The sequence below is a fragment of the Hydrocarboniphaga sp. genome (genome assembly GCF_028291725.1).
Classification (GTDB): Bacteria; Pseudomonadota; Gammaproteobacteria; order Nevskiales; family Nevskiaceae; genus Hydrocarboniphaga.
This window is the reverse complement of the sequence record NZ_JAQGNT010000022.1, coordinates 1-115,343: the sequence shown is the minus strand read 5'-3', so window position 1 is coordinate 115,343 and position 115,343 is coordinate 1. Positions and strand designations below refer to the sequence as shown.

At 64.2% G+C, this 115,343-nt stretch carries 102 protein-coding genes and 3 pseudogenes (1 of these 105 running past the window's edge); 69 read left to right on the top strand and 36 right to left on the bottom strand.

Annotated elements, in window-relative coordinates:
- Positions 1-289 carry the start of a hypothetical protein gene (locus JWQ90_RS05885; RefSeq protein WP_299690677.1) on the bottom strand. 794 nt of this gene lie to the left of the window's left edge, so only the first 289 of its 1,083 coding nucleotides appear in the window; it begins with the start codon at positions 287-289; the stop codon falls past the left edge of the window.
- Positions 290-541: 252 nt separating this feature from the next.
- Here JWQ90_RS05885 and JWQ90_RS05880 point away from each other — a divergent pair, with 252 nt between their 5' ends.
- From JWQ90_RS05880 to JWQ90_RS05825, 12 genes are all read left to right on the top strand, one after another.
- A complete protein-coding gene (locus tag JWQ90_RS05880) occupies positions 542-2,212 on the top strand; it encodes an MFS transporter (protein ID WP_299690674.1) in 1,671 nt (556 codons plus the stop codon).
- Between the two features lie 128 nt (positions 2,213-2,340).
- Positions 2,341-3,594, top strand: a complete 1,254-nt coding sequence (locus tag JWQ90_RS05875) for an acetyl-CoA C-acetyltransferase (RefSeq protein WP_299690671.1) — start codon at positions 2,341-2,343, stop codon at positions 3,592-3,594.
- A 40-nt stretch (positions 3,595-3,634) separates the two neighbouring features.
- Positions 3,635-4,135, top strand: coding sequence for a MarR family transcriptional regulator (locus JWQ90_RS05870; protein WP_299690668.1), 501 nt, complete (start codon positions 3,635-3,637; stop codon positions 4,133-4,135).
- A 79-nt stretch (positions 4,136-4,214) separates the two neighbouring features.
- Positions 4,215-4,505: a hypothetical protein gene (locus tag JWQ90_RS05865; protein ID WP_299690665.1), complete on the top strand. Its 291-nt coding sequence runs from the start codon at positions 4,215-4,217 to the stop codon at positions 4,503-4,505.
- Positions 4,506-4,586: 81 nt separating this feature from the next.
- Positions 4,587-5,696, top strand: a complete 1,110-nt coding sequence (locus JWQ90_RS05860; protein WP_299690662.1) for a Gfo/Idh/MocA family oxidoreductase — start codon at positions 4,587-4,589, stop codon at positions 5,694-5,696.
- Positions 5,683-6,498 carry a tyrosine-protein phosphatase gene (locus JWQ90_RS05855; RefSeq protein ID WP_299690659.1) on the top strand — a complete coding sequence of 272 codons (816 nt, stop codon included), beginning with the start codon at positions 5,683-5,685 and terminating at the stop codon, positions 6,496-6,498. The genes JWQ90_RS05860 and JWQ90_RS05855 overlap by 14 nt, the downstream gene beginning before the upstream one ends.
- Positions 6,499-6,664: 166 nt before the next feature.
- Entirely contained in the window at positions 6,665-7,888 is a 1,224-nt protein-coding gene (locus tag JWQ90_RS05850; RefSeq protein ID WP_299690656.1) for a CoA transferase, read from the top strand.
- 32 nt (positions 7,889-7,920) lie between these two features.
- Entirely contained in the window at positions 7,921-8,211 is a 291-nt protein-coding gene (locus JWQ90_RS05845; RefSeq protein ID WP_299690653.1) for a hypothetical protein, read from the top strand.
- A 5-nt stretch (positions 8,212-8,216) separates the two neighbouring features.
- The gene (locus tag JWQ90_RS05840) at positions 8,217-9,716 is read left to right on the top strand and encodes a class I adenylate-forming enzyme family protein (protein WP_299690650.1); all 1,500 of its coding nucleotides are present in this window, start codon (positions 8,217-8,219) and stop codon (positions 9,714-9,716) included.
- Between the two features lie 267 nt (positions 9,717-9,983).
- The gene (locus tag JWQ90_RS05835; protein ID WP_299690647.1) at positions 9,984-10,736 is read left to right on the top strand and encodes an SDR family NAD(P)-dependent oxidoreductase; all 753 of its coding nucleotides are present in this window, start codon (positions 9,984-9,986) and stop codon (positions 10,734-10,736) included.
- An 18-nt stretch (positions 10,737-10,754) separates the two neighbouring features.
- Positions 10,755-11,567: a TauD/TfdA family dioxygenase gene (locus JWQ90_RS05830; RefSeq protein WP_299690644.1), complete on the top strand. Its 813-nt coding sequence runs from the start codon at positions 10,755-10,757 to the stop codon at positions 11,565-11,567.
- A 37-nt stretch (positions 11,568-11,604) separates the two neighbouring features.
- Positions 11,605-12,354, top strand: a complete 750-nt coding sequence (locus JWQ90_RS05825) for an SDR family NAD(P)-dependent oxidoreductase (RefSeq protein WP_299690642.1) — start codon at positions 11,605-11,607, stop codon at positions 12,352-12,354.
- Positions 12,355-12,401: 47 nt separating this feature from the next.
- Here the strand turns inward: JWQ90_RS05825 and JWQ90_RS05820 are convergent, their stop codons facing one another.
- The gene (locus JWQ90_RS05820; protein ID WP_299690639.1) at positions 12,402-13,109 is read right to left on the bottom strand and encodes a TetR/AcrR family transcriptional regulator; all 708 of its coding nucleotides are present in this window, start codon (positions 13,107-13,109) and stop codon (positions 12,402-12,404) included.
- A gap of 156 nt (positions 13,110-13,265) precedes the next feature.
- Here JWQ90_RS05820 and JWQ90_RS05815 point away from each other — a divergent pair, with 156 nt between their 5' ends.
- The 20 genes from JWQ90_RS05815 (at position 13,266) to JWQ90_RS05720 (ending at position 36,341) form a co-directional block, all read left to right on the top strand.
- On the top strand, positions 13,266-14,672 hold the full coding sequence (locus JWQ90_RS05815; RefSeq protein WP_299690636.1) for an aromatic ring-hydroxylating dioxygenase subunit alpha: 1,407 nt from the start codon (positions 13,266-13,268) through the stop codon (positions 14,670-14,672).
- 61 nt (positions 14,673-14,733) lie between these two features.
- Complete coding sequence (locus tag JWQ90_RS05810) at positions 14,734-16,425, top strand: FAD-dependent oxidoreductase (RefSeq protein WP_299690633.1); 1,692 nt, start codon at positions 14,734-14,736, stop codon at positions 16,423-16,425.
- Between the two features lie 10 nt (positions 16,426-16,435).
- The gene (locus tag JWQ90_RS05805; RefSeq protein ID WP_299690630.1) at positions 16,436-17,488 is read left to right on the top strand and encodes a Gfo/Idh/MocA family oxidoreductase; all 1,053 of its coding nucleotides are present in this window, start codon (positions 16,436-16,438) and stop codon (positions 17,486-17,488) included.
- Between the two features lie 30 nt (positions 17,489-17,518).
- Positions 17,519-17,959 (top strand): DUF3237 domain-containing protein, encoded by a 441-nt coding sequence (locus tag JWQ90_RS05800; protein ID WP_299690628.1) that lies wholly within the window; start codon positions 17,519-17,521, stop codon positions 17,957-17,959.
- Positions 17,960-17,970: 11 nt separating this feature from the next.
- Positions 17,971-18,909, top strand: a complete 939-nt coding sequence (locus JWQ90_RS05795) for an aldo/keto reductase (protein WP_299690625.1) — start codon at positions 17,971-17,973, stop codon at positions 18,907-18,909.
- A gap of 11 nt (positions 18,910-18,920) precedes the next feature.
- On the top strand, positions 18,921-19,406 hold the full coding sequence (locus JWQ90_RS05790) for a VOC family protein (protein WP_299690622.1): 486 nt from the start codon (positions 18,921-18,923) through the stop codon (positions 19,404-19,406).
- 150 nt (positions 19,407-19,556) lie between these two features.
- On the top strand, positions 19,557-21,791 hold the full coding sequence (locus tag JWQ90_RS05785) for a hypothetical protein (protein ID WP_299690619.1): 2,235 nt from the start codon (positions 19,557-19,559) through the stop codon (positions 21,789-21,791).
- Between the two features lie 242 nt (positions 21,792-22,033).
- Positions 22,034-22,873, top strand: coding sequence for a TauD/TfdA family dioxygenase (locus JWQ90_RS05780; RefSeq protein WP_299690616.1), 840 nt, complete (start codon positions 22,034-22,036; stop codon positions 22,871-22,873).
- A 283-nt stretch (positions 22,874-23,156) separates the two neighbouring features.
- Positions 23,157-24,017 carry a fumarylacetoacetate hydrolase family protein gene (locus JWQ90_RS05775; RefSeq protein ID WP_299690614.1) on the top strand — a complete coding sequence of 287 codons (861 nt, stop codon included), beginning with the start codon at positions 23,157-23,159 and terminating at the stop codon, positions 24,015-24,017.
- Positions 24,018-24,066: 49 nt separating this feature from the next.
- Positions 24,067-25,182: an amidohydrolase family protein gene (locus JWQ90_RS05770; RefSeq protein ID WP_299690611.1), complete on the top strand. Its 1,116-nt coding sequence runs from the start codon at positions 24,067-24,069 to the stop codon at positions 25,180-25,182.
- A complete protein-coding gene (locus JWQ90_RS05765; RefSeq protein ID WP_299690608.1) occupies positions 25,179-26,345 on the top strand; it encodes a hypothetical protein in 1,167 nt (388 codons plus the stop codon). The genes JWQ90_RS05770 and JWQ90_RS05765 overlap by 4 nt, the downstream gene beginning before the upstream one ends.
- Before the next feature lie 223 nt (positions 26,346-26,568).
- On the top strand, positions 26,569-27,003 hold the full coding sequence (locus JWQ90_RS05760) for a zinc ribbon domain-containing protein (RefSeq protein WP_299690605.1): 435 nt from the start codon (positions 26,569-26,571) through the stop codon (positions 27,001-27,003).
- On the top strand, positions 27,004-28,689 hold the full coding sequence (locus tag JWQ90_RS05755) for an AMP-binding protein (RefSeq protein ID WP_299690602.1): 1,686 nt from the start codon (positions 27,004-27,006) through the stop codon (positions 28,687-28,689).
- Positions 28,686-29,141, top strand: a complete 456-nt coding sequence (locus tag JWQ90_RS05750) for an OB-fold domain-containing protein (protein ID WP_299690601.1) — start codon at positions 28,686-28,688, stop codon at positions 29,139-29,141. The genes JWQ90_RS05755 and JWQ90_RS05750 overlap by 4 nt, the downstream gene beginning before the upstream one ends.
- A 134-nt stretch (positions 29,142-29,275) precedes the next feature.
- Entirely contained in the window at positions 29,276-30,481 is a 1,206-nt protein-coding gene (locus JWQ90_RS05745) for a thiolase family protein (protein WP_299690598.1), read from the top strand.
- A 13-nt stretch (positions 30,482-30,494) separates the two neighbouring features.
- Positions 30,495-31,616 carry an amidohydrolase family protein gene (locus JWQ90_RS05740; protein ID WP_299690595.1) on the top strand — a complete coding sequence of 374 codons (1,122 nt, stop codon included), beginning with the start codon at positions 30,495-30,497 and terminating at the stop codon, positions 31,614-31,616.
- Between the two features lie 21 nt (positions 31,617-31,637).
- On the top strand, positions 31,638-32,825 hold the full coding sequence (locus JWQ90_RS05735; RefSeq protein ID WP_299690592.1) for an amidohydrolase family protein: 1,188 nt from the start codon (positions 31,638-31,640) through the stop codon (positions 32,823-32,825).
- Positions 32,826-32,833: 8 nt separating this feature from the next.
- Entirely contained in the window at positions 32,834-34,153 is a 1,320-nt protein-coding gene (locus JWQ90_RS05730) for an MFS transporter (protein WP_299690589.1), read from the top strand.
- Between the two features lie 141 nt (positions 34,154-34,294).
- Positions 34,295-35,305, top strand: coding sequence for a DUF2889 domain-containing protein (locus JWQ90_RS05725; protein ID WP_299690586.1), 1,011 nt, complete (start codon positions 34,295-34,297; stop codon positions 35,303-35,305).
- Between the two features lie 274 nt (positions 35,306-35,579).
- Positions 35,580-36,341 carry an alcohol dehydrogenase catalytic domain-containing protein gene (locus tag JWQ90_RS05720; RefSeq protein WP_299690583.1) on the top strand — a complete coding sequence of 254 codons (762 nt, stop codon included), beginning with the start codon at positions 35,580-35,582 and terminating at the stop codon, positions 36,339-36,341.
- Between the two features lie 124 nt (positions 36,342-36,465).
- On the opposite strand, the gene JWQ90_RS05715 is transcribed toward JWQ90_RS05720, so the two are convergent.
- The 3 genes and pseudogenes from JWQ90_RS05715 to JWQ90_RS05705 form a co-directional block, all read right to left on the bottom strand.
- Positions 36,466-39,096, bottom strand: coding sequence for a TonB-dependent receptor (locus JWQ90_RS05715; protein ID WP_299690580.1), 2,631 nt, complete (start codon positions 39,094-39,096; stop codon positions 36,466-36,468).
- Between the two features lie 443 nt (positions 39,097-39,539).
- A complete protein-coding gene (locus tag JWQ90_RS05710) occupies positions 39,540-40,316 on the bottom strand; it encodes a helix-turn-helix transcriptional regulator (RefSeq protein WP_299690577.1) in 777 nt (258 codons plus the stop codon).
- Positions 40,317-40,574: 258 nt separating this feature from the next.
- Positions 40,575-40,835 (bottom strand): annotated as a pseudogene (locus JWQ90_RS05705) (DUF1993 family protein); the annotation flags it as partial.
- Positions 40,836-41,142: 307 nt separating this feature from the next.
- Here JWQ90_RS05705 and JWQ90_RS05700 point away from each other — a divergent pair.
- The gene (locus JWQ90_RS05700; RefSeq protein ID WP_299690574.1) at positions 41,143-42,066 is read left to right on the top strand and encodes a DUF2889 domain-containing protein; all 924 of its coding nucleotides are present in this window, start codon (positions 41,143-41,145) and stop codon (positions 42,064-42,066) included.
- A 51-nt stretch (positions 42,067-42,117) separates the two neighbouring features.
- On the opposite strand, the gene JWQ90_RS05695 is transcribed toward JWQ90_RS05700, so the two are convergent.
- A complete protein-coding gene (locus tag JWQ90_RS05695) occupies positions 42,118-42,945 on the bottom strand; it encodes an aldo/keto reductase (RefSeq protein ID WP_366919443.1) in 828 nt (275 codons plus the stop codon).
- A gap of 158 nt (positions 42,946-43,103) precedes the next feature.
- Here JWQ90_RS05695 and JWQ90_RS05690 point away from each other — a divergent pair, with 158 nt between their 5' ends.
- A complete protein-coding gene (locus tag JWQ90_RS05690) occupies positions 43,104-43,679 on the top strand; it encodes a TetR/AcrR family transcriptional regulator (protein ID WP_299690569.1) in 576 nt (191 codons plus the stop codon).
- On the top strand, positions 43,628-44,437 hold the full coding sequence (locus tag JWQ90_RS05685; RefSeq protein WP_299690567.1) for a GntR family transcriptional regulator: 810 nt from the start codon (positions 43,628-43,630) through the stop codon (positions 44,435-44,437). Before JWQ90_RS05690 ends, JWQ90_RS05685 begins: the two co-directional genes overlap by 52 nt.
- Before the next feature lie 45 nt (positions 44,438-44,482).
- On the opposite strand, the gene JWQ90_RS05680 is transcribed toward JWQ90_RS05685, so the two are convergent.
- From JWQ90_RS05680 to JWQ90_RS05650, 7 genes are all read right to left on the bottom strand, one after another.
- Positions 44,483-45,268, bottom strand: a complete 786-nt coding sequence (locus tag JWQ90_RS05680; RefSeq protein ID WP_299690564.1) for an SDR family oxidoreductase — start codon at positions 45,266-45,268, stop codon at positions 44,483-44,485.
- A gap of 76 nt (positions 45,269-45,344) precedes the next feature.
- Positions 45,345-46,187: an NAD(P)-dependent oxidoreductase gene (locus tag JWQ90_RS05675; protein WP_299690563.1), complete on the bottom strand. Its 843-nt coding sequence runs from the start codon at positions 46,185-46,187 to the stop codon at positions 45,345-45,347.
- Positions 46,187-46,945, bottom strand: coding sequence for an SDR family oxidoreductase (locus JWQ90_RS05670; protein WP_299690562.1), 759 nt, complete (start codon positions 46,943-46,945; stop codon positions 46,187-46,189). The genes JWQ90_RS05675 and JWQ90_RS05670 overlap by 1 nt, the downstream gene beginning before the upstream one ends.
- A gap of 137 nt (positions 46,946-47,082) precedes the next feature.
- Positions 47,083-47,865 carry a carboxymuconolactone decarboxylase family protein gene (locus JWQ90_RS05665; RefSeq protein WP_299690560.1) on the bottom strand — a complete coding sequence of 261 codons (783 nt, stop codon included), beginning with the start codon at positions 47,863-47,865 and terminating at the stop codon, positions 47,083-47,085.
- A complete protein-coding gene (locus JWQ90_RS05660; protein ID WP_299690558.1) occupies positions 47,862-49,355 on the bottom strand; it encodes an aldehyde dehydrogenase family protein in 1,494 nt (497 codons plus the stop codon). The genes JWQ90_RS05665 and JWQ90_RS05660 overlap by 4 nt, the downstream gene beginning before the upstream one ends.
- A gap of 484 nt (positions 49,356-49,839) precedes the next feature.
- Entirely contained in the window at positions 49,840-50,601 is a 762-nt protein-coding gene (locus JWQ90_RS05655) for an SDR family oxidoreductase (RefSeq protein ID WP_299690557.1), read from the bottom strand.
- Between the two features lie 265 nt (positions 50,602-50,866).
- Positions 50,867-51,739 carry an AraC family transcriptional regulator gene (locus JWQ90_RS05650; protein ID WP_299690555.1) on the bottom strand — a complete coding sequence of 291 codons (873 nt, stop codon included), beginning with the start codon at positions 51,737-51,739 and terminating at the stop codon, positions 50,867-50,869.
- Positions 51,740-51,935: 196 nt separating this feature from the next.
- On the opposite strand from JWQ90_RS05650, the gene JWQ90_RS05645 reads away from it, so the two are divergent.
- The 4 genes from JWQ90_RS05645 to JWQ90_RS05630 all read left to right on the top strand — a co-directional run bounded on the left by JWQ90_RS05645 (position 51,936) and on the right by JWQ90_RS05630 (position 55,720).
- On the top strand, positions 51,936-53,021 hold the full coding sequence (locus JWQ90_RS05645) for a phosphotransferase family protein (protein ID WP_299690552.1): 1,086 nt from the start codon (positions 51,936-51,938) through the stop codon (positions 53,019-53,021).
- A gap of 17 nt (positions 53,022-53,038) precedes the next feature.
- Positions 53,039-54,337: an acyl-CoA dehydrogenase family protein gene (locus tag JWQ90_RS05640; protein WP_366919444.1), complete on the top strand. Its 1,299-nt coding sequence runs from the start codon at positions 53,039-53,041 to the stop codon at positions 54,335-54,337.
- A gap of 234 nt (positions 54,338-54,571) precedes the next feature.
- Positions 54,572-55,348 carry a glucose 1-dehydrogenase gene (locus JWQ90_RS05635; protein WP_299690547.1) on the top strand — a complete coding sequence of 259 codons (777 nt, stop codon included), beginning with the start codon at positions 54,572-54,574 and terminating at the stop codon, positions 55,346-55,348.
- Positions 55,349-55,378: 30 nt separating this feature from the next.
- Entirely contained in the window at positions 55,379-55,720 is a 342-nt protein-coding gene (locus JWQ90_RS05630; protein ID WP_299690544.1) for a hypothetical protein, read from the top strand.
- Here the strand turns inward: JWQ90_RS05630 and JWQ90_RS05625 are convergent.
- On the bottom strand, positions 55,663-56,124 hold the full coding sequence (locus JWQ90_RS05625; RefSeq protein ID WP_299690541.1) for a VOC family protein: 462 nt from the start codon (positions 56,122-56,124) through the stop codon (positions 55,663-55,665). The genes JWQ90_RS05630 and JWQ90_RS05625 overlap by 58 nt on opposite strands.
- A 110-nt stretch (positions 56,125-56,234) precedes the next feature.
- The gene (locus tag JWQ90_RS05620) at positions 56,235-57,386 is read right to left on the bottom strand and encodes a sulfotransferase (RefSeq protein ID WP_299690538.1); all 1,152 of its coding nucleotides are present in this window, start codon (positions 57,384-57,386) and stop codon (positions 56,235-56,237) included.
- 213 nt (positions 57,387-57,599) lie between these two features.
- Between JWQ90_RS05620 and JWQ90_RS05615 the strand changes: the two genes are divergently transcribed.
- The 6 genes from JWQ90_RS05615 to JWQ90_RS05590 all read left to right on the top strand — a co-directional run bounded on the left by JWQ90_RS05615 (position 57,600) and on the right by JWQ90_RS05590 (position 64,619).
- On the top strand, positions 57,600-58,199 hold the full coding sequence (locus tag JWQ90_RS05615) for a TetR/AcrR family transcriptional regulator (protein WP_299690535.1): 600 nt from the start codon (positions 57,600-57,602) through the stop codon (positions 58,197-58,199).
- Positions 58,200-58,359: 160 nt separating this feature from the next.
- A complete protein-coding gene (locus tag JWQ90_RS05610) occupies positions 58,360-58,728 on the top strand; it encodes a hypothetical protein (protein WP_299690532.1) in 369 nt (122 codons plus the stop codon).
- 17 nt (positions 58,729-58,745) lie between these two features.
- Positions 58,746-61,310, top strand: coding sequence for a TonB-dependent receptor (locus JWQ90_RS05605; protein ID WP_299690529.1), 2,565 nt, complete (start codon positions 58,746-58,748; stop codon positions 61,308-61,310).
- A 229-nt stretch (positions 61,311-61,539) separates the two neighbouring features.
- The gene (locus JWQ90_RS05600) at positions 61,540-62,325 is read left to right on the top strand and encodes an SDR family oxidoreductase (protein WP_299690526.1); all 786 of its coding nucleotides are present in this window, start codon (positions 61,540-61,542) and stop codon (positions 62,323-62,325) included.
- Positions 62,326-62,340: 15 nt separating this feature from the next.
- Positions 62,341-63,354, top strand: coding sequence for an alcohol dehydrogenase catalytic domain-containing protein (locus tag JWQ90_RS05595; RefSeq protein ID WP_299690523.1), 1,014 nt, complete (start codon positions 62,341-62,343; stop codon positions 63,352-63,354).
- Positions 63,351-64,619: an MBL fold metallo-hydrolase gene (locus JWQ90_RS05590; protein ID WP_299690520.1), complete on the top strand. Its 1,269-nt coding sequence runs from the start codon at positions 63,351-63,353 to the stop codon at positions 64,617-64,619. The genes JWQ90_RS05595 and JWQ90_RS05590 overlap by 4 nt, the downstream gene beginning before the upstream one ends.
- A gap of 141 nt (positions 64,620-64,760) precedes the next feature.
- Here the strand turns inward: JWQ90_RS05590 and JWQ90_RS05585 are convergent, their stop codons facing one another.
- The 8 genes from JWQ90_RS05585 to JWQ90_RS05550 all read right to left on the bottom strand — a co-directional run bounded on the left by JWQ90_RS05585 (position 64,761) and on the right by JWQ90_RS05550 (position 72,178).
- Entirely contained in the window at positions 64,761-66,029 is a 1,269-nt protein-coding gene (locus tag JWQ90_RS05585) for an amidohydrolase family protein (RefSeq protein ID WP_299690517.1), read from the bottom strand.
- 80 nt (positions 66,030-66,109) lie between these two features.
- Positions 66,110-67,423: an amidohydrolase family protein gene (locus tag JWQ90_RS05580; protein ID WP_299690515.1), complete on the bottom strand. Its 1,314-nt coding sequence runs from the start codon at positions 67,421-67,423 to the stop codon at positions 66,110-66,112.
- A gap of 50 nt (positions 67,424-67,473) precedes the next feature.
- A complete protein-coding gene (locus JWQ90_RS05575; RefSeq protein ID WP_299690513.1) occupies positions 67,474-68,196 on the bottom strand; it encodes a hypothetical protein in 723 nt (240 codons plus the stop codon).
- Positions 68,197-68,200: 4 nt separating this feature from the next.
- Positions 68,201-69,361 (bottom strand): thiolase family protein, encoded by a 1,161-nt coding sequence (locus JWQ90_RS05570; protein ID WP_299690511.1) that lies wholly within the window; start codon positions 69,359-69,361, stop codon positions 68,201-68,203.
- Positions 69,361-69,780 (bottom strand): OB-fold domain-containing protein, encoded by a 420-nt coding sequence (locus JWQ90_RS05565; RefSeq protein ID WP_299690508.1) that lies wholly within the window; start codon positions 69,778-69,780, stop codon positions 69,361-69,363. The genes JWQ90_RS05570 and JWQ90_RS05565 overlap by 1 nt, the downstream gene beginning before the upstream one ends.
- A gap of 1 nt (position 69,781) precedes the next feature.
- Positions 69,782-71,035, bottom strand: a complete 1,254-nt coding sequence (locus JWQ90_RS05560; RefSeq protein ID WP_299690506.1) for a cytochrome P450 — start codon at positions 71,033-71,035, stop codon at positions 69,782-69,784.
- A gap of 63 nt (positions 71,036-71,098) precedes the next feature.
- On the bottom strand, positions 71,099-71,911 hold the full coding sequence (locus tag JWQ90_RS05555; RefSeq protein ID WP_299690503.1) for a coniferyl-alcohol dehydrogenase: 813 nt from the start codon (positions 71,909-71,911) through the stop codon (positions 71,099-71,101).
- A 69-nt stretch (positions 71,912-71,980) separates the two neighbouring features.
- Positions 71,981-72,178, bottom strand: a complete 198-nt coding sequence (locus JWQ90_RS05550) for a ferredoxin (protein ID WP_299690501.1) — start codon at positions 72,176-72,178, stop codon at positions 71,981-71,983.
- 341 nt (positions 72,179-72,519) lie between these two features.
- Between JWQ90_RS05550 and JWQ90_RS05545 the strand changes: the two genes are divergently transcribed.
- The 16 genes from JWQ90_RS05545 to cofE all read left to right on the top strand — a co-directional run bounded on the left by JWQ90_RS05545 (position 72,520) and on the right by cofE (position 89,679).
- A complete protein-coding gene (locus JWQ90_RS05545; protein ID WP_299690499.1) occupies positions 72,520-73,332 on the top strand; it encodes a TauD/TfdA family dioxygenase in 813 nt (270 codons plus the stop codon).
- Positions 73,333-73,446: 114 nt separating this feature from the next.
- Complete coding sequence (locus JWQ90_RS05540) at positions 73,447-74,217, top strand: SDR family NAD(P)-dependent oxidoreductase (protein ID WP_299690497.1); 771 nt, start codon at positions 73,447-73,449, stop codon at positions 74,215-74,217.
- 8 nt (positions 74,218-74,225) lie between these two features.
- Positions 74,226-74,684 carry a nuclear transport factor 2 family protein gene (locus JWQ90_RS05535; RefSeq protein ID WP_299690494.1) on the top strand — a complete coding sequence of 153 codons (459 nt, stop codon included), beginning with the start codon at positions 74,226-74,228 and terminating at the stop codon, positions 74,682-74,684.
- A gap of 26 nt (positions 74,685-74,710) precedes the next feature.
- Entirely contained in the window at positions 74,711-75,475 is a 765-nt protein-coding gene (locus JWQ90_RS05530; protein WP_299690492.1) for a hypothetical protein, read from the top strand.
- Positions 75,476-75,503: 28 nt separating this feature from the next.
- A complete protein-coding gene (locus JWQ90_RS05525; RefSeq protein ID WP_299690490.1) occupies positions 75,504-76,241 on the top strand; it encodes an SDR family oxidoreductase in 738 nt (245 codons plus the stop codon).
- 11 nt (positions 76,242-76,252) lie between these two features.
- Positions 76,253-77,908, top strand: a complete 1,656-nt coding sequence (locus JWQ90_RS05520) for an FAD-binding protein (protein ID WP_299690487.1) — start codon at positions 76,253-76,255, stop codon at positions 77,906-77,908.
- 63 nt (positions 77,909-77,971) lie between these two features.
- Entirely contained in the window at positions 77,972-79,435 is a 1,464-nt protein-coding gene (locus JWQ90_RS05515; RefSeq protein ID WP_299690485.1) for an aldehyde dehydrogenase family protein, read from the top strand.
- 393 nt (positions 79,436-79,828) lie between these two features.
- Entirely contained in the window at positions 79,829-80,686 is an 858-nt protein-coding gene (locus JWQ90_RS05510; RefSeq protein ID WP_299690484.1) for an SDR family oxidoreductase, read from the top strand.
- A gap of 43 nt (positions 80,687-80,729) precedes the next feature.
- On the top strand, positions 80,730-81,647 hold the full coding sequence (locus JWQ90_RS05505; protein ID WP_299690483.1) for an LLM class F420-dependent oxidoreductase: 918 nt from the start codon (positions 80,730-80,732) through the stop codon (positions 81,645-81,647).
- Between the two features lie 82 nt (positions 81,648-81,729).
- Positions 81,730-82,374 (top strand): NADPH-dependent F420 reductase, encoded by a 645-nt coding sequence (npdG, locus tag JWQ90_RS05500; RefSeq protein ID WP_299690481.1) that lies wholly within the window; start codon positions 81,730-81,732, stop codon positions 82,372-82,374.
- Positions 82,375-82,404: 30 nt separating this feature from the next.
- Entirely contained in the window at positions 82,405-83,406 is a 1,002-nt protein-coding gene (locus JWQ90_RS05495) for an alpha/beta hydrolase (protein WP_299690478.1), read from the top strand.
- A 4-nt stretch (positions 83,407-83,410) separates the two neighbouring features.
- Positions 83,411-84,094, top strand: a complete 684-nt coding sequence (gene cofC, locus JWQ90_RS05490) for a 2-phospho-L-lactate guanylyltransferase (RefSeq protein ID WP_299690476.1) — start codon at positions 83,411-83,413, stop codon at positions 84,092-84,094.
- A 131-nt stretch (positions 84,095-84,225) separates the two neighbouring features.
- Positions 84,226-84,651: a MaoC family dehydratase N-terminal domain-containing protein gene (locus JWQ90_RS05485; RefSeq protein ID WP_299690474.1), complete on the top strand. Its 426-nt coding sequence runs from the start codon at positions 84,226-84,228 to the stop codon at positions 84,649-84,651.
- Between the two features lie 9 nt (positions 84,652-84,660).
- Complete coding sequence (locus tag JWQ90_RS05480) at positions 84,661-86,385, top strand: class I adenylate-forming enzyme family protein (RefSeq protein WP_299690471.1); 1,725 nt, start codon at positions 84,661-84,663, stop codon at positions 86,383-86,385.
- Positions 86,386-86,449: 64 nt separating this feature from the next.
- Positions 86,450-88,891 carry a 5-amino-6-(D-ribitylamino)uracil--L-tyrosine 4-hydroxyphenyl transferase CofH gene (gene cofH / locus JWQ90_RS05475; protein WP_299690470.1) on the top strand — a complete coding sequence of 814 codons (2,442 nt, stop codon included), beginning with the start codon at positions 86,450-86,452 and terminating at the stop codon, positions 88,889-88,891.
- Positions 88,888-89,679 (top strand): coenzyme F420-0:L-glutamate ligase, encoded by a 792-nt coding sequence (gene cofE, locus JWQ90_RS05470; RefSeq protein ID WP_299690468.1) that lies wholly within the window; start codon positions 88,888-88,890, stop codon positions 89,677-89,679. Before cofH ends, cofE begins: the two co-directional genes overlap by 4 nt.
- 95 nt (positions 89,680-89,774) lie before the next feature.
- Here the strand turns inward: cofE and JWQ90_RS05465 are convergent, their stop codons facing one another.
- Positions 89,775-92,363, bottom strand: coding sequence for a TonB-dependent receptor (locus JWQ90_RS05465; RefSeq protein ID WP_299690467.1), 2,589 nt, complete (start codon positions 92,361-92,363; stop codon positions 89,775-89,777).
- A gap of 567 nt (positions 92,364-92,930) precedes the next feature.
- Here JWQ90_RS05465 and JWQ90_RS05460 point away from each other — a divergent pair.
- Genes JWQ90_RS05460 through JWQ90_RS05445 form a run of 4 tightly spaced genes read left to right on the top strand, consistent with a single transcriptional unit; the run spans position 92,931 to position 96,396 of the window.
- Positions 92,931-94,082: a sulfotransferase gene (locus JWQ90_RS05460; RefSeq protein ID WP_299690465.1), complete on the top strand. Its 1,152-nt coding sequence runs from the start codon at positions 92,931-92,933 to the stop codon at positions 94,080-94,082.
- A gap of 36 nt (positions 94,083-94,118) precedes the next feature.
- A complete protein-coding gene (locus JWQ90_RS05455) occupies positions 94,119-95,165 on the top strand; it encodes a hypothetical protein (RefSeq protein WP_299690463.1) in 1,047 nt (348 codons plus the stop codon).
- A gap of 18 nt (positions 95,166-95,183) precedes the next feature.
- Entirely contained in the window at positions 95,184-95,963 is a 780-nt protein-coding gene (locus JWQ90_RS05450; RefSeq protein WP_299690462.1) for an SDR family NAD(P)-dependent oxidoreductase, read from the top strand.
- Between the two features lie 7 nt (positions 95,964-95,970).
- Positions 95,971-96,396, top strand: coding sequence for a PaaI family thioesterase (locus JWQ90_RS05445; protein WP_299690460.1), 426 nt, complete (start codon positions 95,971-95,973; stop codon positions 96,394-96,396).
- Between the two features lie 23 nt (positions 96,397-96,419).
- On the opposite strand, the gene JWQ90_RS05440 is transcribed toward JWQ90_RS05445, so the two are convergent.
- Together JWQ90_RS05440 and JWQ90_RS05435 are read right to left on the bottom strand one after the other, a co-directional pair.
- Complete coding sequence (locus tag JWQ90_RS05440; protein WP_299690458.1) at positions 96,420-97,301, bottom strand: AraC family transcriptional regulator; 882 nt, start codon at positions 97,299-97,301, stop codon at positions 96,420-96,422.
- A complete protein-coding gene (locus JWQ90_RS05435; protein ID WP_299690457.1) occupies positions 97,298-98,680 on the bottom strand; it encodes an MFS transporter in 1,383 nt (460 codons plus the stop codon). The genes JWQ90_RS05440 and JWQ90_RS05435 overlap by 4 nt, the downstream gene beginning before the upstream one ends.
- Positions 98,681-98,829: 149 nt before the next feature.
- Here JWQ90_RS05435 and cofD point away from each other — a divergent pair, with 149 nt between their 5' ends.
- Complete coding sequence (gene cofD / locus JWQ90_RS05430) at positions 98,830-99,798, top strand: 2-phospho-L-lactate transferase (RefSeq protein ID WP_299690455.1); 969 nt, start codon at positions 98,830-98,832, stop codon at positions 99,796-99,798.
- Between the two features lie 78 nt (positions 99,799-99,876).
- On the opposite strand, the gene JWQ90_RS05425 is transcribed toward cofD, so the two are convergent.
- The 3 genes from JWQ90_RS05425 to JWQ90_RS05415 form a co-directional block, all read right to left on the bottom strand.
- Complete coding sequence (locus JWQ90_RS05425; RefSeq protein ID WP_299690454.1) at positions 99,877-100,629, bottom strand: SDR family NAD(P)-dependent oxidoreductase; 753 nt, start codon at positions 100,627-100,629, stop codon at positions 99,877-99,879.
- Between the two features lie 58 nt (positions 100,630-100,687).
- Positions 100,688-101,275, bottom strand: coding sequence for a carboxymuconolactone decarboxylase family protein (locus JWQ90_RS05420; RefSeq protein WP_299690453.1), 588 nt, complete (start codon positions 101,273-101,275; stop codon positions 100,688-100,690).
- A 125-nt stretch (positions 101,276-101,400) separates the two neighbouring features.
- Positions 101,401-102,207, bottom strand: a complete 807-nt coding sequence (locus JWQ90_RS05415; protein WP_299690451.1) for an enoyl-CoA hydratase/isomerase family protein — start codon at positions 102,205-102,207, stop codon at positions 101,401-101,403.
- Between the two features lie 227 nt (positions 102,208-102,434).
- On the opposite strand from JWQ90_RS05415, the gene JWQ90_RS05410 reads away from it, so the two are divergent.
- A complete protein-coding gene (locus JWQ90_RS05410; RefSeq protein WP_299690449.1) occupies positions 102,435-102,614 on the top strand; it encodes a hypothetical protein in 180 nt (59 codons plus the stop codon).
- A 127-nt stretch (positions 102,615-102,741) separates the two neighbouring features.
- Here the strand turns inward: JWQ90_RS05410 and JWQ90_RS05405 are convergent, their stop codons facing one another.
- The 4 genes and pseudogenes from JWQ90_RS05405 to JWQ90_RS05390 form a co-directional block, all read right to left on the bottom strand.
- Positions 102,742-105,393, bottom strand: a complete 2,652-nt coding sequence (locus JWQ90_RS05405; protein ID WP_299690448.1) for a TonB-dependent receptor — start codon at positions 105,391-105,393, stop codon at positions 102,742-102,744.
- Positions 105,394-105,911: 518 nt separating this feature from the next.
- Positions 105,912-106,301, bottom strand: coding sequence for a hypothetical protein (locus JWQ90_RS05400; protein ID WP_299690447.1), 390 nt, complete (start codon positions 106,299-106,301; stop codon positions 105,912-105,914).
- 182 nt (positions 106,302-106,483) lie between these two features.
- The gene (locus JWQ90_RS05395; RefSeq protein WP_299690445.1) at positions 106,484-107,209 is read right to left on the bottom strand and encodes a TetR/AcrR family transcriptional regulator; all 726 of its coding nucleotides are present in this window, start codon (positions 107,207-107,209) and stop codon (positions 106,484-106,486) included.
- A 287-nt stretch (positions 107,210-107,496) separates the two neighbouring features.
- Positions 107,497-107,834: pseudogene (locus tag JWQ90_RS05390) on the bottom strand (IS630 family transposase); the annotation flags it as partial.
- Positions 107,835-108,276: 442 nt separating this feature from the next.
- Here JWQ90_RS05390 and JWQ90_RS05385 point away from each other — a divergent pair.
- Both JWQ90_RS05385 and JWQ90_RS05380 read left to right on the top strand, forming a co-directional pair.
- Positions 108,277-109,698 (top strand): aromatic ring-hydroxylating dioxygenase subunit alpha, encoded by a 1,422-nt coding sequence (locus tag JWQ90_RS05385; RefSeq protein WP_299690442.1) that lies wholly within the window; start codon positions 108,277-108,279, stop codon positions 109,696-109,698.
- 699 nt (positions 109,699-110,397) lie between these two features.
- Positions 110,398-113,016, top strand: a complete 2,619-nt coding sequence (locus JWQ90_RS05380; RefSeq protein ID WP_299690441.1) for a TonB-dependent receptor — start codon at positions 110,398-110,400, stop codon at positions 113,014-113,016.
- A 47-nt stretch (positions 113,017-113,063) separates the two neighbouring features.
- Here JWQ90_RS05380 and JWQ90_RS05375 read toward each other — a convergent pair whose 3' ends face one another.
- The 3 genes and pseudogenes from JWQ90_RS05375 to JWQ90_RS29125 form a co-directional block, all read right to left on the bottom strand.
- Positions 113,064-113,720, bottom strand: coding sequence for a TetR/AcrR family transcriptional regulator (locus JWQ90_RS05375; RefSeq protein WP_299690439.1), 657 nt, complete (start codon positions 113,718-113,720; stop codon positions 113,064-113,066).
- Positions 113,721-113,982: 262 nt separating this feature from the next.
- Positions 113,983-115,203 carry a hypothetical protein gene (locus tag JWQ90_RS05370; protein ID WP_299690438.1) on the bottom strand — a complete coding sequence of 407 codons (1,221 nt, stop codon included), beginning with the start codon at positions 115,201-115,203 and terminating at the stop codon, positions 113,983-113,985.
- 11 nt (positions 115,204-115,214) lie between these two features.
- A pseudogene (locus JWQ90_RS29125) lies at positions 115,215-115,343 on the bottom strand (biopolymer transporter ExbD); the annotation flags it as partial.

The following is a 115,343-nucleotide window of genomic DNA, read 5'->3' as shown; positions in this document are numbered from 1 at the left end:
CGTCGACGTTGACGTATTGCGGCATATACACCACGCAGTCGGCCTTGAGCGTGAGGATGTCGTCGATACTGCGCGTGGCCTTGACTCCGATCGGCGGCAGGCCGCAGATCTCGCCCGCATCGCGGCCGAGCTTGGCGTCGGAGTACACATAGAGCCCGACCAGCGAAAGGCTGGGATGCTCGATTACCGCTCGCAGCGAACGGGTGCCGACATTGCCGGTGGCCCACTGCACGACGCGGTACTGCTTTGCCGGCAGCAGGGTAATAGTGGCGGCGCTTGGACGGCTCATGCATTTCCCCTCTACTTGTTATGATCTCGAGACGCCATTGCGCGAGGCGCATGCTGGCCTTGAGCGGCTTTGTGAACAGCAGTGCTGTGTACACTAATACCTCAGCCTATCAAGCTTGAAAAGGCCTCGCCGATCCTGTTCGGCGACGCCATTTTCAGTTTTGCCGGCAAACTGGCCGGACGCGCACCGCGATACTCTGCTCTCTGACCATCGGTCAGCGCCCTAGATAAGGTTTTCGATGACCCCTACAAGATGACCCCTACAAACAGCAAGCCGTCCGGCGAAACCTGGAACGCGTTCGCGCCACTGCGCGATCGGACGTTCCGCAACATCTGGTCGGCGAGCCTGCTGTCGAATTTCGGCCAGCTGGTCCTGGGTGTCGGCGCCGCCTGGGAGATGACGCGGCTGACACCTTCGCCCGGCATGGTGGCCCTGGTGCAGTCGGCATTGATGCTGCCGATGATGCTGGTGGCAGTGCCCGCAGGGGCGATCGCCGACATGTTCGATCGGCGCAGAACCGCCATGACCGGCCTGGGCTTCGCCAGCCTGGCGGCCGCCGTGCTCGCCACGGTCGCGATGCTGGGGCTGACCACGCCGTGGATATTGCTGATCTTCTGCAGCCTGATCGGCGCCGGCGTGGCGCTGTATGCACCGGCCTGGCAGGCCTCGATCATCGAGCAGGTGCCAGCCGAACACCTGCCGGCGGCCGTCGCTCTCGGGGCGGTGAGCTACAACCTCGCCCGCAGCTTCGGCCCCGCGATCGGCGGCGCGGTGGTACTGGCCGTCGGCGCCCAGGGCGCATTCGCGATCAACGCGGTGTTCTATCTGCCGCTGCTGATCACGTTCTTCTTCTGGAAGCGGGCGCAGCCGGTGAACCGGCTGCCACCCGAACGGCTCGATCGCGCCATCGTCTCGGGGGCACGCTATGCGCTGCATTCGCCGCCCATCCGTATCGTTCTGATCCGCGCCTTCCTGTTCGGCATCTGCAGTGCGTCGACGGCTGCGCTGACCCCCCTGATCGCGCGCGATCTGTTGCACGGCAATGCCGCCACTTTCGGCCTGCTGCTGGGCGCTACCGGCATCGGAGCGGTGATCGGCGCCCTTGCGGTCAGTGAGGTTCGCGAGCGCTTCAGCGCCGAACGCGCCGTCAGCCTGTGCGCCCTGGTGGGTGCCCCGGCGGTCGTGCTGCTCGGTTTCAGTACCCACTTGATCTTCACGGCCGGGCTGCTGCTGATTTCCGGCGCGGTGTCCATGCTGCTGGTATCGCTGTTCTCCATCGGAGTCCAATTGTCCGCGCCGCGCTGGGTTGCGGCGCGCGCCATTTCGCTGCACTCATCGGCCCTGACGGGCGGCATTGCCCTGGGTGCCTGGCTGTGGGGCCAGGTCACGGCCGGCTGGGGCGTCGACGTCGCGATGATCGCGTCCGGCGTCGCACTGCTGCTGACGTCTTTGCTGGGCCTGGTCCTGCCGATGCCGCGGGTATCGCTGTCCGGACTGGAGACGGTCGAAATGGGTAACGAGCCGGAGGTGGCACTGCAACTCACTGCCCGCAGCGGGCCGATCGTGATCGAGATCGACTACTCGGTGGATCCGGAACAGGCGCGCCAGTTCTACGCGGCCATGCTCAAGCTGCAGCATGCACGCCTGCGCAACGGCGCCTACGACTGGTCGCTGTCGCGCGACATCGCAAACCCCGCGCTGTGGACCGAGCGCTATTACTGCGCGACCTGGGGCGACTATCTGCGGCAGCGGGAGCGCTTCACGCATTCCGATCGTGAGTTGCAGGCGCAGGCCAGCGCCTTCAACACGGCGGATTCGGCCTCCCGCGTGCGCAGGCGCCTCGAACGGCCGTTCGGATCGGTACGCTGGCGCGCGGACGTCCCTGATCCGCAGCGCGATACCATCAGCGTGTATGCCCCATGAAATACGCGGTGAAAGACGACCGCTCCGCCGGCCTGCTTATCGCCCGCCCGCGACAGACGCGCGATAATTATCGCGGGTCGTCATTGCGACAAACTCAACGACAAACCGCGCAACCAGGAGAATCATCGATGTCGGAAGCATTCATCATCGATGCCGTGCGCACGCCGCGCGGCGTCGGCAAGATCGGCAAGGGCGCACTGGCGCACATGCATCCGCAACATCTCGCCGCCACCGTGCTCAAGGCGATCCAGCAGCGCAATGGCTTCGACACCCGCCATGTCGACGACGTCATCTGGGGCACCAGCGCGCAGAAGGGCAAGCAGGGCGGCGACATGGGGCGCATGGCCGCGCTCGACGCCGGCTACGACATGAGCGTGAGCGGTGTCACGCTGGACCGCTTCTGCGGCAGCGGCCTCACCGCGGTGAGCTTCGCCGCCGCCCAGGTGAAATCGGGCATGGAAGACCTGATCGTCGCCGGCGGCACCGAGATGACCTCGCAGATCGCCGCGATGCAGCAGGCCGAGGCCGCAGCCGGACTCAAGTCGGCGGGCCTGGGCACCGGCAATGCGCGGCTGCAGGCCCGGTATCCGCAGTCGCATCAGGGCGTCAGCGCCGACGCGATCGCCTCGATGGAAGGCATCAGCCGCGAAGCGCTCGATGCCTTTGGTGCCGAAAGCCAGCGGCGTGCCGCACATGCGGTCCAGAACGGCTATTTCGACAAATCGATCGTTCCGGTCATCGACGAAGACGGCAAGCTGGTGCTGGCCAAGGACGAACACCCGCGTCCGGACACCACGCTCGCCGGCCTCGCGGCACTGAAGCCCTCCTTCGCACAGATCGCCGACATGGCGATCGACGAGAACGGCACGAGCTTCCGCAAGCTGATCAACAAGGTCTATCCCGATCTGAAGATCGAGGCCTTCCATCACGCCGGCACCTCGTCCGGCAATGTCGACGGCGCCGCCGCGCTGCTGCTGGCGTCCGAAGCCTATGTGCGCAAGCACGGCCTGAAGCCGCGCGCACGCGTGATTGCGACGGCCAACATCGGCGATGATCCGACGCTGATGCTCAATGCGCCGGTACCGGCCGTCAGGAAGATCCTCGCCCGCGCCGGCCTGACCGTGAACGACATTGACCTTTGGGAAGTCAACGAAGCTTTCGCCGTGGTGGTGGAGAAGCTCATCCGTGACCTGCGCATCGACCGCGAGAAGATCAACGTCAACGGCGGCGCGATCGCGCTCGGCCATCCCATCGGCGCCACCGGCGCGATCCTGATCGGCACGGTGCTCGACGAACTGGAAAGGCGCGGTCTCAGGCGCGGCTTGGTTACCATGTGCGCGGCGGGCGGCATGGCGCCGGCCATCATCATCGAACGCGTTTGAGCACAGGCCGCCCTCAGCGGCGCCCAAAAAGGAAATCGGCTTGAAAACTACGGGAGAGCAAGCCATCAGTCCGCCGGACGTTCAGAAGCGGGCGATTGGGCGCAAGCTGGCGGTGATCTCCCGACAGCTCTGGCAGCAATTTGACCAGAACGTACAAAGTGCTGGCGTATCGCGGGCCAAGTGGGGTTTGATCGCGGCGGTTGCGCGCCGCCCCGGCGCCACCCAGCGCGCCATCGCGGCGATGCTCCAGGTCACCGAAGTCACTGCCGGCCGCATGATCGACCGTCTCTGCGACGACGGCCTGCTGGAGCGCCGCGAGAACCCGCAGGATCGGCGCGGTTACTGCCTCTACCTGACGACGGCTGCCAAGCCTTTGCTCGACCGGCTCGGCGAGGCAGCCGCGATCTACGAAGCCGAAGCCTTCGCCGGCCTGAGTGAGGCCGATCTCGCGCAACTCGAGACGCTGCTCGACATCATTGCGCGCAACGTTGCCGCGGCAGCACAGCGCCAGGAGAGTCGCAAATCCGATGACGCCACTTGACATCGGCCGGGGCGAATACTAACGTGGCTTATGATTTCGCCACGCGCGAGATTTCCCCCAAAAACCTTGGAGATTTAAAGTGAAGAAGTCGTGGCTCGCTGTTGCGCTGTTTGCGCTCGTTAGCGTTTCTGCCGGTGCACAGGAAGCGGTGTCGTCCGCGGCTGCCGTTTCCGTTACCGCAGTCAAGGGCAAGATGTTGTACGCCACCAACGGTGGACGTCTGGGTTCGGTGTATCGGGTCGCGGGTGACGGTTCCGTTCAGCTGATTCTGGACGGCAACATGAAGACGGTACCGGCCAGCACGCTGGCCATGGTGGATGGCAAGCTGACGACGAGTCTGTCGAAGGCCGAGGTCATTTCGCTGCGCTAGGCGTAAGCGGGGGTCCCAGACGCCACGGCACGGCCTTGACAGGCCTGCCCCCAAGATTCATCGGCGCGGCGGAGGAGAGCGATGAAGACGCTGAAAGTTGGAATTATCAGCGCCAATTGGGGTGCATTCGCGCACTTGCCAGGATGGCGTGCCGTTCCGGGTGTGGAAGTCGTCGGCATTTGCACATCAAAGCGCGAAACGGCTGAAGCCGCGGCGGCACGCTTGCGCATCGAGCGTCCCTACTGGGACGCCGAGGCGATGGCGGCTGACCCGGACATCGACATCGTCGATTGCGGCACACGCCCCAACATCCGTCACGCGATGGTGCTGGCCGCGCTGCGCAACGGCAAGCATGTCTACAACGGCATTCCGTTCGCCGCCGACTTCGAGAGAGCGCGCGAATTGCGTAATGCATGGAAGGCCAGCGGCAAGGTCGCGGTCGTCGATGCCTTTTCGCAGTGGTTGCCGGCGCACCGCCTGGCCAAGGAAATGATCGAAGACGGCTCGCTCGGCGAACTCTTCGGCGGCACCTGCATCCTCAACATCAGCCTGTTCAATCAGCTCAATCCGCACTTCCCTTATAACTGGTTCTGGCAAGGCGGGCTTGGCGTCTCCGCACTACGCAACCTCGGCAGCCATGCGCTGCACATGCTGCTGTTCCTGTTCGGGGACATCGAAGAACTCGTCGCGATCGATCGTCAGCTGCTGAAAGAATGGCGCTTTCCCGACGGCACGCTGATCAAGCCGCAGACCAAGGACTTCGCCAACCTGCTGCTGCGATTCAAGAGCGGCATGACGCTGCAGCTGCAGGTTTCGTGGAATGCCACGCTCACGCCGGGCTGGACGCTGGAAGCTTTCGGCAGCAAGGGACGTTTCGTGGCGCGCGCGCCGACCTTCCCCACCAGCCGCGACACCACGCTGCACGCCGGCACGCTGGGCGGCGCAGCCTTCGATAAAGTCAGCATTCCCGAGCGTCTGCTGAAGACACCGGAAGTGCAGATGAACTCCGAAAGCGAGCCGAATGCCTCGCATCCGATGGCACTGGCCATGCACCGCATGGTCGAGGCGATTCGCGGCAACGGAGCCGCTGCGCCGGATTTCGATCAGGCCTGGATCGTCGAATGCGTGCTCGAAGCCGCGCGCCGCTCGTCCGATCAGCGGCGCTGGGTGCCGCTCGATGAAATCGCCTGAATCCGAAAGCGCTGCGGGTGAAGTGAATCGCGCCGCGGCGCCTTGGGCCGTGCGGGTGCTGCCGCTGCAGGGCGGCCGCAACTTCCGTGACCTGGGCGGCTATCTCACCGTGGACGGACGTCGCGTGCGTTGGGGCCGGCTTTACCGCTCCGGCAGCATGGCGGGGCTAACGCAGGCGGATTGCGAATATCTCTCCGGCCTGGGCATTCGATTGATCTGCGATCTGCGCACGAGCAGCGAGCGCGAAGCCATGCCGAGCCCCTGGCGGGATGCCGATGGACGCCGCTACTGGAGCCGCGACTACGCGATGAGCTTCGGCGACCTGCGCGGCCTCCTCAAGAGCAGCCCGCCGACCGCCGAGCAGGTTCGCGAAACGATGCTGTCCGCTTATCGCCAGTTGCCCTTCGAGCAGGCGCCGGCCTATCGCGAGCTGCTCAAGCGCCTCGCCGGCGGTGAACTGCCGATGGTCTTCAACTGCACCGCAGGTAAGGACCGTACCGGCATCATCGCGGCGCTGATCCTGGACGTGCTCGGCGTACCGCGCGAGGTAATCCTCGACGACTATGCGCTGACCAACGAGCTTTTGGCCGGACATCGCTTTTCCAGCGGCGGCAAACCGAGCCTGCTGAGCCACCTGTCGCCGGATGTGATCCGCGCCGTCATGGGCTCCGACCCGGCGTACCTGCGAACCGCTTTCGCCGTGATCGAGGAGCGGCACGGTTGCATCGCGCACTACCTGCGTGACGTGCTCGATATCGGCGAGCAGGATCTGAACAGTATTCGCCGGGAACTGCTCGAGTAATCAGGGGCCGCGTCCGCTGGCGCCGAACAGCACTCGTGCTTGACGGTGCATCACGCACCGCTGCCAAAGTCGGCGGACGGCCCCCAAACGATATATCATTTCGGGCAACAGCGGTGTTCAATAGCCCGTCAGAGATTAAATCAAAGATTAGGCGGATGGAGAGTGTATGACGCAAGTAATGAAAGGCGTGCGTGTACTGGAAGTTGCTCAGTTCACTTTCGTACCCGCCGCCGGTGCGATCCTCGCTGACTGGGGCGCCGACGTCATCAAGATCGAGCATCCGGTGCGCGGCGACACGCAGCGCGGATTCATCAACATGGGCGGCATCCCGGTCGATCCGAACCGCAATCCGCTGATCGAGCATCCCAATCGCGGCAAGCGCAGCGTCGGCATCGACGTATCGACCAAGGAAGGCCAGGAGCTGCTCTACGAGATCGCCAAAACCGCCGACGTCTTCCTGACCAATTACCTTCCGTCCGTGCGGCAGAAGAACAAGTTCGATATCGAACATATCCGCGCCGTGAACCCGAACATCATCTACGCGCGCGGCAGCGCCTACGGCGACAAGGGGGCCGAGCGCGAAGTCGGCGGCTTCGACGGAACCGCGTTCTGGTCGCGCAGCGGCGTCGGCTACGCGATGACGCCCGCCGAACTCGAAGGGCCGCTGTCGCAGGGCATTATGGCGTTCGGCGATTCCATCGGCGGCATGTTCATCGCCGGCGGCATTTCCGCGGCCTTGTTCAATCGCGAGCGCACTGGCGAAACTGTCGAAGTGGACGTTTCGCTGTTGAGCGCCGCCTGGTGGTCCGCCGGCGCCAACATCACGCAGGTTCTTGAGACCGGCAAGACCACGCGCAACTCCATGCCGACCTCGGGCGGAGCGGCGCGCAACCCGCTGATGGGCAATTTCCGCACCTCGGACGGCGGCACGATCAATCTGTGCATGGTCAGCCCCACGGGCCTGATCCGCGACGCATTCGCGCATTTCGGCATCCCTGAAGCTGCGGACGATCCGCGCTTCGCCGATGTCAGAAGCCTGATCGACCATTCGGGCCCGGCGAGCGAGCTGATCGTCAAAGCCTTTGCCGCCAAGCCGTTCGCCTACTGGCGCCAGCATCTGAAGACGATGAAGGGCCAATGGGCGCCGATTCAGAGCCTGCAGGACCTGACCACGGACGATCAGGCTCTGTCCAACGACATGCTCGTCGAACTCGAAGGCGACGACGGCAAGCCATTCAAGGTCGTGCGCGGCCCGGTGCAATTCAATCATGAACCGCTGAAGACCACCCGCGCTCCGCAGGCTTCGGAACACACCGAAACCTTCCTGATGGAACTCGGCCTGGAATGGGATCGCATCGAAAGCCTGAAAGCCGCAGGCGCGATCGCCTAGCATCAAGACCAAGACCAGCGACAGAGAAACCAATGAAAGCGGGAAGCAAGCTCAAGAGTGCGGTGTGCGACACCGAGGTAATGGTCATTCGCGGCAGCGATGTCGTGGTCGAATGCGGCGGCGCGCCGATGGCAGCGGAACGTCCGGCGACGCGCGCGGCGATCAATCCGGCCTTCGCTGAAGGCACCAAGATCGGCAAGCGCTACGTGGATGCCGCCGCCACGGTGGAACTGCTGTGCGTGAAGGCCGGCCAGGGGTCGCTGTCGCTCGCCGGCGTCGCGCTGCAGGCCAAGGATGCCAAGCCGCTGCCTTCGTCCGATTAGGTCCGATGAATATTTCGCTGATTCTGCAGATGGCGGCCGACGCCGAACCGGGCCGCATCGGCCTGGTCTGTGACGGACGCCGCTGGTCGTATGCGGCCCTGATGAAGGCCGCGCGCGGCGCCGCCGAGGCCATCGCCAGGGCCGGTTGCTCCTACGTCGGCCTGCTCGACGAAAGCAGCGAAGCCGCATCGATCGCGTTGTTCGGCGCCGCCATCGCCGGCGTGCCCTACGTGCCGCTCAACTACCGCCTCGCCGATGCCGATCTCGCCGCACTGCTCAAGCGTATCGACCCGGCCTACCTGATCGGCGATGTCGAGCGCGTGCAGCGCCTGAATCCGGACAGCGGCCACCAGACGCTGGCGCGTGCCGATTTTGTGACCGAGGCCGAGAAACTGGGCGAAACCGCCTCCGGCGACGAGCACGACGGCGAAGGCATCGCCGCGCAGATCTTCACCAGCGGCACCACGGCGGCGCCCAAGGCGGCGCTGCTGCGTCACTCCAACCTGCTGTCCTACATCCTCGGCACCGTGGAATTCGGCTCGGCCTCGCCGGAGGAAGCCGCGCTGGTCTGCGTGCCGCCGTATCACATCGCCGGCATCGCCGCGCTGCTGAGCTCGATCTACGCGATGCGGCGCATCGTGCTGCTACCGGCTTTCGAGCCGGATGCCTGGCTGCAGCTCGCATCCAGCGAGCGCGCGACCAACGCCTTCGTGGTACCGACCATGCTGTCGCGCATCATTCCGCGCATGGACGCCATTGGCGACACACTCGATCTGTCGTCATTGCAGTCGGTCGCCTATGGCGGCGGACGCATGCCGCTGGAACTGATCGAGCGCGCGCTGGTTCTGTTTCCGGACACCGGCTTCACCAATGCTTACGGTCTCACCGAGACCAGCTCCACCGTCGCCCTGCTGGGGCCGGAGGATCATCGCGCGGCGCTGTCCTCCGGCGATCCAGTCGTGCGCGCGCGCCTGGGCTCGGTGGGCCGGCCGCTGCCCACTGTCGAGATCGAAATCCGTGACGAGGAGGGCAAGCTGCTGCCCGCCGGCGAGCGCGGCGAAATCTACGTGCGCGGCGAACAGGTTTCCGGCGAGTATCGCGGGCGCAGCGCGCTCGACGCCGAAGGCTGGTTCCCGACGCGCGACGCGGGCTGGCTCGATGCCGAGGGCTACCTGTTCCTCGCCGGCCGTGCCGACGACGTCATCGTCCGCGGCGGCGAGAACATCTCGCCCGGCGAAATCGAAGACGTGCTGACCTCCCATCCCGCGATCGCCGAATCCGCCGCCGTAGCAGTGCCTTCGGCCGAGTGGGGCGAAGCCGTCGGCCTCGCGGTCGTGGCCAGGCCCGGCCATGCCGCGCCCAGCGAACAGGAACTCAAGGCCTTGATCAAGGATCGCCTGCGATCCTCGCGCGTGCCCGAGCGCATCGTCTTCCTCGATGCCCTGCCCTACAACGAAATGGGCAAGCTGCTGCGGCGCGAAGTGAAGAAGCTGTTCAACAGCTGATCGGGCGCTCGGCAATTTCCGGAAAATACTCGCTGCGCAGATTGCCGCACATCCATCGGCCCCAGACCCGTCTCACAGTTGACACCGCGGCTCCACTGAACAACCATGTTGATCAAGGCTCCAGCAATAGGTGAGCCTGAGCTTGCGCCTGTGGCGAACGCTCGGCGGCCACGATGAAACACCGGCGTGGCACCGAATTCACTACACAATGAGAGCTGCCGCGGCGCGAGCCGCCGGCAGCCATGCTTAGCAAGGAGAAGAACCAGCATGTCAGGAATCCTCGCCGGGCGCGTCGCCCTGGTTACCGGCGCATCCTCGGGTATCGGCGAAGCGGCGGCGCTGGCCCTCGGCGCCGCCGGCGCGAGCGTCGCGGTATCCGCGCGGCGTGCAGACCGGCTCAATGATCTGGTGATGCGCATCCAGGCCTGCGGCGGCAAGGCGCTGGCTTTGCCGGGCGATGTCGTCATTGAGTCGGTGGCGACAGCCGCGGTCGAGAAAACGATCGCGCATTTCGGCAGGATCGACATCCTTGTCAACTCGGCGGGCATCATCCAGGCCGGCGGCGTCGAGAATGCCGATACGGCCGAATACCGGCGCGTGATCGACATCAACCTGCTGGCAACGGTCTACACCTGCAAGGCCGCGCTCGGGCCGATGAAGGCGCAGGGCAACGGCGACATCATCAACATTTCTTCGCTGGCGGCGCGCAAGTCGGGCCCGATCTTCAACGCCTATGCGGCCAGCAAGCACGCACTCAACTCGATGACCGACGCGATGCGGCAGGAAGTCGGCGCTCACGGTATCCGCGTCTGCATCCTCATGCCGGGCGCGACCAGTACCGAAGTCGCCAACAACATCAGCGATCCCAAGTACCGCGAAGCGATCAAGTCTCATGTCGGCAAGGAGGGCGCGATGGCGCCCGGCGACGTCGCCGACGCGATCATGCTCATGGTCACGATGCCGCGCCGCACGAACATTTCCGAGCTGTCGATCCGGCCTACCATCGATACGTCGGCATAAAGACGCCAGGAGCTGCACATGAACATCGAAACCGTCGATCTGGCGCCGCGCATCGGCACCGAGATTCTCGCCAGCCGCGGGACCCTGCTTAGCGGCAGCGAGGCGCAGGAGATCCGCCGCTTGCTGGAGCAGCGCGGCGTCGTCGTGTTCCGCAAGATCGACTTCGACGACGAGCAGCAGCTGGCTTTTGCCGGAACGCTCGGCGAGATCATTGCGCAAGGCAACAAGGGCATCTACAAGGTCACGCTCGACAAGAAGGAAAACGACCGCGCGGACTACCTGCTTGGCGCTTTCCACTGGCACATCGACGGCACCACGGACGACGTACCCACACGCGCCTCGCTGCTGAGCGCGCGGCGCCTGTCGCCCAGCGGCGGCCAGACCGAGTTCGCCAATACCTACGCGGCCTACGACGATCTTCCGGAGTCAGAGAAAAAGTCGCTGGCCAAGCTCAAGGTGGTGCATCACGTCGAGGTTATCCAGCGGAAGATCCACACCGCCCCCACCCCGGAGCAGGAGGCCAGCTGGCGCCTCTACCCGCCCAAGTCGCATCCTCTGGTATGGAACCACCAGTCAGGCCGCAAATCGCTGGTGCTCGGCTCCACTTCTTCGCATATCGAGGGCATGGACATCGCCGCCGGCCGCAAGCTGCTCGCGGAACTGGAGGCCTGGTCCACGCAGCCGCAGTTCGTCTACCAGCACCGGTGGACCCTGGGCGATCTGCTGATCTGGGACAACACCGGCACCATGCACCGCGTCGTGCCCTATGCGCTCGACAGTGGCCGCATGATGCATCGCACGACGCTGGTCGCCGAAGAGCAGCTGGTCTGAAGCTGGCTTGCTACGACAAGGATTGGAGGGGAAAGCGATGGGACGTCTGGCAGGTAAGGTCGCTGTAATCACCGGGGCCGGCTCCGGCATGGGCAAGGAGATGGCGCTGCTGTTCGCGCGTGAAGGCGCAAAAGTGGTCTGCGCCGATCGTAGCGGCATGCAGGAACAAATCGCGGCGAGCATCGGCGACGCGGCGGTTGCGGTGCATGCCGATGTCTCCGTGAGCGCCGACATCCAGAACATGATCAAGGTCGCCGAAGATCGTTTCGGCCGCCTCGACATTCTGTGCAACAACGCCGGCTTCGGCGGCAAGATGATGCCGCTGCACGAGCAGACCGAAGAGGCCTACGACAACGTGCACGCGGTGAACCTCAAGGGCGTGTTCCTCGGCATCAAGTACGGCGTCATCTCGATGCTGCGTACCGGCGGCGGCGCCATCGTCAACACCGCGTCCGCCACCGGCCTGGTCGGCTGGAAGGACCACAGTATCTACGCAGCCGCCAAGGCCGGCGTGTTGCAGCTGACCAAGTGTGCGGCGCTGGACTATGCGCAGAACGGCATCCGCGTCAACGCCATCTGTCCGGGCATGGTCTGGACCGGCCTGGTGAAAGCCTCGCTGGAAAACCCGGTCCCGCCGCCGGGCACCAAACCGCCGTTCAATGTTCCGATGGGCCGATGGGGTCTCGCCGCCGAGCAGGCAAACGCAGCGCTGTTCCTCGCCAGCGACGAAGCCTCGTATATCACCGGCGTCGCCATCCCGGTGGACGGCGGTTACGTGGTGGGTTGAGGTCACGCGCGTTTCGAGTCAGACCCGTAGGGCGGGAGCATCCCGCTCTACGGCGCCGGATCGGCTGCGACACCCTTCATCACGAAGGCGTTGACCGCGGCCTCGATCTCCTCGTCGCGCGCAAGGCCGGCGGGGAAGATCCAGTCGCGGAACATCACTGAGGCCAGCACCGACGCGAAGGCCAGCCTCGCCATCATTTGCACTTCGGTATCCGATTGACCTTTGAGTCTCGACGCCATCATCCCCGCGGCGCGGTCGAAGTAGGTGCTCAGGCTGTTGATCCTGCCGACGCCGTGCGCGGTGCCCTCGTCATAGGTCTGCGCCACCACCAGCGAGATCAGCATGCGCGAATGCTTGCGGATGAAGTGCTGAAGTTCCGAGGTGTAGAGATGCGTCCGCTCGCGGACGGTGGACGGGTCTTCGATCTCGGGCAGATGGGCGTCGATGAAATTCAGGAAGTGCTGATCCAGGGGCTTGAAGATGGTTTCCAGAAACAGATTGGACTTCGAGCCGAAGCAGCGGAACAGCTGGGCCTCGGTCACGTCTGCCCGGCGCGCGATGGCCGCGGTGGTCGTACCGCTGTAGCCGCCCCGCGCAAACTCCTCGGCCGCCGCCTGGACGATGCGGTCGAGAATGTCCTCCGCGCTGCGCCGCTTGCGCGCAGCGGGCACGACGCGTTTTCGGGTCGCGGCGGACGCCGCCGTCTTCTTGGTCGACGAACGCGGGGCGGACCGCGTGGTTTTTTTTGCGGTCATTGGGAAACGGTCATTGGGAAGCCGGAGTCGTGCATGGCCGGATCATAACCGCCGGGCGCCGGCACTTGCAGATAGTGCCTACTATCATTTACGGTAGTGTGCACTATCAACACACGGCACCACGAAGCACGGGAGCCGTTCTTCGGAGAACACGCCATGAGTCTCGCAGCCATCGACCGCACTACTTCCAACACTGCGGGCAACTCCGGTGGGGACTGGCCACCGAGCTGGCAGAGCGCGCCGCATGGCATCCGCGTCGGCCGCTACATCGATCCGGCCTTCGCCAAGCTGGAGTTCGAGAAGATGTGGACCCGGGTCTGGCAGGTGGCTGCGAGGCTCGACGAGATTCCGGAGGCCGGCGACTACACGGTCTACAACATCGGCGATCAGTCGGTGATGCTGGTGCGCGTCGATGCCGACACCGTGAAGGCCTACCACAACTTCTGTCCGCACCGCGGCACCGCGCTCGCCCAGGGCTGCGGCAACTTCGAGAAAAAGCGCATCGTCTGCCCGTTCCACGGCTGGCGCTGGAATCTCGCCGGCCAGAACCAACTCGTGCTGGAGCGCGAGGAATTCCGCGGCGGCGAGCTGCGCGACAGCGACGTCGCGCTGCGCGAGCTCAAGTCGGCGGTGTTTGCCGGCTTCGTGTTCATCAATCTCGATTCCAAGTGCGGCTCCTTCGACGACTACATCGCACCGGTGCGCCACTGGATCGAGGATCTCGCGATCGGCGACATGCATCATTACTGGTGGAAATCGCTTTCGGTGCCGGCCAACTGGAAAGTTGCGCAGGAGGCCTTTTTCGAGGCCTATCATGTGTCGGCCACGCATCCTCAGCTGGAAAAGGTCGGCCGCGACATCGTCTATGGCGATCGTGTCGGAGGCGACCTGGCGTATCGCAACGTGCAGTACGAATCCCTGCCGCTGGGCCACGCACGCTTCTACGGCGGCAACAAGACGCCGATGGCCGGCCACCTGCAGGAGCCCACGGGCGATCCGCTCGAAGAGATGGCCGAGCGCCTGTCGTTGATCGCGGACGGCATGGACGCCATGGTGCTCAAGGAAGACGTCGAGGTGCTGCGCAGCCTGCGCGGCAGGCCGATACCGGAAGGTTCCAATCTCGGCGCCGAGTACGTGCGCGCGCTGTACGCGACCGCGGCCGAGCAGCAAAGGCCGATGCCCAAACTCGAGCCCGAAACACTCGGCATGTGGGGCGGCGAGATTTTCCTGTTCCCCAATTTCCTGATCCTGCCGCAGGCCGGCAACACCGAGATGTATCGCTCGCGGCCGGATGGCGACGACCCCAATCGCTGCATCTTCGAAATCTATTCGGCGAAAACCTATCCCGCCGCGGTCAGGCCGCCACGCGCGACGGTGGAGCATGTCACCGATTTCGACGATCCCGAGCAGCTGCTGCTGATCCCGCGCCAGGACTTGAGCAACATCCCGCGCATCCAGCAGGGCCTGCGCTCGCGCGGCATGCGCCAGACCTGGCTCGCCGCCAACCAGGAGCAGATCATTCTCAACATGCACCGCGAACTTGACCGCCATCTGCAAGCCTGAGCATCCTGCGGCCCTAAAATAAACAGCTCTGTTGCTTACGAGCCTGCAGGAGGAGAACAGCATGGAGGCATTCGACGAGATCCACGACTTCGTCGTCGTCGGCAGCGGTGGCGGTTCGATGTGCGCGGGCCTGGTGATGCGTTCCGTGGGCAACAGTGTGCTCATACTCGAAAAGACCGAAGTGGTGGGCGGCACCACCGCACGCTCCGGCGGCGTGATGTGGTTGCCGAACAATCCCTTCATGAAGCGCGATGGCGTCGAAGACAGCTTCGAGAAAGCGTCGATGTATCTGGAAGCCCTTTGTGGCGAGGACCGCGATGCGCCGGGTTCCACACCGGCTCGGCGAAGGCGCTATATCAGCGAAGTGCCGCGCATGCTCGACTTTCTCGGCAGGCAGGGCATCAAGCTGACGCGCGCGCAGTACTGGCCGGACTACCACGACGAGCTGCCGGGCGGCTCGGAGCGCGGGCGCGCCGTCGTCGCCGAGTTGTTCGACGTCAATGAGCTCGGCGCCTGGAAGCAGAAGCTGCGGCCGACTTTCATCCGCGCGCCCTACGCGCTGCTGCCGCCGACACTCGAAGAAATGATGGAGCTGCCCGCCTACAAACGCTCCTGGCGGGTCAAATTGCTGATCGTCAGACTGGTGCTGCGCGGCCTGCTGGCCAAGCTCACCGGCAAGCAATGGACCGCCGGCGGCGCCGCGCTGCAGGGCCGCATGCTGCAGGCGGCCTTGCGCAGCGGCATCGACATTCGCACCGATTCGCCGGTCAGCGAGCTGATCGTCGAAGCGGGCGAGGTCAAAGGCGTGCTGACGAACCGGAACGCTCGCCCCTGGCGCGTGGGCGCGCGGCTGGGCGTGCTGGTGAATGCCGGCGGCTTCGCACGCAACCAGGCGATGCGCGATCGCTACACGCCCGGCACCTCGGTGAAGTGGACCATGGCCACGCCCGGCGACACCGGCGAGATGATCGAGGAAATGATGCGCCACGGTGCCGCCGTCGCGCAGATGGACGAGCGTGTCGGCAATCAGCAGACGCACCCGCCAGGAGCCGAGGACAGCGAAGCCAAGCCGACCGCGCAGGCGATGACGGCGTCACCACACTGTATCCTCGTCGACCAGAGCGGCCTGCGCTACATGAACGAGGGCGGCTCCTACATGGCCTATTGCAAGGCGATGCTGGAACGCAACAGGAGCGTGCCGGCGGTGCCGAGCTGGGCCGTGTTCGACAGCCAGTACCTCGCCAAGTACATGCTCGCCGGCACGATGCCGGGCAGCAGGAAGCCGCAGAGCTGGTACGACTCGGGTTACCTGAAACGAGCCGACAGCATCGAAGCGCTGGCGCAGCAGATCAGGATCGATCCGGCCACGCTGAAGACAACGGTCGAGCGTTTCAACGGCTTCGTTGCCAGCAACCACGACGAGGATTTCCATCGCGGCGAGCGCGCCTATGACCGCTGGCTGGGCGACGACTTGAACAAGCCCTCGGCGACGCTCGGCACCATCGCCCAGGCGCCGTTCTACGCCGTGCAAATCATCCCCGGCGACGTCGGCACCTACGGCGGCGTGGTCACCGACGACCACGCGCGCGTGCTGCGCGAGGACGGCTCGGTGATTGCCGGCCTTTATGCGACCGGCGTCTCGACCGCGTCGGTCATGGGCCGCAAGTATCCAGGAGCGGGTAGCAGCGTCGGGCCGTCCTTCATCTGGGGCTTCGTCGCCGCACAGCACGCCGCCCAAGTCGCATCGCCCTGAGGAGAACATCATGACGGGCAGAATCAGCGCCGTTGTCGTCGGCACCGGCTTCGGTTGCCGCATCCACGTGCCTGCGCTGCGCGCTGCCGGCTTCGAGGTCCTGGGCCTGGTCGGTGCCGACGCCGAGCGCACGCGCCGGCGCGCCGACACCAGCGGCGTGCCGCAGGCCTACACCGATCTCGACGAGGCGATCACGCGCACCGGTGCGAAGGTGGTCAGCATCGCGACACCGCCAGACACGCATGCAGCGCTGACGCTGGCCGCGCTGTCGCGCGGCTGCCACGTGATCTGCGAGAAGCCCTTCGCGATGAACCTGGCCGAGGCGCGCGCCATGCTGGCAGCAGCCGAGCGCGCGCGCATCGTGCATCTGGTGGCACATGAGTTCCGCTGGGGCCCGGACCGCGCACTGGTCGCACGCGCGATTGCCGAGGGGCTGATCGGCGAGCCGCGACTGCTGACGATGACCAGCTACAGTCCGCAGTTGGCGAGCCTTGAGGCGAAGATGCCGCCCTGGTGGTTCGATCCGCAATCCGGCGGCGGCTGGCTCGGCGCGCATGGTGCGCACATCATCGATCAGGTGCGCTGCTGGCTCGGCGAGTTCGCGTCACTGAGCGCGGCGCTGCCGATGGTGTCCGAGCGCAGGAATGGCGCCGAGGATTCCTACTCGCTGAGCTTCGCGCTCGCCAACGGCGTTCAGGGCGTGGTGCAGCAGACCGCGGGTGCCTGGGGACCGTCGGCCTCGATGACCCGTGTCGCCGGCACTCGCGGCACGCTGTGGGTCGAAGACGGCAAGGTGCGGCTCGCGGACCGCGACGGCACGCGCGAACTGCCGGTGCCACCGGAGTTCCAGTTGCCGCCGCCCAGCGACGATCCCAGGCAGAGCATGCCGTATCTGCTCGGGCCGTTCATACGGCTCTGCGAAGCGCTGCGCTCGGCGATGGAAGGCGGCGCGACATCGGCCGTACCCTTGCCGACCTTCGCCGACGGCGTTGCCGGCATGGAGGTGCTCGATGCCGTCCGCACCTCGGCCGCGAGCGGCGGTGCGCTCGTCCGGCTGCGCTGAGCCGCGGCCGCTCGTCCGGAGCCCGAACCGATGAGCGATGACATTCACGTTGATGCGGCCATCGAGCTGCTGCTGATACTCAGCGCGCGGACCCATTTGGTGAGCACGCTGGTCGGGACGCCGCTCGGCGACCGCAGCGTGTTCGATGTCGACGGTGGCCACTTCGAAGGCCCGCAGCTGCGCGGCCGCGTGCCCGCTTCCGGCGGCGATTGGGTGACGCGTACCGCTGCGGGCTCGCAACAGGACGTGCGCCTGCTGCTGGAGACCGACGACGGCATCACGATCCTGCTGCGCTATCAAGGCAAGGCGAGTCAGCGTGCCGACGGCCTGATCCGCATCGAGGTGGCCGGCAGCTTCGAAGCTCCGCAGGGCCGCTATGCCTGGCTGAACTCGCTACAGGCCTTCGGCCTGGGCACGCCGACCCAGGACGGCGTGCGCTACCAATTCTACCGTTTCACACGAGATCGCTAATGGAATCATGCATGGAAAGACGCCGGATCGGCCGCAGCGGCTTGCGCGTCACCACTGTCGGCCTGGGCTGCAACAACTTCGGCTGGACGATCGGCCAGGACGCTTCAAACGAGGTCGTCGCCAAGGCCCTGGACCTCGGCATCAACCTGTTCGATACCGCGGATCGCTACGGCGCTACCGGCGGCGATTCCGAAGTCGTGCTCGGCAAGGCTCTGGGCGCGCGCCGCAAGGACATCGTGCTGCTGACCAAGTTCGGCGTTGATCTGATCAACGCGCGCATCCGCGACAGCTCGCGCCACTACATCATGCGTGCGGTGGAGGCCAGTCTGAAGCGCCTGGGCACGGACTACATCGACTGCTACATGATCCACTGGCCGGACTACGGCACGCCGATGGATGAGACGCTGCGCGCACTCGACGATCTGGTGCGCAGCGGCAAGCTGCGCTACATCGCCTGTTCCAATCTCGAAACCTGGCGCGTGGCCGATGCCGTGTGGATCTCCAAGCACCAGGGCTTGGAGACCTTCATCGCCACGCAGACCGAATACAACCTGCTCAATCGCAGCGCAGAGAAGGACGTGATCCCGGCGCTGCAGCACTACGGCCTCGGCTTCATCCCCTACTACCCGCTGGCCAGCGGCCTGCTCACCGGCAAGTATTCGGCGCCGGGCGCGCAGGGCCGCCTGAAGGACAACTTCCTGCGTCTCGGCGACACCTTCATGACCGAGCGCAATCTGAAGCTCGTCAAGGCGCTCGACGCCTACTGCCGCGAGCGCGGACATACACTGCTCGAACTGGCGGTAAGCTGGCTCGCCGCGCAGCCTGGGGTTGCCAGCGTGATCTGCGGCGCGACCCAGGTCGAGCAGGTCGAGCAGAACGTGAAGGCCGCGAGCTGGGCGCTGAGCGCCGAAGAACTCGCTGAAGTCGACAAGCTGACCAAGGCCGGCTGAGGAGCGCTCCGATGATCCGTGGCATGCACCATATCTCGCTGGCGACGATCGACCTCGACCGTTTCACGCACTTTTATCGCGACCTGCTCGGCATGCAGCGGGACCGCGTGTCGTCGGTGCCGTCGGGCTTCGAACCGTTCGAGAACATCGTCGGCATGCGCGCGGTTCTGGGCCAGGTTGCGCAATTCAACCTCGGCAATATGCAGATGGAAGTGTTCTGCTACACGACACCGACGCCCAAGCCGGGCGAGCGGCGCCCGGCTTGCGACGTCGGCATCCGCCATATCGCCTTCGACGTGAAAGACATTCATCACGAATACGAGCGCCTCGTCGCGGCCGGAGTGGAGTTCATCTCGCCCCCTCAGCACCTCACGCTGGGCGGCGTCACCTCCTGCTACTTCTACGACCCGGACGGCAACATCGTCGAGCTGCAGGAAATCCATCCGGGCAGCCCGGTGCGGCCGGCGTTCGGCATCGTCGACAGCGCAGCAAATTGACAAGCCGCAGGCAGCGTCACTAAGTTACCAGCTGATAACTTAGTGGCGCTGCTGATCATCCGCACCCGTAACGGCGGCTCGCGAGACTCCTGCAGCGCCGACAACGGCGGAGAACGGCTCGTGGATGCAATCGGAAGCTGGAAAGTCACCATGTCGACCCCCGCTGGCCCGCAGCAGATGCACCTGCGCATCGATACGCTGAGCGACACTTTTACCGGCCGCATCGAAAGCCCTCTGGGAACGCACGACATCACGGGCAGCGTCAGCGCCGACACGCTGAGCTGGCAGATGAAAGCAACCAGGCCGATCCCGATCACCGTGAGCTTCATCGCCAGAATCGACGGCGACACGCTGAGCGGCAGCGCCAAGCTCGGGCTGTTCGGCAAGTCCAAGCTCAGCGGCGAGCGGCTGAAGGCCGGATCGCCATCGATGGAGCCGCCCGCGGCGGACGCTGCGCCCTGCGGCGAAATCACCGGCGATTCCATCGATCCGCAATACAACCAGCCCTATGTCGATGTGAACGAACTGCGCAAGGAGCCGGTGCCGCATCGCTACGTGCATGGCGGTTTCACCGGCACCGGCGCGCGCTTTTCGTTCTATTTTCCGCCGGCTGATCGCTACCGGCGGCGCTTCTTCCACAACACCTATCCGATGGCGACCAGCGAAGACATCGGGCCATTCCCGATCGAGTTCGAGGTAGCAACCGGCAATCTCGCGTTCACAATCGACAGTGGTGCCTACTACGTGCAGACCAATCTGGGCGGCGCCGATCGCGCAGGCGGCATGGCCGATCCGGCGATCGCCGCCTATCGGGTCAATGCGGCTGCGGCGAAATACTCGCGCGTGATCGCGGCCGAGCTGTACGGCCCGCACCGCCCCTACGGTTATCTGTTCGGCGGCAGCGGCGGCTCCTATCAGACGATCGGCAGCGCCGAGAACACGCGCGGCGTCTGGGATGGCTTCGTGCCGTTCGTGATGGCTACGCCCAACGCCATTCCCGGCATGTTCACCATCCGCATGCATGCCTTGCGCGTGTTGAAGGCAGGCAACAAGTTCCCGGCGATCATGGATGCCACCAATCCGGGCGGCAGCGGCGACCCCTACGCCACGCTGGACAACGAAGAACGTGCCGCGCTCAGAGAGGCGACGCTGATGGGTTATCCGCCGCGCGGTTGGTGGAATCACGAAACCCTGGGCAGCGGCTACTTCATGCAGGTCGCGCCGCTGGTACCGATGCTCGATCCCGGTTACGTCGACGATTTCTGGACCCTGCCCGGTTATCTGGGCAGCGATCCGGCATCGGGTCTCGCCGCGCTGCGTTTCCAGTTCGACACCGCCGTGGCCAGGGTCATCGACGGCTTTCCGAAGCAAGTCGAACTGGCGCAAGTCCCGCAGCGGGATTTCGCCAACGCGCATCTGCTGATCATCAGCGGCGAAAGCGCCGGCAGAAGCGTTCCGATTGCGTCCATCGATGGCAAGACCATCGGCTTCGCTTTCGCCGCGGATCAGTCGGTGATCAACGGCATCAGCGCTGGCGACGCAGTGCGTATCGACAACGCCTGGGCGCTGGCTCTGCAGACCTACCATCGGCACCAGGTGCCGACGCCCGACATGGTGGGCTGGAACCAGTTCCGCGGTGCCGACGGCGAGCCGATCTACCCGCAGCGCGAGATTCTGATCGGGCCGATCGGCACCGCCGGTACCGCGGGCTCGGTACCCAATGGCCGGATTCACGGCAAGATGCTGGTGCTGGAAGCGCTGATGGATATCGACGCGCTGGCCTGGCAGGCCGACTGGTATCGCTCGAAGGTGAAGCAGGCGCTCGGCCCGGGTTTCGACCAGCAGTTTGCGCTCTGGTTCATCGACCATGCCCAGCACGACAACCCTCGGACAGCAGCCGCCCGCGCGCATACCGTGAGCTTCGAAGGCGCGCTGCAGCAGGCGTTGCGCGACCTCAGCGCCTGGGTCGAGACAGGCGTCAAACCCTCGAGCACGCAATACCGGGTGGTCGACACCCAGGTCCTGTTACCGGGCAGCGCCGATCAGCGCATGGGTATACAGGCAGTCGTCGAACTGAAAGCCAATGGCGGTGAGCGCGCCGAGGTGGCCGTGGGTGAGCTGGTCAGGTTCACAGCGAACATCGAGCTGCCCGCCGGCGCCGGCATGGTGGTCGCAGCCGAGTGGGACTTCGAAGGTGCCGGCACTTACCCGACGGCCGAGCCGATCACCCCGCTGCCGCGGCTGCAGCTATCGGCCGGGCAGGCCTACTCCAGGCCGGGCACCTATTTCGCCGTGCTGCGCGCCACCTCGCAGCGTCAGGGCGATGCGCAGACGCCGTTTGGCCGGGTCCAGAACATCGCTCGCGTGCGCGTGGTTGTCGGATGACACCGGGCAGGCGGCGTACGGCTTGTCCCGGACGGCAGTCGGCCGCGCACGATGGCCGACGGCACCCCGTGCTACGTCTGCACTCCGCACGACAACACTGTTGAGTTACAGTGAAGCCCGCTCGGGCGGCCCGGTGCAACCGGCGGTCGGCACCACCGACTGTGGCGGCCCGGTTTCTATCGAGGCCTCCATCGCGGCTTTAGAATATCCGCGGGTACCCTTTCAGTTAGCAGGACAGAACCATGACAACCGATGTTCTTGACGAGCTCAAAGCCAGCAATCTGACGCCGCTGATCGGCAGCGCGATCCACCTCGACAAGGCCGCCCTGCTGAGCGGAGAACACGCCAGCGGCATTCGCGAACTGCTGGAACGGCGCGGCGTGCTGGTGTTCCCGAAGATCGGCTTCAGCGACGAAGAGCAGGTCGCGTTCACCAAGACCCTCGGCGAGTTTGCCGCGGAACGCGGCGATGGCGAAAACATTCACAAGATCAGCCTGGACCCCAAGGTCAACGCGATGAGCGCCGAGTACCTGAAGGGCTCGCTGTACTGGCACATCGACGGCACCATGAGCCAGATTCCTATCCTGGCCTCGCTGCTTTCGGGCAAGGTGCTCTCCCCCAGCGGCGGCGACACCCAGTTTTCGAATACCTACGCGGCCTGGACCGAGCTGCCGGAAGAGGACAAGCAACAGCTCGAAGGCCTGCGCGCAGCGCACGGCGCCTGGCCGACGCTGTTCTACTACGATCCGGAACCGAGCCTGGCGATGACCGAGCAGATGATGAGCATCGGCGAGCAGGAACTGCCGCTGGTGTGGAAGCACCGCTCGGGCCGCAAGTCGCTGGTCATCGGCGCCACCGCGCATCGCGTGATCGGCATGGAGGCGCGCAACAGCACCGCCCTGCTGGTGCGCCTGCGCGAATGGGCGACGCAGCCACGCTTCGTCTACACCCACAAATGGACAGTGGGCGATCTGGTGATCTGGGACAACACCGGCACGATGCACCGTGCCACGCCCTACGATCCGAACTCCGGCCGATTGATGCACCGCACCAAGCTGCGCGGCGAAGAGGCTTTCGCGTAAACCCGAACGCGGGCTCGTCGGACCGTAAAGCGCGGCATCGCTGTCGAACAGCGATGCCGCGCTTTTTTGCATCTGCGGCAAGCAGAGCTTGTAGGGCGGGAGCATCCCGCCTTTCGGCATGCCGGCACGCGAAAGGCGGGATGCGCTTCGTTCCTCCCGCCGTACAGATGGTTGTGGCCGCTGGCCCGTTCGAACGCAAACTTGGCCGCATCCGGTGCGCCGCCGACGCCCACATGGCGCACAGTGGAGATCCTTAGTAGAAGCGGCCACGAGGTCGACACTCATGAAGATCTGCCGGTATCAGGATGTCTCGGGCGGTCCGATCCGAATCGGCATCGTCGAAGGCGACACCGTGCGCGACGTCTCCGCCGTCGCCGAAACGCTGCCCTCACTGCGCTGGCCGCTGCCGCCGGGCGATCTGTTCATCACCCATCTCGGAGCACTTCGTCCGCAGATGCTCGAACTCGCACGCGGCGCCAAGCCGGTGCCGCTGGCCAGCGTGCTGCTGAAATCACCGGTGGCGAATCCCGGCAAGTTTGCCTGCGGCGCCGGCAATCACACCGATGTACTGGCGATGGGCGGCCATCCACGCAAGCTCGGCCTGCTGTTCAAGATGACCAGTGCGGCGGCCGGTGCGTCGGATGGCGTGACGCTGCGCTGGCCCGAGCGCGTGACTTTTCATGAGATCGAGCTGGCCATCATTATCGGCAAGCAAGGCACCGAAATCCCGGCATCCGAAGCGCTGAACTACGTCGCCGGCTACGCCATCGGCCTGGACATGACGATGCAGGGCAAGGAGTTCCCGAGCTTCGGCAAGTCCTTCGACAGCTACGGTGTGATCGGGCCGTGGATGGTCACGGCCGACGAGATTCCCGATCCCTCACAGCTGTCCTACCTGCTCAAGGTCAATGACGAAGTACGCACGCAGGATTCGACCGGCCGGCTGGTGCTCGGCGTGCCGGAGCTGATCGAGCACGTGGCCTCGATCATGACCTTGTATCCCGGCGACGTGATCTTCTCAGGCACACCGCCCAAGAGTCTGGGCCCGGTGCGCCCCGGCGACGTGATGTATGCGCAGATGGATCGCATCGGCGAAATGACGGTTGCCGTGCGCGGCGGCCCCGGCCGCAAGACGCCGGAATAAAAAACAGCAGCGGGCACCCATGCCTGCGCACGGATGTGAGGAGAGCTTCATGAATTTTGTCTTCAGCGCCGACGGCCACGTCGTCGAACCGAGCGATCTGTTCGAGACGAAGCTTTCACCCTCGCTGCTGCGCCACGGCCTGCGCACCGAAAAGCGCGACGGCCTGTTGCTGTCCTACGCCGGCGAGCACATCACCGGCCGGCGTCCGCTCGACATGCCGCCACGCCTCGGCCCCGACGGCGAGCCTTTCGGCCGCCCGGACCGGCGCGGCAATCGCGAAGTCGGACCGCGCCTGGCCGACATGGCGCTGGACGGTGTGGACGCGGAGATCGTGTTCCCGAGCCTGGGCCTGACCGCGTTCATGATCGAGAATCCCGAGGCCGAGCTGGCGACCGCGCAGGTCTACAACGACTGGCATCACGGCCTGCTGAAGGACCATCGCGAGCACTTCGTGCGCTGCGGCATCCTGCCGGTGCGCGATGTCGCCAATACCGTCGCCGAAATGAAGCGGCTGGCCTCGCTGGGCTTCACCGCGGCGATGCTGCCGAGCCTGATCGACGCCGAATCCCGGCTGCCCACCTACAACAGCGAAGCCTGGGACCCGGTGTTCGCCTGCGCGCAGGGCCTGGGCATGGTGATGGCCCTGCACACCGGCACCGGCCGCTACAACGTGCGCAGCTTCAAGGGCGCCGGCGGTGCGGTGATGAATCACGCCATCCAGTCCTGCGACGGCATGGTCACGATCATGGCAATGGTCTCGGGCGGGCTGCTGGACCGCTTCCCCAAGGTGCAGGTCTGCGTGATCGAAGGCGGCGCCAGCTGGCTCGCCGCACTCGCCGAGCGCATGGACGAAGTCTACGAAGCGCATGCGAGCTTCGTGTCACCCAAGCTGTCGCTGAAACCCAGCGAGATCATCGCGCGCCAGGTGCATTGCAGTTTTCAGTACGACCGCGCCTGCATCATGGCGCGCTCAGTCACCGGCAGCGCGGCGCTGCTGTGGGGCGCGGACTATCCGCACCACGAGGGCACCTTCCCGCGCTCCAGGCAGGTGCTCGCGCATCTGTTCGACGGTATCGACATCAGCGAGCGCGACAAGGCGGACATCGTCGGCCTCAACGCCGCGCGCCTGTTCCGCCTGCCGCATCCTGCGGTTCTCGCGCAATGAGTGCAAAAAGCGAAGCTGCGATCGTCGGCGTCGGCGCGACGCCCTATTACTATCGCGGCACCTCTGCTCCGCAGACGGTGCCCGAGCTGATCGGCAAAGCAGTGTTCGCGGCACTGGCCGACGCGGGCCTGACGATCAAAGACGTCGATGGCTTCGCCTTCTTCGCCTATGGCTTCGATCCGGGCAGCTTGATCGAACAGCTCGGCATCGAGCAGCTGACGTTTTCGCACATCGTCTCGGGCTACGGCGGCGGCATGGCCGGCGTGCTGGACCTAGCCTCGATGGGCATCGAAACCGGCCGGGCCAAGACCATCCTGTGCATCGGCGCGATGCAGCAGACCGGCCGCCGCGTCGGGCAGTCGCTGAACATGCTGGGAGCAAACCCCGACGGCGTGTTCCACGCGCTCGCCGGGCTCTCCGGGCCCGGGCAGGCGCTGGCGCTGTCGGTGCGGCGGCACATGCATCTCTACGGCACCCGGCGCGAAGCTTTCGGTGAAGTGGTGATGGCCTCGCGCGCTGCGGCTGCCACGCGCGAAACCGCGCTGCGCCGCAAGCCGCTGACGCTGGATGAGTACATGGCCTCGCCGATGCTCGCCGATCCGCTGTGCCGGCTCGATTTCTGTCTGGAGACCGACGGCGCGCTGGCCTTCGTCGTCACAAGCAGCGAACGCGCTGCCGATCTGAGGCAGCGTCCGGTCTATATCGCCGGCGCCGCACAGGTCGCCACGCGCAACTGGGGCCGGGCCTTCTTCTGGCTCAACCAGCCGGAGCCGGAGTTCGTTTCCGCCGGCGCGACCGCCGTGGCCCAGCGTCTCTACGAGACGAGCGGAATCGGGCCGAAGGATATCGACGTCGCGCTGATCTACGACCATTTCTCGCCACTGGTGATCATGCAACTGGAGGACTACGGCTTCTGCAAGCGCGGCGAAGGTGGCCCGTTCGTCGAAAGCGGCGCGATCCGGCAGGGTGGTTCCATTCCGGTCAATCCGCACGGCGGGCATCTGTCGGAAGGCTATGTGGTCGGCATGACGCATATCCGCGAAGCGGTCGAGCAACTGCGCGGCACTGCGGTTAACCAGGTCAAGAATGCGAAGACCGCGCTGGTCACCGGCGGGCCTGCGCCGGTTCCGATGACGGCGGCGATCCTGAGGAACGAACGATGATATCGCTCGGCATGCGCCGTCATTCCCGCGAAAGCACACGGCTATGCGGAATGGCTTCGGCCGCACCCTCCTCCCGTTCGCACCGAGTAGCCTCATCGCGCAGCGATGCGGCGTATCGAGGTGTCCGCACCGGCGGCTCGGCTGTCTCGATACGCGACGCTTCGCGTCGCTACTCGACACGAACGGGTAGTGGACTGGACTCGACTGCATCGAGGAACCCGCGATGAGCGCGCGCAGCATCTGCCCTGATTTTTCCGCGCTGGAAGTGCCGATGGACCACTGGAGCGAGCCGTTCTGGCGGGCCGCCGAGGAGCACCGGCTGCTGGTGCCGCGCTGCGGTGCCTGCGGCACTTTCCGCTGGCCGTCCGGGCCGTTTTGTTCGCAATGCCAGTCGCAGAACGTCGAATGGCTGCCGCCGGGACAGGGGCGCATTTATTCCTTCACGGTGCTGCCGGTGCGTGGCGACGGCGAAGCGGCGCCACCGCAGTTCCGCATTCCCGCGCTTGTCGTGTTCGACGAGGCGCCGGGTGTGCGCCTGGTGTCCTCGCTGGTCGATGCGCCGGCCGCAGCGGTGGCGATCGACGCGCTGGTGGAAGTCGACTGGCTCGCCGCCGCGAATACCACCGTGCCGGTGTTCAGGCTCAGAGGAGAATCCTGAATGACGAACGAGATCAGCTGGATCAAGGCTGACGAAGCAGGCAAGCGCGCGCTGGCGGCGGCACGCTCGCGCACGATGTGGCAGGCGATTTCGGATGCAGCGGCGCTCGACCCCGACCGTGTCGCGCTGGTGGCGGCGGACGATGCGGGCAACATCCAGCGGCTCACTTATGGCCAGCTGCTGACGCGCGCACGCAACTTCTCCGCCGGGCTCGCCAGCATCGGCGTGCAGCGCGGCGACCGCGTGGTGCTGTGGATGACCAACCGGCTGGAATGGATCATCTCCGCGTTCGCCGCAGAGCGACTCGGCGCCGCGGTGGTGCCGATCAACACCTTCCTGAAACCCGTCGAGATCAAATACTGCATCGCCCAATCGGGCGCGCGTCACCTGATCATGCTCGACCGCTTTCGCAAGCTCGACATGCCGCAGATGCTCGCGGAGATCGGTCCGGCTTTTGCCGATACGGCCGAGCCCGGCTCGCTGTTCGCGCCCGAGTTGCCGGATCTGCGCAACGTCGTGATGTTTGCACGTGAGAACACACGACATCCCGGCACTTTCGATTGGGACGAACTGGAAGCGGTCGGTGCCGTGGGCAATAGCGAATGGCTTGCGGTCGCCGACGACATGGCCCGCGCCGTGACACCCGACGACCTGCTGATGGTCAAGTACACCTCCGGCAGCACCGGCTTTCCCAAGGGCGTGATGCTGCAACAGGGCGGCTTCGTCGCCGTCGGCCTGCTGCACGGACGGCGCTGCGACATGCGCCGCGAGGACATCTACTTCTCGATGATGCCGTTCTTCCACGCCGGCGGCAGTATCTACGGGCAGATGAGCATGCTGCCCATCGGCGGCACGCTGGTGTTCACCGAGGCCTTCGACATCGCGCTGGCGATTCGTCTGATGCAGCAGGAGCAGCCGACGATCTTCGTCAGCGTGCTCGGCAAGGAAGTCGTGATGGAGGCCCACGAGCGCGGCATCCGCTTCCCCTCGGTGCGACTGGGGCATGCGCACAACGAGGCGGCGAAAGTCGTTTTACCCAGCGCGACATTTTCGTTCTCGCCTTTCGGCCTCACCGAAACCTACGGCCCGGCCTCGCTGACCGGGCCGGACGATCCGCTCGAAAAACAGCTGACAACCGGCGGCCGCCCGCTGCCGGGCAACGAAATCCGCGTGGTCGATCCGCAGACCGGGCATGACGTCGCGCCCGGCGAAGTCGGCGAAGCCTGGGTACGCGGCAACATCATGCCCGCCTATTGGAACAAGCCCGAGGAGTCGGCACGCGCGATCGACGCCGAAGGCTGGCTGCACAGCGAGGATCTGGTCACCGTCGATGCCGAAGGCTACATCCGCTACGTCGGCCGCCTGAAGCTGATGGCGAAAGTCGGCGGCGAAAACGTGTCGCTGGAAGAGGTCGAGAACGTCATCAAGGCCCACGAGGCGGTGACGCATTGCGCCGCAGTCGGCGTCGCCGATCCGCGCAAGGTCGAGGCGGTGCGTGTCTACGTCATCCAGCGCACCGACGTGCGCATCTGCCAGAAGGATTTGCAGCTCTGGCTGAAGCCGCGTCTGGCGCACTTCAAGATGCCGCGCGAAATCCTGTTCGTCGACGACCTGCCGCGTCTCGCCAACGGCAAGCTCGATAGGCTCGCGCTGTCACAGTGGGCCAAGCGGGAGATCGCGGCGTGACTTCCGAAGCGCTCTCCGACGAAGCCGTTTTCGCCGCGTTTCCCGGCGTGTTGATCGACCGCGACAACATCGCGCACTACCGCGGCATCATCGCCGGCAAGCTGCTGATCAATCGCTGCAGCGGCTGCGGTTATTGGGTGTATCCACACAGACCTTTGTGTCCGCAGTGCCTGTCCTGGGACGTGCAAGCCACCGAAGTCAGCGGCCGTGGCAAGGTCTTCATGTTCACGCTGATCCAGCAGCAGCGCGATCCCAACAACCGTCTGCGCGAGCCGATCATCGCGGCGGCCGTCGAGCTGGTTGAACAGAACGGCTTGCGCTACCTCGCGCGCATCGTCAACTGCCTGCCTGACGAGGTCAGGCCCGACATGCCCGTACAGCTCACGTGGATAGCGCACGAAGGACAAGTGAGCATGCCGGCCTTCGAGCCGATGCCGGCGTGGGAGGGCTGATGTCGATGGCGTATATACCTCTCGTAGGGCGGGTCATGACCCGCCGTTTTGATTTCGCGCATCGGCGGAGCGAAAGCGGCGGGTCGCGACCCGCCCTACGGTGCTCGTCCCTCGCATTGGATCGGGGCTGACCGATGGCCAGGAACCCACTCAAAGACCAGATCGCCGTCGTCGGCGTCGGCTCCACGCCCTATGCTCGCGACTCGCAGCGCACAGCACTGTCGCTCGGCCTCGAAGCCGCACTCAAGGCGATCGAGGACGCCGGCATCCACCGGCAGGAAATCGACGGCATCTGCGGCTCCGGCATGGACCCGCTGGCGATGGGCGGCGCCGGCTTCCTGTCGCTGCAGGGCGCGCTCGGCATCGACAAAACCACCTGGTGCAAGAACGGCTGGCTCGGCTCCAGCTTCGTCTTCGCCGCCGAGGCGGTGTTCTCCGGCCTCTGCGATATCGCGCTGGTGGTGCAGGTTTCGATGCGCGAAGTGCTGATGTCGCGCTCGGCCGCCAGCGATCCGTTCCGGCTGCGCGCGGCGCAGAAGAAGATGGGCAGCGGACTGTTCACTGAGAACGATTTCGCACGCCGCTGGATTCACTCCGGCGAGCCGTATGCGGGCTGGATGGGCCGCTACATGCACGACTTCGGCGTCAACAAGGATGCCTTCGGCCTGATGGCGGTGAACAACCGCAGCCACGCGCTGCGCAACCCGAACGCTTTGCTGCGTACGCCGATGACGCTCGACGACTACCACGCCTCGCGCATGATCTGGTCGCCGATGCAGATGCTGGACATGGACGTGCCGGTGGATTGCGCCGAGGCCTTCATCATCACCACCACCGAGCGCTCGCGCGATCTCAAGCAGAAATCTGTCTACGTCGATTCCATGTCGCTGGGCGGCTCGCGCGTCGGCGAGTTCTACGAGAACACACTGGGCTGGACCGACAACGCATTCTGGGTCTGCCTGGAAGGCCTGTGGGCGCGCAGCGCGCTGACCGTCGAGGACGTCGATCTGTTCTATCCCTACGACGGCTACACCATCGATGCGATTGCGACGACGGAGGCTGCGGGTTTCTGCAAACCGGGTGAAGCCGGCGAGCTGTTCAAGTCTTCATGGGATACGCGCAACAGCATTCTCAGGCTCAACGGCGGACGCACCCTGGTCACCACGCATGGCGGCGGCCTGTCACAGGGCCGCGCGGGCGGTGCCAACTTCTACACCGAAGCCGTGCGCCAGCTGCGCGGCTTTGAAGGTGATCGCCAGATCGGCGGTGCAAAAAACGCACTGGTCTGCATCGGCAGCTTTTTCCACGACCCGTCCGCCGTGATGTTGCGGACCGATTGATCAGGAGTCAGACATGACATTCGTCTTCAGCGCCGACGGCCATATCGTCGAACCCTCCACGCTGTTCAGCGAGGGCCTGCCGCCGTCGCTGCGTCCTCTCGGACTGCGCATGGAAGTGCGCGACGGTTTCATGCTGCTGATGGCCGGCGACAAGATCACCAGCCAGAAAGCGATGAACAAGCCCGCTCCGAAAATGGGACCGGACGGCGAGACTTTCGGCCGCGCCGAACGCCGCGGCGGGCGCGAAATCGCCGGGCGCCTGCTCGACATGGAGATGGAAGGCATCGACGCCGAAATCATGTTCCCGTCGCTGGGCCTGAGCGCCTTTCTGATCAAGAACGCGGAAGCGGAGCTGGCGACGGCGCAGGTCTACAACGATTGGCTCAACGGTCTGCTGTCGCCGTATCCGAAGAAGTTCGTGCGCTGCGGCATCCTGCCGGTGCGCGACTTCGGCAACACCGTGGCCGAGATCAAGCGGCTCGCCGGCCTGGGCTTCACCTCGGCGATGCTGCCGAGCCTGATCGAGGTGAATTCCGGGCTGCCCTTGTACAGCAGCGAGGAATGGGACCCGGTGTTCGCCGCGGCACAGGAACACGGCATCGTGTTCGCCTTGCACACCGGCACCGGCCGCGACGACGTGCGCAGCCATCGTGGCCCCGGCGGCGCAGTGATCAACTACTCGCTGCAGGCCTGCGACGGCATGCTGACGATCATGCAGCTGGTCGCCGGCGGCGTGCTCGATCGCTTTCCGGGCGCGAAAGTCTGCGTGATCGAAGGCGGCGCCAGCTGGCTGGCCGCGCTCGCCGAACGCATGGACGAGGTCTACGAAGCGCATCACGTCTTCGTTCGCCCGAAGCTGTCGCTGACGCCGCGCGAAATCATTGCGCGCCAGGTCGCCTGCTCCTTCCAGACCGACCGTGCCGGCATCATGTCGCGCTCCGTCACCGGCACCCAGTCGCTGATGTGGGGCTCGGATTATCCGCATCACGAAGGCACTTTCCCGCGCTCGCGCGAAGTGCTCGCACATCTGTTCGATGGCATCGACATCAGCGAGCAGGACAAGGCCGACATCGTCGGCGCCAACGCAGGACGCTTGTTCCGCGTCCCGCACCCCGAATTCATTAACGCAGCTTGAGCATCCACAGGACACCTAGCAATGAACGACTCCATCGTAAAGCCGGCCGGCCGCAAAATCATCGACGCCGACACCCATCTGACCGAACCGCATGATCTCTGGACCCGGCGCGCGCCGGCTTCGGTGCGTGACCGCGTGCCGCAAGTGATGATGCACGAAGGCCAGATGTCCTGGATCATCGACGGCAACAAGTCGATCGGCACCGGCGCGCATCCCAACAGCTCCATCCTCAAGGACGGCACCAAAATTCGCGTGCTGGATAACTTCCTGAAACTGAAGTTCGACGACGTGCATCCGGGCTCGTCGTCGGTCAAGGAGCGCATCGCGGTGATGGACGCGGCCGGCATTCATGCGCAGATCGTGTATCCGAATATTCTCGGTTTCGGCGGCCAGGCGTCGGCCAAGGTCGATCCGGCACTGCGGCTGATCTGCACGCAGATCTACAACGACGCGATGGCCGAGTTGCAGGAAGAATCAAAAAGCCGCCTGTTCCCGATGGCGCTGCTGCCGTGGTGGGACGTCAAAGCCGCGGTCAAGGAAACCGAGCGCTGCGTGGCGATGGGCCTGCGCGGCATCAACATCAACTCCGATCCGCACTTTCAGAAAGACGAGAACGGTGCCCAGATCAAGGATCTGGGATCGAAGCACTGGGACCCGCTGTGGGAAGTCTGCGTCGACAAGGACCTGCCGGTGAACTTCCACATCGGCGCGTCGGAAACCTCGATCGACTGGATGGGCCAGCAGGGCTGGCCCTCGCTGCCGCGCGATCTGCGCAGCGGCATCAGCGGTGCGATGCTGTTCTTCAATAACGGCAAGGTCGTGTCGAACCTGATCTATAGCGGCATGCTCGATCGCTTTCCGAAGATCAAGTTCGTATCGGTCGAAAGCGGCGTGGGCTGGGTACCGTTCCTGATGGAAGCACTGGACTACCAGTTGGCCGAAATCGCCGAAGGCAAGAAGTTCGATCTGAAGCCGTCGGAGTATTTTCAGCGCAACTTCTACGCCTGCTTCTGGTTCGAGCAGAAAGACATCTCGCACACGCTGCGCGCCGCGGGCATCGACAACGTGCTGTTCGAAACCGACTTCCCGCATCCGACCAGCCTGTTCCCGATCGAGAACATCGAGGCACGACTCAACGGCCTGACCGAGCAGGAACGCGACAAGGTGCTGAGCCTCAACGCTGCCAAGCTCTACAAGATCAAGGTCTGAGCACTGCCATGACGACTCCCGCGCAAACCCTGGCGGTCACTCCGGCGAATCTCATAGAAGAGCTCAGCGTGACGCATGCAGGGCCTACCGCGGCACAGGAATGGCGCGCTCACTGGCCCCTGGTAGGAGCGGCGATGATGGGGCTGTCGTTCGCCTCGGTGGCCGCCTCTTCGCTCGGTCTGTTCATGGAGCCGCTGAGCCAGGAGTTCGGATGGAGCCGCGCGTCGATCGCCGGCGGCCTGTCGGTGTTCGCGGCGATCGCGGTACCGCTGGCACCGGTGGCCGGCGGCCTGATCGACCGCTGGGGCTCACGCCGGCTGGCGATTCCGGGCGTGATCGTCTCGGCCACGATGCTCGCCGCGTTCAGCCTCGCCAACGGCTCCATCGCGCAGTGGCTGATTCTGTGGGCTCTGTATGCGCTGGCAGCCGTGTCGATCAAGGCGCCGGTGTGGACCACCGCGGTCACCGGCAACTTCTCCGCCGGACGCGGCATGGCGCTGGCGGCAACGCTCTGCGGCACCGCCGTCGCGCAGACGCTGTCGCCGATCATCACGCAGTACCTGATCAGCACGCAGGGCTGGCGTACCGCCTACGTCTGCCTGGGATTCGGCTGGGGCGCGGTGGCGCTGGTGTTCATCCTGCTGTTCTTCTTCGACGCGCGCGACCGGCTGCGACAGCAACCGGCCGCGGCGAGAGCCGCCGCTCCGGCGGCGGTGGCGCTGCGCGGCCTGAGCCTGCGCGAGGCGCTGCGCAACCCGGCGCTGATCCGCATCGCCGTCGCCACGCTGACCACCAACATCCTGGTCGGCGGCATCCTGATTCACCAGGTGCCGCTGCTGAAGGAGCATGGGCTGACCGCGACCGTCGCCGCGGCCGTCGCCGGATCGGCCGGCATCGCCAGCCTCTGCGGCAAACTGTTCAGCGGCTGGCTGCTGGACCGCTGGCACGGCGCCAGGATCGCCAGCATCAGCCTGTCCTTGCCTGCATTGGCCTGCCTGCTGCTGCTCAACAGCGCGGGCTCGTCGATGCTGGCGATGGCCGCCGTGATAGCGCTCGGCTACACCACTGGAGCGCAGATGCAGCTGTGTGCCTATCTGACCGGCCGCTACGGCGGGCTGCTCAGCTTCGGCAAGATCTTCGGCCTGATGTCCGGCCTTACTGCGCTCGGCATCGGCATCGGGCCGGTCGCGGTCGGCCTGGTGTTCGACCGCGTCGGCAGCTATTCACCGGTGTTGATCGTCGGCGTGCCCACGGCCCTGCTCTGCGGCCTGCTGCTGGCGCGGCTCGGGCCTTATCCGGACTGGACTTCGGCGCGTCCGGTACGATGACAGTGTGATGCTGCTATCCATGAATGCCCTTTTCACCTGCCGTCATTCCCGCGAAGGCGGGAATCCAGCGGCGGACAGCGCGGCGCTTCATTTTCTGGATTCCCGCCTTCGCGGGAATGACGGCCTGGGTGGAAACTCGTTATGGGTCTGATGGCCTCTCCACCGCGACAGTCCGCGGGCGCCGCTCCGCCACGGACGCCCGGCTCGGCGCGCCGCACTTCCAGCATCGACGTCAGCTGGCCCGAGGGCCGCGCGGGCAATGCGCGCATCGTCGGGCGCGCGCGCGACATCGTCACGCCCGCGTCCGGCGGCGCACCCATCGTGCTGGCGGAAGATGCCTTCGAAGCCTGGCTGCAGCCCGATCGCCTGATCGTTTCGATCATCGCGGAGCCGCCGCGTCCTGCACTTTCAGGCCTCACCGGCGAACGCGGCGGCGGTGGCCTGCGCAAAGCCCTGGCAGCCACCGTACCGGAGGAGCGCCGCAATGCCACGCCGCTGTACCTGATTCTCGACGATCTCTCGGGTGCGAGCCTGGTGTCGGGCTGGGCCTGGTCGCAGTGGGACCCGCAGTGGCTCACCACCTCGCGCGTAGCGCTGAAAAACTTCGACCTCGAAAAAGCCTTTCGCGACCGCGCCGGTATCTGCGCCGGCTTTGCCGAAGGCTCCAGCGGCCTCGATGTCGGCACCGACCGCTCCGGCACGCCGACCACCGATCTGCGCAACCCCGACGACCCCGAAGGCTGGCATCGCTACACCGATCAGTCCGGCGCCGTCGGCCTGCGGCGCGCACGCCGCATCGACGTGTGCCTCGACGATGGCCGCATCCTGATCGACTCCGCGTTCCAGGACAGTGCCACCACGCCGCAGGGCGGACGCGCCGTGGTACACGAATACGGCCTGAGCGCGAGCGCCGATGCGCAGTCACTGCAATTGCTGTCGATCGAAGCGCAGCCCTACGTGCTGCCGTTCGTGGAATGCCCGAATGCCACGCTGAGTCTTCCGCGCCTGCTAGGTGTGCCATTGCCCGAGTTGCGTGAAAGAGTGCTGGCAGAGCTGCGCGGCACGGTGGGCTGCACGCATCTGAACGACGCACTGCGCGCACTGGCCGAAGTGCCGGCACTGGCAGACCGGCTCCGGGAGATCCTGCGCTGAGTACGCCATTTCATAACGACGCTGACGTATGAATCCCTTCTCCCGCTTGCGGGAGAAGGTGGCGCGAAGCGCCGGATGAGGGGCTTTGGTTCGAGCCGCGCAAGAAAAGCCCCTCACCCCTGCCGCTCTCCCGCACGCGGGAGAGGGGAGTCGTATACGGGGCGGTATGGGTGAAAAGGATCAATCCGTGAAGCTCTGATCGAGTCCGGCAGGAGCGTATCACCCGGCATCCATCACCGACACATCCATCACCGATCACACAGGTATTGTTCTCATGACGAGCTTCAAGGCGCTTCGCATTCATCAGGCTGGTAAAAGCACCAGCGCGCGCTTCGATCGGATCACGCTCGATGATCTGCACGCAGGCGACTCGCAGAACACCGTCACCATCCGCGTGGCGTATTCCGGTCTCAACTACAAGGATGCACTGGCGGTCACCGGCAAGGGCCGCATCATGCGGCGCTTTCCCTGTGTCGCCGGCATCGATCTGTCCGGCGTGGTGGAATCCAGCGACTCGCCCGCGTTCAAGCCGGGCGACCCGGTGCTGGTCACCGGCTGCTACATCGGCGAAGTGCTGGACGGCGGCCTCGCCGAGTTCGCGCGCGTGCCGGCAGAAGCGGTGGTGCCGCTGCCGGAAAACCTGAGCCTGTTTGAAGCCATGGCATTCGGCACCGCCGGCTTCACTGCTGCGCTGGCGCTGCGCCGCATGCTGGATAACCACCAATCACCGGAGCTGGGACCCATTGCGGTTACAGGCGCGACCGGCGGTGTCGGCGGCATCGCGCTGGGCTTGTTGAAGCGCGCCGGCTTCAGCACCGCGGCGATTACCGGCAAGAAACACCAGGCCGAATACCTGCAGCAGCTCGGCGCCGACCAGTCTGAGCACGCTGATCGCGACGCGCGTCATCGAACTCGACGAGGTGCCGCGCATATGCGCAGAGCTGGTGGCCGGAAGCGCGCATGGGCGCAGCGTCGTACGCATCGCCAACCTGTAAGACCGAAGTCTTGGGGTACATCGCCCTGTCGTTCGATGTGACAGCGTAGCTATCCACGGAAATCACCGGAAGGCGGGATGCTCCCGCCCTACGGTAATACTCGCCTCTGGCAGCCGATCGGGGCGAGCGGCAGCAAGGCCGGACTCGCCCCGATCCACCACTGCATCAGCTGCCGAAGTTCACCCGTACCCGGGCGCCCAGCATCCGCGGCTCGCCGGGAATCTCGGTTTCGAAGCCGAAGGACGTCCAGCTGTTGGTGATGCCGGCGCGGTATTCCCTGTCGAGCACATTGGTTGCGAACAGAGCCGCATCGACGTTGCTGCCGGCAATCGCATTCCAGCCCAGGTTCATGTTCACCAGCGAGTAGGCCGGGATCTCACCGTATGGGTTGGCCGTTGTGCTGGAGAAGTCGGACGTGGTGTGGGCGATGAACTGCGGGCTCTGATAGCTGTAAGTCGCGCCGATCGATATCTGGCCGATGCTGGCATCCAACGGCAGGGTGTAGCTCGCGGTCGACGACAGCTTGTGCTTCGTCGAATACGGCAGCGGGTCACCCTCGAAAGTCGATTGGCTCGCGATGTTGTAGAGATCGGTCGGCGCCGGCACCGGCGCGATCAGCTTCTTCACTTCGGTGTCCAGATAGGCGTAGCTGATGCTGAAGTTCATGCCATGGAAAGGCACCAGCGTGAGCTCGACTTCCGCACCCTTAATTTCCGACTTGCCCGCATTGATGATGGCCGCGTTACCCGACGCACCGTTGGTGCTGCCGAAACCGAACAGCAGCTGCTGATCCGTGAAGTTGTTGTAGAACAGCGCCGCGTTGAAAGTGCCTCGCACCGGAGCACGGAAGCTGCTCTTGAAACCCAGCTCGTAGGTATCGACCTTCTCAGGATCGTAGGTATTGTGCCCGGCGGCCGAGAACGGCTGGACACTGCCCTGGCGATAGCCGCGCGAGTACTTGCCATAGAGCAGCACGTCGTTGATCGGCTGATAGTCCAGGCCCAACACCCAGGTCGGGGCATCGCTGTCCTGGGAATACTCCACGCGGCAGTCGTCCACGCTGGCCACGATCTCCCTGACGCCGTGACCGGAACTCGGGTCTGCGCAATACACCACGGGTGTACGGTAGCTCGGAGCCGGGAAACGCCGCAGCGCGGTTTCGGCAACGCTTTCCGCATGGTCCTTGGTGTAGCGGATGCCGCCCGTGGCCTTGAGCTGATCGGTCAGGCTGTACGTCGACTGCGCGTAAATACCCAGATTGCGAAAGTCGATCGTGCCGATCAGCCAGTTCACGCTGCCGACGCCGATGCCGTTGGGTCTGCCGGCCAGCTGCGCCGCTGCGTCGGCCTTTTGCCCCAGTACGTCGTAGCAATCCAGCGTGCCGGAATTGGTGCAATTGATGTTGGCCGGAGACTGCGCGCCTGCCGGTTCCATGCCCTTGCTCGATTCATAGTAAGCGCCCGCCTGCCACACCCAGCGCCCGTCCAGCTGCGTGCCCTGCAACTGCAGTTCTTCGGTGAACGTGTTTTGAGCGGTGGAGTGATAACCCGGCGGCACCGACGAGGTATTCGAGGCCACCTGATACTGATTGCCGTCCGTTCCCGTCGTGAAGAAATCAGTGCCGAACAGGTCGCCGCGCAAGTCGTTCACCAGCTCGGCATAGCTGATGATGTTCTTGACCGTCAGCGCGTCGCTGGCAAGCCAGGTGCTGGTGTTGATCAGCTGCGAACGGTCGGTACGCGATTGCGCGTTGGGGTTGTCGCTCTGGATGTCGAAGCGGCCATCAGAACCGGATGCCTGCATCGACGCGAGCTGGGCACAGCCGAGTGCACCTGTGGGACCGCGCCGCGGATCGAATTTGGGATTGCAGACAAAAAGCCGCGGCACCTGACCATTGGTATCCGACACGCTGTAGGTACCGATGGTGTAGTTTTCCAGCGATGGCGTGACGTCCCACACCAGGCTGGCGCGCGCTGCCGTGTAGTTGACGTCCTGGAATTTGTCGGGACCTATACCACTGGTGTTGTTGAGATAGCCGTCACGCTCGTTGTGGTCGATGCCGAAACGGAAGCGCAGCTTGTCGCTGATCGGCGTGTTCATGACCGCCTGACTGCGCATCATTCCGTAGTTGCCGAACGACTGCTCGGCATAGCCTCCAACCTCGGCAGTCGGTTTCTGTGGCACGAGCAGGATGGCACCGCCGGTGGTATTGCGGCCGAACAAGGTGCCCTGCGGGCCTTTCAGCACCTGCACGTTCTGCAGGTCGAAGAAGGAGCCGGGGCCGGCGCCATCGCCGCTGGGTGTGCCCGCACCGCTGCCACGCGGTGCCACGACGTCGGCAAAATAGACCGCGACTGAGGGCGTCGTACGGATTTCCTGGCTGAAGCCTCTCAGCGAAAACGCGGCGTTTTCCGTGCCGTAACGTCCGTTGACGGCCAGCGACGGCGTGTACGTGGCCAGATCGCGGCCCGACAGTACGTTGCGGTTGGTCAACTGATCCTGGTTGAACACCGTCATCGAGATCGGCACATCCTGCATGCGCTCTTCCACGCGGCGCGCTGTCACGATGACTTCGGATATGTCGTCGGATGGCGCGCTACGCGGCGTCGATGCGATGTTCCTGGCGGGCGCGGCTTCAGCAGCTGGCGTGACTTCGGCAGCGGGTACTGCCGGGTCCGGTACTGCGGGTGCCGCTGCTGGCGCGGGTTCTGCGTTCTGTGCGGCCACCGGCCCCGTGCTACTCAAGCCCAGCATCACCGCAACATACAAGCCCAGCCTGCAATTTTTTATGCTCATCGTCCTCTCCTCATCAGTTTTTCTTTCGTTTTTTTGTAGCCGCGCCGAGGCCCGCCTTGCACACGAGGGCAGCCGTCAACGCACTCAATCCCCGCCCCGCAGACGCGCCAGCAAAGCACCCGATCGCGGATTGCGGTCAGCAGCCACCTGGGCCGAATGCGATGGGCATCGCTCGGCAGCTCGGGAAACCCCGACTTTTTCCGCGGTAAGTTCTGGTGTTGCCTTGGAGTGGCGCACGACGCATCTGTCGCGCATCCTCGATACCTGATCCCCGGCATGGACTCTCTGAATACGAGAGTCTTCGTTCTGCTTGGGGCCTCCCCCCAGTCGCAGCCCACTATGGGTCACAGGGCCTGGGCCGGCGCGCGGGAAGCGGCCAAACTTCCGTTCGAACGGGCCAACTCGCAACAGCCGCGAAGGCCCAGCTGGCCTCGGCTAACTACCTAGTGGCTCGGCCCCGAGTCACTGACGCGGCTGCGATAGTCGCGCGGCGTTTCGCCCATCTCGGCGCGAAACACCTTGGCAAAAGCGGACGGACTTTCGAAGCCGCAGCGTGCTGCGATCTCGCCGACCGGCTCGTCGGTCTCGCCTAGCAGCGAGATCGCTTGCAGCAGACGGCTGCGGTGGCGAAAGACCTCCCAGGTCATGCCCGTCTCCGCCTTCAGATGCCGGCGCAGTGATCGCACCGACATGCCCGCATGCTGGCAGATGTCCTCCAGCTTCAGATCCATGCGGCGGGCGGTGTAGTCGAGTACGCGGGCGACGCGCGGGTCGGTGCTCGTGGGCAGAAACAGGTCGGCTTCGCGTGTGATCCACTCGCCGCAGAGCATGGCCGTGGTGTCGAAGAATGCCGTGCGCAGCGGCGAGTCGGGCCCGTCGACCGGCCAACGCATCGCTTCCCGCATCATCTCGCGCATCAGCGGCGACACCATGACGGTGCGCACGCGCCGCTCGTTGTCGGTCAGCATCCCGGTGGTGAAGAACACCGACACCCAGCGTATGCCGTGAATGCTGGTGCAATGCGGCACGCCCGCGGGAATCCACGCGGCGAGCTGGCGCGGAACAAGGTTGCGCCCGCGCGTGCTCTCCACCTCGATCGCACCCTCGAATGCGTACAGCAACTTGTGCAGGTCGTGGTAGTGCCACTGCAAGTCGACGTGCATGCCGTCGCGATACAGCGATCCCGCTCTGGCGAGCCTGCCCGGCGCCTGTATCGGCATCAGATCGGCTCCTTGCGGCGAACTGGCCGATGGAAACTCGCCATCCGGCCATAACCTGCCCCCTGGCGCCGAGACGGCCACTGCTTTAGAGGCCTCTTGGGGCATCTTCTATTCTCCTTTGACCCACCCGACCGGAATCTCAAACAGCATTCGATCGGAAGTCGGGCTCGACAGGCCGCTATACGGGCAGGATACCCGCTTCGTCTTGGGAAGCGGAAACGCGGCTTCGAGCCGGCGCCCGCCTTACCGTGGCGCGGATCAGCTCTTGATGCGCATGCGGCCGAGGTAGTCGCACTTGCCTACCGGCACGCCCCTGTGACGCAGGATGTCGTAGGCGGTGGTGGCGTGGAAGTGCAGATTCGGTATCGAGAACGACATCAGGAAGTCTTCGACGCCGAAGTTTATCTTGGTGTTGCCGCCGGGACTGAAGACCAGCTCGCGGCCCTGCAGCGCGTTCACTTCGTCCGGTGTGTATGCCTTGAGCCTGGCACTGGCTTGTGCAACGGCGTCCTGCAACTGCGCATAGTCATATGCCGGCGTCGCCGGCGGAGGCCCGAAGAGTCCCGCTCAGCAGCGAAGCTCGTACGGCAGAGTTGTGCATGCTTACGGGTGACCCAGCATGACGACCGCCACTGGCGCGTGCAACAGCAGGGCCGCGCTTCATTGAGCAACACAGGCAAGACGTGCAACTCTGTGCCTCAGGCGCCGAGACGCCGCCGCGAGGAGATTGATGATGGATGACGCACGGCCCGCACGGCCGCGTAGCACCGCTGGGGCCGCTCCCTTGCGGGTTCCGGGTTCCGTTCGGCGAACGTCGAGCATCGATGTGTCCTGGCCCGAGGGGCGGGCGGGTAACGCGCGCCTGATCGGCCGGGCGCGCGATATCGTCACGCCCGACTCGGGAGGCTCTCCGCTGACGTGCGCGGAAGACGCTTTTGAAGCCTGGCTCAAACTGGATCTCACGATCGTCGCCATCGAGGCTCAGCCGCCGCGGCCGGCCTTGGCGCGTCTGGCCGGTACGCGCGTCGGCAGTGGCCTGCGTCAGGCACTGGCGCAGGCCGCGCCAGAGGAACGGCGCCTGGCGACTCCGCTGTACCTGATTCTCGACGACATCGCCGGCACCAGCCTGGTGTCCAGTTGGGCCTGGTCGCATTGGAATCCGAACTGGCTCGCCGAGGTTCGCGCCGCGTTCTCGAACAGTGGTACATCGCAAACCGTCCGGACCATGGAAGGCGTCTGCATCGGCATGGTGCCGGGTTCCAGCGCCTTCGATCCGCACCGGGAGCGAGACCCGACGCCGGTGCCCGAGTTGCGCAACCCCGATGATCCGGAAGGCTGGCACGCCTTCACCGTGCAGGACGGCGCTGTCGGCATGCGCCGCGCGCGCCGCATCGATGTATGGCGGGAGCAGGGAGTCATCGTCATCGATTCCGCGTTTCAGGACAGCGCCACGACGCCCGCGGGCGGACGCATGGCCGTACATGAATATCGCCTGCATGTGACGGCCGATCCGCGATCGCTGTGGCTGCTGTCGGCCGAGGCCGACGCCCGCGTGCTGCCGCATCCGGAATGCACGGCGGCAGCGGCGAACCTGTCGCGCCTACTCGGCTCGCCGCTGCCGGCGCTGCGCGAGAAAGTGCTGGCCGAGCTGCGCGGAACCGCCGGCTGCACACACTTGAACGATGCGATGCGGGCACTGGCCGAAGTGCCGGCGCTGCTGAAGCATCTGGACGATCGGCCTGCGCCGTAGGGGCACTACGAGCGCTGCATCAGCTCGCGACAGTGGTGCCGAGACAGCTGGCTACAGCGCGCGCCGCGTCGCCACCTTGACGCCGCCGAACATCGTGCGCATCGCTGCGCCGGACGCGAGAAATTCGTGAGGGAACCCGAGGTCGATGCGGCTTACGGCGTCGAGGCGCGTAATCTGCTCGGCGGCCAGCGTCACCTCGAGCGCGCCGAGATTGTCCTGCAACTGTGCGAGCGTGCGCGCGCCGAGGATCGGCGACGCGACCGCCGGGTTCAGCAGCGTCCACGCGAGCGCGACCTGCGCCGGCGTGCAGCCGATTTCCTCGGACATCGTCCTGGCGACCGCGGCGATCGCGAGATTGCGTTCGCTCAAGCGGCCGGTCGACAGATTGATTTCCTTACGCGAATCGAAGCGCGGATTAACCTCGCCGACGGCCTGCTTCAGATCCGACGCCTGGTACTTGCCCGACAGCACGCCGCCGGCCAGCGGCGACCACGGCAACACGCCCAGACCCATTTCCAGCGCCATCGGCATCAGCTCGCGCTCGACGGTGCGCTCCGTCAGGTTGTAGGGAATCTGCAGCGCGACGAAGGGGCTCCAGCCGCGCAGTTCGGCAATCGCCTGCATGCGTGAGGCCTGCCAGGCCGGCGTGTCCGACAGGCCCGCATACACGATCTTGCCGGCACGCACGAGATCGTCGAACGCGCGCAGGATCTCGTCGACCGGCGTGCGGCTGTCCCAGACATGCAGGTACAGCAGATCGATGTAGTCGGTGCCCAGCCGCCGCAGACTCTCGTCGACGGACTGGACCATCATCGTTTCTCCTCCGCCAATGCGGGTCTGTGCTGACACGGGTCGCGCGCGATGCGGCGCCTGCGTCATCGGTGGCCCACTATAATGGGACCAGGCTGGACGCCGCCCGCCCATTGGCGCGCAGCGTCAAGTCGTGTTGCGGCACCGGCGATCAGCGGACCACCAGCTCCTGCAGCGCTTTGGCAACAAACGGTGTCGAGCATCCGGGCGACTTATACTTCGCCGACATGAACAGACGCACGACGCCGAAGCGCCGTAATGCCCCGCAGACCAAGGCGAAGATCCTCGCCGCGGCACAGCAGGCTTTTTCCGAACATGGCTATTCGCAGTCCGGCATACGCGACATCGCGGCGATCGCCGACGTCAGTTCGACGCTGCTGCTGCGTTACTACGGCTCCAAAACGGCGCTGTTCGAGGCCGCGCTGATCGACGCGATGCCACTCACCGGCCTGCTCGCCGGCACCGAACGGGAGCGGTTCGGCGAAGTGCTCGCGGCGACGTTCATGAACCCCGATCTCGACATCAAGCCGCCGTCGATCATCGCGTTGTCGACCGGCGACGCCGATGCCCGCGACATCGCCACGCGCGTCACCGCCGAGCACATCATCGCGCCGCTCGCCAAATGGCTAGGGCCGCCCGACGCGCAGGTGCGCGCGCTCGAAATCGTCATGCTGTCGATCAGCTTCGTGCTGTTCAGCCGACAATTCCCGCTGATTCCGGCACGCCGCGGCGCCGACAAGAAACTCGCAGCGTGGCTGGCCACGACCATACAGTCAATCGTCAACCAGCCGCACCCGACATAGCCCGCGCGACTTATGATGACACTGCCATATATTCACGCGGGGCGTTCCACTCGATGAAAGACGGCCGAGTAGCAAAACGGCAGAAGCCTGCGCTGGTACAGGAAGCCACGGCGAAGCTGCGCGAATTGATACTCACGCGCGAGCCGGAGACCCAGATCGGCTCACTGAACGAAGTGGCGCAGATGCTGGGTGTCGGCATCGTCACCGTGCAGCAGGCGGCGCGCATCCTCGAACACGAAGGGCTGCTGGCGGTGCGGCGCGGCCCGGGTGGCGGCTACTACGGCATCCGCCCTGACGAAGCCGCGTTGCAAAGATCGCTTGCCGCGTATATGCGTGTGCACGGTTTCGGCTACCGCGAAGCGCTCGAGATGATCTCGCTTCTGGATTGCGAAATCATCCCTGCCGCTGCGCTTTGCCGGGACCCGGACTTGCGCAAGGCCATGGAGGCCTTGAGCAAGCGTCTCGATCACTGCGACACCGACGAGCAGCGCATTGCCTGCGAGACCGAGCTGCGAAAGCTGCTCTACAAAATGGTCTCTCGGCCACTGGTCGAATTTCTGACCGGTGTCACCGGCAATCTGTACAAGCGCGAGGCCAGCGACCCCATTTTCCCTGGCGACGAAGGCGTTGCCGCGTGGAAGACCAGCAAACGCCGCATCGTGCAGGCGATTCTCGCCGGCGACGCCGAGCTATCTCGCTTCGAGGCAGAACGCTATCGGCAGCAGGTGCTGGTGCGACTGCGCGCCAGCACCGAATAGCACCTCAGGCTGCATCGCTGAACCGGCGACTCGGCCCGAGATCCCTCAGGGCCGCAACACCCAGCCGCCATCGACGTGAAGCACCTGGCCGGTAATCCAGTCGCCTGCGGCAGAGCACAACAGCAGCAATGAGCCGACGAGTTCATCCGGCGCGCCGCGCACGCGCATCGCCACGCTCATTTCGAGGAACTTGATGAACGGCGAATCGTCCGGCGTCAGCGCGCGTCCGGCATCACTGGTGACGTTGCCGGGCGCGATGGCGTTGACGTTGATCTTCTCGCGGCCCAACTGGCGCGCCAGCGTGGTCGTCAGGCCCACCAGCGCGAGCTTGCTGATGCCGTAGACCGACGCGGCCGGGAAAGCGCCGCCGGAGGTTTGGTTGATGATCTTGCCGCCGCCGCGCTTGCGCATTTCGGGCACCACCGCCTGCGAACAGATCAGCGCGCCGGTGAGGTTGACGTTGAAGATGCGGTTCCAGTCGTCAAGCGAAATGGTCGCCGCCTGGAGCGAGCCCAGTTCCGCCATCAGCGCGGCGTTGTTGACCAGGATGTCGACGCCGCCGAAAGCATCGACCGCGGTCTTGACCATGGCGGCCGCAGACTCCGGCTTGGTGATGTCGACCTGCGCGCTGATCGCCTTGCCGCCGGCGGCGGCGATTTCGTCGGCAACGAGCTTGGCGCCTTCACCGTTGATATCGGCCACGACCACCGAAGCACCGGCATTGGCGAGGCCGAATGCATAGGCGCGGCCGATGCTGTTTCCGCGACCGCCGGCTCCGGTGACGATGGCGACCTTGCCGGCCAGTTGGAACTGATCAATGGAGAAACTCATGCCTTGCTCCTGAATGCCGCAGCGGCGGCGTCTGCTGATTTTGGATTGATGGGCTTGCGCAACTGGCGCCTGCGTTTTACGGCTTGAGTGCGAGCTCGAGCACCGGCATAGTGAGATCGCGGAAAGCCTTGAACGAGGGATCGTCACCCATGGTTTCGCCGAGCAGGCGAAGGTCCTTGGCGAGCAGCTTGGCGCCGTGCGCGAAAGCGGAAGGCGTCGGCAGCCTGGCGTAGACCTCGAAGCCGTAGCTGCGGCCGCTACTGACCTTGATCAGTTCGGCCAGCTCCTTGCGATCCACGCCCAGCGTGGTGCCGGCGGCGAGCCCGAAATGCGCGACGGCGAGATTCGCTGCCATCATCGCGTTGTTGACCAGCTTGGCGATCTGGCCGGCGCCGACTCCACCCAGGTGCACGATCAGGCCGGCGAAGGTTTCGAACACCGGCCGCGCCGCTTCCACCGCGGCCTTGTCGCCGCCGACCATCACCGTCAGCGTGCCGGCCGCGGCGCCGCCGCCACCGCCGCTCACGGGCGCGTCGATCAGCGCCAGGCCGCGTGCGGCAGCCTGCTCCGCGAGCTTGATGCACCGCTGCGGATGCACGGTGGAATGGATCACGATGCACCCGCCCGGCTGCATCGCCGGAATCAGCTCATCGCAGACCTGCTGAACCCCGGCATCATCGACCACGCAGATGCCGACGTGCTCGGCCTGCGCGCCAAGTTCGGCGATGCTCGCCGCGGTCTTTGCAGACGTGTCGGCGTAAGGCTGCAGCGACTCGGGGCGCCGCGCCCACAGCGTGACCGGATAACCCGCATCGATCATGCGGCGCGCCATCGACCCGCCTTGGCTGCCCAGACCGATGAATCCACATTTCATGCTGCGTTCCTGCTTGCGTTCCTGCTTGCGTTCGCGATCGCTCATCAGCCCGCCGTGATGCCCTTGTCGATGGAAATACAGGCGCCGTGATAGCCATGCGCCGCGTCGGATGCGAGGAAGGCGATCATGTCGGCGACCTCATCGACCTCGACCAGGCCGCGCAGGCCGGAATAGCGCTTGATCAGCGTGTAATCGACCCCTTCCGGCATCTTCAGATTGGCGGCGATGTTGGTCATCATGCCGCCCGGTGCCACCGCGTTGAAGCGGATCGGCTGGTTCACGTATTCCATGGCCAGCGCCTTGGTCATGTGCGTGAGGCCGGCCTTGCTCGCACAATAGGCCACCGCGTAGGCTTCGCCGACGAAGGCTGCGGATGAGGTGACGTTGACCACCGCACCGTTGACGTCGAGCAGATGCGGAATCGCCGCCTGAATCAGGAAAAACGGTGCGTTCAGATTGACCGCGATGGTCTTCTCGTAGTCCACCGCGCGCATCTCGTGCGCGTTGCACATGACGATGATGCCGGCAACGTTGCACAGCGCATCGAGCCGGCCGAATTCGGCCGCCGCGGCGGCGATCACCGGCGCGCAGTTGTCGCGCAGCGACAGGTCGGCGGCATGCACCAGCACACGCACACCGAGCGCACGCAGCTGCGTGGCCGTCTCTTCGAGTCCGGCCGCGTTCAGATCGACGATGCAGACATCGGCACCGGCATGCGCCAGTTTCAGCGCGGTGGCGCGGCCCAGGCCCGATGCGGCGCCGGTGACGACTGCGGATTTGCCGCTCATGTTGCTTGCGTTCAAGTTTGCTCTCCCATCGGTTGCGACCTTCTTGGTTTGTCATTCCCGCGAAGGCGGGAATCCAGAGCTTCAAGTACCGCGCTATCCGTCACTGGATTCCCGCCTTCGCGGGAATGACAGCCTTGCGGAGACAGCTGGGATCAGGCCTCGAAAGGCAGGCCCTTTTCCACGCGGGCGGCCTGTTCCAGCACAGCGCCCTGCACCACCGAGGCCTTCGGCCAGCCGGCGTGAATCGCGTACTGCAGCACGAACTCGTTCATCTCGGCGCGGTTGGTGTTGCCGCTCGCCATCGCCGCATGGACGTGCGAACGGATCGGAATGCTGGCCGCTGAATCGGAGACACCGACCAGTGTCAGCCAGCGTCGCGAGCGCTGATCCAGGCCCGTCCGCATCCACATTTCGCCGAATACGAAGTTGAGGATTCCCGCTTCGAAATACGCAGTCGCCGGCGGCGGACCGCCGAATACCATGACGTTCTTGAAGCCGGCGGCGCCGTCCGCGATGCGGGCTTGCGGGTCCCAGGGCTCGGCGCGAATCGGCGGGATCGGCGCCGGCGGCAGGCCCATGGCAGCCGCAACGCGCGTGATAGCAGCATCCAGGCAGCCGCCGACCGACCAGCCGGAGTACACGGCGACGTGCAGCGCGGCCTCGCGCAGTTCCGCCAGGCTCAGCTCGCCGCCGCTCAGCGCACCGCGCACATAGCCGTCGAGCGCCTGCGTGTCCTGCGAGCGCGCGGAGCCCGACATCGAAATGAGGTAGCGCGAGCGGCGATCCAGCTGAGGCCGTGACCACACTTCCGCGAAGATGAAATCGCGCCATGACGCATCGAGCAGCGTGTGCGGTTCGGGCGCCGCCGCGGCCAGCAGCTCGGCCTGGTTGCGAATGCCGGTGCGCCTGCGTTCCGCTGGGTCGAGCAGGCTCATTTGGCGGCCTGCGGCGGCTGCCTGGCAATGCCCATCCACACGTTCTTCACTTGCAGGAATTCATGCAGCCCCTGCTCGCCGCCGAGGCGTCCGTGGCCGCTGTGCTTCATGCCTCCGAACGGCAGGTTGGGCTGCATGCCTTCGCCGGAACCGTTGACCTGCACCAGGCCGGCCTGCATCTGGCTGGCCAGGTAATGCGCGCGCCGCAGGTTCTCGGTGTGGACGTAGGCACCAAGGCCATAGTCGGAAGCGTTGGCAAGTGCGATGGCCTCGTCCTCGCTGTCGAACGGCGTCACCGCCAGCACCGGGCCGAACACCTCGTTCTGCGCCAGCGAGCTGTCGCTTTTTACATCGGCGATCAGCGTGATCGGCAGGTAGTAGCCGGAAGCATAGTCGCCACCCAGGCGACCACCGCCCACCAGCACGCGCCCACCTTCCTGCTTCGCGGTCTCGACCACGCCGAGAATACGTGTAACCGCGGCCTCGGTGATGATCGGGCCCATGATCGTGCTCTTGTCGTAGGGATCGCCGACCTTGATGTGCGGCGCGACGCCGGCCAGCATCTGCAGGTACTGTTCGTAGATCGGCCGCTCGACCAGCAGGCGCGTACCGTTGACACAGCCCTGGCCGCTCGCGCTGATGGCGCCGGACAGACCGCGACGCGCAGCCTGCTGCAGATCCGCGTCGGCGAACACCAGCACTGCCGATTTGCCGCCGAGTTCCAGGCCGCAGGGCTTCAGGCTCTCGGACGCGCTGCGCAGCACTTTCTTCGCGGTGGCGCCGCTGCCGACGAACTGAACCTTGTCGACACCCTTGTGGCTGACGATGGCCTCGCCGACATCCGGCCCGCCGACCAGTGTGTTGACCACGCCGGGCGGGAAGCCGGCTTCGAGGAACAACTCGCCCAGGCGCATCACCGAAAAAGGCGCGAGCTCCGGCGACTTGACCACCACGCAATTGCCGGCCGCCAGCGCCGGCGCGAGCACCATGGTCGCCGCGTACAGCGGGCCGTTCCACGGCACGATCGCGCCGATCACACCGTAGGGCTCGTAGACAACGTAGTTGTGTGAAGGGCTGCCCCAGGTGGCGATGGTCTGGCCCTGGATCTTGTCCGCCCAGCCGCCGTAGTAGCGGAATTTCTGCACCGCATCCATGACCATGAACGGGCCGGCGATCATCGGCGCACCGTTCTCGATCGTCAGCAGCTCGGCCAGCGGCTGGAGGTTCTGCTCGATCAGCGAGGCCAGCTTCAGCATCAGGTCGCGGCGCTTGTCGCCCGGCAGCGCGCGCCAGGCCGGGAAGGCGGCGCGTGCGGCCTTCACCGCCTCGTCAACATCCTGCGGCCCTGCCATCGTGATCTCGCAGGTGGCCTGGCCGGTCGCGGGATACACATGCGTCTGCAGCTGGCCGGAGCCGCGCTGCTTCAGCTGGTCGCCGATGATGACCGGCCGCCGCGGAAGAATGTCCCGGTTGGGTGCCTGAAAGCTCATGCTGATGGGCTCCGGAGGCAGATCGGTACCCTGCCCTTCTGTGTGATGGGATCGCACTGCGCAGTGGACCTGGGAGGAACGCCGCGAACGGAACTCTCCAGTCCGCAGCGGCGATCGTACGCTAGGTTAGTATGCCTCTTTTTGCCATGTCAAGCTGGAATTTCGGCCAAACCATGCCCATATACAGCAAATAATATGCACATTATTGTGCGTTGCCCAGGAAAGTCGGGATTGCGGCCGCGCATCGCGGCGGAGCCTCCAGATGCAGCAGATGTGCTGCCGCCGGATCATCGATACGCTCGATGTCGCCAGCGCTCGCCCCGATGAGATCGGCGATCAGCCGGAAGTCTTCAAGGCTGCCACCAGAGGTGCCCGGCTTCGGCCATGTCGCCGAGGCGAGCCTGCGCGACGATCGGCGTCCAGAGCCTGCGCCAGGCCTCTGACCATTCCCAGGCGACCTGGCCGGGGCTGATCAGGATCAGCCCTAGGAGCGCCAGCCTCTGAGCCGGTTGCCGGCGTCGCAGCTCATGATTTCGGCAGTGATGAAGCGTGCATCGTCCGATGCAAGGAAGGCTGCCAGCGCCGAGATGTCCTCGGCGGTGCCATGCAGCTTCAAGGCCTGCTGGCTCTGGATGCGCTCATGGGTGCCGGGCGGCAACTGCGCCGTCGAGGCGGGCGTCTCCATCAGGCCCGGGGCGATCGCATTGACGCGGATGCCGTCGGCGCCGAAGGTATTCGCCATACCGTAGGTCATCGCGTTCAAGCTTGACTTGGTAACGCCATAGGCCGTCGCAGGCATGAAGGCCGCCATCGACGATACGTTGAGCACAACACCCTTGGCCTCAGCCAGCGAGGGACGCAGCGCCTGGGCCAGGATCAGCGGCGCGATCGAATTGATCGCGAAATAGCGCAGCCACTTCTGCTGGCTCAGCGCCGCGAAGGAATGCGAGATTTCGCCATAGGCGAGACCAGCGTTGTTGATCAGCACGTCGAGCCGCGGATGCTGGCTGCAGATCTCCGCTGCGAACTGCAGCGTCTCGCTCTCGGACGCCAGATCGAATTTATGCGTGGAGCAGACAGTTCCCTGCGCTCGCAGCAGCGCGGCCGTTTCCTCCAGTAGCGGTACGTCGACATCGGTCAGGATCAGGGACGCACCTTCTGACGCAAACCGTTGAGCAAAGGCGCGGCCCAGCCCTCCTCCGGCACCGGTGACGAGGACGAGGCGATCGGTAAAGCGCTTGCTCATTTGAGACTCCTAGATGAATTCCGGTTGCGGGCCCGAGGCTCGGGCGCGGCGAGCCCTGCCGCTGCCCAGCGCGATGCTGGTGGACACCGGGCACGCCTGGCAAAGAGTTTCGGTTGCGAACACCGGCCGCAGTGTCGGCAGACAGCCGCTTCCCAACGACACCGTCTCTTTTCGAAAATGCTGGCGCCGGTTCGACATCGAATCGGCCGTCCGCGACATCGATACCTGCTTGCGGACCAGGGCTCGATGACAGCCCGGACCGCGATCAGGCGCAGACGGCTACCGCGGGAGCGCGCGGAACACGCTGCCTGAACTCGCGCGGCGTCACCCCGGTGGCGCGACGGAAGGCGTAGCAGAAGCCCGACGGCGACGAGAAGCCCAGCGAGTAGGAAATCGCCTTGACGCTTTCGTCGCACAGAAGCATGCGCTTGGCGTGATCGATACGGGCGTTGGCGACGTAGCTGCCGATGGAGCAGCCGCGGCTGGCGCTGAAGCCCCGCGTCAGCTGCCGCACCGAGAGCTTGCACAGGCCCGCCAGTTCGTTGAGCGTCGGTGCAGCCTGTACTTCGCGCAGGCGCTCGTCGATCAGCCGCAGGCGCCAGGGCGAGAGCCCGCCGCTGACCGGAACATCGTGGACGCGCGTGCAATAGCGCGCGAGGTCGATCCCCAACTGGGCCACGATGAGTTCCACCAGCATCTCACTGGCAAAACCGGGGTGGCGCATCTCGTGCGCCAGCCGCAATAGCAATCCGCGGACGTTGGAATCGCGAACATCGAGGCTGGCCTCGAGACGGCGATCCGTCCACTGCATCTCGGCCGGCATCGCCTCCGGCTTGATATGGCACAGGATCGACATCTGCGAGGAGCTGCCGTCGCTGCAGGCCTGCACGGTTTCGTGCGGCGGCACGATGTAAACCTTGCCGAGACGCTCGAAGCGGTGCGGACTCCAGCGGCTGTTGTAACAGGCTCTCGCATTGCTCGGCCGCGGCGTGAGAGCGAGGTCGACGCGGTAGTCGTCCATCGAATTCAGAACGCCGGCAATCGGACCATAGACATCAAAACGCACCAGCTGCGCCGTCGCCAGCGGCACGCGAATTTCGGCGTCGATCGTCATCCGGGCGGACTGCTGCTGTGCCATCACCGTTGTCTCCTCCTGCTCAGCCGGCCTTATGACCTGTCTGGGCATAATATCGCCTTTCCGGACTGGTCAGCTTGCAGGTGCTGCTGCGTCCCGATTCATCTGCCGCGTCTACAATTCGACATTGTTGTGCATTGTGGACCTCTTTGGCGCTCGCTGAAACTAGTACCGTGGCGCGGCCTTGATGGAGGACTCAATGTCTACAGATGCGGAAAGCACCGCACTCGACAACTTCGGCGGCCTGATCGACTGGACACGTTTCAGCGATTGGATCGCGGGAAAAGCTGCGGGCACGACAGCGGCTATCCCCGGCTCCGGCCCCGTGACCGGCGCGCGCAAGCTCGCGGGCGGCCTGCAGAATGCCGTGTTCCTGGTGGAGCGTGGCAACGCATCCTTCGTGCTGCGACGGCCGTCCAAACATGTGCGCGAGGGCAGCAACGAGACCATGTTGCGCGAAGCGCGCATCCTCAAGGCACTCGACGGCACTGCCGTGCCGCATCCACACTTCATCGCGTCCTGCGACGATCAATCAGTGATCGGCACCTGCTTCTATCTGATGCAGCCGCTCGAAGGCTTCGCGCAGAGCGGCGACCTGCCGGGCCAGTACGCCACCGACCGGGCCTGGCGCCGCGCGATGGGCGAAGACCTGGTGCGCGCCGCAGTATCGCTGGCCTCGGTCGATCCCAAGGACGTGGGCCTGGCCGATCTCGGCAAGCCCGACGACTGGCACTCGCGCCAGGTATCGCGCTGGCGCAAACAGCTCGACGGCTATCGCGCAACGCCCGGCTATGAAGCCGCCGCGCTGCCGCATGTCGATGAAGTCGGCCGTTGGCTGACCGATAAGCTGCCGAGCGACCGCCGCATCGGCATCGTGCACGGCGACCTGCAGTTTCCGAACGTGATGTTCTCGCTAAAGGCACCGCGCGTCTCAGGAATCCTGGACTGGGAACTGGCGTCGCTGGGTGATCCGCTGCTGGATCTCGGCTGGATACTGAGCAGCTGGTATGAGGAAGGCGATCCCGAAGGCAAGAAGCCGATGGTGCGTCCCTGGGACGGCTTCCTCACGCGCGCTGAACTCGTAGGCCTGTACGGCGAACTCAGCGGTCGCGACATGAGCGCCATGCCGTGGTACTTCGCACTGGCCTGCTACAAGCTGGCCTGCCTGCTCGAAGGCACCTACGCGCGATCGCTCACCGGCCAGGTGCCGGCCAACGTCGGCGCCTCGGTACACGCCTATGCGGTGTGGCTGATGAACAAGGCCATACAAATCACTGCAGGCTGATCGATACAGGAGTAAGCATCATGGATTTCAGCATCGACCCGGAGTTTCAGCAAAAGCTCGATTGGATGAACCAGTTCGTCCGCGAGGAAGTCGAGCCGCTCGACCTGCTGTTCCCTCAATCCGGCGCGCCTTATGACAAGAAGAACACCAGGGCGCTGAAAATTCTGCGGCCGCTACAGCAGCGGGTGCGCGAGCAGGGCCTGTGGGCCTGCCATCTCGATCCCTCGCTAGGCGGCCCCGGTTACGGCCAGCTCAAGCTGACGCTGATGAACGAGATCATCGGCCGCTGCTCCTGGGCACCGAACGTGTTCGGCTGCGCCGCGCCGGATTCCGGCAATGCCGACATCCTGGCGATGTACGGCACCGAGGCGCAGAAGACGCGCTACCTGCAGCCGCTGCTCAACGGCGAGATCTGCTCCTGCTTCTCGATGACCGAGCCACAGGCCGGTGCCGACCCCAAGGAATTCACCTGCACCGCCACACGCGACGGCGACGACTGGGTGATCGAGGGCGAGAAGTGGTACTCGTCCAACGCGCGCTACGCCGCCTTCCTGATCGTGATGGCGGTGACCAATCCCGAGAACAAGCCGCATGAGCGCATGTCAATGCTGATCGTGCCGGCCGAGACGCCGGGCATCAACATCCTGCGCAACGTCGGCGGCATGAACGACTCAGACGAAGAAGGCCATCACGCCTACATCCGCTATGAGAAAGTGCGCGTGCCGCTCGACGCCATGCTCGGCAAGCGCGGCGAAGCCTTCAAGGTAGCGCAGGCGCGGCTCGGCGGCGGCCGCATCCATCACGCGATGCGCAGTGTCGGTCTGTGCAACCGCGGCATCGAGATGATGCTGGAGCGCGCAGTGTCGCGCCGCACCCAGGGCAAGCTGCTGGCCGATCACCAGTTCGTGCAGGGCATGATCGCGGACTCGGCGATGGAGCTGGAGCAGTTCCGCCTGCTGGTGCTGAAGACCGCGTGGATGATCGACAAGCTGCCGCCAGGCTCGGCGCGCATGCACATCGGCATGTGCAAGATGTCGCTGGCCAAGGTGCTGCACGACATCGCGCAGCGCGCAGTGCATCTGCACGGCGCGCTCGGCACTTCGCGCGAGACGCCGCTGGCCAAGCTGTGGATGGGCGCGCCGGCACTCGCGGTTGCCGACGGCCCCACCGAAGTGCACAAGGTGCAGGTCGCCAAGGCGCTGCTGAAGCATGCCAAGCCAGCTTCGGGACTGTTCCCGAGCGAGTACATTCCGCACAAGCGCGAGGCGGCGCGCAAGCGCTATCAGCAGCTGCTGGACGAGCCGCAGAAATCGTAGCCCCTCGCGCCGATCACTCACATGCCAATCACCCACATAAGGATGCATCCATAGTGGCAGGCCAATCCGAGCCAGTGTCGTCCCACGCTGCGAGGCCGACGCTGCCAATGGGCTTGTTGATGACGCTCAGCGTGATACCCCCGATCGGCGGCTACAGCCTGCTGTGCGGCGTGCTGGGCAACACCGAGCTCTATACCGGCCTCGTTTTAGCGGCACTCGGGAGTTCCACTACACATGACGAATATCGATCTGAGCGGGAAAGTGGCCGTAGTCACCGGTGGCAGCCGCGGCCTCGGGCTGGAGATCGCGCGCGGCCTCGCGCGCGCCGGGGCCAGCGTCGCAATCGCCAGCCGCAGGCTCGAAAGCTGCCAGGTCGTGGCCGAAGAATTGATCGCGGCCGGCGGGCAGGCGTCCGCACACGCATTCGATGCTGGCCGCTGGGAGGACTGCGACCGCCTTTTCGCGGAAGTTACGGCGCGCTGGGGCAGCGCACAGATTCTGGTCAACAACGCCGGCAAGTCGCCGGTCGCGCCCTCGTCGCTCGAAACCAGCCAGGATCTGTTCGACAAGATCATCGCGACCAACCTGCGCTCGGTGTTCCGGCTCAGCGCGCTGTTCGGCACGCAAATGCGCGATGCGCTAGGCGGCGCGATCGTCAACATCTCGTCCAGCGGTTCGCTGCGCCCCGACCCGAGCTTCGCGCCGTATGCCGCAGCCAAGATGGGCCTCAACGTGCTGACGCAGACCTTCGCACAGGAGTACGGGCCCAAGGTGCGTGTCAACACGGTGATGCCAGGGCCGTTCCACACCGGAGCCACGGCGGCCTGGTCGCACTCCGAAGCCTTCGAGCGTCACGCGCGCCGCAACTTGCCGCTGCAGCGCGGCGGCAATCCGCCGGAGATCGCCGGCGCGGTGCTGTTCCTGGTCAGCGAGCTGTCCTCGTTCACCACCGGCGCCTGCCTTACGGTGGACGGCGGGCACAGTATCGGCCGCGTTTCCGCTTCGGACTGAGAACCGAAAACTCAACAGGAGCAAGCAGGCATGCAGAACCACAATCCACCCCGCGGCACGCGCTCGCTGGTTGCACCCGAGCTGCTGGCCGGCCTGGCGGTCCTGCCCTCCTTCGAACTCAACGACGAGCTGCTGGTCGCGATTCGCAGCGGCATCGGTTCCGCCTGCGGCGCGACGCACTGGCGCGCGCCTGGGCCTGAACCGCCGGCGCCCGACGGCACGATCGCAGGGCGCTACGCCGCTGCCCGAAGCCCGGCGCAGCCAAGTCGAGACAGTGCGCATCACCCTGGCCGGGCGATAGCGCCGGCGATCCGTCAGCGTCCGCCCATCGCAGTCCACACCGCGGGCGGCACCGAGGTGAATTCCAGGTAGTGGCCGAGCGTGTCGCGCGCGTCGGCGTAGATGAATTTGAGCCCGCTGGAGGTGTCGCCGCGGTAGACGATCGGCAGCTTCTGCCGCCCGACTTCCGCGAGAGTCGCGTCCCAATCAAAGCTGCGCATGCAGATGTGGTGGAAGCGCAGGCCCTGCTCGGGAACCGCCTCGCGATAAAGGTCGACCGGCCCGGACACCGGCTCGATCAGCTCGTACTGCAGCTTGCCGATCCAGATGAAGGCGATCTTGTTGACGGCGATGCCCTTGCCCTTCGGGGTCGTGACCTCGGTCTCGGCCTGGAAGTACCTGGTGTCCTGCACACCGTAGCGCTCGCGGAAAATGCTCAGCGCCTGTTCGATATCGCGCGTGACGTAGGCGTTCTGGTAGTGGTTTTCGAGCAGCATGCTTTGCTCCTGTTGAGACTCGAATCGTAGGTCGGCAATCCTTTGCCGACGCGTACCTTCGATGAGTAATCGCGGCCTCACGTCGGCAAGGGATTGCCGACCTACGCGCCTCAGCCCTCGGCTTCTACCTGATAGCGCGACGAATAACGCTCGAACATCTTGCGCAGCTGATCCGGCGTCAGGCCGTACTGCGCCAGTTTGTATTCGTGGCGTCCGAACTTGTCCTGGGGATTGTCGTTGATCCAGGTGGCCATGGACGACTCGGCTTCCGCCGTGTAGTCGTCGCCCAGCACCTTGTAGAGCCTGCGCATGGTTTCGATCGGCTGGCGCATCAGCTCGCCGTAGTGCACGTCGATGACGCGGTCCTCGCCGAACTTGTCGCGGAAATTCATGATCCGCTCGGCGTGCTCCACGGCCTGCCACGAGCAGTTCTCGCCGAGCCACTTCGTGTCGACGCGGCCCATGAAAGCCTGGTGCGACAACGACAGCAGGCTGCAGAACGAGCCGGTGGCGGTGAGCGGGTCGCGATGCGTCCACACGAAGCGTGCGTCCGGATAGATCTTCAGAATCGTTTCCAGCCACAGCGCGTGCGAGGGTTGCTTCAGGTTCCAGATGCCCGGCGCATCAGCCTGCAGCAACTGCAGGAAGCGCTTGTGATACGCGTAGGTGGAGCTCAGGTCGGTCTGGAACAAAAAGTCGCGATAGTTCGGCAGCACGCCGCGCGATTCCCACATCAGCGCCTTGAAATCCGACTGGATGAAGAACATGCACTCGTTCGGATAGATCGCCGAATTGCGGTAGTACTTGCCCATCTCCGGACGCGCCGCCAGCATCTTGCGCTCGGCTTCCAGCCGCGCCGCGGCGCGCGGATCGGTGTAGAGCGTCGCGGTGGTCGGCGGCGGAACCGGGTCGTCGATCTCCCAGGTCAGCGGCGAGCGGCGACGCGGGTCGGCGGCGAGCAGGTTGCTCAGCAGCGTGGTGCCGGTACGCGGCACTCCGAAGACGAACACCGGGCGCTCGATCGGGCGTTTGAGCAACTCCGGGCGCTGCGTGAGGTAGGCCGTGGTCTTCAGCCGCGTGGCGAGCGCGCCGATAACGCTGCCGCGCACGCGCTCCAGGCCGGCATCGGTATAAGTGCAGGCGTTGACGTCGGACAAAAAAACCTCGAGGCCTTCACGGAAACTTTCGCTGTCGAAACGTTCCAGCGAAGTGGCTTTGCGTGCCTGTTCGATCAGTTCGTCAGCGAGCAGTTTCTGCGCCATCTGTATGTTCTCTCCATGATTCGGGCCGAATGGAATGGCCGGGCGATGAAGCGATCATCGGCCGCCAGGGGTTGGCCTGCAATGCCATTCGCATGCGAACAAGGGACGCAATGTCGCCGTCGGGACGCGGCCGCTCGCACGCGACAGCAGGCGTGGACTGCGGGCCCCGGCTCGGCGATGCTGCAGGCCATAGTCACGGTCAGCCCATCGCCGATGAGCGAAAGAAGCCCTCAGAAAACCAGGACCCGCAATCCCGAGCAGACCCGCGCCAGGCTGCTGCAGGCGACGATCGACCTGGTCGCCGAAAAAGGAGCCGGGGCGCTTTCGCTGAAGGAGGCGGCGCGCGTGGCCAATGTCAGCCGTGGCGTCGCCTACCAGCATTTCGAGGATCGCGATCATCTGCTGCGCGAGGCCCAGGCCTCGCTCTCCGAGCGCCTGGCCGAATCGATGGCGGGAGAGCTGCATCCCGACACGATGGAAGACCGGGTTTACCAGGTGGCCAGGCTGGTGCTGAACAATCGCGAGGCCTCGAGAATACTGATCGCCGACGCGCTGGCCGGCAAGAATCTGACGAAAGATCACCCGCTGTACCGGCTGCTGACTGACGCACTGGAACAGTTCCGGGCAAGTGGCAGTGCGCGTCAGGACATGGATCTTGAAATCCTGTCCTCGATACTGGTCGGGGTGGTGACTTCGATCGTCATGCTGAGCTATCAAGTCAACAGTGATGTCGACACCGTGGCACAGCGCTTTACCGATGAATGGACCGGCATCCTGCGCGAGGGCATCTTCGTAAAGCATCCGGCAGCCTGAGATCTCCGAGAGCACAAGCCGCATCGTCGCGACACAGCAAAGACGCTATAATGGACACTAGTGTCCATTAGCGTTAGCATCCTGATCCAATATTCAGTTCATAAAGAATGCCGGGTCTACACAGCTTCCCACGGCGTCGACACTGTTGAGGAGGGGCGCTTTGCCGAGACCCGTTATCGGACCGCCGAAGCCGACGTTCAGGCGCCGTCACGAATCCGCGCGTGTCCGTCGCTGGGCCCTGCTGGCGCTGTGGGCCGCGCTTTTCAGTCCCGGGCCCGCCCATGCCGGCGAAGCGTTCACCGACCAGGGCCAGATGGGCACCAAGTATTCGGCGCTGACGGCCGCCGGTATAGCAACGCCGATGAGCTGCGAGATCAACGGAGAACAGTACGTGGTGATCCCGGCGGGAGGCCACAGCATGTACGGATCGAGCAAGGGCGATTCGGTGATGGCGTACAAGCTCAAGCGATATGCGGCACGCAGGGATGACGGCCATTCAAGGCGGTTCAAACCCATCAAAAAATTATAGAGAGCGCGAGGGAGACGATGAAAAATATGATGATCGCCGCAACGATGACGGCGGCCGCGAACATGGCGTATGCCGGAGCTGCCATGGCGCAGATTTCCGAACCGACGCAGGAGACCGCTAGCCCCGAGGCGACGCCAGCGGCTGCCGCAGCGGCCCAGCCGCAGGCGCCGCTGGATGTGATCACGCTGCCGCAGGGCGAAACAGCCGCCGCGCCAGAGCACAAGGATCAAGCTCCGGAGTCCCGCGGCATCGAAGAAGTCATTGTCACGGCCCAGCGGCGCGAACAAAGCGCCCAGGACGTGCCGGTCTCGATCACCGTGCTGGACGCACAGCAGATTTCCAACGCGAACATCACCAACTCGTCCGATCTGGCGACGTATACACCGTCGTTGTCGACCAACCAGCGCTTCGGCCCGGAATCAGCGACGTTTGCGATCCGCGGCTTCACTCAGGACCTGCGCACGACCGCGTCGGTCGGCGTCTATTTCGCCGAAGTGGTCGCACCGCGCGGCCAGAGCTCGCAGACCTCCGGAGACGGCGCCGGCCCCGGCGAGCTGTTCGATCTTGAAAACGTGCAGGTGCTCAAGGGTCCGCAGGGCACGCTGTTCGGCCGCAACACGACAGGCGGCGCCGTGCTGATCGTGCCGAAAAAACCGACCGACGCGTTCGAGGGCTACGCCGAGGCCTCGGCCGGCGACTTCAGCCTGAAGCGTATCCAGGCGGTGATCAATACGCCGGTGACCGACAATTTCAAACTGCGTTTCGGCGTCGACAGCAACCATCGCGACGGGCATCTGAAAAACTACACCGGCATCGGCGCCGACGACCTGGGCAACGTCAACTACACCTCGGGCCGGCTCAGCGCGCTTTGGAACATCACCGATACCGTCGACAACTACACGATCCTCAGCTACGCGTATTCGAAGACCCACGGCAGCACGTCGACGCTGTACCAGTGCAATCCGAGCCTGGCCGGCAATACCTTCTTCGTCTTCGTTCAGCCGCAGTGCCAGCAGCAGCTCGACGACGCCAAGGCCGCCGGCAATGGCGGCTTCTACGATCTGGCCAGTACGATCGAGACGCCATTGAACCTGCAAAAGACGCTGCGCGCGATCAATACGACGACCTGGGCAATCGACGATGAGCTGCAGCTCAAGAACATCTTCAGTTACGCGCATCTGCATACCGAGAACGGTTCGGACATCTTCGGCACTCAGTTCCATTACGAGCTCGCCGGCGTGCGGGTCGACCCCGATCCGAACCGTGAATTCAAGATCGGCATCTCGGTGCCGAATCCGGGCGAGCCGGTCACCAGCCAGGAAACCTTCGTTGAGGAACTCCAGCTGCAGGGCAGCTCGTTCGGCGGCGCTTTCGAGTGGACCAGCGGCGCCTATTTCGAGAAAAGTCTGCCGGACGGATTCTCGGGCAACAACTCGATCGCGCTGGTTTCGTGCAATCTCGCGAGTATCGAGGGCGACCCGTCGGGGTACGACTGCTTCGATCCGCTGGGCGGCGCGGTCGGCGGCGTGCTGGCCCAGCAGTTCAAGACGACCTACCTGAACCGTGCGCTCTATGCCGAGGGCACTTACAACTTCACCGAGAAGTTCAGCACCACAGTCGGCGCGCGTTATACCTGGGATCGCACCGAGGGCTATGGCATCAAGTCCCGCTACACCTACCTGCTGGGCATCGAGAGACCCGACAGCCCGACCGTGACGGAAACCCACCCCGAGGTCAGCAGCCAGGCGCCGACCGGGCAGCTGCAGTTCGCCTACAAGCCGATCAAGGATGTCATGACCTACGCCAAGTACGTACGGGGCTATCGCCAGGGCAACGTGATCCTTGCCGCCGACGCGGGCATCGACACCTTCGAACCTGAACACGTCAACAGCTACGAGGTCGGCGCGAAAACCAGCTTTCGCGGCTGGATTCCGGGCCGATTCAACGTCGCGGCGTTCTACAACGATCTGACCGACATGCAGTTGCAGTACGGCTATGTGTCGACGAGTTCGCAGACGACGACGACGATCGTCAACGCCGGCAAGGCGCGCATCCAGGGTGTCGAGGTCGAGGCCTTCCTGCAGCCGCTGCCTCGCCTGATCTGGGCGACCTCGTACTCCTTCCTCGATACCAAGCTGGTGAAGTTCGATACCGACCAGCCCGAGGTGAACGCGGTGGCGATTCCCGGTACCGCCACGCCGATCGCGGTCCAGGGTGACTCGCTGCCGTTCGCACCGGACCACACCGTCGTGACCTCGCTGACCTACACGCTGCCGCTGCCGGAGGAGATCGGCTCGATCGATGTCGGCGCAACCTACGTCTACACCGGCAAGCGGCGCTCCTCGGCAACCGGATCGAGCCCGGACGACGTACTCGACCCGTTCAGTCTGCTCAACGCCAACATCAACTGGACGTCGATGTTCAACTCCAGCTTCGACCTGTCGTTTTTTGCAACCAACGTGCTCGACGAGAAGTACATGACCTATGGCTCGGGCACCTACTACACGCTCGGCTTCGATTCGCGCGCAGTCGGCCTGCCGCGCATGCTCGGCGCGCGCCTGCGCTATAGCTTCGGCGGCTAACCGCTGCTTTGCTCCTTCCCCCGCAGGCGGGTGAGGGAGCTTTGTTTTGGTGTCGCCGAATTATGGGGTAACCCATTTCGCGCGACGCTGCCCGACACGGCGTCCCTGCCGCGCCATTGCGTCCCACCATCGACACTGTTGTGCGTTGTCCCGGACCGGCCGCTAACTGAAACTAGCCTCCATAATCGCCGGACGAGCGCTCCGGTGCGAACGTGATAGGGAGACGGCAATGGCAAAAGGTCTGTTTGATCTCAGCGGCAAGGTGGCGGTGATCACCGGCGGCAACAGCGGCCTGGGCCTGGGCTTTGCCCGCGGCATCGCCAAGCAGGGCGGCAACCTGGTGATCTGGGCGCGCAACGAAGAGAAGAACGCCGCCGCCAAGGCCGAGCTGGAAGCCTTCGGCGTGCACGTCAGCACGCGCAAAGTGGACGTCGCATCCGAATCCGAGATCGTCGCCGCGTATGCAGAAGTGATCAAGGAATTCGGCCGCGTCGATACCGTAATCGCCAACGCCGGCCCGCCACCGGCCTCGCAGTCCTCGCTGACGCTGGCTACCGAGGACTACCACAAGTTCCTCGACGTCGCGCTGCATGGCGCGTTCTACACGCTGCGCGAAGGCGCGCGCTGTATGGTCAAGCGTGCCGAAGCCGGCGAACCCGGCGGCTCGCTGATCGCCTGCGGCAGCCTGTCCATTTTCAAGGGTCTGGCCGGCAAGCCGCATTACGCGGGTTCCAAGGCCGCCGTCGCCGCGATCATCCGCGGCATGGCCGCGGAGTTCGGCAAGCACGGCATCCGCGCCAACGTGGTCGCGCCCGGTTACATCAAGACCGGCATGACCGGCACTGCCGACGAACTCAGCCCGCTGGACAAGTACATGCTGGCCAAGAACGCGATTCCGCGCCCGGGCTACATGGCGGATTTCGAAGGCGTCGCGGCGTTTCTGGCCAGCGACTCTTCTTCGTTCATCACCGGCGAGACCATCACGGTCGACGGCGGCGCCATGGTCATGATGTAAGCAGGAGCAACGACGATGGGACATGTTCTCAACATTCACGAAGTCAACGACTTCCGGCTGGATGAATATCAGCGGCCGGAGCCTGGGCCCGAGGACGTGGTAGTCAAGGTCAGGGCCTGCGGCGTCTGCGGCAGCGACCTCACCTACATCAAGGTCGGCGGCATTCATCGCAAGCCCGGCGGCGTCACGCCGCTGGGCCATGAGGCGGCCGGCGAAGTCATGTATGTCGGCAAGGAGGTCGAGAACCTCGAAGTCGGCCAGCGCGTCATCATCAACCCGATGAACACGCCCAGCTACGTCGGCAGCGGCGGGCCGGAAGGCGCATTCACCGAAGAACTGCTGGTGCGCGGCGCCAAGTTCGGCGACAGCCTGCTGGCGATCCCGGAGGGCCTGCCCTACGACATCGCGGCGATGACCGAGCCGCTGGCGGTGGCGATGCATGGCGTCAACCGCATGCAGGTCAAGGCCGGCGACAAGGTCGTGGTATTCGGCTGCGGCCCGATCGGCCTGGGCATGATCCTGTGGCTGCTCGACCGCGGCATCACCGACGTGGTGGCACTGGATCTGGCACCGGAACGGCTCGAACGCGCCCGTGCGCTCGGCGCACGCGCGGCCTTCGACCCGACCAAGGAAGACCTGCGTGCCCGCCTGATCGAATTGCACGGCAAGGGCCGCGTGTTCAGCCGCGAAACCGTCGGCACCGATGCCTGGATCGACGCCGCCGGCGCGCCGAACATCGTCTCCGACGTAGTGCGCATGGCCAAGTTCCAGTCGCGCCTGGTGATCACTGCCGCGCACAGCAAGCCGGTGCCGCTGGACCTGGGCGCGATGCTGACCACGGAGATGAACATCACCACCGCCGTCGGCTATCCCACCGAAATGCCGGACGTGATCGCCGCGCTGCCGCGTCTGCGCGACAAGATCGCGGGCCTGATCAGCCACCGCTTCCCGTTCGATAAAGTGGTCGAGGCCTTCGGCGTCGCGGCAAGCCCGCAGTCGGCCAAGGTCATGGTGGAGTTCAAGGCATGAGCACGCCGGGCGCAAAAGAGCAAGGCAAGCCACTGCTGGCCAACCTGGTGATGGCCGGCAGCCAGCAGACCGCAGCCGAGGTCATCACCGACTTCATCTTCATGGCGAAGGACATCTCCAACGCCTACCTGATCAACACGTCCGACGGCGACGTGATGGTCAACACCGGCTTCATGGACAACGCCGAGCGCACCAGGAAGCTGCTGGCGCCGCGTCGCAGCGGTCCACTGCGCAAGATCGTGCTGACGCAGGCGCATGCCGATCACTACGGCGGCGTGCCGGCATTGACCGAGTCCGGCACCGAAGTCATCGGCGAGAAGCGCTTTGTCGACAACTGGAACTACTTCGACGAACTCGGCCCCTTCCTGAAGCGCCGCTCGGCAAAGCTCTGGGCCAATACGCTCAATCGCGGCAGCAAGCCGCCGGAGCCGCCGCGCGTGATCCCCGACATCGTCGTCGACCGCTGCTACGCCTTCGAACAGGGCGGTCGCCGCTTTGAAGTCATTTCGACGCCGGGCGGCGAGGCGCTGGAATCACTCGTCGTATGGATGCCCAAGGAACGCGTGGTGTTCACCGGTAACCTGTTCGGGCCGGTGTTCCTGGCGATGCCGAACCTGGTGACCATGCGCGGCGACCGTCCGCGCCTGGTGACGCGCTACCTGCATTCGCTCGATATCGTGCGCAAGCTCGGCGCCGAACTGCTGATCACCGGCCACGGCGAACCCATCCGCGGCACGGACCACATCCGCGCCAGCCTCGACAAGATGCATGCGGCGGTGTCGTTCCTGAAGCAGGCCGTGGTCGACGGCATGAACGCCGGCACGACCGTGCACGCGCTGATGCGCGAAGTGCGCCTGCCCGAGGAACTGAAGATCGGCGAGTACCACGGCAACCTGCGCTGGGCCGTGCGCAGCATCTGGGACGAGTTGGCCGGTTGGTTCCACTACGAGGACTCGACCACCGGCCTCTACGGCGTGCCGCGCTCGGCGGTGAATGCCGACCTGGCCGAACTCGCTGGCGGCGCCGCGGTTCTTGCTGCGCGCGCGCAGCAGAAAGTCGCCGACAACAAGCCGCTCGAAGCACTGCACCTGCTCGACATCGCGCTCGCGGTGGAGCCTAAGCAGACCGATGCACTGGCGGTGAAGAACGACGCTCTGCACCTACTGCTGAAGGAATCGGGCGGCACCAATCTCAGCGAAACGATGTGGCTAAAGTCAGAGATCGCCGCGGTGGACGCCGCACTGAACCCACCCGCATCGGAGTAGGGCGGGAGCAGCCCGCCTTTCGCGTCCGCCCCCACGCCGCGGAAGGCGGGATGCTCCCGCCCTACGAGGACTACGAGGACTCGCCATTCAAAAAGGCGCCACAGTCTCTGCGGCGCCTTTTCCATTGACCCACTGAATGAATCAGAACGGCAGCTTGTAAAGCTCTGCAGCATTGCGTTCCAACACGCGCTTCTTCACGTCGTAGCTGTAGCCACCCAGGGTGTCGACGATGTGCTCCTGCACGCCCGGATACAGCGACGTCGGGTGCGGGAAGTCAGTCTCGAACAGCACCTTGTTGACGCCGATGGTCTCGAGCAGCAGCTTCGGCCCCACTTTCTCGAACCAGTACGTGACCCAGAAGTGGTCCTGGAAATACTCCCAGGGCCGGCGCTTGGCAATCGACTTCTTGCTCGCCAGCATTTCATCGAACTGGTGCTCAAGCGCTTCGAGTGCAAACGGGACCCAGCCCATGCCGCTTTCGATCAGGCCGATCTTGAGCTTGGGATGCCGGTCGAGACGGCCGCTGACAATCCAGTTGCCCAGCGTGGCGGCATTGCAGATCGAAAACATCGTCGCGACGACCGACAGAGTCTGCTCGAATGCAAAGCCTTTCCAGGCCATCGAGTTGGGATCAACCGACAGGTTGAGGTGGAAGTTGAGCGGCAGGCCCTCGGCGTCGCACATTTCGAGGAACGGCGTCCAGTAGTCGTCTAGCAGCGACGGCAGGCCCATGCGTTCGGGCGTATCCGGAATCACGAAGCCCTTGAGGCCGATATCCTGGCAGCGGCGTGCCTCGGCCTCCATCGCGTTCTTGTCCCAGATCGGCAGGTGGCCGAGCGTGAACAGGCGCTGGCCCGACTCCTGCTGACGCGCGGCGGCGGCGTCGTTGTAGGCCTTGATGATGCCCACCGCCAGCTCGTTGTCGCCCAGCGACATCAAGGAGCCAGGCTGTGTTACACCGGAGTTCTGGTAACAGATCTGCGCGTGGACGCCCATGTCGTCCATCGCCTGCAGGCGCGCCTTGGTGTCGTGTGCGCCGGCGTGGCCTTCATCGATCGTCTGGAAGGCCAGGCGGCCGAGCAGCTTGTTGTTGTCCTTGCGGATGACGTTGCCGCCGAGCGTACCGAAGTCGCGGTCGCCGACGAACCAGCGATCGACGCCGTTGACGCGGCGCACCTTCGGCATCTTGTCCTTCAGGCCGGCCGGCGCCTGCGACGTGAACAGATCCGGCGCTTCGGTGACATGGGTATCGCAGTCGACGATCTTGATCCCCTGCAGGCTGGGATGCAGACCGTTGGACTGCGATGCGTAGTCCACTTCTCGAATGGTACCGCCGGCCGTGTAACCCTCGGCCGACCAGTATTTGCGCGCTTGGCTTGCAAGCTCGGTTGTATCGTTGTCGTCGCTCATGACATCACCTTCAAATCTGGCAAATCCGGGTATTGAAAGCCTGGCGCTCCGCGAGCGCCAGGCCGCTCTCTGCTAGGTACTCAAGCCGCCTTGGCATGTTGCGAGAACATCCGCATCAGATCACCTGATGTAATCACGCGTGGCGCCTCGCCTTCGGCCAGCGGTGCGGCACCGCCGGACGACTTCGGCGTGACATCGACGCCCGCCGCAATGGCCTTGGCGCGCAAGGCGCCGACCGTCAGCTGTTCGCGCTTGTGGTGTTTGAACGGGTCAAAGTTGAAGAAGCGCATGCCGTTGGCATGCGTGACCTTGTCGATCTGCAGGTCGCTCAGATGCTTGAGGCTCTCGTACAGCGTCTCCGGCACGTTCGGCCACAGGCTGTCGGAGTGCGGGTAATCGCATTCGTAGGCCACCATGTCCTCATTGAGAAACTGCAGATTCTGCAGGCCGAAAGCATCGTCGATGAAGCAGGTCATGAAGTGCCGCAGGAACACTTCACTGGGCCTGGTGTTCTTGAAGCCGGAATGGGTCCAGGCCTTGTGGCGCGCGTGGCTGAAGTCGGCGCGTTCCAGGAAGTACGGAATCCAGCCGATGCCGCCTTCCGACAGCGCAATCTTCATCGTCGGATAGCGTTCCAGCGCCGCCAGATGCAGCCAGTCGGCCGCGCCGGTTGCGATCGACATCGGCATGGTCGTGATCCAGGCTTCGATCGGCGACTCCATCGAAGCATGCGGCGCCGGGTTGCCGGCGCCGATGTGCAGGCAGATGGCGATTTCGTGATCGGTGACTGCCCTCCACAGCGGCTCCCAGTAGGCATTATGGATGCTGGGCAGGCCCTGCACGGTCGGGTTCTCGTTGATCGAGATCGCCATGCAGCCCTTCTTGGCGATGCGCTTGATTTCTTCGACCGTGGCCTTGATGTCCCAGGTCGGTACCAGCCCGCAAGGGATGAAGCGGCCCGGATAGGCACCGCACCATTCGTCGATATGCCAGTCGTTGTAGGCGCGCATGTGGATCAGCGCCTTGGCCTTGTCCTGCGCCTTGTGGAAGCGGCCGCCGTCGAAGCCGACACAGCTGCCGAAGTTCAGCGACGCGGCGATGCCGTTGACGTTCATGTCGTCGATCCGTGCATGCACGTCGTAGTTGCCTTTGCGCAACTGCTCCATCGCGGTCGGTTCCATACCGTACTCGTCCAGGGGACGGCCGACCACGGCGTTGAGACCCACCGAGGGCATTTTCATGCCCTGGTATTCCCAATAGTTGGTGCCGTTGTCGCTGGTCTGCAGTTTGGGAGCGCTCGCCAGATCGTCACCCGACAGGTGCTTGTCGAACATGCCCGCCGGTTCGCTGATGTGATCGTCAACACTGACGATCACCATATCGTTCATCTTCATCCTGGCCTCCTTACAACAATACCGCGACAAGTAGATTGGTCTTCCGGGCACTAGAGATCAACTGCCATTCCATCGAGCGGTTGCGCGCTTCCCTTGCTGAAATCGCGAATGACGCCGACACGCCGGGCGATGACTTTTCGCTCGGGCTGGAAGGTGTAGCAATTGGACGGCATGCGCTTCGCATCCGACTGTTGCTCGATCGGAATCTGGCGGCCGTTGGCAATCATGTTGGCCCAGCGCAGCAGGCGTGCGGCCTCCTGTTCGTCAGGTGTCAAGCTGTCGATCCACGGACGCAGCTTGTCCAAGGTCATGCCGGCCAGCTCGACGGGCTCGCTGATGCGGAACGCCGACTCGGTCCAGGCGAGCACCGGCACACCGTCACGACGCACTTCGGCACGACGCTGCCCATCGATCGCATCGGCGACCAGCACGTCGTAGACCAGCGGCTGCGCATCCAAAGCATGTGCGGCAGCGAGCAGCGCGATGTCGTACAGGTGCGTGCAATTGGCGGTCTTGTCGCCGCGCGCCGCAAACGCATCCAGCGCCACGCCGGTGAACGTCTGCTTGAGCTGTGCCGGCGCGCCGGGGCAGGTCGTCCACGGCGCGCGTAGCAGTTCGGGATCGATGGCGGTGACGAACTTGCCGTCGTGATGCAAAGTCACGCCCATGCAGTGATAGTCGTCCTCGACTTCGCTGCGCACCCAGCCTGGCCCCGGCGTCACGCGGAAGCGACGTCGGAAACCAGGCAGAGATTCGAGCGCAAGCGCTTGCATCGCCTCAATCCTTGGTCAGTAGCAGCGCGGTAGCCAGCGGGCCGCCGCCGGAGGCGGCAACCGCAACGCGCGGATCGCCCGGAATCTGGCGCGCGCCGCCCTTGCCGCGCAGCTGCGTCACCGCCTCGTGGGCGAAGCCGAAGCCATGCAGGCGACCGGCGCCGATCTGGCCGCCGAAAGTGTTCAGTGGCAGCTCGCCATCGAGTGCGATGCGCTTGCCGCCCTCGATGAACTTGCCGCCTTCACCGACCTCGCAGAAGCCCAGCGATTCGATCCAGGCCAGCGTCTGGAAACTGAAGCCGTCGTAGAGCTGCGCGGTGTCGACGTCCGCAGGCCTGTAGTCCGTGCGCTTCCACAGGTCGACACCGGTGGCATAGCAGGCCATCCACTCGGCCTGATCCCAGCTCAGCCGCTCGACGGTGCCGGCCATGGCCGCGATGCGGATCGGCGTGCAGCTGACTTCGTCGAGCGCGTCGCCCGCCGATACGATCAGCGCGGTCGAGGCGTCCGTAAAACGATCGCAGTCGTACAGGCACATCGGCGAGCTGATCATGCGCGCCGACATGTACTGATCCATGGTCAGCGGCTCGCGTACCAGCGCACGCGGATTGAGCAGCGCATGCGCGCGATCGGTCAGCGCGATCTGCGCCAGCTGCTCGCGCGTCAGGCCGTAACGTTTGACGTGGCGCATCGCGTATTGCGCGGTCCAGGTCACGGCGGACAGCGCATTGAACGGAGAGAACCACTGCGAGTTGCCCTCGACCCTGTCGCGGCGCCACATCGGATACTCGTCCGGCCGCGCCATCGCCGCGGCTTCGTAGACCGTGCGGAAACAGACCACATGCCGCGCCTGACCGCTGCGGATAGCACCGACCGCCGCGACCACCGCACCGAGCTGCGAGGTGATTTCGCCGCCGCCCGCGTACCAGGTGGCGCGGATGCCGAGCGCGTCGACCAGTTCGTCGGCGCCCACCGGCGAGAAGCCGGGCATCGCGGCGACGCGCCCCGGATAGGTGGAGACACCATCGATCTGGCCGATCGTCAGACCGGCCTCGTTCATGGCTTCGCGAACCGCATCGAGCGTCAGCAGCAGCGGATGGCGCGTGAGCTTCATCCCGACTTCGGATTGCCCTACGCCGGTGATGTACGCCTCGACGTTCTTCATCAGTCAGCCTTCTCGAACAAGGGCAGATAAACATCGCCGTGCTGCTCGAAGACGACGCGCACGCGATCGCCGATATCGACGGCATCGACCGGGCAACCGATGATGTTGGTCGTCAGGAACACGCCGGGAACGCCATCGAGCGCGATTCGCGCGATGACGAAAGGAACTTCCATGGCCGGGAACCACTTCTGGTAGTTGACCGTGAACGTATCGACGACGCCAGAGCCGGCCACCGCCTTCGGCGCCACGCGCTCAGACAGGCAATGGCGGCATACCGGCCGTGGCGGATGCGTGTAGCCCTGGCAATCCGCGCAATGCAGGATTCTCAGTTCGCCGACAGCGCCACCGGTCCAGAAAGCCCGGTTGTCCGAGTCGAGCCGGGGAATCGGGCGAGTCGATGTCGCTGCGTAGCCAGCCATATCAAGCCTGCCAGACCAGATTCAGCGTGCTGACGCCGACGACGTGACCGCAATGGAAAGTCGGCGGCTTCGCCGGATCGAGCCGGAACCGCGGCAGGCGCGCGAGCATTTCCTCGTAGACGATCTGCAGTTCGACGCGCGCCAGATGCGAGCCCAGGCAGCGGTGCGGGCCGGCGTTGAACGCGATGTGCGTCTTGTTCTCGCGCTTGAGGTCGTAAGTGTCGGGGTTCGGGAACACCTTCGGGTCGAGATCCGCGGCCGGCAGGAACAGCATGGCGCGCTCGCCGCGCTTCATTTGCAGCCCCATGAACTCCATGTCTTTCTTGACGAAGCGCGGCGGCACCGTGAACGTGTAGCGCCGCAGCATCTCCTCGGAAGCGTCTCCGACCTGTTCGGGGCTCTTGCGCAGTTCGTCCTGAAGCGCCAGATCCGTCGCGAAATGACGAATGCCGTGGCCGATGCCGTTCATCACCGTGTCGAGGCCGGCAAGGAACAGCAGAACCATGTAGTTCTCCATGTCGTCCAGAGTGGTCGGCTTGCCGTCGATCTCCGCCTTCCACAACATGCTGATGATGTCGTCCTGCGGATTATCCTTGCGAAGCAGCACGTCATCACGCAGCAGCGCGGTGATTTTCCACAGCTTCTTGATGCTGTCCATCGGATCAGGCGTGGGATCGGACATGTGCTCCGCGACCAGCGCACGGTATTCCTCCATGCGCGAGACCGGCAGACCGAGCATCTTCAGAAACACCACCACCGGCAGCGGCTCGGCGACCGCGGCCATGAACTCGCAATGCCCTTGCGCAGCAACTTTGTCGATCAGTTCGCCCGCCAGCACGCGAATGCTGTCTTTCAGCTCGTTGATCGTCTTCGGCGAGAACACGCGCTGCAGCGGCAGGCGGTACTTGCCGTGGTCCGGCGGATCGATGTTGATCGGCAGCGGAAACGGGATATGCGGCGTGCCCGGCGGCATCCGCAACTGTATCGCGCTCAACTCGGCCGGCGTGGCAAAGCCGTTGGAGAAAGCCTCCACGTCACGCGACGCGACGAAGTTGGCCTCGTGGCTCACCAACATCCAATGGCCACCATTGCGCGGCGTCCAGAATACCGGCGGCGCATGCTTCACCATGTCGAGCACGCGCCTGTGCGGATCGGCCACGTAGGCCGGGTCCTGGAACATGTCGAAGTCGTACACCACCGCGTCCGCAACGTGTGCAGGCTTGGGGACGGCGGGGCTCAAAGCGGCGGTGGTCATCTGAAACTCTCCAACGTCGGCACCGGGCGGACCCGGTTCCGGCTAAAAAACGATGGCGGCGGATCAGCCGCCCATGAGGGAGCGAATGTCGATCTGCCCGGTGGCAATCCCGGCCATGAAACCGCCGTCCACATAGAAGCACAAGCCGTTGACGTAGCCTGCCGCGTCGCTGTTGAGGAATACCAGGGGACCTGCCTGCTCGTCCGGAGTCGAGCGGCGGTTGATCGGCTGCGCGGCCGCCTCCAACACCGAAGCCTTGGTGGCAGATTCGAAGTGCGACATCATCGGCGTCTGCGTCGGGCCGGGCATGGTGCAGTTGATGCGGATGCCCTGCTTGATCAGGCTCTGCGACTGCAGCATGGTCCAGGCGATGACCAGCTCCTTGGAGAAGGAGTAGCCCTCGCGCACCGTGTCGGGGTTTTCGTCGCACCACTTCATGAAGGCGTCGAAGCCCTGAAGCGCGATCGCCTGCATCAGCACTGGTATGCGGCGGCTCCAGCCCAGCCCACCATTGGATGAAATGCTGGCGATGGCGCCGCCAGAGGACATCAGCGGCAGCACTTTCTCGGTCAGATGACGGGTGCCGGCGAAGTTGACCTTCATGACGTCGAGCGCCGGGAAGGTCTGCGGCAGGCCGGCGCAGTTGAACAGCGCGTCCACCTTGCCGCCGATCCTCGAGACGGCGGCATCGATGGAGGCCGGATCGCGCAGGTCCAGATTGTTGAAGGAAGCCAAGCCCAGCTTGGATTCTTTGTAGTCCAGACCGTGCACCTCCGCACCGAGCGAGAGCAGCAACTTCGCCGTCGCTTCGCCCATACCCGAAAAACAGCCGCTCACCACCACCCGCTTGTTCCTGTATCCGAGAAAGTCGGTCATCCGGCGCTCCTGCAGTGCTTGCTGATCAAGAAATAAATGGATGGCAGCAACCAGCCATCGTCATTGGAACTATTCTTCTTCGACAACAAAGATGATGCGTTCGGGGCAGGCGCGCGCGCCTCGCCTGGCGATTTGCTCCATCCCCGGAGGTACGTCCACAGCGTCGACTGCGATGTAGCCGTCGTCGTTCAGCGGAAACAGCTCCTCGGAGACGGCCGCGCAACGCGCGTTGCCGACGCAGGATGCTTTCTCGATACGAATCTTCATGGTCTCCTCCTGATGCACGAGCCGCAATCGACTGTGGGCACGGCCAAACGGGGCCGGAACAGGATCGCCCGCATTGCCAAGCCGGTTTCTACTCAGGGCATTTTATATTTGCTGAGCCTGCTAAGTAAATGTATCCTACAATCGCCGTACCAACAACAGTGTCGACCAGTTGTCATAAAATTACCTGCAACTGATCGCGGGCCGCCTTGCCTTGCGCCGTGAGGCTCCGGTGGCTGTCATAATCGACCCTGTTGATCAAGTCTGGCAAGGCAGCCAGCCGATGCTCAGATACCCGCGGTCGCGGACCGGTATCCCCAGCTGCGAATGAAGAGACCATAACAATGACTTTCAGCAGCATCGACCTTACAGCTCTCGTCGGCACCGAGATCCAGACCGATGTCGACACCCTGCTGAGCGGCTCGCGCGCGGCCGAAATCCGCCACCTCCTCGAACAGCGCGGCGTGGTCATCTTCCGCAAGCTGTTTCTGGACGGCCCACAGCAGGTGGCGTTCGCCAAGACGCTAGGCGACGTGTTGCCCCAGGGCGACAACTACATCATGAAGATATCGATCGACCCGAAGGAAAGCCCGGGCGCCGAATATCTGAAAGGCTCGTTCTATTGGCATATCGACGGCGCGACCGACCTTGTGCCGACGCGCGCCTCGCTGCTGACCGCCAAGAAACTCTCGGATACCGGCGGCCAGACCGAATTTACCAATACCTACGCGGCCTACGAGAGCCTGCCGGATTCAGATAAGCAGGCTTTCGAAAATCTGCGCGTGGTGCACAGCTTCGAAACGGCGCAGCGCATGATCAATCCGGAGCCGTCCTACGCCGAGTTGCAGATGTGGCAGCGCAACACGCCGAAGGTCCATCCGCTGGTCTGGACGCATCAGTCGGGCCGCAAGTCGCTGGTCCTGGGCGCCACGGCTTCACACATCGAAGGCATGAGCTTCGAAGAAGGCCGCGCGCTGCTGTGCCGGGTGCTGGAATGGTCCACGCAGCGCCAGTTTGTCTACCAGCACCAGTGGACCGTCGGCGACCTGCTGATCTGGGACAACACCGGCGTGATGCACCGCGTGACTCCGTATTCGCTGGAGAGCGGTCGCATGATGCACCGCACCACGCTGGTCGGTGAAGAGGCCCTCGCCTGAACGCAAAGCAGGAGGAGTAGCTGTAGCGGGAGCAGGCACCGGCGGATTGCGAAAGGCGGTGCCGAAGCAGCGGGGTTTCGCCCCGCATCACGAGAACGACAAGGGAGGAGAAAGATGACCGGTGCATCAGCTGCTTTCGACCTGCGCGGCAAGTTGGCCCTCGTTACCGGTGGCGGCAACGGGATCGGTGCCGGTATCGCGGGCGTTCTCGCGCAGGCCGGTGCGAGCGTGGTGATCGCCGATCGCGACGCTAGTGCTGCTGGCCGCACCGTGGAAGCGCTGCAGCAGCAAGGCCACCGTGCCTATGCGGTTGCCGTCGATCTGGCTGTCGAGGCCTCGGTAGTGAAGGCCTGTGCCGAGGTCATCGCCGCTCATGGCACGCCGTGGCTGCTGGTCAACAACGCCGGCCTGCACGACCGCGAGCTGCTGCTCGAAACCACCGTCGGCGAATGGGACCGCATCATGGCGGTCAACGCGCGCGGCCCCTTGCTGATGACCCGCGAGATCGCTCGCGCGATGGTCGCCAGCGGCGCCGGCGGCCGTATCGTCAACATCGCGTCCAATAGCGCGCGGACACCCTCGGTGGTCGGGCTTGCGTCCTACGCTTCGTCCAAGGGCGCGCTGGTCGCGCTGAGCCTGACCAGCGCCTTCGAACTGGTCGAGCACGGCATCACGGTGAACACCGTGCTGCCGGGCGGAGTGGTCACACCCGGCGCCATCGGAGCGCGCGGACCCGCCACCGCGGGCCCGGGCCGGCGCAAGCCGCCGCTGGGCATGTGCGAACCCCAGGACATCGGCGCGGCGGTGCTGTTCTTCGCGTCGCCCGCGGCGCGCCATGTCACCAACCAGATGCTCACCGTCGACGCAGGCGCGTCGCTAACCTGAGGCCCGCCATGACCGAAATCGAAAAGCTGGCCGCCACCATGGCCATCGGCCAGGTCAAGGCGCGCTATTGCCGCTTTCTGGATACCAAGAACTGGGACGGCTACGCCAGCCTGTTCACCGAGGACTTCGAACTCGATGTCAGCGATGGCTCGTCCTTGCCGGTAATTCGTGGCCGCGAGGCCGCGATGGAACTGGTCCAGTCGTCGGTCGGCACCGCGCGTACCGCGCATCAGGTGCATTCGCCGGAGATCGACTTCATGAGTGACGACGAGGCGCTCGTGATCTGGGCGATGCAGGACCGCGTGCTGTGGGGTGCCGAGCGTGCTGTGCGACTGGGCGTTGCCGGGCTCACCGGCTACGGCCACTATCACGAACGCTATGTACGGCAGAACGGCGAGTGGAAGATCGCCGCTTCACGCCTGACGCGACTGCACATCGACATGCACCCCGCTGCGCCAAGCTCATAAGTCGAAAACTCGGGAGAACGACCGCGATGGCTCTCTACACCACCCTTCACCTGCACAACGTGCCTGCGGGCCGCGAGCCCGAATATGCGGCCTGGTTCGACGGCCCGCACGGCAAGGCGCTGGCCGCGCTGCGCGGCTTCGTCAGCGCGGAGCGCTTCGAGGTGTCGCCGATCCAGATCATGGTGGACATCCCGCAGCCCTGGCGCTACCTCAGCGTCTACGACTTCGACCTGCCGAATCCGGCGATCGACCTGCCGGCGCTGGGCCCGCTGCTGGCCGAAGCGCGCGACGCCGGCTTGGTCGCGGACGAGGACGAGAGCGAGCGCATCTACAGCTACAGGATGTATTCCGACTGGAAGATCAGCCCCAACTGGCAGCGCGATCAGCCCTTGTCGGGCATCAGCATCATCCTCGCCAACTATACGATCGGCCGTTTCGCCGAGTACCAGAAGTGGTACGACGAAGTGCACAGTATCGAGGTGATCAACGTGCCCGGCCATGTCGGCATGAAGCGCGGCCAACTCTCCGAGCTGCAGATCGAGCCGCGCCGCTACTGCCCGGGTGACCAGCTGGTGCTGTGCGCGCAGCAGACCGACGATCTGCTGTTCACGATCAAGGATTTCAGCGCGCGCGCGGGTGGACGCAGCCCCAGCGGCATCGCGATGCAGGCGCGTTCGTCCGCAGGCTCCACCGCACGCACCGTGCACTATTTCAGCAAGATCAGCGGCAAGCGTTTCTGGCCCGGCGGTGTCGCCTATGGCGGTGATCTGTCGGTGTATCCGAAAGCCTAAGAACAACTTGGAAAATCAGGAGAAAAACGTGTCGAAGATCATCGTCATCACCGGAGCCGGAGTAGGTCTCGGGCGCGCACTTGCGCGACGCTTTGCCAGCGAGGGAGATCAGGTCGTGTTGCTTGGCCGCACATTTTCGAAGGTGAACGCGGCAGCAGCCGAGATCGGCGGAAGCGCCCTCGCGCTTGCCTGCGATGTCTCGTCGCCAGATTCGGTGAAGGCCGCTTTCGCCGAAATCTCAGAGCGCCATCCGCGCATCGACGTGCTCGTCAACAACGCCGCGCTTTTCGCACCGTTCACGGTGGCGGAGGCCACGGACGGGCAGATTTTGCACACCATTGCCACCAACCTAGGCGGCCCCATTCTCTGCGCCCGTTCCGCCATTGCCCTGATGGGCCGCGGCGGCCACATCATCAACGTCAGCAGCGAGTCGGTCGATCTGCCGTTCCCGCACCTGATCCTCTACCAAAGCACAAAGGCCGGCCTGGAGCGCTTTTCGCTCGGTCTACAAAAGGAACTCGAATCCAGCGGCATCCGCGTCACCTCGGTACGCGCCGGTCAGATGATGGAGGAAGGCAAGACCTGGGACGTGCCGCCGGAAGACCGCATGCGCTTCGGCAAGGCCGCGATGGAAGCGGGTATCAACCTGCGCGACCGACCGATCTCACAGTTCACCTCGGTCACCAACGTGTTCCGTGCACTGATCGATCTGCCGGAAGACCTGCACGCCGCACATATCACGCTGCACGCGCGGAAATCTGGCTGAGGGGCTCCCCCATGAAAGAGACTTTCGACTTCGTTGTCGTAGGCAGCGGCGGTGGCTCACTCTGCGCCGCGCTGGCCCTGCGCGCGGCCGGCAAGAGCGTGCTAATCCTTGAGAAAGCGGCTCTGGTCGGTGGCACCACGGCGACGTCGGGTGGCGTGATGTGGATTCCCAACAATCGCTATATGAAGGAAGCAGGCATCCCCGACAGTCGCGAGCAGGCAATTGCCTATCTTGATGCAGTCGTCGGCGATCGCGCCAACATGCCCGGTGCGAGCCGTCAACGGCGTCTCGCGTTCATTGATGCGGCACCGAAGATGATCGACTTCCTGGTCAGCCAGGGAATCCGTCTGCGGCGCCTGCCTTCGTGGCCGGATCACTACCGGTTGCCCGGCGAATCAGTGCCCGGTCGCGGTGTGGTGTCCGAGCTGTTCGATATCAACCGGCTCGGCGATTGGAAAACCAAGCTGCGTCCCGGTTTCCTGCCGTTGCCGGCGAATCTCGACGAGGCCATGGAGCTGCCCAATTTCAAGCGCAGCTGGGCGGCCAAGAGGGTGCTGTTCCGGGTGATCGGACGCGCGCTCGCCGACAAGATCACCGGCAGGCAGCGGGTGACCGCCGGCCGCGCGCTGCAGGCCCAGATGCTGCACGCTGCGCTCAAAGCCGGCACCGAAATCCGCCTGAACTCGCCGGTGAAGCAGATCCTGGTAGAAGACGGCCGCGTGACCGGCGTGCTGACGCAGAAGGATGGCACCGACTGGCAAATCGGCTCACGCCTGGGCGTGCTGATCAACGCCGGCGGCTTCGCGCAGAACCAGCGCATGCGCGATCAGTTCGTCCCGGGGACCTCTACAGCCTGGTCGCTGGTTCCCGACACCGATACCGGCGAGATGATCGAAGAGGGCCTGCGTATCGGCGCTGCCGTCGCGCAAATGAGCGAGCGCGTCGCCTACCAGATCGCACTGCCGCCGGCCGATCGGCCGAAACCGGCGACCATGCAGGGCGACATGTCCAAGCCGCATGCCATCGTCGTGGATCAGAGCGGCGTGCGCTACATCCGTGAATCGGGCCCCACGGTCGATTTCTGCAAAGGAATGCTGGAGCGCAACAAGACGGTACCGGCCGTGCCAAGCTGGCTGGTGATCGACAGTCAGTACCTGAACACGTACATGCTGGCCGGTACGATGTCCGGCTCGAAGAAGCCGCAGGCCTGGTTCGACTCCAGGTTCCTGCGCCAGGCGGACACGCTGGAAGCGCTGGCCAGCGAATGCGGCATGGATGCCGCCAAGCTCCAGGCTTCCGTGGAACGCTTCAACGGCTTTGTCCGCAAGGGGCGCGACGAGGATTTTCAGCGCGGCGAAACCGCCTACGAAGTCTCGGCAGGCGACCCGCTGCACCGGCCCTCGCCATGTCTGGGCACGCTCGAACAAGGCCCTTACTTCGCGATGCAGATCTATCCGGGCGACGTCAGCACTTTCGGTGGCCTGGTCACCGACGTGCAGGCACGCGTGCTGCGCGCGGACGGCTCCGCGATCCCCGGGCTGTATGCCGCCGGCACTTCCACCGCGTCGGTCATGGGGCCGGTGGAAGCAGGCGGCGGCGGCAGTATCGGGCCGACCTTGACCTGGGCCTATCTGGCCGCACATCACGCCATCGCGGCCATCGCTTAGAAATCAGCCAGAGATCAGAACTTCACTCGCGCATCACACACGCGACTCCACGAGGACGACAAGATGTTACTTCCAGAATCCCAGCTGTACATCGATGGTGTACTGCGCCCGGCCAAGGGTGGCAAGACTTACGACAACATTGGTCCCTGGACCGGCGAAGTCATCGGCCTGGCGGCCGATGCCTCGGCCGAAGACGTGGAGGAGGCCATCGCCGCCGCGCGTCGGGCCTTCGATGACACCGACTGGTCGAACCAACACCGGTATCGCTACGAGCTGATGAAGAAGTACCGTGACGTGCTCGTTGCCAATCGTGATCGCCTGGTACAGATCGCGCGCCTCGAAGCCGGTGCCGCTCCCGGTGCCGCGTTCCGTGCGCACATCGACGGCGCGCTCAACGGCGCCGACGGCGTGCTGGAATGCTTCGCCAACGTGAAATGGGAAGAAGACCGCGGTGTGCGCAAGGAGATGGGCTTCGAGACCAAGCGCCTCGTCACTCATGAAGCCGTCGGCGTCGTCGGCGCGATCACGCCCTGGAACGTGCCGCTGTACGTCAACATCGGCAAGGTCATTCCCGCGCTGCTCGCCGGCTGCACCGTGGTCCTCAAGCCCGCGCCCGATACCCCCGCGATGGCCGCGATCATGGGCGAGCTCGCAGTCGAAGCCGGCCTGCCGCCGGGCGTGTTGAACATTGTCACCGGCTCCGATCCTGCGATGGCCGGCGAGATGCTGACCCGGGACCCGCGCGTCGACGTGATCTCCTTCACCGGTTCCACCGGCGTCGGTAAGAAGATCATGGAAAACGGTGCCGCAACGCTGAAGCGCGTGTTCCTTGAACTGGGCGGCAAATCCGCCTTCATCGTGCTCGACGACGCGCCGAACTTCGCGCAGACGGTGATGGGCTCGATGGTGATCTTCCACGCCGGCCAGGGCTGCGCTTATCCGACGCGCCTGCTGGTGCCGAAAGAGCGCTACGAGGAAGCGGTGAAAGCGCTGGAAATGGCCTACGCCGGTTATGCCAGCAAGTGGGGCAACTTCGACGAGCCGACCTGCATCATGGGCCCGCTGATTTCCAAGCGTCAGCTCGAACGTGTGAAGGGTTACGTCGAGATCGGCAAGGCCGAAGGCGCGCGGCTGCTCGCCGGCGGCAACGTGCGCACCGACAAGGGCACGGGCTTTTTCATCGAACCCACCTGTTTCGTCGACGTGCGCAACGACATGCGCATCGCCCAGGAAGAAATCTTCGGACCGGTGCTGGTCGTGATTCCTTTCGATGACGACGAGGACGCCGTGCGCATCGCCAACGACAGCATCTACGGCCTCGGCGGCGCGGTCTTCGGCAGCGAGGAACGTGCGACAAAAATCGCCAAGCGCATCCGCGCCGGCACCATCAGCGTCAACGGCGGCATGAGCATCACCGGCGACCTGCCCTTCGGCGGCTACAAGCAGAGCGGCATGGGCCGCGAATGGGGCCTGGAAGGCATCGAGGAATTCCTCGAGGTCAAGGCGATCGGCACGCGGCTGCTCTAAGCAGCGGCCGCCGCGTAGGTCGGCAATCCGTTGCCGACGTGTGAAGCCCGATGCGCAACCGCGGCCTCTTTTGACTTTGGCGAGAGCAAAGCCCCTCATCCGCCCCTTCGGGGCACCTTCTCCCGCAAGCGGGAGAAGGGATTGGTACGTGGGCGTATTTATGAAATGAGGTCCTGAGCGGTGATCGCGGCGGCATTTCTCTGGCCCGGGTCCGCGATGTCGGCCGCTGCAACATTGCTTTCGGGACACATGAATTCCCTCGGGACATGCTGGTGCACACTGCTGTTGACCATTCCAGCTGCCAGCGGATAAGGTCAAAAACCAGTCAGTGACTGGCCAGACAAGGGCGCCGCCATGCACGGACGTCTGACAACACCGAGGAGCGTGGACGCAATGCAGCAAGCCGCTTCACTGTTGAGCGATCAGGTCGCCATTGTCACCGGCGGCGGCGGCGGTATCGGCAGGGCCATTGCGCTCGCGCTGGCGGCGTCCGGCGCCGACGTCGCGATCGGCGACATTGTTCCCGAGCGTTGCGAGGAGACCGCCGCGCGCGTGCGCGAACTCGGACGCCGCGCGCTAGCGATCCCCACCGACGTGATGAACACCGACCAGATCCGCGCGCTGGTCGACAGGACCGCGGAGCACTTCGGTCGGATCGACATCCTGGTCAACAATGCTGGCGGTGTGACCAAGCGGCCGTTTCTGGAGCAATCCGAGCATTCCTGGCGCAAGCACATCGACTTGAACCTGATCAGCGTGCTGGCGGCAACGTCGGCCGCCGTGCCGGTGATGATCCACGGCGGTCGCGGCGGCTCGGTGATCAACGTCACCAGCATCGAAGCCTCGCGCGCGGCGCCAAACTTCGCGGTGTACGCGGCCTGCAAGGCCGGCATCAACAATCTCACCCGCACGCTGGCATTGGAATTGGCCGATCACGGCATTCGCATGAACGCCATCGCGCCCGACGTCACGGTGACGCCGGGCATCCGCGGCAATCACGCTGGCCCGGTCGATCCGACGAAGTGGATTCAGCCCACGCCGGCACAGACTGCCGCCATCGCGCGGCGCATTCCCTTGTGCCGCGAAGGCATTGACAGCGAATGCGGTCAGGCTGCGGTGTTCCTGGCTTCGACAATGAGCAGCTATATCACCGGCACCGTCATCCCGGTCGATGGCGGGGCCTGGGCTTCTTCCGGCTGGCTGCGCAACAGCGCGGGCAAGTGGACGCTGACCGGCGACATACCGTCCTGAGCGCAGCCCTTTACTTCATTTACTTTCAAATCGGGACATCAGCATGAAGATCAACGTCACCCTGCCGTTCGACCACACCGGAAATCCGGAAGAGTTCCTCGTGCCGGAAGCCGTGGTCGAAGTCTCCCGACTGGTCGAGCGCCTGGGCTTCGATGGCGGCAACGTCACCGACCATCCCTGCCCCACCGGCCGTTGGCTCGATAGCGGCGGCCACTATGCGCAGGACCCCTTCGTGATGCTGTCGTTCGTTGCGGCGGCCACCACCCGGCTGCGGCTGCAGACCGGCATTCTGGTGCTGCCCTACCGCAATCCCTTCATCACCGCGCGTGCGGTGGCCACGCTCGATCTGTACTCGCGCGGTCGCGTCACGCTGGGCCTGGGTGCGGGCTATCTCAAGGGCGAGTACCGTGCGCTGGGCGTTGATTTCGATCGCCGCAACGAAATCATGGACGAGTACCTCGTCGCGCTGAGAACCGCGCTGAGCAGCGAAGAATTCACCTTCAAGGGCAGCGGCTACGAGGCCCTGGGCAATCGCACCAGGCCCGCCGGGATTCAGAAGCCGCATCCGCCGATGCTGGTCGGCGGCAACTCCAAGCGTGCCATCCGCCGCGCAGTGGAACTGGCCGACGGCTGGTATCCGTTCTTCACCGGCGCCCAGCTGTCCAACACCGCACGCACCGCGGCCATGAACGACGAGGAGGATCTGGCCGGCGGGCTGGCCTATCTACGCGAACACTGCGAGAAAACCGGGCGCACCGATGCGCCGAAGATCGTGCTCGGCAGCATCGTGGCTCCTGGCGAAAAGCCGGCTCCAGCGGAACTGATCGACAAGATCGGCCAGTTCGAAGCGATGGGTGTCAGCGGCTGTGCAATCGGCATCAACGGACGCACGCGCGCGGAGTGGTGCGACAACGCCCAGAGCTTCGCCGAGAACGTGTTGTCGAAGGTTTCGAAGGACTGATCATGTAGCTTGCAGCCGCCGGTCTGCGGTGTTGCGACGCGCCGGAATAACACCCGGCCGCTAAATTAATCCAGGAGAAAACATGCGTATCGCAGTCGTAGGTGGAACAGGCAAGGAAGGCGGCGGCATGGCAATCCGCTGGGCCCACGCCGGCCACGATGTATTCGTCGGCTCACGGGACGCAGAACGGGCGAAAACAGTCGCCATCGAGTTCAGCAGGGAAGCCGGCCGCACGATCCGGGGCGGCAGCAACGCACAGGCCATCGAGGCCAGCGAGATCGTCGTGCTGAGCGTGCCCTACTCGGCGCACACCAGCACGCTGCAAGAGCTGAAAACGGCACTCGCCGGGCGCGTGCTGATCGACATCACGGTTCCGCTGCAGCCGCCGAAGATTACCAGCGTGAACCTGCCGGCCGGCCAGTCCGCGGCGCTCGAGGCGCAGGCGATTCTCGGCGCGGAAACACCGGTCGTGGCGGCGATGCATCACGTAAGCGCTGTGCACCTGCGCGATCTCAGCCATGACATCGATTGTGATGTGCTGGCATGCTCAGACGACAAGGCCGCGCTCGAACAGGCCATGGCGCTGATTCGCGACCTGGGCGTTCGCAGCTTCGACGTCGGGCCGCTGCGCAATGCCATCGCCATCGAATCCCTGACTCCCTTGTTGCTTCATCTCAATCGCCAGCAGAAGGGGCGCAGCGTCGGAATTCGCATCACGGGCGCCTGAGCCGTGCACGCCCGCACTTAGGAGCCGTCCTTGCACGTCACCAGCGAGATGGTCGACCGCGAATTGCGCTGGACCGGCAGGATCATGCGCCGGCTGCTGCGGCCGTCGACGCCGGCCGCGTTTCGCAGGCTGAATCGGCTCAGCACGCTGCTGCTCAAAGGCAGGAAGCCCAAAGACCTGCAGGTAAGCGAGACCTGGATCCCGCGCCGTGACGGCGGCCAGCAGCGTCTGGTGATCTACAAACCCCTGAACTCCCGCGCAGGCGTACCCGGCGTTCTCTGGGCGCATGGCGGCGGCTACCTGATGGGCGTGCCGGAGCAGGACACGGCGACTTACCGACGCTTGATCGCTGCAGGCGAATGCGTCGTGGTCGCGCCGGATTATCGTCTCGGAGGCGAAGCCCCCTATCCCGCCGCGCTTGAGGACTGCTACGACGCGCTGCTATGGCTCAAGCAGCAGGCGGGTGAGATGGGAGTGCGGGATGATCAGATCGCGGTCGGCGGCATGAGCGCCGGCGGCGGCCTCACAGCCGCTCTGACGCTCTACGCGCGCGACCGGGGCGAGGTGCAAATCGCCTTCCAGATGCCGCTCTACCCGATGATCGATGACCGCATGCGCAGCGAATCGTCGACGGACAACGACGCGCCGGTCTGGGACTCCGTATCCAACAAAGTTGCCTGGCAGGTTTATCTGGGTGAACTCTACGGCAAGGACGTGCCGCCCTATGCCGCAGCGGCCAGGGCCCTGGACTATCGTGGGCTTCCACCCACCTGTACCTTTGTCGGCGACCTGGAGCCTTTCAGAGACGAGACGGTGCAGTACGTGCACAATCTGAAGGCAGCCGGCGTGCCCGTTGCCTTCGAGATCTACAAGGGCGCGTATCATGGCTTCGACGTGGTGGCACCCAAGGCCAAAATCAGCCGCAACGCAACGGCCTTCTTCGTCCACTGGTTCGAGTTCGCGGTGCACAACTACTTTGCACCGCAGCGAAAGCAAGACCGTGTCGTCGATGACCGGCTCCGGGGAGTTTGAGCGAATGTGGGCGGTGGTGCCCTTGAAATCGCCCGAGCGCGCCAAAACGCGTCTGGCCGGTATGCTGAGCCCGGCGCAGCGCCGGCAGTTGCTGTTCGTGCTCGCCGAGCGGGTGATCCGCGCGCTGCAGGCGACACGCGGCGTCGATGAAGTGGCCATTGTCACCGCCAGCACCGAAGTCGCCACTTTCGCCGCGGGTCTCGGCGCAAGGACGATCATGCAGCCGGCCGAGACCGGGACAGCGGCCGCGTTCGCCGCCGCCGTGCAGGCCTTACGGCCGCAGCGGCTGCCGCAGCTGCTGATGATCGCCGGCGACCTGCCGCTGGTATCGACGCCAGCACTCGAGCGTCTCGTCACGGCGGGTAGCGCAGGCCCGGGCGTGGTCGTGGTGCCGGATCGCCATTTCGTCGGCACCAATGCCCTGCTCTGCTCCCCGCCGCAGTCTTTGACACCCTGCTTCGGCAGCGACAGCTTCCGCCGGCACTTGGCCGCTGCCCGGGCTGCCGGCCTGCAGACCCAGGTGCTGCCGATCGAAGCACTGTCGCTGGATCTCGACTACCCCGAAGATCTTGTTGAATTGCGCCGTCGCTGCGGCGCCGCCGCCGACACCCTGTTCGCGCTAATGCGGGACATCGAGGCTGAAACCTTCCGACATGACGAGCAGCGCCGGCTCGCCGTAGCAGGATGACGGCGGCACCGCCGCCGCGTATTCGCCGAGCGGGTCACGGTAGCAGCGTAGTATGTTATGCGCCTTAGCGGCGACACCGAACAACGCTGTTGTTTAAAATTAAACCAATAGGTCATTTCAGGGGGAATGCAGTGTCCAGTTCCGCAGCAGCACGAGGCGAAGTCCAGCTCGATCTTGGCGGCGCCGATCATCGTGTGGGCCAGCTCGTCGGTGGCAGGCAGCTGTCGGACCGGTGTTCCTCCAGCGACATCCGCCGCTGGGTGATGGCGATGGACTATGCCTATCCGATCCATTGGGATCACGAGTTTGCCCGCAACTGCGAATTCGGCGGCTTGGTGGCGCCTCAGTCGATGGCGGCGGCGGATGCGCTCGACCTCGGTCACGGTTGCCAGCCGGCCGGTGTCGGCAGGATTCCCGGCTCGCGCCGGGTGGACGACGAAAAAGCTGGCGAGAGCAGTTGGGGCCTGCCGCTGGTCAAGCTGAAAGTAAAACTCAAGAACCGGGATGGTAGTACGCTCGTCGATGCAACCGCGCTGGTCGAACTAACCTTAGGCTGAGATCGGTTAATGAAAAGCGCCACATCGAATCCTTCGCTTTCCATCATTCATGGCACTCCGCTAGCCGACGAGCAGGGCCTGGGATCGCTCACGCTTCCGGGCTATCTGCGCGAGGTGACGGCGCGCTACGCGGAGCGCGAGGCGCTGGTAATGCACGAGGCCTCGGGCACCACGCGCTGGAGTTACACCGAGCTGTGGGAACAGGCTATGGCCGTCGCCCGGGCACTCAACGCCTGCGGCATCGGCAAGGGCGAGCGCGTCGGCGTGATGATGACCAATCGCCCGGAATGGCTGTCGGGCTGTTTTGGCGCCGCGATGGCCGGCGGCATCGCCACCGGCATCAGCACATTTTCCACTCCGGCCGAACTCGATTATCTGCTGCAATCATCGGGCGTGTCGGCGCTGCTGCTCGAACGCCGCGTGCTCAAAAAAGACTTCGCGCAGATCCTGTTCGACCTCGAGCCTCTGATCGGCACCAGCGAACCGGGCGCGGTGCGCAGCGCCCGATATCCGTTCCTGAAGCATCTCGCCTGCGTGGACCAGGGCGAAGGCTCGATCGAAGGCTGGCACAGCTTCCTCAAGCGCGGCGAGAGCGTGCCGCGCGCGATCATCGGGGCCACGGCAGCGACGGTCAGCCCGGCTGATCCTGGCCTGCTGTTCTTCTCGTCGGGTTCGACCAACAAGCCCAAGGGCATCATGAACGCCCATCGCGGCGTGTGCCTGCAGCTGTGGCGCTGGCTGCGCTTCTACGGAATTCTGCAGCCTGGCGACGATGTGACCAAGGTCGCGGCCAACGTGCGCTGCTGGTCGGCGAACGGGTTTTTCTGGTCGGGCAATTTTGCCCAGGCACTGGGCGGCGCGCTGTCGAGCGGCGGCAGCCTGGTGCTGCAGTCGACCTTCATTGCCGAGGAAGCACTGCGCCTCATGGAGCAGGAGAAGGTGACGCTTCCAGTCGCCTGGCCACACCAGTGGAAGCAGCTCGAAGAAGCCTCCAACTTCGCCAGCGTGAACCTGTCGTCGCTGAAATACGTCGGCTCGACGACGCCCCTGGGCAGGCACCCCAGCGTGCACACGGACTGGCAAGATCCGATGGCGGCCTACGGCAATACCGAGACCTTCACCATCTCCTCCATATTCCCGTCCGGCACCTCGCCCGAGCGGATCAACAGGAGCCACGGTGAGCCGCAGCCCGGCAATGTCTTCAAGATCATTGACCCGCTGACCGCCGAAGTGCTGCCGACGGGCGAGCGCGGCGAGATCGCGGTCAAGGGGCCGACCCTGATGCTGGGCTATCTCGGCGTGCCGCTGGACGAAACCGTGGACGAGGAAGGATTTTTCCGCACCGGCGACGGCGGTTACGTCGATGCGGAAAACCGGCTCTACTGGGAGGGACGCCTCAACGACATCATCAAGACCGGCGGCGCCAACGTATCGCCGCTGGAAATCGACGACGTCATCCGCGCACACCCCGGCGTCAAGGTCACGCTGACCGTCGGTGTGCCGCATGACACGCTGGGCGAGATCGTGGTCGCCTGCGTCGTGCCGTTCGAAAACACGTCGCTGGACGAACACACGATCCGCGAGTTCGCCAAGGAGAAGCTGGCCAGCTACAAGGTGCCGCGGCGCGTACTGTTCTTCCGCGAAGAAGAGCTGGCCACCACCGGCAGCTCCAAGATCAAGTCCAGCGAACTTCGAAAGCTGGCGGCGCAGCGGCTGGCGTGCTCAAGCAACTGAGGGCTGCCGGTCGGCGTGGCGCCCGCAGACCCGTAACTGGGCATGAGTTGAACATGGGCAGAGCATGAACAGCAGCACCGCGGCACGCGCCGCCGACTTGCGGACCTGGCTGACCGATCGTCCCGACGGCGAGCAGGCTTACGCGCTGCTGGAGCATACCGACTGGCGTGCGCTCGCACCGGCTGCCGCGCAGCTGCGCGAGCGCGGCTGGGGTTGTCGCATCAGCTACTCGCGCAAGGTGTTCGTACCGCTCACGCAGTTGTGTCGCGACGTCTGCCACTATTGCACCTTCGCGCAGACACCGCGAAAGCTGGAAAAACCCTACCTGGAACCTGAAGACGTGCTGCACATCGCGCGCGAAGGCGCGGCGCTGGGCTGCAAGGAAGTGCTGTTCACGCTCGGCGACCAGCCGGAGCTGCGCTATGCGCGTGCTCGCGAAGCTCTGGCCCGCCTGGGCTTCGCGAGCACCCTCGACTACCTGGAACACGTCGCCGGTCTCGTGCTGCGCGAAACCGGCCTGCTGCCGCATCTGAATCCCGGCCTGATGAATGCCGAACAGTTCACTCGGTTGCGGCGGGTGGCGCCGTCGATGGGCATCATGCTGGAGTCTGCGTCGGAACGGCTTTGCGAACGCGGCGGCCCGCATTTCGGCTCGCCCGACAAGCATCCGGTGCGGCGGCTGGAAACCCTGCGCCTGGCCGGCGAAGCGCGCGTGGCGATGACCAGCGGCATCCTGATCGGCATCGGCGAAACCCGGCGCGAACGGCTCGACGCGCTGCTGGCTTTGCGCGATCTGTCGGATCGCTACGGGCACATCCAGGAAATCATCGTCCAGAACTTCCGCGCCAAGCCCGGCACCAAGATGCACGATGCGCCGGAGCCTTCGAGCGACGAGCTGTGCTGGACCATCGCCGCGGCGCGCCTGATTTTCGGATCGGGCATGAGCATCCAGGCGCCGCCCAATCTCTATGGCGGCGACCTGCCGGAGTTGATCGCCGCCGGCATCAACGACTGGGGCGGTGTGTCACCGCTGACGCCCGACCACGTCAACCCCGAAGCCCCCTGGCCGCATCTGGACCGGCTCGCGGCCGACACCGCGCGCGCGGGCTGCGATCTGGCGGAGCGCCTCACGATCTACCCGAGCTACGTGCTCGCGCGCCGCGACTGGCTGGCGCCGGAACTGCAGGCGCCGGTGCTGCGCCTGTCCGACGGCGCCGGCTTCGCCCGCGTCGGGACCTGGTCGCCGGGTTCGGCGGAAGCGGCCAGCGCCGATGATCTGCGCGACGTGCCGCTGCTGGCGACACCGCGATGCTCGGCGATCGGCCGCCTGATCGAACGCGCTGTTGCCGGCGTCGAACTCGCCGAGGCCGAAGCTGCGGAACTATTCACCGCGCGCGGCGCAGACTTCGTACAGGTCTGCGAAAGCGCTGACCAGCTGCGGCGGGAAACAGTGGGCGACACGGTCAGCTATGCCGTGGTCCGCAACATCAACTACACCAACATCTGCCTGTACAAGTGCGGCTTCTGTGCGTTTTCAAAGGGCCGCGCCCACGAGAACCTGCGCGGTGCGCCGTATCTGGTCGATCTCGATGAGATCCGCCGCCGCGTACGCGAGGCCTGGGACCGCGGCGGCACCGAGGTCTGCATGCAAGGCGGCATCCATCCGTCCTTTACCGGCCAGACCTATCTCGACATCTGCCGCGCCGCGAAGCAGGCCGTGCCACAGATGCATGTGCACGCCTTCTCGCCGCTGGAAGTCAGCCATGGCGCGCAGACCCTGGGGATTTCGGTCGGCGAGTTCCTGACCGAACTCAAGCTCGCCGGTCTGGGTTCGCTGCCGGGCACGGCAGCCGAGATTCTCGACGATCAAATCCGCCTGGAGCTGGCGCCCGACAAGCTCTCCACGCAGCAATGGCTGGACGTGGTCGCGCAGGCGCATCGCGCCGGGCTGCCGACGACCTCGACGATCATGTTCGGCCACCTCGAAGGCTACGAGCACTGGGCGCGGCATCTGCTGCACCTGCGGCATCTGCAGCAGCAGACTGGCGGACTCACCGAGTTCGTGCCGCTGCCTTTCGTGCACATGGAGGCGCCGATGTATCTGCGCGGCCGTGCGCGCCGCGGGCCGACACTGCGCGAGGCCTTGTTGATGCATGCCGTCGCGCGGCTGGTGCTGCACCCACTGATCCGCAACGTGCAGGCGTCCTGGGTCAAGCTCGGGCCCGAATGGGGCCAGCGCTGCCTGCAGGCCGGCGCCAATGATCTCGGCGGCACGCTGATGAACGAATCGATCAGCCGCGCGGCCGGTGCGTCGCATGGGCAGGAGCTGGCACCTGCCGAGATGCAGCAGCTGGTTGCCGCCATCGGCCGTCCCTGGCGGCAGCGCAACACGCTCTATGGCGACGTCGACGCCGCCAGCATCGAACGCGCCGGCAATGCTGCGCCGCTCTCCGATACCTATAACGCGCCCATCGCGCGGCGCACCTCAGCGCCGGTGACCGCGTGAGCGACGCCGCATCGCTGCCGGGTGCGCTGAGCTTTGTTCCAATCTCCGGCATCCCGGAAGTGCGGCCGGGCGACGATCTCGCACAGCTGTTCGAGCGGGCGGTCGCGGCGATGCCGAATCCGTCGCTGCAGGACGGCGATGTGCTGGTCGTCGCGCAGAAAATCGTTTCGAAAGCCGAGAACCGCTACGTCGAACTCACTGAGATCGAACCCGGCAGCGAAGCGCGCGCACTGGCCGCAGGCTGCGGCAAGGACCCGCGCCTGGTGGAACTGGTGCTGCGCGAATCCAGCGAGGTGCTGCGTGTCGCACCGGGCGTGCTGATCGTGCGCCATCGCCTCGGCTTCGTGGTGGCGAACGCGGCCATCGATCAATCGAATCTGCCCGGGCATGCCGGCGAGCGAGCGCTGCTGCTGCCGATGAACCCGGACGCTTCGGCGCAAGGCCTGCGATTGAAGCTGCAGCAGCGCTACGGCGTCAGGCTCGCGGTGCTGGTTTCCGACAGCTTCGGCCGCGCCTGGCGCCTGGGCGTCTGCGGTACCTGCGTGGGCTGCGCCGGGCTCGATCCGCTGGTGGATTTTCGAGGGCAGCCGGATCGCAGCGGGCGGTCCCTGCAGGTCACACAACTCGCCGTCGCCGACCAGCTGTGCGCGACGGCCACGCTGGTCGGCGGTGAAGCGGCTGAAGGCAGACCGATGGTGATCGTGCGCGGTGTGCCTGGAGAATACTTCGCCGATGATCGCGGCGCAGCGACGCTGGTGAGACCGCTGGAGCAGGATCTGTTCCGCTGAGGCTTTCGCCGCATCGCATCTGAGCAGCGCAGGTTCCGTAAACAAAAAGGGCGCGACATCGTCGCGCCCTTTTTGTTTACATCAATGCCCTTGCTTCAGCCGCCGAAGCTCACGCGGACGCGCGCACCGTACATGCGGGGCTCGCCGAGGTAGGCCGATTCCCATCCGAAATTGTTATAGCCACCCGTAACGGTGTTGTAGTAGTACTTATCGAAGACATTGGTCACGAACAAGCCGGCGTCAACCGGAGCATTGCCGATGTGCGCCCAGTTGAGGTTGAGGTTCGCGAGCCCGTAACCGTCCACGACTCCGTAAGGCGACGACTTGGTGACCAGGAAGTTGCTCTGATAGGTATACGTGCCACCGATCGAAATTTCGCCGAGGCTGGCAGCCACCGGCAGCGTATACGTCAGACCTGCCGCCAGCTTGTTCTTCGGCGTGTACGGCAGCGGGTCCCCCTCGGCAGCGCTCGGGATCGCGGCCGTATACGGCGGAGCTGCTTCCACGAATTCGATCGACTTGATCTTCGTCTCGAGGTAGGCGTAGCTGAGATCCAGTTTCACACCGCGCACCGGCAGCAGCACCGTCTCGACTTCGACACCCGAGATGGCCGACTTGCCGGCATTGACGATACCGACGTTACCCGGAACCGACTGATTCACGAGATCGGCGAAACCGATGGACAGCTGCTGGTTCTGGAAGTCGTTGTAGAACGCCGCGACGTTGAACGTGCCGCGCACCGCACCGCGAAAGCTGAACTTGCTCCCGATCTCGTAGGAATTGACTTTTTCGGGATCGTAGACGGTAGCGCCACTGGCGGAATACGGCGTCACGCCACCCTGACGGTAGCCACGAGCGTATTTACCGTAGAGCAGCAAGTCGTCGATGGGCTTGTAGTCGAGATCGATCACCCACGTCGGGGCATTCGACTTCTTCTTGTAGCTGACGCTGCACTCATCCAGCGAGGTCGCCGCTGGGCCGACCCTCGGCCCGGTCGCCTGCCCCGAGTCGGGATTCGAGCAATAGAACGCCGGCTGATCCGCACCGGAACCGGTAAACACATACCGGCCGACGATGGCTTCGCCCTTCATCTCATCAGCGGTGTAGCGCACCCCACCGGTCAGTTTCAGCTGGTCGGTCAGGGCGTAGGTCGACTGGGCGTAGATGCCCAGGTTCTGATACGAGATCTCACCGACCTGATATCCGAGGTTGCCTACGTTGACCGCACCTGCCGGCAGACCGTTGTTGACCGCATAGTGGTATCCAACGATGTCGTTGCAGTCCAGCGTCGCCGTGTTGTCGCAGTGAACAAAGCTCTGAGACTCGGAACCATTCGGGTTGTTAGCGTCGCTGGACTCGAAGTATCCGCCCGCTTGCCAGACCAGACGACCGTCATCGACCGATCCCTGGAACTGCAGTTCCTCGGACAGCGTGTACTGGTCGACCGAATGGAGGCCGGCAGCCGGAGCGGACCCGATCGCGTAAACGCTGACGCCCGCATCCTGCGGCCGGTTGGCTTTATCCGTACCGAAACTGTCCGGCGTCACGAACGCGGAACCATACAGGTCTTCCTGCAGGTCGTTCACGAGCTGCGCATAGCTGGCGATGTTCTTGACCGTCAGTGCATCGCTCGCCGTCCACGTCGTGGTGTTGATGATCTGCCAGCGTTCGTTGCGCGTATAGGCATTGGGATCGCCGTTTCCAACCGCGAAGTCACCTTTACCCGCTTCTGCGTTGAGCTGACCGAGCGCCATCTGGGCAAGCGAGGAAACCGGGCTTCTGGAATTAGCCAATGTCGCGGGGTTGACCGCGATGATCTTCGGAATAACGCCGTTGGTTTCCGACAGGCTGTAAGAGCCGATCGTGTAGTTCTCCAGGTTCGGCGCCAGATCGGCTACGACACTGAGCCTATAGGCGGTGTAGCCGATGTCGGCAAAATCCTTGGGGCCGATGCCAGAGGTGTTCGTAAGGTAACCGTCGCGGTGATTGCGCTCGACACCCAGACGCGCACGCACGCTATCGCTGAGCGGGACGTTGACGACAGCCGTGGTATGCAGAAGATCGTAATTGCCCAGCGTGTTCTCGACGAAGCCTTCGTACGTGCCGGTCGGCTTCTGCGGCACCAGCAGCACCGCGCCACCCGTGGTGTTGCGCCCGAACAGCGTGCCCTGCGGCCCCTTGAGCACCTGCACGTTGGCCAAGTCGAAGAACGAACCCGGGCCGGCACCGTCACCGCCGGTCACTGGACCACCGCCACGAGGCGCAACGACATCGGCGAAATACACGCCCACGGACGCCGTGGTGCGCTGCTCCTGCGAGAAGCCACGAATCGCGAACGAGGTGTTTTCCGTTCCGAACCGCGTATTGGCGGTCAGCGAAGGCGTGTAATTGGCCAGATCGCTGCCCGAGGTGATATTGCGGTCGGTCAGCTGATCCTGGTTAAAGACCGTGATCGAAATCGGAACGTCCTGCAGGCGCTCCTGGACCCGACGTGCAGTAACGATGACCTCGCCGATGTCATCGCCTGCTGCGGAAGCCGGCGCTTCGGGAGTCAGAACCGCTTGTTCGGTGGTCTGCGCCTGTGGCCCTTCGGTTGCCGGCGCTTCCTGCGCCCCCGCTGCGGCACAGGCCAACAGGCCCAAAGTCGTCGCGCACAGCCTGCCTGTTTTGATGCTACTGCTCATCCATTTCCTCCTCATTCTGCATATATTTTGTGAACCCGAATCCGCTGCTCAAGCGCACCGTCTTGCGTGTCAGGCTCGAGTTAGCTCGCTCGTCTGTTCGAACGAAGCCAGAAAAACGGTTCGCAAAGTTACCTGTCGAGTCCATACCAGTCAACATGGTTGTCCATTTACGAACTCAGTTGTCCACTGATGAACTTGATGGCGATTTCTGCCTGTTGAACGGCAGGCCTCCACAGGCGGAACGCTACCTTCAGGTCAAGTTTTTTGACCATTTCGGTATGTCGAAAAGTGGCGCGCACTGAAAATTGATGGCGCGTTTTGCACGCAAATTCGATCTCCAGGCGACCGGGATGTCGGGCCTGGGACAGGCTTTCGCTATCAGGTCATCATGTTCGGATCTTGAAGCTGTTCTGCGGTCGTGACACGAACTGGGAACGGCAAATGAAACAAAGGCCCGAGATCATCGCTATGGCCTTGGCTCAGCCAACCGAGTGATTGCTGGTGGCCCTGCAGCTCGTTAGCCTTGATTCACAAGTTGAGGGCGTGCCGCGACCGGAGAATGATGCTGTGAACCGAGTTTCCGAGTTGATGCGGCGGGCGCAGTCGGCGACATCGCTAGACGACTTTGGCGAGGGCTCATTCCGCGAGGGCATGGAACTGCTCGTCGAATCGGCGGACCGCGAGGCCCGCCTGAGCGAACGCGGGCGCATGGGCTTCGACATGCAGCTGGTCGATATGCTCGCCAATCGCCTGCAGATCGAACACTGGTACAAACTGCACCCGGAGATCGACGCGCAGGAGATCGTCGCGCCCTTGATTGGCTTGGGCTTGCCGCGCACCGGCTCGACCGCGCTGTCCTGCCTGCTGGCGGAGGATCCGAACGTGCGCTCCATCCGCAACTGGGAAGCGATGACGCCGTGCCCGCCGCCAGAAAAAGCCACCGAACTGACTGACCCACGCATCGAAGTCGCGCAGCGCATGGTGCTGAAGCGGCAGGAGATGTTCCCGCGCAAAAAGGCCATGCTGCCGTCCTCGGCAACGATGCCCACCGAATGCCAGACCTATATGAGCTATGACTTCAAGTCCCATCTGTTTCAGGCGCTGTGGCAGGTTCCCAGCTACGCAGCCTGGCTGAACCACAGAGCTGACCTCGTTCCGACCTATCGCTACGTGAAGCGCGTGCTCAAACTGCTGCAATGGCGCTGTCCGCCGACCCGCTGGCGGCTCAAGAATCCGAGCCACATCGTGTTCATCGAGGCCCTGGACACGGTGTTTCCCGATGCACACTACTGGATGACGCATCGCGACATCGGCAAGGTGATTCCGTCGGTGGCGGATCTCTACTACGAGCTGATCAAGGCCTCGTCCGACGAAGTCGACAAGGCCTACCTCGGCGCGCTGAACACCGAGTGGTGCGAACTGGGCATGCGCAAATTGATCGCGTTTCGCGACGCCGGGAACGATCATCGTTTCTTCGACATCCATTTCGCGCCGTTCCAGAAGGACCCGTTTCCGAGCATCGCAAAGCTCTACGAGTTTCTCGGCGAGGAATTCACGCCGCTGGCGCGCGCGCGCATGGAGGCCTGGCGCCGCAGCACGCCACGCGACCGGCATGGCGAACACCGCTACGACGCTGCCGACTTCGGCATCGAGCTTACGCAGCTGCGCGAGCGCTTCCGCTTCTATACCCAACGCTTCGACGTGGCCGTGTCGGCCTGAAGCATTCGCACATCATTTAATGCGAAAGGAGAGACGATGACCCTGAGCTCGCAGCAGTTGAGCGGCGGCCTGGCCCTGGAAAAAGACCGGGTACTGCCGGGACAGCCCGAGCATCCGGAGATGCGCGAGAGCGTGTCGATCTGGCTGTTCGAGGAGAACGGCGAGTTCGCGTTTCCGCGCGGCGGCATCGAGGCCGAGTCCCAGTCCTGGGATAACCGGCTGCTGCAGGCCAACTTCTCATTCGCGAACGGCCGCGTGATGAGCGGCGCCGGGCGCGGACCCGCACCGCCAGCGATCGATGCCGACGGATGCCCGAGCATCATCGGCGCGGGCCCGCTCACGTTCCGCTGCATCGAGCCGTTCAAGCGCTGGACCATGCGCTTCGACGGCCCGGCGCGCGACGGCCACACGTCCGAGCAGCTCGACGGCAGCTTCAAGACCAAGACCACAACGGCACCGGTGAAGCTCGACGTCGAGATGACGATGGCGACGCCGGCCTGGGTACAGGAAGTCTCGGCCGATACCTCGAAGATGAGCGCGGCGCAGGCGGCCAATGCGCAGGCCATGGGCCTGGGTTACCGCTTCGAGCATCACTTCCGTGCGCAGGGAATACTGGAAATCGACGACAGGAAACGCGCGTTCAAAGGTACCGGCACACGCATCCATCGCCAGAGCATCCGCCGGCTCGAAGGCTTCTTCGGCCATTGCTGGCTGTCGGCGCTGTTTCCGGACGGCCGCGCCTTCGGTTGCCTGGCCTACCCGCCGCGCGACGGTCTGACCGATTACTCGTACAACGACGCCGTTGTCTACCAGGATGGCAAGCTTTACCCGGCGCGTATCGTCAAGGCGCCGTTCCTGCGCCGTATCGTCTTCGAAGGCGATGACGTGTCGGTCGAGCTACAATCGGAACTCGGGCACACCCGTATCGAGGGCGTGACCGCGCTTTCCACGTTCCGCATCGGCAATCCGGATATTGGCGGCCTCAACCTGCAACAGGGCGGCGCACGCTACACCTGGGACGGCCAGACCGCCTACGGAATGGTGGAGCGTTCCAGCCACGAAAGCCTGACCACCATCGGCTAAAACTCAGACGGAGACTTCATGAAAATCGACACATCGCTGGCCGCAGTCGTCACCGGCGGCGCCTCGGGCCTGGGTCTGTCCACGGTCAAGGCGCTGCGCGCCGCCGGTGCCAGAGTCGCGATTTTCGACCGCAACCCGGAGACCGGCGCCAAGATGGCGGCAGAAACCGGCGCGGTGTTCTGCGAATGCGACGTGCTCAGCGACGAGAGCGTCGATGCGGCCTTCGCTAAGGCGCGCGCGGCCAACGGCCAGGAGCGCGCGCTGGTGTGCTGCGCCGGCGGCGGCAACGCGATCCGCACCGCGTCCCGCGACAAGGCGACGGGCGAAATCAAATTCTTCCCCTCGGACAAGTTCGAGTGGGTGCTCAAGCTCAACACGGTCGGCACCTTCCGCTGCATCACGCGCGCGGCGGCGGGCATGATGACCCTCGAACCGGTCGACGGTGAACGCGGCGTGATGGTCAACACCGCTTCCGCCGCGGCCACCGACGGCCAGATGGGCCAGGCCGCCTACTCGGCCGCCAAGGCCGCCATCGTCGGCATGACGCTGACGATTGCGCGCGATCTGTCGCGCGAAGGCATCCGCGTCAACACCATCCAGCCGGGCATCTTCGCAACGCCGGCAATGGCCGGAGCAACACCGCAGATGCTCGACGCGCTGGGCGCGATGGTACCGTTCCCGCCGCGCCTGGGCTCCCCTGCCGAGTATGCAAGCCTGGCGCTGGAGATGATCCGCAACGGCTACTTCAACGGCGAAACCGTGCGCCTCGACGGCGCCATCCGCATGCAGCCGAAGTAAGCAGCCCATGGATGCAGCAGCATTGCAGGCGGCGGGCTGGAGCGCGCACGAGGCGCAAGGCTTCACGGCTTACATTGCGCCGCTGTGGGTACGCGGCATTCCAGGCGCGGGCCGCGCGGCGGGCTTCATCGCCGACGAGCGGCACGTCAATTACCAGGAGACGGTCCACGGCGGGGCGCTGATGACGTTCGCCGACATTGCGCTGGGCTGGGTCGCGACGGATGCGCTGGGCCACAAGCGCTGTGTCACCGCGCAGCTCGCGATCCAGTTGGTATCCAGCCCGCGAGTGGGCGACTTCGTCCGCTGCCAGGCGGAGTTGGTGCGCTGCACCTCGCAGATGGTGTTCGTGCGCGGCCTCATCACCGTCGGCGACAGGACGGTGGCCAGCGCTGACGGCATCTGGAAAGTTCTGGCTCCGAAGCCGCAATCCTGAGCTGAGCCGCGACGCGCGCGCAATCAATGCGGCAAGTCGGCCCGCGGGCTCGCGCGTAACGTCCGCTGTTGGTATTGCCGCGGTGAATCGCCGGTGGCACGACGGAACGCCGCCGCGAAATTCGAAGGCGCCGTGAAGCCCATCGTGTAGGCGACCGCCTTGACGCTGCGACCCGACGCGAGCAGCTGTTTGGACTGCTCGATGCGATGCTCCTCCAGATAGTGCCCGATGGAACGGCCGCGACTCGCACGGAAAGCGCGGGTCAGATGCCGCACCGAGACGCCGCAGAGCTGCGCCAGTTCGGCCAGCGACGGCGGAGACAGGTCGCTGGCAATGCGCTCGTCGATGCGCCGTAGCCGCCATGACGCGAGGCCGCCCGCGGACTCGCCCGCCTCGATGCCGAGCAGATGGCGCGACAGCTCGATCGCCGCCTGCGCGGTCATCAGCTCGATCATGGCCGCGCTCGCGAAGCCCGGGCTGCGCAGCTCCTCGGCAATGCCGGAGAGCAGGCTGCGGACGCGACCGCTGGTGATATCGAGCCCGCCGCGCAGGCGGCGATCGGTCCAGCGAAGCTCGCCTTCGAACCACTCGTCGACGGCCTGGGGATCGAGGCGACAGATCACGGAATTCTGCTGCCGGCATTCGCTTCTGGCGTGAAACAGCTGTGCGGCAGGCAGCAGAAAGATATCGCCCATGGGCTCGAAGCGATTTGGACCCCAGTGATCCGGAAAGCAACCCTTCGGCTCGCCGGAACGCGGCAGCAGCGACAACTCCAGATGATGCTGATTTGCTGCGTTCTGGCTGTCGATCGGTGCGTCCCAGAAGTTGCGGACCAGCTGCACGCGGCCCAGACGCAAGGCCAGATCGGCGTCCACATGGGTGGTTCGGCCAGGCTGTGCGTTCATGCCGAAGTCTCCGCTTCGTCCACCGCCCGCCGCATCGCCTTCATGCCGCAGAACAGCAGCAAGGCGGCGACAGGGCAGCAGATCGCAGTGGCCGCGGCCAGACCCAGGCCAAGGCTGCTGCCGCTGTTGGCGCTGCTGTTGAACACATGATCGGAGAGCGCCGCGACCAGAATCGGCCCGCCGGCGAGGCCGACGAGTCCGGCCGTGCCATTGAAGAACGCAACGCCGGTGCCGCGCAGCTCGTTGGGCGTGACCAGATTGAGCGCGGCGTTGGCGCAGGCGATGAAGGGAGACAGCACCACCAGAAACAAGCTGATGAAGCCCAGAAACATCCAGGGACTGCCGGCGGTGAAAGCGATCAGTCCAAGCGGAGTGGCGGCCAGCAGCGCAGCGCCATACCAGCGGAACTGCGCGTCACGCATTCCGCGGCGATACATGGCATCTACTGCCAGGCCGCCGATCAGCTTGCCGACAACGCCGGATATCACCAGCGTCACGCCCATGTACAGGCCGATCTTGTCGGCCTTCCAACCGAAGCTGCGTCCGATATAAGCCGGATACCAGGCCTGGCAGCCGCTGACGATCAGCGAGGCGAGGCCAAAGCCGGTGTAGTGATACAGGAAGAAGCGCCCGCGGCCACGCATGAACCGGATCAGCGCGAGGTAGTATCCGACCGCATCGCGCCAGAACAAACCGGCTCGCCGCTGTGCGGCGCGGGTGCCGCGGCGCAGCGGCTCGGGCACCGCAAAGATCAGCAACGAAACCAGTGCACCCGGCACGCCGACGATGAAGAACGCGGCCTGCCAGGAGCGGACTGCTCCCACCAGCGGCAGTTCGAAAGTCGCGGACTTCGATACCAGAGTCACGATCAGGCCGCCGAACAGATAGGCGCAACCGGAACCCACCGTAGACCCCATCGCGTATACAGCCAAGGCGGTGGTCAGGCGGTGGCGCGGAAACAGGTCCGTGATCATCGATGTTGCACAAGGGTTGAGCGCGGCCTCGCCGGCGCCGACGCCCACGCGGGCCAGCAGCATGTGCCAGTAACTCTGCGCGAAACCACAGGCGGCAGTGGCGAGCGACCAGATCGTCACGCCGACGTAGATCACCCAGCGCCGGTTGAACCGGTCCGCCAAGGCGCCGGCCAACAGCCCTACGACAGAAAACGTGATCGCGAAAGCGGAGCCGGTCAGGATGCCGAACTGCAGATCGGTGAGGCCCAGGTCGCGCTTGATGGGGTCGACCATCAAGCCGATGATGAAACGATCCAGCACCGAGAACCAATACAGCAAGGCCAGCACGATCGTGGCATACCAGCCTGCCGCAGGCGACGGATACAGCGTCGCCGCCACCGGCGTGGAAGTTTCGACTGCGGTCATTCAGATTCCTTCTTTTACGATGGCCGTGCTGGTGGAAGTCCCACACGGTCGATCCGCGGCACCGTCGCACGAGACCGCCGACGCCCGTCTGTTGTGATGAGAACCGCCTTGGCGGGTAGCCGACATGAAAGATAGCATTGAGGATCGCGATGCGTGCCCAAGCCCTGCCCACCGCTGTTGATTCGAAGCGCTACCTTGCGCTTTCGGGCGGTGTCGGCGGCGCCAAGCTGGCCGCCGGCCTGGCACAGGCGCTGCCCGCGGAGTCGCTGGTCGTGGCTGTCAACATTGGTGATGACTTCGAGCACCTGGGCCTGACCATCTGCCCCGATCTCGATACGGTGCTGTATACGCTCGCTGGTGTGGTGCATCCGCAGCAAGGCTGGGGACGCGCCGACGAAAGCTTCGGCGTGCTCGAGGAACTGCGGCGGCTCGACGGCGACAGCTGGTTCTCGCTCGGCGATCGCGACATCGCACTGCATCTGCTGCGCCGCCAGCTGCTGGCGCAGGGCCTTAGCCTGAGTCAGGTCAGCGCTGAACTTGCGCACCGGCTCGGCGTGACCGTGACCGTACTGCCGGTCAGCGATCAGCCAGTACGCACCACCGTGCATACCGATCAGGGCTCCCTCGCCTTTCAGGATTACTTCGTGCGGCTGCGCTGCGAGCCCGTTCTGCGGGGGCTCGAATTCAAAGGTGCCGCGCAGGCACGGCTCGCACCGGCCTTGCGCGAACTGCTTGCCAGTCCCGAACTCGCCGGCGTAATTATCTGCCCGTCCAATCCTTATCTCAGCCTGGCGCCGATGCTGGCGATCACCGAGCTGCGCGAGTCTCTGCGCGCGCTGCGCGCGCCGGTGCTGGCGGTATCGCCGATCGTCGCCGGCGATGCGATCAAGGGTCCCACGGCGAAGATCATGCGCGAACTCGGCGTGCAGCCGCATGCCGGCGTCATCGCCGAGTTGTACGCGGACTTCGTCGATGCCGTGATCATCGACGAAGCCGACGCGGAGCTGGCAGGCACGGATTCCCGCTTCGTGGTGGCACCTACGGTGATGCAGACCTTGGATCAGAAGACCACGCTGGCCCGACACTGCATCGCACTGGCGGAAAAGCTGCGCAGCTGAAGACGGCCCTCGTCACGGTCCTCGTCCAGATCTCCACGCCGCGCCGGCGGTTGCCGACGAGGCGCCGGGCTCACGACATCACGACACGACGCGCCCGCCGTTGACGCCGATGGTCTGGCCGGTCACGTAACCGGCGCCTTCCGAAGCCAGCCACGAGCAAGCGCCGGCAATGTCGTCGGGTTCACCGACACGGCGCACCGGAATGGCCCCGATCAGCTTGTCTTCCGGTATCGCCGTCAGACCGGCCGCAACCGAGGCCTGCGACATTTCCGTACCCATCACCGAACCCGGCGGAATGTTGTTGCAAGTGATGCCCAGCGGCCCCAGTTCGCGCGCCAGCGAACGCGTCAGCGCGATAATCGCGCCCTTGGACGATGCGTAGTGCGCCATGTTCAGCGCGCCGGTCTGCGCGCTCGACGACGACAGGTTGACGATGCGGCCCCACTTGGCGGCCTTCATGTCGGCCAGCACCACCTGCGTGACGATGAAGGGCCCCTTCAGGTTGACCGTCATCATGCGATCCCAGACCTCGTCCGTGAGATCCTCGAACGCAGCAAAACCGGTAATGCCCGCGTTATTGACGAGGACGGTGACCGGACCGAAAGCTTCGCGCAGCCGGGTGACCGCGGCGGTAACCTGCGCGCGATCGGCGATGCTGGCCTTCAGCGCGATGGCCTTGCCACCCGCCGCCTTGATCTCGGCCACTACCCGCTCGCAACCTTCCAGGTTGAGATCAAGCACACCGATCGCCATTCCATCACGCGCGAGCCGCAGCGCACACGCCCTGCCGATGCCGGCCGCCGCACCGGTTACCAAAGCCGTTTTGCCCATTTTTCTTCCTCTCGTGTTGGCTTGTGTATCGTCAGCCGGAATGCGCTTCGCGCCAGCCTCAGTCCGGGGAGCCATATTGTTGCGCGAATTCCAGCAGCTCGGGCTCGAGCTGCATGCGTATCGCGTTGTATGTCAGCGCCAGCAGCATGTAGGTGCCGACCGTGAACAACAAATCCATGATCTGCCGCTGATCCAGATGCGACGAAAGCTCAGCCCAGGTCGCATCATCCAGATCGGAGCGGTCACGAAGCTGCTCGACCGCTCGAAGCACCGCGCGTTCTGGATGCGACCAATACTCGGAGCCCGCTCCAAGCTTGATGGGCTCGAACATCTCGGGCTCCAGGCCCCGGCGCAGCGATACTCCCACGTGACTGGTCCAGATGTAGCGCGAGTGTTGCAACCAGCCCACGCGGAGGATCGCGATCTGACGCAGCCGCAGCGGCAAGGTCGTGGTCGTCAGCAGATGCTTGTTGAACGCCAGATAGGGAGTCGCGAGTGCTGGATGCTGCGCGAGTGTGTTGAGCGCGTGATTGTTCTCGTTGTTGAGTTTGCTCACACCATCCATTGCAGCGAACATTGCGCGCACCTCGCCGGTGTTGCGCTGCGCCTCGGTGATCAGCGGAATACGCAGTGCGGTCTCAGTCATGCTGGGCTCTCGGATTCTGGCTAGCGAATGATGTTGGGATACTGAACGCGCGGCGCGACCTGCGTGTCGCGATAGTGACGATCACCAGCTCGCAGCTTCAAAGGCGGTGCGCCCGTTCGCCATGCTCAGTCGGCCTTGCCCTTGCTGCCGACACCTTTGAGGTAGCGCTCCATACCCGCGAGAAAGTCCGGGTTGAGCATCAGCGCGCTGTTGGCCAGGCGTTCCACGTTGCGCGCCTGTGCCAGGCCCACGTCGTGAGCCAGTTCGATCGCGATCTTGGCGGTGCCCATCTGCTCGCCATTCTGCTGCGCCAGATGGCGGCAGAAGTTCATCACGTCGTCGGCGAAGGTTTCGTCCGGGTAGACCTCGTGGACCAGGCCCATGATCTCGGCCTTGCTGGCATTGGCCGGCAGGTTGGCCATGATCAGGTAGCGTGTCCAGTGCGTGCCGATGATACGCGCCAGGCGGCTGACGCCGTTGGACGCCGGCAGCACGCCGAACTTGCCTTCCGGGAATGCGTAGCTCGCACTCTTGGCCGCCAGGCGGAAGTCGCAGGACAGCGACATCTCCAGGCCGCCACCAACGCACATGGCGTGATGCGCGACGACGATGGGCTTTTCGATGTGCTCCATCTCGTCGTAGATGCGATGCATGCCATTGAGCCTGAGGCGATGGTTCTCGCGGATGGCCGAGCCGCTGCGTGTCGAAGCAGCCGAGCCGCTACGCAGGTCGGCGCCCGAACAGAAGTAGCGGCCGGCCGCCCTTATCAGCATGACCTTCAACTCGGGCGTGTCGCGGAACCGGTGCAAGGTGATCTCGAACAGCTCCATCATCTGCGGGGTGATGGCGTTGAGCTTTTCCGGCCGGTTGAGCGTGGCGATCAGGATGCCGCCGTCCTCCTCGGTCAGCAGGTGCGGTGCTTCGTTGGACATGCGTGTCTCCTTTTTGATCAAGCGCGGGTGCGCGGCGGACCAGGATTGTGTTCGGCGATCGCTGCGATGCGCCCCATGGAACAGGTCGGGGTTATGATTGGCGCATCCCCACCGACGTTTCTCCCAGTCTCTACTTTAACGAATTACGAACGTCGGGAGGTCAATTCTTTCGACAGACCGCAGCGTTCGACACAACAACAGCGCTGTGCATCAGCGGGAGTCGCCGCGTGATCAGCCAGCCGTGGAAATTCATCGGGTCGGGGTTTGGCTTGCAGCAGGCGGCGGCGCGGGTGCATTCCTGCAGCAGCGCTTCAGCAGACGGCTCGATCGAACGAACCTGCAGCGGCACGGAAACCGGCGCCCTTGTGGCGCCGCTTGATGACGATGACAGCCATCATCGTCAATAGTCCAGCAAGTAAACCTCCGGGCAAGCCACCGGCAGGATGATGGCGCGAGCAGACGCTCACGATCAGATGATATTCGGGCTCGAGCAAATTGCTCGAGCCCGAAGTTTTCAGACCTCAGGTCTTGCTCTTATTGACCAAACGTGTAACGCAGACTTGCACCGTACATGGCGGGCTCGCCCAGCGTCGCGCTCTCGAAACCGGCGCCGTCCAATCCCGCTACGAAGTTATAGTACTTCTCGTGCGTCACGTTGGTTGCGAACAACGAGAGGTCGAACTCCGATCTCATGATCGAACTCCAGCTCAAGTTCAGGTTGAGAAGATTTCGCGCATCTAGATCGCCCCAGTTGCCCCCCAGATTCTCCACGGTCGACGGAGAGTGCAGATAGTCGTAGTTCGACAGCTGCTTATCGGTATGAATAAACGTCGGACCTCCCGAAATCTTTCCAATGTCGGCGCTGAGCGGCAGCGTGTAGACGGCGGAGGCTGCCAACTTGTTCTTCGGCGAAAGTGCGAGCGGATCGCCCTTCTGGATCGACGATGATGTTGTGAACTCAGTCGGGTCCGTCGTGGGCAAGGTGAACTTTGTGATCTCGGTTTTCAGGTAGGCGTAGTTGACTTCGAGTACCAAGCCTTTAACCGGGACGATGACCGCGTCAAGCTCCACACCATAGATCTTCGACGCACCCGCATTGGCGATAGCCGTTGTGGAGGAATTGCCCGAACCCGGTGTGCCGTTAAATCCAATCTGCAACTGCTGATTGCTAAAGTCGTTGTAGAAGCCGGCTATATCGAAGGTTCCTTTAACGACGCTGTTGAAGCTCGTCTTCAGGCCCAGTTCGTAGGTATCGACCTGTTCCGGCTTGAACGTACTAAAGGCAGCGGGCGCGTTGACAAAAACACCACCTGCACGATAACCCCGCTTGTAACTGACGTAGGTCAACACGTTGTCGAGCGGCTTGTAGTCAAGGTCGACCAGCCAGGTCGGCGCTTGCGATTTGGCCTCCAGGCTCTCGGTGCACGACGGAGCGAAGTTTTGATCGGTACAGGCCGCCGTCGGCGTGGTGCCGACGGAATAATATGGCCCGTTGTACACACTGGGGAATGTATAGCCGATACGCGTGCTGGTATTTTGCTGCCGGTCCCAGGTGTAACGGTAACCGCCAGTGAACTTCCACTGGTCCGTTATGGCGTATGACAACTGCGAATAAATGCCGATGTCGCGGAATGTCGTCTCACCCGAAGTGTAGTTGACCGCGCCGATCGCAAGCGGAAAAGTGACCGTACCACCTTGCCCGTTCGGATACGTTCCGGGCGGTGGGGGCGGGCTCGGATAGGTGGAAAAGTTTGTGGCATCCAGACCGAGATAGTCCGCGCACTGCAGATCTTCAGCACTCGTGCACGAAGCCAGGAACGGAGACTGGGCACCGGAATGGCTCAACGGACGGCTCGATTCGTAATAGACACCGCTTTGATAGGTCAGGCGCTCGTTGAGTGCCGAGCCCTGCAACTGCATTTCTTCGGTGAACGTGTTTTGGGCAGCCGAGTGTTGTCCCGAGGGCGCCTGGACAAAGGAGAAAGGAAGGACATGGGGTGTATCAGCCGGATTTAATGAATTCGTGATTCTCCAATCCGTGCCGAACAGGGCGCTGCGCAGATCGTCGGTAAGCTCGGCGTAGCTGACGATATTCTTGGCCGTGAGCGTGTCAGTGGCGTGCCAAGTGGTGGTGTTAATCGCCTGCCAGGTCTTAAGCCTGGACTCCGGCGAGGTGATGTCGCTCTGCAGCGTATAAAACCCGTCGCCTCTCGCCTTGTTCCGGGCGGCTTGAGCACACGGGCCCGGATTTCCGAATCCGTTCAATAGCGCGCCCAGCGGGTTGGTCTCTGAACTGGGATCGGCATTGCAGGCAATCAGTTTCTGGACGCTGCCGTTGGTGTCCGAATTGCTGTAGGACCCGATAAAATAGTTCTCGAGGTTCGGCGTGGCGTCCCACACCACACTGGCCCGCGCAGCGACGTAATTCACGTCGTTGAAATCACTGGGGCCAATGCCGGAATTATTGTCGAGGTAGCCATCCCGCGTTTCATGGTCGACCGCGAAGCGCGCGCGCAGCGTGTCGTTGATCGGCAGGTTGATGGCGCCCTGGGTGCGATACATGCCGTAGTTGCCGACCGAGCCTTCAACATAGCCTCCAAACTCGGAGGTCGGCTTCCTCGGCACGAAAAGGATGGAGCCACCCGTCGTGTTGCGACCCTGCAGCGTGCCCTGCGGCCCCTTCAGGACCTGAACGTTCTGCAGGTCGAAGAAGTTGCCCGGGCCGGCGCCATCGCCCACTTGAATGCCGTTGGAGACACCGCGCGGCGCGACCACGTCGGCAAAATAGACGCCGACAGATGGCGGCGTCCCGGCATCCTGCACGAACCCGCGGATCGCGAACGAAGCGTTTTCGTTGCCAAAGTTGTTATTGGCCGAGAGTGACGGTGTGATGTTCGCAAGATCGGTGGAATTTACCAGGTTGTTCCTGGCGATCTGCTCCTCGCTGAACACGGTGATCGAGATCGGAACGTCCTGCAGACGCTCTTCGATACGCCGCGCGGTGACGATCACTTCGGAAATATCGTCGGAGGCAGCGTCGGCTTTTGCAGCGGGCGCTGCCTCCGCCGGCTGCGCCGCGATCGGAGCCGTCTCCGCGCCATTTTCTTGGGCGCCTGCCGGCAAGGCCAAGCCCAGGCCGAATGCCAGCGTCATGCATAACTGGGCTTTGCAACTACTGTCGTTCATTAGCTCTCCTCACACCGTTGGATTGAAGCACTCGCTAAAGCACGCTTCTGGCGACCCGTCTGCACAGAAACTTTTGCGCCACGTAGACCGAGATCACGAGACACTAGGGCTGCTACAGGACAAGGAGAGTTTTGGGGCGAACACCCTCTCGGCAGACCAAGCGAGCTTGGGTGTACCGGGACTGTGCTGGCCATGCGGCGACCGGTCCGACCGGCTGCAAGACGACGCAGCTTCGACCGACACAATGTCGCTTTCCGAAAACAACAGCTCACGCTCTCCTCCAACATCGTCCTTTTTTTATGTAGCTGCTTACTGGACGACCATAGACGTGCAGTGCGACTCTTCGGACGCTTTGCTGCAGACCGCCGCAGCACGACGGTGGCAAGGAAGCTACTCCCAGCAAACGATGCCCGTCAACAGTGTTGATTTCATTCTGGCACGTCTACGGGTGGGATAATTAATACCGGTCTCCTTCAGTGTCGTTGAAGGGCTCCAAAGCGGTTCGTCTTCTACGAGCCTCAGAACGCTATGAACTGAGCGTCATTCGTTGATTCGACAGAGCACCGGCGGCGCTTTCTTGCTTGTAAATGCAATAGCGCCGAAATAATGCCGCCGCCAATCCCGACAGATACGGATGGATACAGATAGATACAGATGGAATCGGCACGGGCCGGGCAGCGAAACCCTTGACCATGCACCGCGGCAGGCGGGGCGCTGTGCGCCGGGCGCTTCGATGTCCGCTCTTGTGGATCATCCAGGGGGCCTGCAGCATGTCCGGCCGGCACCGCCTGCATGGATACCAGCAGGCTCTGGTGCTTGACGACCATGACCATGCCCCAGGTCTTCTTGCCCATCACGATGAAGTTCCGGAACAGCCCGATGCCCTCGTCGCCGATCAGCTTATTCACCGGGCCAGACTTGGCCTGGACTTGCTTGACCGCGGCATCACCCCGGGCGGGATGGCCGGGCGTATTCCGGTCGACGGGGCAAAACTGAAACAGCGGTCTCTGCGCATCAACGCTGGTCGCTGATAGCGGAATGACGAAACGAGGCGATGCGCGCGGCCGGGAACCTGCCCCGGCCCCTCGCTTTACTTGGACCGTCGACTCGTGCCCGCAGCGACCTTTTTCGGCGCTTTTGGGGGCGTCTTTTTCGGTGCTTTTTTCGACAGCTTGGCGGCGAGCGCGGGATACTTCTCCGGTCGCATGTTGCCGTACAGGCTCAAGCGCAGGATCTCATCCGAAAACCGCGTGGCCATGAGCTGGCGGTCCTTGGCCGTGCGCGTATGGGCGCGCGCCCATACGGGCCAAAGAAAGGTGCCGATGATCATCAGCACCGTGTGCACGTCGATGTCGATACCAGGCTGTGCGGACTCGGATTTTGCAAACTTCTGGAACCGCTGCCGGTACTGTTTCCAGAATGGGTCGTTAGCCGGATGCGGCGAACTGAGCACATGGAACAGCCAGGCACGCCCGAGTTCCGGATTCTGCATCGCGAATTGCACCATGTGCTCGCTGACGTGCTGCGGATCAATGTGCTCTACTGGGCTGCGCGGGGCGAGTCCACCAAATACGGCTTCGCACAGTTGTTCGCTAACCCAAACCGTGGTTGCGTCCACGAGTTGCTCGCGCGTTTGGAAGTGCTGATAGGCCGTGCCGCGGTTAACCCCGGCGAGCTGGGCAACCTGCGACACGCTGAGTCCTTCCGGGCCGTCCTTCGCAAGCAGCGTCCCGGCGGCCTCCAGAATGGCCATGCGCGTCCCGTCCGGATCCCGCCGCCGCCGTGGCTTGGTGGCTGCCGCCTCGTTCTTCTTCAATGCCATCCCCTACTTAGATTAAGAATAACTGCGCGATGCTAGCGGATATTCTCAGAATCGACATCAACCTGACACATACGATCGCTGCATTGCCGCCTACGCTAAGGCCAGGCTAGGCAAGACGCGGACAGGCGGCATCGTGGTGGCTAGGCGGACGACGAGCAACTCGGCAGGGCCGCAAGCCGCGGTCAGGGCCATGGCGCGCAGCGGAGCACCACACCTCTGGCAAACTCGTCGCTTTCCTGACCGACATCACCGCCAAGCGGCCGGCAAGGCTCAAACCAGGTCGAAAGACTGGCGGTGGCCGAGACATGCTTCCAGTTGAAATGAAACTGGATGATCGGCGTTTGGTCCCTGGGGCCCCAGGTGCGCATCGGCGTGGGCCGCTCACTCAGGCCCGACTCGTCGATAAAAGCGATCAGTCGCCGCGCGACCGAGCAGATATTTGAGCGCGGGCCAGGTCTTGCGCCTCCATACCCGCACCCCAGACTCGTTGCGCGCGATGGCGCGCCGCTCGGGTTTTTGCGAGCTGAATCCCATCGAGCCGAGCCTTGCAGGTATAGGTGATCTGCCGTGCCACGCCTACCTATCGGGCAGCCTCTGCGGGCGTCGTTCCCGCCAGCATCAATCACCCCGCCCGTATCCGCTTGCGCGCGGCTTCGTCCAGCTTGGCCATACAACCCCTCCGATCTAATATCCGATCAGGTTATCCAGCAGCGCGCATTTCATGTCATGGATTGTTTGGTCCTCAACAACGGAACGAGCGCGCTCCGATCACCCGATTGGCCTTGACTTCCGTCGCTTACCTGAATCCACCCGGTCGCAGTGGTCGCGATGGCGGTTCTGGTCACCAGTGATGTGCAGATAGCTCATGGGACTCGTTGCCCCGATACGTCGCGCTTGAAATGCGCATCTCCGTGGGCGTAGATTCTGACTCCGCGGCTTTGCTGGAGATCATCGCCGCAGTCACACCGGATCGACTCGACTTGCGTCGGGTCCGCCGGGCTCGGCGACGCAGGGTAGGGTCGCTCGGCATGGGCCTGTTAATGAATGGAGGAACTTAGAAAATGAACGAGCTGGCTCAGCGAACAGCCCTCAAGAATGCTTCAGGCGGCGGCAGCTCTTGGCCGCCGAGCTGGAACACCATGCCGCACGGTATCAGCGTAGGCCGCTATATCGATCCGGCCTTCGCCGCGCTGGAGTACGAAAAGCTCTGGAGCAAGGTCTGGCAGGCCGCGGCTCGGCTCGACGAAATTCCCCAGGCCGGCGACTACACGGTGTACAACATCGGCGACCAGTCGGTGCTCCTGGTGCGTACGAACGCCGATACGGTCAAGGTTTATCACAACGTCTGCCCGCATCGCGGGACCGCGCTGGGAGAAGGCAGCGGCACATTCGAGAATTCCCGCATCATGTGCCCGTTCCACGGCTGGCGCTGGAGCCTCGAGGGCCAGACTCAGTTCATCCTGGAGCGCCAGGAATTTCGTGGTGGCGAGCTGCGCGACAGCGACGTGGCCCTGAAGGAAGTCCATTCGGTGGTTTTCGCGGGCTTCGTGTTCATCAATCTGGACCGTAATCCGCAGCCCTTCGACGAGTTCATCGCGCCGATCCGTACGATGATGGAGAATCTTGCGGTCGGCGAGATGCGCCACTACTGGTGGAAGGCGATTCCGGTCCCGGCCAACTGGAAAGTCGCACAAGAGGCTTTCTTCGAGGCCTTCCACGTTCCGGCAACGCACCCGCAGCTCGAAGTCCGAGGAGCCAAGGTCGTGAGCGGTCTTGCGCCGGAAACCGATTTCGTCGATTTCACGCATCGCAATGTCGTCTACGAAGTCTTCGACAAGGGCCACGGGCGCTTCATCGGCGGCAAGAAGACGCCGATGCAAGGACACGTCAGCGATATGCGTGCTGATACTCTACTGGAATCGATGGCGGCACGTTTGTCGCTGCTCGTCGTCGGCATGGATGCACAGGTGCTGCAGAAAGACGTTGATGTTCTGCTGTCGCTGCGCGGCAAGCCGATCCCTGAGGACTCCAGCCTCGGCGGCGAATACATCAAGGCGCTCTACAAGCAGGCGGGCGAGCAGCAGCGACCGATGCCCGCGCCGACGCCCGAGAATCTCGGCATGTGGGGCGGCGAGGTCTTCCTGTTCCCGAACGTCATGATCCTGCCGCAGGCCGGCAACGCGATGATCTATCGCGTGCGCCCCGATGGACTCGACCCCGACAAGTGCGTCTTCGAGATCATGTCGACCACGACGTATCCAGCCGGCCACAAGGTGGAACGCGCAGTCGTCGAGCAGGTCACCGATCTTCAGGATCCCGAGCAGGTGCTGCTGATTCCACGCCAAGATCTGAGCAACATCCCACGCATGCAGAAGGGGCTCCATTCGAGGGGCATTCGCCAGACCTGGCTCGCTGTCGAGCAGGAAAAAATCATCCTGAACATGCACCGCGAGTTGGATCGCTACCTGCACGCCGAAGCCTGATCCGTGGTTCTTTCCGGTGTCGCCTTCAGGCGGCACCGGCCATCTCGCGCCGTTTAAAAAAAAGCCGAGATCCGTATGCAGGATGCAAACAATCCACGCATCAGGCCTTTGCTTTGTTGCCACCGGATTGGGACGAGACGGCCTACGACGCGCTAGCGATCCGGCCTGGCAGCGGCTCTCGGCCCATTTCGACACCGCGCAACTCATCGACGTCGTATTCCCCCCGGTCGGTTGCTACGACCTGTTGGCCATGCCGTTCAAGAGTTTCGGCGTGCAGCCGAAACCGGGCGTCGCCCCGTTGCCGTCCGATCTCCGCACGCGCTTGCATGACCATGCGGATAGATAGCGTCATCCGCGATTCGAGGGGACCGGCATAAGCCTGCTGATGGCGGGCCCAAGCTCAAGCAGGGTTTGCAGCAGGACCCTCGATATCCGTCCGAAGCCGGCAGAGGCTCATGGCGGGCATTGCCTACCCCAGCAGAGTACCGCCCCGCGGCGAACGCTCAGGTGTGTCTGTACAGCTGTCCATCACTGTTGTTCATATATAGATCTTTAAACGATACCCGACAGTTGCCATTGTTATCCGTTCGTCGCAAAGTAGCGGCGAGCCCTTGGGAATATGGGCACGTGGTTATCACTGCCGCCTCGGCGCGCAGGCTGTAGCTGATGCCATCAATAAAATATAGAGAGGAGAGCTAGATGAAACAGGGATTCAATCTCGAGTTTGGCGTGCGCCCCGTGGTTGCGACGATACGAGGCCGACGCAGCGGAATGAGGGCGGCCGCGATGCTGTTGCTGACCAGTGCAGCTTACGCCGGCGTTGCGCTGGCGCGGGACCCGGCGGCGGCGCCACCCGCGGCGGCGGAAGTGCAACCGATCGCGTTGCCCGCGACGGATGCGCCGCCGCCGACATCAGAGACTCAAGGGAACCAGGCCGCCGTGCCTGCACAGGCTGAGACCCGCGCCGCGCCCGAAGTCGCTGCAGATCAGTCGACGTCGGGAATCGAAGAAGTAGTGGTCACCGCCCGGCGTCGCGAGGAAAGCGCTCAGAGCGTGCCGATTGCCATCACCGCGCTGAGCGGCGACGCACTCGAAACTCACCATATCAACAACATTGAGGGGCTGGCGACGGTTGTGCCGACGCTGTCGATCAGCCAGTCCTCGGGGCGCGAAAACTCACCGGTGTATTCGCTGCGCGGTATCCGCCCCACCGAGTCGCTGTATGGCCAGGATCCGACGGTCGCCATTTATTTTGCTGACGCCGTACTGTCACCTGCCGAAGGCACCAATCTCGGGATGTACGACCTGGCGTCGGTACAGGTGCTGAAGGGTCCGCAAGGCACGCTGTTCGGACGCAATACGACCGGCGGCGCCATCCTGCTGACGCCGCGTCGTCCAGGCAACAGCTTTGGCGCCGACATCATGGTCGGCTACGGCAGCTACGGCTTGAATGAAACCCAGGTGGGCGTCGACATACCCGCTTCTGATACGTTCGCGTTGCGCCTGTCCGGCCGCACCATCAACAGCGAGGGCTATCAGACCAATGTGGCGCCGGGTCCGTTGTATGGCAGCAAGCTCGGCGGCGAGGATACCCGATCGGTACGCCTCTCGGCGGTTTGGAATCCGACGGATTCCATCGAGAACTACATGGTCGTGATGTATGACCAAAGGCACACGAACGGCCGCGGAATGGTGCTGAAGGCAGCAAACCCGGACCCGAGTCCGCTCAACAGCGCAAGGTGCTATGACGGCCCGGGCAATCCGGTTACCGGCGGACAGCCCTGCAACCGGTTTGAGACCACTGATTTGCCGTCGATCTACGATGCGGTTGAACGGGCCAATCATCGCGACATCAATGATGTCGAAAGTGACATGCGCCAATTTGAAAATCTCGAGTCTTCAGGTGTGGTCAACACCACGTCGATCAAACTCGGCGACGAGCTGACGCTGAAAGGCATTGGCGCCTACCACGACTTCAAGACCGCTCAGAGCATCGACCTCGACGCCTCAGGCATTCCAGGCGAACTCACGGCCGAAGGGGACGAGGCTTTGCATCATGCCAGCTACGAATTGCAACTACTCGGCACTGCGTTCGACCAACGCCTGAACTGGGTTACCGGCCTCTACTGGTATTACGAAACCGGCTTCCAGAACTCGCCGGGCCGCGTATCGGAAGGCGCTTCCGGCAGCAATCCGTTCAGTCAATACGGGGCGGTGAAGGACACGAGCTACTCGGCCTTTGCTCAGGGTTCCTACAATCTGACTTCAGATTTGTCGCTAACCGCTGGTGTGCGCATGAACAAGGACGAGCGGGAAATGACGCTCGAGACGCATACGCCAACGGTTTGCATCTTGAAAGACCAGAACGGTCAGCCGCTGACGCTGGACAACTGCTCGGTCACGCTTTCGGACTCGTTCTCCCAGCCTACCGGGACCGTGTCACTCGACTACAAATTGCGCCCCGACTCGCTGGTGTATCTGGCCAGCCGGCTTGGCTATCGCTCCGGAGGTTTCAACCTGCGTGCGACCAACCCGTTGACATATGAGCCATACAAACAGGAAACCGTCAACGATCTGGAGCTTGGAACCAAGACCGACTGGTCGGTCGGTTCGTGGCGCATGCGCAGCAATGCCGACACGTTCTACCAATTGTATGACGACATTCAGCGCACGGTCGGCGTCACCAGCACGACGGGCGTTCCAGGATCGGCCGTCCAGAACGCGGCCAAGGCGAAAGTCTTTGGCATTGAACTCGAACAGACCATCGCTCCAACCCGCAATTTGTCGCTCCAGCTGAACTACGCCTACACCTATCCGAAGTACGACCAGTGGACCGAGATCGGCTCCGATCCGGTCGATCCGACCGCGACCACAAAGGTGTATCCGGTTGTCGACCTGAGCAAGACGCCGTTCCATTTCACGCCCAAGCATTCGGGTAGTGCGACGCTGGCGTACACCGTGCCGCTGGGAACCGAAGTGGGGCAGTTGAACTTCACGAGCACCGCTTCCTATCGCAGTGGCGTCTGGATTAATTCCTTGCAGACCATCCAGGCCATCAATCGGACGCCGGAGAATATCCGCCCCTTTCTGCAGCAGAAGGCCTATTGGCTGCTGGACCTCAGCGCCGGCTGGTCGGGCGTGATGGGCACTAGCTTCGACGTCAATGCCTACGCGAAGAATGTCACCGACGAGGAATACAAAGTGGGCGGTATCCAGCTTTATGAGTCCGCCTACGCGAGCGTCAGTCGGCAAGGTCTGCTCACTGCGGCCTACGGCCCGCCGCTGACTTACGGCCTGCAGTTGCGCTACCGGTTCTGAGCGGCACCTGATCGACGAGCCCCGGATCATTCCGGGGCTCGGCTTGTTTAGCGCATGCGCACGCCGTTCAGGAACAGCCCCACACAAATCCGCACACGCTCCTTGAGCAGCTTTTCGTCGACCGAATCGCCCCACACCATGGCGCGACTGGGCGTCCCGATCACCATCGAAAGAAATGCCAGGGCGGCGATTTCCGGCTGTCTGACGCGAATCGTGCCCGCCTTCGCATGACGGCGTAGCAGATCGGCCAGGAAATTGACGGTGGGAACGGTGCCCTGGTCATAGGCCAGAGCAAAAATTTCCGGGAATCGGTAGGACTCGGCGTTGAGGATGCGCTGCAGCCGCAGGCCATCCGGGCTATTCGCATTCTGCATGCGGATGCGCGCGACGGCCTTGAGCGTACCTTCCAGATCATCGCAATCGAGGGCGTGCAGCGCTTCCACCGGAACGATCCAGCGCTCGATGGCGCGTTGCACCGTGGCCGCGAAGAGCGCCTTCTTGTCCGCGTACTGGCTGTAAACGGTGCGCTTAGTCATGCCGACCGCCACGGCAATGGCCTCTATGGTCGTCATCACGAAGCCTTTCTCTAGGAATTGCTCAAGCGCTTCGTCCAGCAGCTCTTCGTGGCGCAGCCGCGCCCGTTCGGGTGTGGGGCGCCCGGCAGGTGGACGGACTCTGCGGACAACACGCGGTGATTTGGGCATTCCGAATTTATCTGCCAGCCGCGGCTCGCTGGACGATCAAACCAGGAAAGTATTCGATCTCGGACCAGAGGCCGACGGCTGGCAATAGTATCAGCCGGCCAGGCCGAGATGGCTGCGGCGCATCAGGGCAGTCCTAGGCATCGCCATGTCCGCTGCAGTACGGGCGGAAGACCACAACCGGCTTGAAGTAGCGCCGATAAAAACGGCAAAAGCCAGGAATTTCGAATGCGGCTTCAGACGCTGCAGGCTCTGACTGCCTGCATCACATCGAACGGGATTTGATCAGCCACAGACGCGCCACATCCTTGGAGCCATCATCGCCGCTGACGTCTTCAAATGTCTTCTGCGCCCGATCTTCGCTTCCGGCGACTTGATAGGCATATCCCAGTAGCAGCTTCGCCTGGTCGGGCTTCTTGAGGCCGCCCTTTGCCAGGCCCTGCTCCATCAATTTCAGACCCCGGTCGGCTTCGCCATAAGTGGTCAGGTTGTAACCGGTGGCGACAAGCGCATCGCCGGCAGCCCGAGCCGCAGCGACCTTCTCGCCTTCGGCGAGCGTCGCGCGATCTTCAGCGATTTTTCTGGTCACCAGGTCTTTCAGCTGCTTGTGGCGTGCCGCGTCCGCGCCTTCACCGAGCTTCTTCCTGTCGTAGCCCTCGTCGATGAACTGTTTGGCCTCGGCTGGAAATCCTGCCTGGAGTGCGAGCTGGCTGGCATCCATGTAATCGGCGCTGTCCTCCAGCGTGGCGGTTGCCTTGCGCAGCCGGTACACGTCCAGAGCGAGGTTCGGCGAAAACCCGGGCTTGTTGCTGGTGCGGACGATCAGGTCCAGCCAGTATTCCCTCTTCGGCATATAGGCGACGATCTTCTCGAGCGCCCGCGTGTAGGCCGCCATGTCGTCCTGCTTGAGCGCGCACGAGGCCAGAAGCTGCAGCTGGATATCCGAAGGTCTCTGGCCAGCCTTCTCGGCCGCTTCGATTTCGGCGGCAAGCGTCTGGCCGGCTTCGCCATACTGCCCGGACAGATACTGCGACTGCGCCAGCAGGCCAAGGGTCTCGGCGCTGTTGCCGCCCGCTTGCTTGTACTGCTGGACCGCGCTTGCTGTCTTGGCGTAATCCTTGATGCCGTAGTTGATCCTGACGTAAGCATCCAGGGTCTGGACCTTCTCTTCGGCCGGCAACTCGGGCGAAGCGATGATCTGCTCGTAGGCCGCGGCCGCTCCCTTGTAGTCGCCTGTACCGATGGCCGCCTGAGCACTCAGACGGGCAAAGATGTAGCTTTCGTAGGACGTGAATTTGCCTACCGCCTCGGCCTTGGCCAGGTTGGCCTTGGCATCGTCGTAGTTCTTGGCCTGCAGGGCGGTCTGCGCCGCCTGCAGGGGTTTACCGACCTCTGAACGCAGAGCCGGCGGCTTGTCGGCGGCAAGAAGAGGCGACTGCGCGGCCAGCAGAATAGCCACGACCATCAGAGGAATTCCGTACTTCATGTTGCGCATCCTCACTGCATGAATTGTTCATTACCGACGAGCCCGATCTTGGTCACGCCATGGCGTTGCGCCGACGCCAGCACCGCGGCGACGTACTTGTATTCGACGAGCTTGTTCGGCCGGATGTGGAATTCGCTCTG

Excerpts from the sequence above, each read along its gene's own strand:
- JWQ90_RS05650 (WP_299690555.1), bottom strand. The coding sequence starts at position 51,739 with ATGGCACAGCAGCAGTCCGCCCGGATGACGATCGACGCCGAAATTCGC.
- JWQ90_RS05385 (WP_299690442.1), top strand. The coding sequence starts at position 108,277 with ATGAACGAGCTGGCTCAGCGAACAGCCCTCAAGAATGCTTCAGGCGGC.
- JWQ90_RS05790 (WP_299690622.1), top strand. The coding sequence starts at position 18,921 with ATGATCCGTGGCATGCACCATATCTCGCTGGCGACGATCGACCTCGAC.
- JWQ90_RS05560 (WP_299690506.1), bottom strand. The coding sequence starts at position 71,035 with ATGACCACCGCCGCTTTGAGCCCCGCCGTCCCCAAGCCTGCACACGTT.
- JWQ90_RS05775 (WP_299690614.1), top strand. The coding sequence starts at position 23,157 with ATGAAGATCTGCCGGTATCAGGATGTCTCGGGCGGTCCGATCCGAATC.
- JWQ90_RS05840 (WP_299690650.1), top strand. The coding sequence starts at position 8,217 with ATGAATATTTCGCTGATTCTGCAGATGGCGGCCGACGCCGAACCGGGC.
- JWQ90_RS05455 (WP_299690463.1), top strand. The coding sequence starts at position 94,119 with ATGACCCTGAGCTCGCAGCAGTTGAGCGGCGGCCTGGCCCTGGAAAAA.
- JWQ90_RS05450 (WP_299690462.1), top strand. The coding sequence starts at position 95,184 with ATGAAAATCGACACATCGCTGGCCGCAGTCGTCACCGGCGGCGCCTCG.
- JWQ90_RS05675 (WP_299690563.1), bottom strand. The coding sequence starts at position 46,187 with ATGAGCGATCGCGAACGCAAGCAGGAACGCAAGCAGGAACGCAGCATG.
- JWQ90_RS05530 (WP_299690492.1), top strand. The coding sequence starts at position 74,711 with ATGGCTCTCTACACCACCCTTCACCTGCACAACGTGCCTGCGGGCCGC.
- JWQ90_RS05625 (WP_299690541.1), bottom strand. The coding sequence starts at position 56,124 with ATGCTGCTCGAAAACCACTACCAGAACGCCTACGTCACGCGCGATATC.
- JWQ90_RS05720 (WP_299690583.1), top strand. The coding sequence starts at position 35,580 with ATGACGAGCTTCAAGGCGCTTCGCATTCATCAGGCTGGTAAAAGCACC.
- JWQ90_RS05535 (WP_299690494.1), top strand. The coding sequence starts at position 74,226 with ATGACCGAAATCGAAAAGCTGGCCGCCACCATGGCCATCGGCCAGGTC.
- JWQ90_RS05405 (WP_299690448.1), bottom strand. The coding sequence starts at position 105,393 with ATGAACGACAGTAGTTGCAAAGCCCAGTTATGCATGACGCTGGCATTC.
- JWQ90_RS05835 (WP_299690647.1), top strand. The coding sequence starts at position 9,984 with ATGTCAGGAATCCTCGCCGGGCGCGTCGCCCTGGTTACCGGCGCATCC.
- JWQ90_RS05605 (WP_299690529.1), top strand. The coding sequence starts at position 58,746 with ATGAAAAATATGATGATCGCCGCAACGATGACGGCGGCCGCGAACATG.
- JWQ90_RS05370 (WP_299690438.1), bottom strand. The coding sequence starts at position 115,203 with ATGAAGTACGGAATTCCTCTGATGGTCGTGGCTATTCTGCTGGCCGCG.
- JWQ90_RS05745 (WP_299690598.1), top strand. The coding sequence starts at position 29,276 with ATGGCCAGGAACCCACTCAAAGACCAGATCGCCGTCGTCGGCGTCGGC.
- JWQ90_RS05510 (WP_299690484.1), top strand. The coding sequence starts at position 79,829 with ATGCAGCAAGCCGCTTCACTGTTGAGCGATCAGGTCGCCATTGTCACC.
- JWQ90_RS05380 (WP_299690441.1), top strand. The coding sequence starts at position 110,398 with ATGAAACAGGGATTCAATCTCGAGTTTGGCGTGCGCCCCGTGGTTGCG.
- JWQ90_RS05585 (WP_299690517.1), bottom strand. The coding sequence starts at position 66,029 with ATGAGCGACGACAACGATACAACCGAGCTTGCAAGCCAAGCGCGCAAA.
- JWQ90_RS05540 (WP_299690497.1), top strand. The coding sequence starts at position 73,447 with ATGACCGGTGCATCAGCTGCTTTCGACCTGCGCGGCAAGTTGGCCCTC.
- JWQ90_RS05740 (WP_299690595.1), top strand. The coding sequence starts at position 30,495 with ATGACATTCGTCTTCAGCGCCGACGGCCATATCGTCGAACCCTCCACG.
- JWQ90_RS05795 (WP_299690625.1), top strand. The coding sequence starts at position 17,971 with ATGGAAAGACGCCGGATCGGCCGCAGCGGCTTGCGCGTCACCACTGTC.
- JWQ90_RS05630 (WP_299690544.1), top strand. The coding sequence starts at position 55,379 with ATGCAGAACCACAATCCACCCCGCGGCACGCGCTCGCTGGTTGCACCC.
- JWQ90_RS05655 (WP_299690557.1), bottom strand. The coding sequence starts at position 50,601 with ATGAGCAAGCGCTTTACCGATCGCCTCGTCCTCGTCACCGGTGCCGGA.
- JWQ90_RS05465 (WP_299690467.1), bottom strand. The coding sequence starts at position 92,363 with ATGAGCAGTAGCATCAAAACAGGCAGGCTGTGCGCGACGACTTTGGGC.
- JWQ90_RS05815 (WP_299690636.1), top strand. The coding sequence starts at position 13,266 with ATGAGTCTCGCAGCCATCGACCGCACTACTTCCAACACTGCGGGCAAC.
- JWQ90_RS05695 (WP_366919443.1), bottom strand. The coding sequence starts at position 42,945 with ATGACGCAGGCGCCGCATCGCGCGCGACCCGTGTCAGCACAGACCCGC.
- JWQ90_RS05805 (WP_299690630.1), top strand. The coding sequence starts at position 16,436 with ATGACGGGCAGAATCAGCGCCGTTGTCGTCGGCACCGGCTTCGGTTGC.
- JWQ90_RS05880 (WP_299690674.1), top strand. The coding sequence starts at position 542 with ATGACCCCTACAAACAGCAAGCCGTCCGGCGAAACCTGGAACGCGTTC.
- JWQ90_RS05660 (WP_299690558.1), bottom strand. The coding sequence starts at position 49,355 with ATGAGCTTTCAGGCACCCAACCGGGACATTCTTCCGCGGCGGCCGGTC.
- JWQ90_RS05730 (WP_299690589.1), top strand. The coding sequence starts at position 32,834 with ATGACGACTCCCGCGCAAACCCTGGCGGTCACTCCGGCGAATCTCATA.
- JWQ90_RS05420 (WP_299690453.1), bottom strand. The coding sequence starts at position 101,275 with ATGACTGAGACCGCACTGCGTATTCCGCTGATCACCGAGGCGCAGCGC.
- JWQ90_RS05845 (WP_299690653.1), top strand. The coding sequence starts at position 7,921 with ATGAAAGCGGGAAGCAAGCTCAAGAGTGCGGTGTGCGACACCGAGGTA.
- JWQ90_RS05760 (WP_299690605.1), top strand. The coding sequence starts at position 26,569 with ATGAGCGCGCGCAGCATCTGCCCTGATTTTTCCGCGCTGGAAGTGCCG.
- JWQ90_RS05570 (WP_299690511.1), bottom strand. The coding sequence starts at position 69,361 with ATGAAGAACGTCGAGGCGTACATCACCGGCGTAGGGCAATCCGAAGTC.
- JWQ90_RS05445 (WP_299690460.1), top strand. The coding sequence starts at position 95,971 with ATGGATGCAGCAGCATTGCAGGCGGCGGGCTGGAGCGCGCACGAGGCG.
- JWQ90_RS05440 (WP_299690458.1), bottom strand. The coding sequence starts at position 97,301 with ATGAACGCACAGCCTGGCCGAACCACCCATGTGGACGCCGATCTGGCC.
- npdG (WP_299690481.1), top strand. The coding sequence starts at position 81,730 with ATGCGTATCGCAGTCGTAGGTGGAACAGGCAAGGAAGGCGGCGGCATG.
- JWQ90_RS05810 (WP_299690633.1), top strand. The coding sequence starts at position 14,734 with ATGGAGGCATTCGACGAGATCCACGACTTCGTCGTCGTCGGCAGCGGT.
- JWQ90_RS05860 (WP_299690662.1), top strand. The coding sequence starts at position 4,587 with ATGAAGACGCTGAAAGTTGGAATTATCAGCGCCAATTGGGGTGCATTC.
- JWQ90_RS05545 (WP_299690499.1), top strand. The coding sequence starts at position 72,520 with ATGACTTTCAGCAGCATCGACCTTACAGCTCTCGTCGGCACCGAGATC.
- JWQ90_RS05595 (WP_299690523.1), top strand. The coding sequence starts at position 62,341 with ATGGGACATGTTCTCAACATTCACGAAGTCAACGACTTCCGGCTGGAT.
- JWQ90_RS05555 (WP_299690503.1), bottom strand. The coding sequence starts at position 71,911 with ATGACCGACTTTCTCGGATACAGGAACAAGCGGGTGGTGGTGAGCGGC.
- JWQ90_RS05415 (WP_299690451.1), bottom strand. The coding sequence starts at position 102,207 with ATGTCCAACGAAGCACCGCACCTGCTGACCGAGGAGGACGGCGGCATC.
- cofD (WP_299690455.1), top strand. The coding sequence starts at position 98,830 with ATGCGTGCCCAAGCCCTGCCCACCGCTGTTGATTCGAAGCGCTACCTT.
- JWQ90_RS05615 (WP_299690535.1), top strand. The coding sequence starts at position 57,600 with ATGAGCGAAAGAAGCCCTCAGAAAACCAGGACCCGCAATCCCGAGCAG.
- JWQ90_RS05855 (WP_299690659.1), top strand. The coding sequence starts at position 5,683 with ATGAAATCGCCTGAATCCGAAAGCGCTGCGGGTGAAGTGAATCGCGCC.
- JWQ90_RS05375 (WP_299690439.1), bottom strand. The coding sequence starts at position 113,720 with ATGCCCAAATCACCGCGTGTTGTCCGCAGAGTCCGTCCACCTGCCGGG.
- JWQ90_RS05665 (WP_299690560.1), bottom strand. The coding sequence starts at position 47,865 with ATGAGCCTGCTCGACCCAGCGGAACGCAGGCGCACCGGCATTCGCAAC.
- JWQ90_RS05690 (WP_299690569.1), top strand. The coding sequence starts at position 43,104 with ATGAACAGACGCACGACGCCGAAGCGCCGTAATGCCCCGCAGACCAAG.
- cofC (WP_299690476.1), top strand. The coding sequence starts at position 83,411 with ATGTGGGCGGTGGTGCCCTTGAAATCGCCCGAGCGCGCCAAAACGCGT.
- cofH (WP_299690470.1), top strand. The coding sequence starts at position 86,450 with ATGAACAGCAGCACCGCGGCACGCGCCGCCGACTTGCGGACCTGGCTG.
- JWQ90_RS05735 (WP_299690592.1), top strand. The coding sequence starts at position 31,638 with ATGAACGACTCCATCGTAAAGCCGGCCGGCCGCAAAATCATCGACGCC.
- JWQ90_RS05550 (WP_299690501.1), bottom strand. The coding sequence starts at position 72,178 with ATGAAGATTCGTATCGAGAAAGCATCCTGCGTCGGCAACGCGCGTTGC.
- JWQ90_RS05715 (WP_299690580.1), bottom strand. The coding sequence starts at position 39,096 with ATGAGCATAAAAAATTGCAGGCTGGGCTTGTATGTTGCGGTGATGCTG.
- JWQ90_RS05680 (WP_299690564.1), bottom strand. The coding sequence starts at position 45,268 with ATGAGTTTCTCCATTGATCAGTTCCAACTGGCCGGCAAGGTCGCCATC.
- JWQ90_RS05785 (WP_299690619.1), top strand. The coding sequence starts at position 19,557 with ATGTCGACCCCCGCTGGCCCGCAGCAGATGCACCTGCGCATCGATACG.
- JWQ90_RS05645 (WP_299690552.1), top strand. The coding sequence starts at position 51,936 with ATGTCTACAGATGCGGAAAGCACCGCACTCGACAACTTCGGCGGCCTG.
- JWQ90_RS05480 (WP_299690471.1), top strand. The coding sequence starts at position 84,661 with ATGAAAAGCGCCACATCGAATCCTTCGCTTTCCATCATTCATGGCACT.
- JWQ90_RS05425 (WP_299690454.1), bottom strand. The coding sequence starts at position 100,629 with ATGGGCAAAACGGCTTTGGTAACCGGTGCGGCGGCCGGCATCGGCAGG.
- JWQ90_RS05875 (WP_299690671.1), top strand. The coding sequence starts at position 2,341 with ATGTCGGAAGCATTCATCATCGATGCCGTGCGCACGCCGCGCGGCGTC.
- JWQ90_RS05600 (WP_299690526.1), top strand. The coding sequence starts at position 61,540 with ATGGCAAAAGGTCTGTTTGATCTCAGCGGCAAGGTGGCGGTGATCACC.
- JWQ90_RS05575 (WP_299690513.1), bottom strand. The coding sequence starts at position 68,196 with ATGCAAGCGCTTGCGCTCGAATCTCTGCCTGGTTTCCGACGTCGCTTC.
- JWQ90_RS05850 (WP_299690656.1), top strand. The coding sequence starts at position 6,665 with ATGACGCAAGTAATGAAAGGCGTGCGTGTACTGGAAGTTGCTCAGTTC.
- JWQ90_RS05520 (WP_299690487.1), top strand. The coding sequence starts at position 76,253 with ATGAAAGAGACTTTCGACTTCGTTGTCGTAGGCAGCGGCGGTGGCTCA.
- JWQ90_RS05515 (WP_299690485.1), top strand. The coding sequence starts at position 77,972 with ATGTTACTTCCAGAATCCCAGCTGTACATCGATGGTGTACTGCGCCCG.
- JWQ90_RS05755 (WP_299690602.1), top strand. The coding sequence starts at position 27,004 with ATGACGAACGAGATCAGCTGGATCAAGGCTGACGAAGCAGGCAAGCGC.
- JWQ90_RS05770 (WP_299690611.1), top strand. The coding sequence starts at position 24,067 with ATGAATTTTGTCTTCAGCGCCGACGGCCACGTCGTCGAACCGAGCGAT.
- JWQ90_RS05565 (WP_299690508.1), bottom strand. The coding sequence starts at position 69,780 with ATGGCTGGCTACGCAGCGACATCGACTCGCCCGATTCCCCGGCTCGAC.
- JWQ90_RS05710 (WP_299690577.1), bottom strand. The coding sequence starts at position 40,316 with ATGCCGATACAGGCGCCGGGCAGGCTCGCCAGAGCGGGATCGCTGTAT.
- JWQ90_RS05435 (WP_299690457.1), bottom strand. The coding sequence starts at position 98,680 with ATGACCGCAGTCGAAACTTCCACGCCGGTGGCGGCGACGCTGTATCCG.
- JWQ90_RS05580 (WP_299690515.1), bottom strand. The coding sequence starts at position 67,423 with ATGAAGATGAACGATATGGTGATCGTCAGTGTTGACGATCACATCAGC.
- JWQ90_RS05725 (WP_299690586.1), top strand. The coding sequence starts at position 34,295 with ATGGGTCTGATGGCCTCTCCACCGCGACAGTCCGCGGGCGCCGCTCCG.
- JWQ90_RS05800 (WP_299690628.1), top strand. The coding sequence starts at position 17,519 with ATGAGCGATGACATTCACGTTGATGCGGCCATCGAGCTGCTGCTGATA.
- JWQ90_RS05590 (WP_299690520.1), top strand. The coding sequence starts at position 63,351 with ATGAGCACGCCGGGCGCAAAAGAGCAAGGCAAGCCACTGCTGGCCAAC.
- JWQ90_RS05830 (WP_299690644.1), top strand. The coding sequence starts at position 10,755 with ATGAACATCGAAACCGTCGATCTGGCGCCGCGCATCGGCACCGAGATT.
- JWQ90_RS05505 (WP_299690483.1), top strand. The coding sequence starts at position 80,730 with ATGAAGATCAACGTCACCCTGCCGTTCGACCACACCGGAAATCCGGAA.
- JWQ90_RS05765 (WP_299690608.1), top strand. The coding sequence starts at position 25,179 with ATGAGTGCAAAAAGCGAAGCTGCGATCGTCGGCGTCGGCGCGACGCCC.
- JWQ90_RS05635 (WP_299690547.1), top strand. The coding sequence starts at position 54,572 with ATGACGAATATCGATCTGAGCGGGAAAGTGGCCGTAGTCACCGGTGGC.
- JWQ90_RS05825 (WP_299690642.1), top strand. The coding sequence starts at position 11,605 with ATGGGACGTCTGGCAGGTAAGGTCGCTGTAATCACCGGGGCCGGCTCC.
- JWQ90_RS05780 (WP_299690616.1), top strand. The coding sequence starts at position 22,034 with ATGACAACCGATGTTCTTGACGAGCTCAAAGCCAGCAATCTGACGCCG.
- JWQ90_RS05620 (WP_299690538.1), bottom strand. The coding sequence starts at position 57,386 with ATGGCGCAGAAACTGCTCGCTGACGAACTGATCGAACAGGCACGCAAA.
- JWQ90_RS05820 (WP_299690639.1), bottom strand. The coding sequence starts at position 13,109 with ATGACCGCAAAAAAAACCACGCGGTCCGCCCCGCGTTCGTCGACCAAG.